The following is a 115,343-nucleotide window of genomic DNA, read 5'->3' on the forward strand; positions in this document are numbered from 1 at the left end:
CGCAGGAAATTGCCTCCGGCAATATCGACCTGGCCTCGCGCACTGAACAGCAGGCTTCCGCCTTAACCCAGACGGCCGCCAGCATGGAAGAGCTGAGCGCGACGGTGGCGAACAATACTGAAAACGTATTCCAGGCGGGTAAGCTGGTGCAGGACGCGGTGAAAAATGCCCGTACCGGAGAAGCGGTAACCCGCGACGTTATCGAAACGATGAATACCATCGCCTCTAACTCGAAGCGCATTGAGGATATCACCAGCGTGATTAACAGCATTGCGTTCCAGACCAACATTCTGGCGCTGAACGCGGCAGTTGAAGCAGCGCGTGCCGGCACGCAGGGGCGTGGCTTCGCGGTGGTGGCAAGCGAAGTCCGCACCCTGGCGCAGAAAAGCGCGGTGGCAGCGAAGGATATCGAAAATCTCATCGCCCAGTCCGTTTCCAGCGTGAAGAACGGCGCGGAGCTGGTTAACCGCTCGGGAGAGGTGATCGATTCTATTATTACATCGGTGAATAAGGTTAATAGCCTGATGGAGCAGATCTCGGTTGCCTCCGAGGAGCAGAGCCGCGGGATTGGTCAGGTCGGGCAGGCCGTGACCGAGATGGATGGCGTAACTCAGCAGAACGCGGCGCTGGTGCAGCAGTCCGCCGCCGCCGCGGCCTCGCTGGAGGAGCAGGCGCAGCAGCTGTCGCAGAGTATTTCGAGTTTCAGCCTGCCCAGGACGGCATGACGGACAGGCGTTGACAGGGCAATAAACTTCGACCACTCTAAAAACAATATCTTAGAGAGGTCGTTATGCTTCAACGGTTTGCAAAGAAAAAGGCGCTGTTACTTTCTGCTCTGCTGGTTTCCGGGCTGGTCAGGGCAGAAGAGTCGCTTCCTGACGTGGTGAAGACATTCAGCGAGCAGCAGGACATCAAAATCATCAAGAAAATTGACGCCCCCGGCGGCGCGCCAGCGTGGCTGGGGCAATATCAGGATATGGGCGTCACCCTCTTTTTGACCCCTGACGGGAAGCATGTGGTGTCGGGCTATCTGTATGATGAGAAGGGAACAAACCTTAGCGAGGCCCTGTTCCAGAAAGAAATCTACGCGCCGTTGGGCCGCGAAATGTGGAAAAAGCTTAACGCGGCGCACCCGCTGAAAGAGGGCGCAGATACGGCGCCGCGTAAGGTCTTTGTCTTTGCCGACCCGTTCTGCCCGTACTGCAAGCAGTTCTGGGCTGAAGCGCAGCCGTGGGTGAAGGCCGGCAAGGTCCAGCTCAACACGCTCCTGGTCGCGTTCCTTAACCCGAAAAGCGGGCGTAACGCCTCTGCGATCCTGAATGCCAAAGATCCGGTATCGGCATGGAAAGAGTACGAACTGTCCGGCGGCAAAAAATTGCCTAAACCTGACGGGGCGGCATCCCGGGAAACCGTTGAGATCCTGCAAAACCACCAGACGCTAATGGACAGCCTCGGTGCGAACGCGACGCCGGCAATTTATTACCTGAACGAGCAAAACGAACTGCAGCAGGTCGTGGGGATGCCGGACGCAAAACAGCTTGAGGCGATGTTCGGGCCGAAGCCGTAGGCGCGCAAAAGAGAGGCAGAAACGGGGCGTTTCTGCCTGTTCTCCTTCAGCTTCCCCAGCGCCCGCGAAGGTAATTCACCGCCTCCTGGGTCTGGGGCTGATTAAGATAGTCTTCGCGGAACAGGATCGTGCCCTTTACGTCCGGCAGTGAATCATTCAGATCCAGCTGTTTTTTCAGCTCCGGCACGCCGCCGTTCACCGTCCAGTCCGGTTCATTTCGGGAAGGCGCGCCGACTTTATAAAATGCGATCCCGATATAGAGGCGGGTATGGGTCGGCTTCACCACGTCGGCCCACCATTTTGTCAGCACATCGTAGCGCGCGGCATCCCGGGCGAACGGCCAGTAGATCTGCGGCGCGATGTAGTCCAGTAAGCCCTGCTGTACCCACTTGCGGGTGTCCGCGTAGGATTCATCATAGGCTGCCGCGCCGCGCGTGTCCGAGCCCGCCGGGTCGAACGAGCGGTTGCGCCAGACGCCTGCCGGGCTGACGCCAAATTCAACCTCAGGTTTAGCCTGCTTAATCGCCCGCGAAACCTGCACAATCAGCTCCTGCGTGTTGTGCCGCCGCCAGTCCGCTTTTGACGCAAACCCCTCGCCGTAGCGCCTGAAGGTGTAAGCATCGTTCAGGGTGGAGCCGGGCGTCTCCGTGTAGAAATAATCATCGAACTGTACGCCTTCAATGGCGTAGCGATCCACTACCTCCATCACTACACGGGTTATCCAGTCCCGCACTTCCGGAATGCCCGGATCGAGGACAAAGCGATCCCCTGAGGTGCGTATCCATTCGGGATGCTGCACGTAGACGCTGGAAGGGCGAAGCGACGAGGTCCGGTTAAGCGCGGCGATGGTCGAGGGCTTAGTGTTAGTGGAAACGCGATACGGGTTAAACCAGGCGTGAACCTTCATGCCACGCCGGTGGGCCTCATCCAGCATAAACTGGAGCGGATCGTAGCCCGGGTATTCCCCGATAGTCCCCGTCAGGGTATCTGACCACGGCAGTATGTCGGAGGACCACAGCGCCGTACTGTCCGGTTTAACCTGGAAGAAGACGGTGTTGATCCCCAGGCTTTTTAGCTTGTCCAGTTTGTCCGTCAGCGCACGCTGCTGTTGGGCGATACGCTGCTCCGCGCTGCGGCCATTTACCGACGACACCGGCGGCCAGTCGAGGCGGGAGACGGTCGCCAGCCAGATCCCGCGCATGGGCTGGTTTGCCTGCGGTAGAGGTTTATTTGCCTGCGGCAGTGGCGTAACGAGCGACTTCGGCGGCGTGGAGGTGCAGCTTACAAGTAAAAGCGCGCAGCCAAGCAGCGCGCCGGTCCGTTTTACAGGTCGCATCATTGGCGTATCAGCTCCTGGGTGTCCGGCTTTCCGTCCAGGGATTAAAGGCCGGTTCGTCCTGTTCTGCGGGACCGTCATCATGAAGGGAGTCAAGATAGAGGGCTTCAACTTCCGCGCGCGCCCACGGGGTGCGGCGCAGGAACTTCAGGCTCGACTTAACGCTCGGGTCTTTTCGAAAACAGTTAATTTTGATGCGGTTGCCCAGCTCGTTCCAGCCGTAGCGCGCAACAAGCGCGTTAACCTGCATCTCGAGCGTTACGCCATGCAAAGGATCGTTGGAAACAGGTGCAGTCATAGGCGTCCGGTAGTCTCATTTATTATGGGGAATGGAATAAACGATGAAAGGTTACAAGAAAGCAGGGGAAGCGGCAATTTAAGCGTAAGGTTCTTCACCCCGCAGGGCTGAGGGTTCCCCACAAATTAATGCGAGCACTAAGCAATCCCCTCGCCCCTCCGGGGAGAGGGTTAGGGTGAGGGGAACATACGGCGGTGGTGGTCATTCCGTTCACGTTATGTTCCTTGCTACTCTGTAACGACATGACCGGTGAACGTGCCAGGGTGGCTCAGTCGCCACCACCCTGGCGACCCGGGCTCCCGGCGGTAAATCGCCGCTTCGCGGTGCCCTCGGCTTATTCCTTCCGGCTTATCGGGTACGGGCGGATGTAACGTCCCTGTAAAGCCGCCCTCTCGGCGCATCCCTGCGCCTCGCCCCGGCCTGCAGGAAACGCCTCAGCGATTTACAGCCGGACCAGGGCATCGCTGACAGCCCTCAGTCATTCAGAAAGCAACATTATTGCTACTGCTTAAAAATAACTGGGGAACCCTCAGCCCCGCAGGGGGTGAAGAGAGGAGATTGCAGGGATAACCTTATTTTTTAAATAGCTCTGGGGCCCATGGCGTAGGATCTACCTCCATAAATGGCGCGCGTTCGAAGCGGGACTTCAGCGCCCAGGGCACCGTACAGTCAAAGATGGTTTTGCAGGTGATGCCGTTTCCACGAATGGAGGTGCTGTAGTCCGGGGCCTGAGACGGATCCAGCTGGTGGCCGCGGATCCCCGGCAGGTTGGTGATGCTGACATCTCCCTGCATGCGGGTGGTCATGGCCCACAGGATGTCATCGCTGTCGAAAATATCCACATCCTCGTCTACGAGAATAATGTTCTTAAGCTCGGAGTAGGTGGCTAACGCGATCAGTGCCGCCTGGCCCTGGCGTCCTTCGTCTGAGGGCTGACGTTTTTTCACCTGCAGCACGCCAAGGAATTTGCCGCCGCCTGCGGTATGCGCATAGACGTTTTGCAGAAAACCGGGGATGGCTTCCTCCACCGCGTTGCGGATGCTGGCTTCGGTCGGTAAACCCGCGAGCGTGGTATGCTCTTCGCCCGGCCCGACCAGCGTTTGCAGGATCGCCCGATGGCGCATGGTCACGGCTTTAACCTTAATCACCGGTAAGGAAGGGTTGGCCTCGCCGCAGTAGCCGGGGAACTCCGGCATCGCATGGCCGGTATGGGTGTGCTGGTCCTCTTTTACGCGCACGCCCGGCAGTAGCTCGCCTTCAATAACGATCTCCGCGCGGGCAATCGCTTTTTCCCGCACGGCCACGCCCTGAACCAGCTCAACCGGGGACTGACGCAGCGCGCCGGCGACGCCCAGCTCGTTATAGCCGAAGGGCGTGGTAGGGGCCTCAAAGCACGCGCCAATGTAGATAGCCGGATCCAGACCCATATTGATGGTGACCGGCAGCGGTTTCCCGGCCTCTTCAGCTTTTTTGCGGAACACTTCGATATGGCGGCCCGCGGCAAGGAACATGGAGAGTTCGTCGCGCTCCTGAACGCAGAGGCGGTGAATGGTGACGTCGGTGAGCGACGCGTCTTCCGGATCGCTTGCCAGCACCAGGCCCAGGCAGAAGAACGGGCCCGCGTCTATCGGGGTGTTCGTCGGTGCCGGCAGCAGCCTGCGCAGATCGAAGTCAGGGTCGTCGGCATAAAACACCTGCTCCTGACACGGGGCCTGCGCCGCCGGAACGACAACCGGCGCTACCGGATTTTTTACCGCATGACCGACGTGCTTCGCCAGCTCAGAAGGTTCGCAGCCCAGCAGCAGCGCCGCACGTTCACGGCTGGCGTGCATCCCCACCAGGATCCGGGAGCCGGGATAGCCTTTCACGCTATTAAACATCATGGCGGGCCCGGTGCGGGTTGGGCGTTTGACCGTGCCGCCGGCGCCGATATGCCGGTATACCCCCGCCAGCTCCGCGTTGGGATCGACCGGATGGTTAGTTTCGATGTACTGGCCGTCGTGGCGCTGGAGCAGTTCGATGGCGCTTCTGAGATCGTTGATTGGGTTTTCCATATTTTCCTCCCTCGGATGAATGCGTCCATTGTCGGTGGAAGCAAATTCACCATCAATTGCATCATTCATGCTATTTTGATACGTATTTTCATATCAATTATTGGGGCACGTTATGCAGTTTCGCCTGATGCGCAATTTTATTGTGGTGGCCGAGGAGCTTCACATGCACCGGGCGGCGGAGCGTCTGAATATGGCGCAGCCTGCGCTGAGCCAGCAGATCAAAACCCTGGAAGAACGTCTGGGCGTGACGCTCTTCAGCCGGGCAAACCGTCGTCTGACCCTGACGCCCGCCGGTGAGGCTTTTCTTAACAAAGCCCGGGTCGCGATAATGATGACCGAGCAGGCCATCCTGGACGCCAGGCAAACCGCCAGAGGCGAGCAGGGGGTATTACACCTTGGCTGCGTTTCGAGCGCGATGTTCGACAGCAAACTGCCCGCGGCCCTTCGCCAGCTTCACGCGAAATGGCCGGACATCACGCTGTCGGTCATGACCGGGAATGTGCAAACCCTCTACGGCGCCGTACAAAGCAACCAGCTGGATATCGCCATCATCCGCTCGCCGCTTCCGCCGCTGCCTGAGGATCTGCAAAGCCGTCCGTTTACCACAGAGAAAACGGTGCTGGCGCTGCCGGGCCAGCACCCGCTGGCGGGTTCGGCAGCGCTTACGCTTTCGTCGCTGAAGGAGGAAAAATGGATTGCCCTGCGCGATCCGGAAGGCATGGGGCTGGAGCAGTACTTCTATGACGCCTGCCGCGGCGCGGGCATCCGGCCCAGCGTCGTGCAAAGCGCCACTGACGTTCCCACGGTGATAAGCCTTGTCTCCGCGGGGTTTGGCATTGCCATGCTGCCCGCCTCGGCAAAGGCTATCCGCATCGAGAACGTGGTCTGTGTGGAGATCCTCGACCGGCTCCGGGAGAGCGAGTTGACGCTGGTATGCCACCGGATCATACGCTCCGAGGTGCTGAAAAAGTTTCTCAGCCTCCTCGATCACACCGGCCGTCCGGCAGCCTGAAGGATCTGTTCGCGCAGCCAGACGTTAGCCGTATCCTGGCCGTTTTTCGGGTGCCAGTACATGCCTATGACGATCGGCTGGAGAGGCAGCGGCGGCGGAAACAGATCGAGCGTTTGCGTGAAGCGTTGCAGCATGCGCTTTGGCAGGGTACAGAGCAAATCAGTCCCGGCCACAATCGCAGGCGCCACGGCGTAGCTTTGCGTGGACATTACCACGCTTCGCTGGCGTCCAAGCCCGGCCAGATTCTGGTCGACAAAGCCTGCGAAAGGATCGCCTTCGGATGACACCACCAGGTGGGAAAGGGCGCAATAGCTATCCAGATCCAGCTCCCCCGTTCCGCGCGGATGGCCCTTGCGCTGTGCCGTGGCGTACTCATCGTCAAACAGCCTGCGCCTGACCCACGCATCGTGCGCCCCCGCGTCAACGCCAACGTAAATATCCACCTCTCCGCTTTCCATTTGCGCGGGCAGTTTCTGGATTTCAGGCAGCGCAAAACGCAGGCGAATGCCCGGCGCCAGCGTGCCGATCTGATTCTGTAGCTCAGCCCCAAGCATCAGCGCCGGGTTTTCGTGCAGGGCGATAACGAAGGTGCGGCTGCTGTTTTGCGCATCGAAGGTCGTGGGCTCAAGCATCGCCGAAATGCCCTGCAGCACCGCTGCAACCTGCGGCCTTAACGCCTCGGCGCGCGGCGTAGGCAGCACCCCGCGTCCGTGCGGGGAAGGGACAAACAGCGGCTCACCGAAGAGGGCGCGCAGCCGCGCAAGCCGGGCCGATAACGCCGGCTGGCTGATGCCCAGCCGCGCGGCCGCATGGGTAATGTTCCTGTCCCGGAGTAAGGCATCCAGCGCCAGGATCAGGTCCATATCCATATCGGAGGAGGTCAGCTTACTTTGCATCACGGTTGGTATAGGTAACGGGAACCCACGCGTAGCCTTCACGCTCGCCCCTGGTGACGTAACCGATGCCCGGGAAAGGCAGATGCGGAGCCGCAATCAGCGCGCGATTTTTGACAAACTCCGCGAACGCAGCGTTGCGAACCCGGGAGGCGCCGTCCTGATCTTCATCGTAGGCGATGGTGACATCAGGCTGAGGAAACTGAACCGCGGCGACGTGAATGATATCGCCGACAAAGGTTATTTTTTCGCCCTGGCGCTCAAGCGTATAGAACGCGGAGCCGGGAGTGTGGCCCGGGTGAACCGTGCCGCTGATGCCCGGCAGAAGCTGCTCCGTTCCGGAGAATGGCGTCACCTTTCCGGCGTCCAGATAGGGCTTCAGGGTCTTCTGTGCAATATCAAAGTAGTTCTGGTCATAGCCTGATTTTTTCTGATTCTCGTCGTTAAAGAAAAAATCGATGTCCGGCTTACCGACGTACACCTGCGCATTGGCAAATACGCGCTGGCCGTCCTTCACCAGGCCGCCGGCATGGTCGGAGTGCGCATGCGTGATCAGGATGTCGGTAATATCCTGCGGCCTGATGCCCTGCGTCGCCAGGCTCTCAATCAGCCGTCCGCCGTTCCCGGGGCCAAAGAGCTGGCCTGAGCCGGTGTCCACCAGGATCCGGTGGCCGGGCAGGGCGATATAGAACGCGTTGATGGACGCTTCAACCGGATTGGCCTGGAAGTTTTTCGCCAGTAGCGCATCGGTATTTTCCGCCGTCGTCCGGCGCAGCAGGGTATGCAGATCCTGCGGAACGCTGCCGTCCGTAAAGGCGGTGACGATCGTGTCGCCAACCTGCACGCTGTAGCCGCCAGCCTGCTGTTTAACCACATGCTGCGGGACATTCGCCGCCGCCGCGTGGAACGCCGGAAAGAAAAGCGCAGAACCGGTCAACAGGGTTGATAAAGCAAGTTTTTTCACAGTAAACATGATGGGCTCCTCAATAGTAAGTTCATCATAGTTCAACTGCGATTTTTGAGAACGGTCGGGAAGTGAATGTGACCTATCCATGGAATGGATAGGTCTGGGGAAGGGAATTACAGCACGCCCGTACCGCCGTCGGAACACCATACCTGACCGGAAGCGTATGAGCAGGTATCGGAGGCAAAGAGCACGTACAGCGGTGCGATTTCAACCGGCTGGCCCGGTCTGCCCAGCGGCGTATCTCCGCCGAACTGCTGAACCTTGGACTGAGGCTGACCGCCGCTGGACTGTAGCGGTGTCCAGTACGGCCCCGGTGCGACAGCGTTCACCCGAATGCCGCGCGGCCCCAGCTGCTTGGCCAGAGACTTGGTAAAGGCCACGTTACAGGCTTTGGTCTGGGCGTAGTCCACGAGGATCCCGCTCGGTTTGTACGCCTGAACGGAAGAGGTATTGATGATTACCGCCCCTTCCTGCGGGTGGCGCAGCGCCGCTTTGGTGATCCAGAAAGGCGCATACACGTTGGTTTTAAACGTCGCGTCAAAATCGGCCGTGGTGAGGTTATCGATCGACTCGCAGTACTGCTGGCGACCGGCGTTATTCACCAGGATATCCAGGCCGCCCAGTTCGGCAACGGCTTTTTCCACCAGCGTATCGCAGAACGATTCCACGCGAATGTCGCCGGGAATGGCGACCGCTTTACGGCCTTCGGCCTGAATCAGCGCGATAACCGATGCGGCATCGGACTCTTCTTCCGGCAGATAGCCGATGGCAACATCCGCACCTTCGCGGGCGTAGGCGATGGCCACCGCGCGGCCAATACCGGAATCACCGCCGGTAATAAGCGCTTTTTTTCCTGCCAGCTTTCCCGACCCGATATAGCTTGTTTCACCATGATCCGGTAATGGCTTCATTTCCGATGCCAGCCCGGGGGCCATTTGCGGTTGTTCTGCAAACGGCGGACGAGGGTAATGCAGCGTGTGATTATTTCCTGTAGACATACCGGCCTCCTTAAATAGTGAATTCCAAGATTAGTCGCTAATTAAGCGCAAGCGGGCAAAACTGACAAATTCAGACAAATCTATATTCCATTACCTGCGGTAAATAATTCTTCAGGCCAGCATGTAATACCAGAAAAGCGCGACCTCATCTTTTTCCGGCAGCGCGTTGTAAAGATAGCGATCGTAACCGCCCAGAATAAAACCGTATTGCCGGTAAAACAGGCAGGCTGAAACGTTGACGTTCTGCGTCTCCAGCCGTAACCCGGGCGCGTTGATGCTGCGTGCCCACACGTGCGTGGCGGCCATCAGCTTGTGCGCCGCGCCCGTTCTGCGCTTTGAACGTTCTACCGCAACGTAATCCACGGAAATAAATTTATTCCAGTTGCAGGATGCGGTAATAAATCCGGCTATTTCTCCGTCATCCGTTTCGGCAATCAGAAATATGGCATCGGGATTAACGCAATGATTTTCCAGCGTCTGGAGATCGAGCTCATAGATTTTAAGATAAGGCTCGGCAAGCGCTTCGATATGCAAATCGCCATGGATAAACGGCTCTCTGGCAATGCGATCGACCGTGAAGGAAAAATCACAACATTCAAGACGGGGGAGGTCCGTACTTAATCCTTTTCGAATCTGCATGGTATTCCTTAAGTAAGAGTTATAAACAGATAATAGACGAAGCGGCATAACCTGCTGGCATAACACTCTGTTCATCCTGGTCTAAGCTTGTATCTCGTTCCGCGTAAAATGTGGTCATTCGAGGACAGTGAATGGAATTCAGAACATGTCGCAGGCACTGGGGTGCTGAATATATTTCCGATGACGTTGTACGTTTTCGCGTCTGGGCTGAAGGGCAAAGAGATCTCACGTTGCGTTTAACCGACACCGACATTCCGATGGCGGCGGTGGGCGACGGCTGGTTTCAGGTTGACGTGCCCGGCGTCACGCACGGTACGACGTATCAGTTTGTTTTACAGGACGGTATGGCGGTGCCGGATCCCGCCTCACGCGCGCAGCAGGGCGATGTCAACGGCCCGTCGGTCGTGATCGACCCGCGTCGCTACACCCCCGCTCAGGGCGAATGGAAAGGGCGCCCGTGGGAAGAGACGGTGATCTACGAGCTGCATATCGGCACCTTTACGGAGGAAGGGACGTTCAGGGCGGCCATCGAAAAACTGCCGTATCTGGCTGAACTCGGCATTACGCAGCTGGAGGTGATGCCCGTGTCCCAGTTCGGCGGATCGCGCGGCTGGGGCTATGACGGGGTGCTGCTGTATGCCCCGCACTCCGCCTACGGCACGCCGGATGACTTTCACGCCTTCATCGATGCCGCCCACGCGCTCGGGCTTTCGGTGGTGCTGGATATTGTGCTCAACCACTTCGGCCCCGAGGGCAACTATCTGCCGCTACTCTCGCCGGCGTTTTTCCATCAGGATCGTATGACTCCGTGGGGCAACGGGATTGCCTACGAGGTTGACGCCGTCCGGCAATACATTACCGAGGCGCCGCTGTACTGGCTGTCGGAGTACCATCTTGACGGCCTGCGCTTTGACGCCATCGACCAGATTAACGACGACGCTGAACCCCATATTCTTCCCTACATTGCGCAGCGGATCCGCGACGCGTTCCCGGATCGCCATATCCATCTCACCACCGAGGACAGCCGCAACGTGATTTTCCTTCATCCGCGCGATGCAAAGGGCAATACGCCGCTGTTTACCGCCGAATGGAATGATGATTTTCACAATGCCGCGCACGTTTTCGCGACCGGGGAATCGCACGCCTATTACCAGGACTTTGCCTTTGAGCCGGAGAAAAAGCTGGCGCGGGCGCTGGCCGAGGGGTTTGTCTATCAGGGGGAGATTTCGCTTCAGACCGGCAGGTCGCGCGGGGTTGAGTGTCGCGAGCAGCCTCCGCAGTTTTTTGTCGATTTTATTCAAAATCACGATCAGATCGGCAACCGTGCTCAGGGAGAAAGGCTCATTACCCTGGCGGGAGAGGATAAAACGCGCGTCCTGTTCGCCGCGCTGCTGCTCTCCCCGCATATTCCGCTGCTGTTTATGGGCGAAGAGTATGGCGAAACCCGTCCGTTCCTCTTTTTCACCGACTTCCACGGGGACCTTGCGAAGGCCGTGCGGGAAGGGCGCGCGAAGGAGTTTACGGGCCATACCGGCCACGATGAAGCCGTTCCGGATCCCAACGACGTCGATACGTTTATCCGCTCGAAGCCCGGCTGGGATAAGGCGCAAACCGGGGAAGGCAGAGCGTGGCTGCAGCTAACGCGCGAGCTGATAGCGCTGCGTCAGCGCCATGTCGTCCCGTTACTGAAACAGCCGGGCGCCGCAGAGGGTAACGTCCTGCAAACGGCGCTCGGCATGGTCGCGGTGAGCTGGCGTTTTCCAGCCGGGACGCTGTCGCTGGCGCTGAATATCGGTAAAAAGCCGCTCGCCTTACCGGACCTGCCGGGAAAAACGATCTTTAGCTGGCCGGAGGCAGAGGAAAGCCTGCCGCCGAACAGCATTGTTGTTCGCTTTGCTGATGGAGAAGCAGCGCTATGATCCCGTCCTCAACCTATCGCATTCAGTTTCGCAACGGCATGACCTTCGATCGCGTAGTGGACCTGATACCGTACATGAAAGATCTCGGTATCAGCCATCTCTATGCGTCGCCGGTTTTCACGGCCACCACGGACTCCACTCACGGCTATGACGTGACCGACCCTAATGAAATCGACCCGGCAATTGGCGGGCGCGCAGGGTTCGACCGCATGGCGGCAGCCCTCCGGCAGGCGGGCATGGGGCTGATTCTGGATATCGTTCCTAACCATATGTCCACCTCGCTGGAAAACCGCTGGTGGCGCGACGTTATTGAAAACGGCAAACAGAGCCGCTACGCCGCCTTCTTTGACATCGACTGGTCCCGACCGCTAACGCTGCCTTTTCTTGGCGACACCTTTGAAGCGGAGCTGGAGCGGGGCGCTATCACACTAAAACGTGACAGTGTCACCGAAAAGGCGGCGCTGGTGTATTACGACACCGCCTATCCGCTCAATCCCGGCACGTATAGTGAGGATAAGAGCATCGCTGAGATCCACGAGGCGCAAAGCTGGCGCCTGATGTCCTGGCGTGAAGCGCCGAAGCAGCTGTCGTGGCGACGCTTTTTTGAAATCACCGGGCTGGTGGGCGTGCGGGTTGAGGATGAAGCGGTCTTCGCGGATACCCACCGCCTGATCCTGGAGCTTGTTCACGCCGGGGTGGTGGACGGCCTGCGCATCGACCACGTGGACGGGCTTGCCGATCCGCTGGCGTATCTGCAGCGCCTGCGCGCGGCGACCGGGCCGGACTGCTATATCACGGTCGAGAAGATCCTCGCCAAAGGGGAGCAGCTTCCCCCCGAGTGGCCCGTGTCGGGCACGACGGGCTATGAGTTTATCGCCTCCCTTGCCGAAGTGCTGGTGGACGATAACAACCTCTCGCGGCTGGAGGCCATCCACGCCGAAACGCTGGGCGCGCCCGTGGACACGCATGAAGAGCTGCGCAAGGCCAAAGGCCTGATGACCGATCGTAATTTCGAAGGCGAATTTACCACGCTGCTTGCTATTGCCTGCGAGCTGGCCCGGCACAACGGCGTCGAGGTGCAGCGCGACGATATCCGGCATGCCCTGCGCGAGCTGCTTATCGCCTTTCCGGTGTACCGCACCTACGGCACCGGCGAGGGGCTGACGCCTGCGGACGTGGCGCTGCTCGGCCGCGTGGTCGCCAGCGTTAACGCGTCGGAGCCCGCCCTGAGCCTGATCGTGCGTATTCTCACCGGCGACCTGCCGGAGCAGTATCGCGCGCTGGCCTCGCTTTTCCGCACCCGTTTTCAGCAGCTGACCGGGCCGCTGATGGCGAAATCGGTAGAGGATACGCTGTTCTTCCGCCACAACCTGGAGCTGGCCCTGAACGAGGTCGGGGCTGACCCCGCGCCGCGCGCGTTTTCACTCTCCCGCTTTCATCAGGAGATGCGCATTCGGCTCGCCCGTCAGCCCGACGCGCTGCTGGGCACCTCGACCCACGACACCAAACGCGGCGAGGATGCGCGGGCGCGGCTGTACACGCTGACGGAAGCGCCGGATCTGTGGGGGGAGAGCCTGGCGCGCTGGCGGCAGATGAACCAGACCCAGGTTCGGTTCCTGAATGACGGCACCGCGCCGAACGCCGCCGATACCTGGATGATCTTCCAGGCGCTGGCGGGCGTCTGGCCGGCATCGCTGTCGCCTGACGATCGCGACGGGCTTCAGTCGCTGGAGACGCGCTTCCTCGGCTTTCTTGAGAAAGCGCTGCGCGAGGCCAAGCAGCGCACCGACTGGATCGACAGTAACGAAAGCTACGAGAGCGTGGTGCTGGACTATGCGCGCCATCTGCTCTCCCCGGATAACACCCTGTTCCTGCACGATTTCAGCCAGGCGCTCCAGCCGTTTATTCGCGCCGGACTGATGAACAGCCTGAGTCAGACGGTCATCAAGCTGACCGCGCCCGGCGTGCCGGATATTTACCAGGGCAGCGAAGCGCTGAACTTTAGCCTGGTTGACCCGGACAACCGCCGGGAACCGGATTTCACCGCGCTGGCGGAGAACCTCAGCGCGGCGGATGGACACATCTTTAACGACGAGCAGCGCTGGCGAGACGGCAGCGTGAAGCAGTACGTCACCGCCACGCTGTTACGGCTTCGCCCGCATTACCCCGAGCTTTTCCGCTACGGCGACTGGCTGCCGCTGAAGGTAACCGGCGAGCGCGAGGAGAATATGATCGCTTATGCCCGCCTGAAAGACGGCGAGGCGCTCATCGTCGCCGTTCCGCGCCTGGCGTTTGGCGTTAACGACAACGAGAAGCTGTGGGTTAATACCACATTGGCCATACCTCAGGAGCTGGCCGGAAAGCGCTACCGGGATCTGTTTACCGGTGAGAGTCGCGTACTGCACGAGACGCTGGATTTAACGTCTGAAAAGGGATGTTTGTTGGTTCTGCTTACCTGCGAATAATCGAGGAGAACAAAAATGCCAAAGGATACAACGTTTGAAATTCGGGCCGGTCACGGCCAGCAGCTGGGCGCAAACTATGACGGCAAGGGGGTCAACTTTGCGCTGTTTTCCGCGCACGCGGAGCGGGTGGAGCTGTGCCTGTTTGACCCTTCCGGGAAAACAGAAATCGCCCGCCTGGAGCTGCCGGAATATACCCATGAGGTGTGGCACGGCTATGTGCCCGACCTGAAGCCGGGGACGCTGTACGGTTACCGCGTTTACGGGCCATACGATCCGGAGAACGGTCACCGCTTTAACCCGCATAAGCTGCTCATCGACCCGTATGCCCGCGAGCTGGTAGGGGATATCGAGTGGAACGACGCCCACTTCGGCTATGAGCTGGGGCACGACGAGCTCGATCTCAGCTTCGATACGCGAGACAGCGCGCCGTTTACGCCGAAATGCAAGGTCATCGACCCGAACGCCGTCGACTGGCAGGACTCGCGCCGGCCTGACGTTCCGTGGCCGCGTACCGTCGTCTACGAAAGCCACGTCAAGGGCTTTACCCAGCTTAACCCGGCCATTCCGCCCGAGCTGCGCGGTACGTTTGAGGGGATGGGTCATAAAGCCTCCGTGGACTACATCAAAAGCCTGGGCATCACCTCGGTGGAGCTGCTGCCGGTCCACTGGTTCCCGGACGATCGGCACCTGCTCGATCGCGGTCTTAAAAACTTCTGGGGCTATAACTCGCTCGCCTTCTTTGCGCCAGCGTCCCGCTATTACGGCCCGGCGGGGATCCAGGGCTTTCGCGATATGGTGCGCGCGTACCACGACGCGGGCATCGAGGTGATCCTCGACGTGGTCTATAACCACACGGCGGAGGGTAACGAGCTGGGGCCAACCCTGTCGTTTAAGGGGATTGATAACTTCTGCTATTACCGCACCATGCCGGATCAGCACCGGTACTACATCAACGACACCGGCACCGGCAATACCGTCAATACCTCGCATCCGCGCGTGTTGCAGATGGTCATGGACTCGCTGCGCTACTGGGCGGAATCGATGCAGATTGACGGCTTCCGCTTCGATCTCGGCACGATTCTCGGGCGCGAGCCGGAAGGGTTCGATCCGCGCGGCGGATTTTTCGATGCAGTCACCCAGGATCCGGTGCTGTCGAAGCTGAAGCTCATCGGTGAGCCGTGGGATATTGGCCCCGGCGGGTATCAGGTGGGCGGCTTCCCGCCGGGCTGGGGGGAGTGGAACGACAAATACCGCGATACGGTCCGGGAATACTGGAAGGGCGATAACGTCTCCACCGATTTTGCCGCACGCCTGCTTGGCTCCGGTGATTTGTACGATCTGCGCGGGCGTCGCCCGTGGGCCAGCGTCAACTTCATCACCGCGCATGACGGCTTCACGCTCAACGACCTGGTGTCGTACAACGAGAAGCACAATGCCGATAACGGGGAGGATAATAACGACGGCCATAACGATAACCGGTCATATAACTACGGTGAAGAAGGCCCGACGGAAAACCCGGACATCATCGCGACCCGCGAGCGGCAAAAGCGCAACTTCCTCACCACGCTCTTGTTCTCCCACGGCACGCCGATGCTGCTGGCGGGAGATGAGTTTGGCCGCTCGCAGAAGGGCAATAATAACGGATACTGTCAGGACAGCGAGATCTCCTGGATAAACTGGGAAGGGCTCTCTGAAAACGACGAGAAGCTGCGCGAATTTACCCGTGGCCTGATTGCCCTGCGCGTGGAGCAGCCGCTGCTGCGGCGTGAAAACTGGCGCGACGGGCTGGAGATCCGCTGGTTTAACGCCGGCGGGGGGGGCTGCAGCAGTCGGAACAGTGGGACGAAGGCTCCACCCTTGGCCTTGCCATCAGCCGGCCGGATCTCGAAAAGGAAGAGGGCGTCTGGCACGACGTGCTGATGCTGTTTAACCCGTTTGAAGGCACGGTCCCGTTCCAGATCCCGCAGTTCGGGGAAGGCGGCTGGGTGCTGGAGCTGTCAACGGCGGATGATACCCCCACCGGGGAGATCATCACGGAATCCGTCGATTATGAGCTGGCCGGGCGGAGTATCACCCTGTTCCGCCGTCCTTAAAGCGAGGCCGCCGCGCGTGCGGCGGTATCATACAGGGACGAGATCGCGCGAAGCAGCTGCGCGGTCTCGCCAATCGACGTTCCCGGAATGCCGCTCTCCGCATGAATGGCGATCAGGCAGGCCTCCCGCACGTCCCGGTACTTCATGCACAGCGCTTTGCCTTCCTCCGTCGTCGAGAAAAAGAGCTCTTTCCCCGCTTTTTCACTGGTGACGTAACCCGCCTTTACCAGCTTTTTCAGCGCATACGTCACCACGTGGGTATCTTCCACGTTCAGCACAAAGCAGATGTCCGCCAGCTTTTTCTTGCGGTTGCGGTGGTTTACGTGGTGCAGAAGCGAGACGTCAAAGGCGCCCATATCCGGCTCGCCCGCCGCCGTCATGCAGCGCACCATCCACTTGTTGAACGCATTGCTGGTCATGATCAGCGCGTATTCCAGCTCCGAAAGTTCGGCACACCGCTCTGAGACCAGATGACGGGAGGAGACGATACGCCCGTCTGCAATATCGTCGTGGCCTGGCGCCGTCTTCGTTTTGTCTTTTGTCATACCGCTCCTTCTCCCGAAATGTAAACCCGTCGATAAAATAAGAACATTTTATTGATAAATTGTTTACATGTTTTTGACGTTCAGGTATAGCTTTTTAGTGCAGGTTCTGCGGAGCCTCACGCAAAACACAACATCGCGCGCCGTAATGCACCGGCTTCGCTCTGCTGCGAAGTATAAAAAATAGCCGTCGGCGCGCAACGCTCACTTTGGATAGGGTAACGTTTATGGACAGTTCTACACTGTTGCCGCTTATCGGGATACCGGTAGTGGTTATTGGTTTTGCACTGCGCTTCAACCCGCTGCTGGTTGTCGTGGTGGCGGGGCTGGCGACGGGCCTGCTGGTTGGCATGGATTTCGGTATGCTGCTGGAAACCTTTGGCGAAAAGTTCGTGAATAGCCGATCGCTTGCCACCTTCATTCTGATCCTGCCGGTCATCGGCCTGCTGGAGTATTACGGGCTGAAGGAGCGGGCGCAGGCCTGGGTGGCGAAGATCGCCAGCGCGACCTCGGCGCGTATCCTGATGCTCTACTTTGTCGCCCGTGAGGGAACGGCGGCGCTGGGGCTGATGTCGCTGGGCGGCCACGCGCAGACGGTGCGCCCGCTGCTGGCGCCGATGGCGGAAGGGGCGGCGCTGAACGAATACGGCGAGCTGCCGCAGACTATCCGCGACAAAATTAAGGCGCACGCCGCCGCCTGCGACAATATCGCGGTGTTCTTTGGGGAAGATATCTTTATCGCCTTCGGCGCGGTGCTGCTGATTGACGCGTTTCTTAAAGAGAACGGGATCGAGGGGATCGAGCCGCTGCACATCGGCCTGTGGGCCATTCCGACCGCCATCGCTGCCCTGATTATTCACATGACGCGCCTGCTGCGCCTCGACGCCAGCATTCGTCGCGACGTGATGGCCTGGAAAGCAGAGCAGGGCACGCAGGAGATCGCATCATGATGACGCTCATCACCATTAACCGCGTGTACTACCTGATTGGCTTTGTTGTGATGCTGCTGGTCGTTATGACCCTTCGCGACCGCGCCAACCCGAAACGTTTTACCACCGCGCTGTTCTGGTTCCTGTTTGGCGGGATCTTCCTGTTTGGCGATCTGATGGTGCAGGAGCTGGGCAAGTCGCTGGCGTATCGCATCATTGGCGGCGCCGTTATCGTGATTGCGCTGCTGGCGGGTTTCGGGCTGGTCGGGAAGGGGCATTATAAAATGTCCACCGAGGAGGAGCGCGTCGCCTCGTCGAACCGGCTGAAAAACTGGCTGTTCCTGCCAGCGCTGATGATCCCCGTGGTGACGGTCATCGGGACGCTGTTCCTGAAGGGCGTGTCGATTGGCGGCGTTTATCTGCTCGACCAGAAGCAGCTTACCCTGGCGGCGCTGTGCGTGGCCTGCGTGGCGGCAATCCTCACCGGCTGGTGGCTGACGAAAGGCACGCCGCTGCATGCGGTCCGTCAGTCTCGTCGGCTGGTGGATACCATCGGCTGGGCGGTGATCCTGCCGCAGATGCTCGCCATGCTCGGCGGTGTATTTGTGGTGGCCAATACCGGCGAATCGGTCCAGAAGGTGGTCAGCCTGTTCGTCAACCCGGACAGCCGCTTTATGCTGGTGGTGATTTACTGCGTGGGGATGGCGCTGTTTACCATGATCATGGGCAACGCCTTCGCCGCGTTCCCGGTGCTGAGTGCCGGTATCGCCCTGCCGTTCCTGATTAACGTTCATCACGGCAACCCGGCGCCGCTGCTGGCTATCGGGATGTACGCGGGCTATTGCGGCACGCTGATGACGCCCATGGCCGCCAACTTCAACATCGTGCCCGCCGCGCTGCTGGAGCTGAAGGACAAATATCAGGTCATCAAGATCCAGATCCCGACCGCGTTAACCCTGCTGGTGGTAAACGTGTTCTTAATGTATTTCCTCGTGTTTCGCTAAGGAGCCGCTATGGAATTAACGCAACAACAGGCCGACGCGTTCGCCAGAATGCCGTTGACCTATTTACGTCAGGAATACCCGAACCACATCATGCATCTGCTGAACGATGACGGCGACGTTCTGCCGCCCCGCGAGCTGCACCCGATTTTTTACGGCTGCTTTGACTGGCACTCGGCGGTGCACGGCTACTGGCTCCTGCTGCGCTGCCTGCGCCTGTATCCCGGGCTGCCGTGCCGGGAAGAGATCGTCGCCCTGTTTGAGGAACACCTGACCGACGAGAAGGTGGCGAAAGAGCTGGCCTATTTCAACGCGCCGTTCCGCGCGTCGTTTGAGCGACCTTACGGCTACGGCTGGCTGCTGGCGCTGGCGCAGGAGCTGCAACAGTCCTCGCTGCCGCAGGCGGCGCGCTGGTACCAGACGCTGCAACCGCTCACGCTGGATATTCGTCAGCGGCTGGTGGATTACCTCAGCAAGTTAACCTACCCAATCCGCGTCGGGACGCATTACAACACCGCGTTTGCGCTCGCGCTGGGGCTGGATTACGCCCGGGCGGTGAACGATAACGTGCTTGAGCAGGCTATCCTGGACGCGGCAACGCGGTTTTATCTCGCGGACACCCGTTATCCCGCGCACTATGAGCCGGGCGGCGACGAGTATATTTCCGGGGCGCTTACCGAAGCCCTGCTGATGAGCAAGGTGACGGACAATTTCCCGGCCTGGTTCGATGCGTTTCTGCCGGACGCGGGCGCCGTTTCGGCGCTGATGTATCCGGCAGAGGTGAGCGATCGCACCGATCCGAAGATTGCGCACCTGGACGGGCTCAACCTAAGCCGCGCCTGGTGCATGAAGCACATTGCGCGCGCCCTGCCGGAAAGCCATCCGGCGCAGCAGGCACTGCGCGATGCCGCCGCGCGCCATCTGGCGGCAAGCGTGGAGCATGTTGTCGGCAGCCACTACAGCGGCGGGCACTGGCTGGCGAGCTTTGCGCTGCTGGCGCTGGAGTAGCCCAGGCTAGCGCTTATTTTATCAGCCTCAGCGACCGTAACCGGCTTACGCTAACGAATACGGATCCCGCTGAGGCTGCCGTGGCGATCCACAGCGCAGCATGAACCGGTCTTCCATCTGCCGTCAGCATAACCCCCACAACCGCTGCACCGAGACACTGCCCGAACGTCCGCATGATGGACAAAACGCCTGAAGCGAAGCTCGCATGGTCACGGGCAACGTTTGAGAGCATCTCCCGGTTATTGGGGCTCTGGAAGCAGCCAAACCCAATACCGCACACCAGGCACCGCAGGCAGATATCCCACATGGCTGGGCTGGCAGGCAGCGTCGCCAGCAGCCCCAGCCCCAGAGCGAAAATCATCAGCCCGAGAGTTGAGATCGGCGGAGCCGAAATCGTGTCCGCCCACCGGCCGGCATGGGGAGCAATGAGCACGATCCCCAACGGCCACGGCGTAAACAGCAGGGCAGAGACGAGCGGGCTATAGCCATAGACGCTCTGAAACAGGAACGGCAGGGCAATGAAGGCGATCCCCTGGCTGACGAACGCAGTCATCGACGTAAGGGCCGCGAGGGTAAAACGCGCATTTTTAAACATTGCTGGCGGCAGCAGCGGGTTTTCCGTACGGCGGATCTGCCAGATAAAGGCGATGCCGCTCGTCGCAGCGATCGCCGCCCAGCAAAGGCTGATTGTGTGATGTGCTGCGCTCTGGAAACTGTTCGTCGCCACGATCGTTGAGCCCAACATCAGCGCCGATAAAATGGCCCCGAGCGAATCGAAGGGCACCCGAACGCTTACAGCCTGGCGCGGCAGCGCTCCGGTTGCCAGCAGCAGGGCCACCGCACCGGGAATAACGTTTACGGCAAACAGCCATTGCCAGCTCAGGGTGTGTAGAAGGACGCCGCCCAATACCGGCCCAAGCGCCGAGCTGGAGGCGATGAGCAGGGCGTGTAAACCCAGAACGCGGCCAAGCAATCGGCCGGGAAACACGGACCGCAATATCGCGGGCGCGATGCTCAGCGTCGCCGCGCCGCCGATCCCCTGCAGGATGCGCATCACGATAAGCATTCCGGGCCCCGTTGCCAGCGCGCAGCCCAGCGATGTCAGGGTAAAGGTCATAAGGCCTGCCAGAAATACGGGGCGGTAACCCAGACGTGCCGCCAGCGCCGCGAATAGCGCCAGCGTCATGGCCGCCGCCAGCAGATACCCGTTGGCAAACCAGACGGCGGTACTGGCGGGGACCTGCATCGCCTGCGCCATGGACGGCAGGGCGACGTTAATCATGGTGCCGTCAAACACGCCCATTAGCGTGGTGGTCATTACCGCGGCCAACACCCGGGCGCGCGCCGGTCCCGGCAGGCCGTCATCGCCGGGTTGGCTGGAAAAGAGCGTCATCTTGCTGTCTCCTGAAAAGGATGGTGGATGACGGAACTATAAAGATGGCTTTTACGTGGCGGAAGGCGCACCATTTGCACTTTATCGTTGCATGAAACGCCTTATCTGAATCCTGGGAGAGTAGTCATGTCCGATCCCGATTTCAATCTGCTGGTTGCCCTTGACGTATTGCTGAGCGAAGCCAGCGTTGCGGGCGCGGCCCGCCGTTTACGCCTGAGCACCTCGGCCATGAGCCGCACCCTGAGCAGGTTGCGCGACGTAACGGGAGATCCAATCCTGGTGCGCGCCGGACGCAATATGGTACTGACGCCCTGGGCAGAGGCTACCAGGGAGCGCGCCCGGCGCGCGGTGCACGAGGCGAAGGCGGTTTTGCAGCCATCCACCGAAACGTTCAACGTTGAACATCTTTCGCGCCTTTTTACCATTCGGGCGAACGACGGTTTTGTGGTGGCGTTTGGCCCGGCGCTTATTGCGGCTGTGGCCGATGCCGCACCGGACGTCTGCATACGCTTTGCGCCAAAGCCTGAAAAAACGTCGCGCTACCTGCGGGAAGGTCTGGTCGATCTGGAGATTGGCGTGCAGAGCAATATGGGGCCTGAAATACGTCTGCAAAGACTGTTTGAGGATCGGTTTGTGGGCGTGGTGCGTAAAGGGCATCCGCTGGCTTCCCTGGCAGAAAAAAGTCTGGAAGACTATGTCTCCTGGGGCCACGTGGTGGCGTCCCCCGAAGGCACGCTGCACGGCTTCGTCGATGATGTGCTGGCAGAGCAGGGAATGTCGCGAAAAATCGCGAGCGTAGTGCCGGGATTTCCGACGGCACTGTCCGTGGCGCTGGCGTCCGACCTTATCGCCATGATACCCGCACTCTATTTAGCTAATCAGCAGGTTACGGAACAGGTTCACATTTTTGAGCTGCCGTTCAAAAGCCGGCGCATTACGGTGTCGCAGATGTGGCACCCAAGGATGGAGCGCGACCCGGGCCACCGCTGGCTGAGAGAGAAAATACTTGCGATATGTGGCGTGCAGACAATAAAGCTTATAGAAGAAAATAAATCCCGCCGGTAGAGGCGGGATTTTTATGGCATGAATGTTTAGCGCGTCTGGCTGATAAGCTTGCGCCAGACTCTGTTATGCAAAGTAAATAGCAGTATCTTATAGAAAGCGGTAGAGAGGATGCAGCTGCCGCTAAGCCCCAGCATGACAATACTCACCAGCGCCGCGGTCAGGCTGACGCCCGGAGAAGAACTACCGCTCAGCGCGGCCAGCAGATAGGCTGCCGTTAATACCAGGCTTAGCACCGCCAGCGTAAGATGTAACCGCACGGCGCGCACGCTGCTATGTGCAGTCAAGCTGCGCGCCCAGTTTTTTAAGTTCGATACCAGTGCTAATCCTGCGCGAGAGATCGTTAGAGGGAAGGGTGCTGTCAGGCGACTGCTGACCGGGTAAATTCATCTGAGAGCTCCTTCATTCCGTGAAGATTGTTGATTAGCAGGGTAATTTATTGAAAAATTAATGATTCCAACTTTGAGACTTAGTTAATAGCAGCGTTAACTCAGCGATCAAAACACAAACGTTTTCCTTGAATGTCCATGTCAGAGTCCGGTTTAGGCTCGTTATGTTCTACGCATGGTTATCATCCAGACACAGCTTTTGCAGAATGATGGTATTGTCCAGCTTCATGTGTTTCGTGACCACCAGAATACCTGTCACGGCCTTAACCCCGAAGGATAATGACTTGAACGGTGAAGGATGGCCGTACACGCAAGTTAAAAAAAGCCCTGTTAAACAGGGCGATGTTTCAATGAGCGAAAACAAAGGGTAATAATAAGGGCAGCCATGCTTAGCGCATGGTCAGGCCGCCATCAATCGAAATTGACTGACCTGTAATATAGGATGATGCATCACTCGATAACCAGAGGACGGCATCGGCGATTTCTTCCGGATTACCATGTCGCTGCAACGGAACGGCTTTCACCATGGCTTCCAGTGCTTCTTTCTGGCCTGCTGCGACCATAGCATCGACCATTGGCGTCCAGATAAGCCCCGGACAAACGGCATTCACCCGGATGTTCCGGCCTGCATATTCAAGAGCTGCACTCTTGGTCAGGCCCAGCACACCGTGCTTCGCGGCGTGGTAGTTCGCACGTTCTGCACCGCCCACAATTCCGCCGATAGAAGAACAGTTAACGATGACACCGCTTTCCTGCTTGCGCATCTGCTGAAGTTCATACTTCATACATCCCCAGACGCCCCGGAGGTTCACGGCATTAACGTGATCGAAGTCCTCCACGGTAGCGTCCGCGATTTCGACGAGTTTGTTCTGTACACCTGCATTATTAAATGCGATATCCAGACGGCCGTAAGTAGAAACAGTGAATTTAACCATCGCTTCAACTTCATCAAGATTTGCCGCATTGCAGGTGAACGATTTAGCTTCGAAACCACGGGAAATCAGATCGTTTGCGGCCTTTTCTACCCGTTCAGAATTAATATCCGCTAACACGACGGCAGCGCCCGCTTCGGCATAAGCACGTGCAGTTGCAAAGCCAATACCGGACGCGGCACCGGTGACCAGCGCAACTTTATTTTTCAATGATAGATTCATAATTATTTCCTCTTAATATTTCATCAGCAGAAGATCCCTCAGCGTACTTCTGGACTTTCTGCTGCTTATTCACATACACCTGCGTACGGTTATGATTGGTTATGATTAAAGGTTTTTGCTAAAGAACTCTGCCAGCTTATTCAGGGCAGGGTTAACAAACTGTGGTTTGTCATATAAATCAAAATGTGATGCACCAGGAATAATAACCAGCTCCTTCGGTTCTTTCGCTTTGTCATAAGCCTGCTGGCTGAATTTTCTTGTTTCAGCTTTTTCACCGGCAATGAGCAGCACGGGGCGGGGCGAAATCAAATCCATATGCTCAAGTGGATAGTAGGCCATATGGAGCCCTGGACTGGTGACGACATAACGGTTACGTGCATTCGGATGCGCACCTCTGGGAGTCAGGTAATAATCAGTCGCCTCCCGGACAAAGTTAGGCGTACTGGTATTTACCGTATCATTCATTGCCGGAAATGATTCACGGTTCTGGTTATCAAACTCAAAATTATGAATCAGGATTGATGACAGCTTTCACTTTATCATTACTTCAAGTATTAAATGGTCGTAATGTTCCTAATCCAATAGGATGCTTACAAAGTGAAAAATTATTTCGTAGTAATGGGCTTTATAAACCAGTCAGTTCGCCTAGATATTTACGTGCTGACTTATTTGCTGATTTTAGTCGCCTATATGTGGCAAACAAGAGGCTTAGTCAATATGGTTGGCGCCATCATTCTTGGTTAGAGTGTAAATTTATGCGCGGACAAGCAGGGCTTAACGGTGATGTCCATGCCTCTAATAAATCACCAGTGACCGGAGCAGTTTTAGCTGATTTACTAAGATTATCACTTCTTGTTCCTGAAGATGAAAATCACAGTCGACAATCTATTCCTCGTCAAGATGAAGACAAGAAAAAAACTAGAAGTAGCCGATAGATAGGGGGATAGGTAAGTGTATGATTAATCGCATTCTGTGGGCGGTTATGAACTAAATGAACGACGGACTAAATTTAACTATTCTGGGTTTGAGGAATATACATAATTTACTTCAGCACCGAAAAAAGTATAACAAACTGTTTTAAATGGATATTAATCAAATGGCGATTCAAACTCACAGTTATGAACTCAGTTTTGGTTCATAACTGTGTTAAACGCTGTCCATAAATCACTCGATGTTACGCTTGTTGGTTCATGAACTGTTCTTTCTATTTTTGTGATGTGCGTCAGGTTTTAGTGTTCAGAAATATTACCTTTTACTCGATGAGCGATTGTTTAGCACCTCTCCGACAACCGGAGCAGCGGTAAATGCGTTTGGCCAGCCAGCGTAAAACGCGGCTTGGGTACCCGGAGGACTAAACTTTACCGATTATATTCAAATGAATCTGTCCTTACCGGCGTGCCATGCAAAATAGGCTTGTACCAGCGTAACGACAAGTATGCAGAGCAACACAGAGTTCCAGTTAAGTGAGTGGCCGCGAATAATGCCCGCAAGGTAGGGGCCGAGAGCACCAATCAAATAGCCGATACATTGCGCTTTGCCGGATAGCTGACCTGCCTGGCTGTGTTCACGAGTCCGCAGCCCAAAGAGCGTGAGGCAGGTGACCATAGACATTCCCGCACCTACACCTGCGAACAGCAGCCACACAGCAGAAAAAGCCGGTTTGAAAAGAATCCCTGCCACTCCGATTGTAATGAACAGTGAACAAATGAGGCCAAGGAGGCGTTGATCCTTAAGGCGTGAAATAAACGCGGCAGTTGTCAAATTAGCAATGACGGCAATGGCCTGATACAGAAACAGGTGATAGCCTGCTGTCGACGCGCTGACCCCATGCTCAACTGCCATTGATGGATACCAGTCAATGAGCGTATAGAACACCATGGTGTGCAGAGCCATAAACATCGAAACCTGCCATGCAACAGAGCTACGCCATACTGACCGCTTAACGGGAGTCTGTGCCTGAACGACAGTGACAGACTCCTGAGTCGCACCGGCACAAACTCTGAGCCATACAACTAAGCCCAGAAGGGCGGTGATAACCCAAATACCCGTAGACAGTCGCCATCCGGCATTGCTGAGCGCGGAAAGTGGGGCAGCAACGCCGCTGGAAAATGCTGCTGTAAGCGCCATCGTTGCCGCATAGAGCCCGACACAGCGTGCAGTATGTGACGGGAAATCTCTTTTAACGAGCGGAACGACAAGAACGTTAGCAATGGCTATACCCAGGCCTATCACAAATGTCCCGACCCAGGAAACGAGATGGCTATCCTAAATCATAACGTATTGATTTATCAGTTAGTGTGAGTGTCTTATGAACTTAAGAACAAACCTACCATATTTAACTTATGTTGTGTGGAAATCTAGTTCATAAGAAAAATTCGCAACATCTAATTGTTTTAACTTTCTATTTTTAATAGAAAGATTTATAACCACATTCAAAGTGCTTCATGAACTTACTAAGAATGCGCTTCTTATGTGTATTTTCTGACAGCTTGGTCTAGTAGAGTTCATAAACCATGTCACATCGCAATCGCATAACCAAGCATATAAATCTTCAAGAGCTATCTGATTGTTTTCTTGAATAACTTAAGAATCTTGGTAACATTTGGACACATCAATGCTTAATCAGGACTGACGTCTCTGATGGCGGTAGCGTTGCTAAGGTATCGTGGTTTAATGAACTTGGACACCTGTTAAGAGGTTGATATTCTTACCTCATAAATGCAGATGACACAATGCGAAGAATTTTTAGCCCCGAGTTTAAACAGGAATCTGCTCAGTTAATTCTCGACCAAAACCATACCCTCTTGGACGGCGCTGTCGGCATTTCTACAATGACTGGCAGGGTGGGACAGTTGCGAGAAAAACGGCAAAGTTGATCGCCAAAAGCTTCTCCCATAACACCTGAGCAGATTGAAATACGTGAATTTAAGGGAAATTGCAACGCATTGAAATATAGTATGAAATTTTAAAAATGATGTTAAGTTGACAGACTAAAACTACAACCATGATCTTGATGTCAGACTTCCTGAACAGTTCTCGTTAATCGAGAAACTCAGGGCGCGTTATTCCATGAAAACGCCTTGCCACGTGTTCGGAGTTCGACGCAGTAGTTATAAGTACTGGAATAATTGCCCTGTTGAACCAATATCAGGCATGTACAACTCCGCAGCCTTGTTCAAAAATCCCACAACGTCAGTCACAGTTCAGTTGATGCGCGAATGACATCACCCAAAGGTTACAAGATGGGGCGCTGGCTTGCTCGGGAATTGATGGTAGGCGCCAGTTTAAAATCATCCAAATAAAGGAATGTGATGAACATATCACTGCAGCCGAATAACCCGTTTAATCATCCAACAAAAAAAATAAAAATTGACATTAATTATTACAATAATGAACAGAAAAAATTATTTAACAGAAGACGAGGTAACCCTTATCCGAAGATTGTAAGAAATAACATTAGATTATCTGTGATGAGTGGAATTGAAATCGATATCGAGGAGTTTTTTATTTACTATCTTTTTCATTTAAAAACATCTAGACCTCTTGATTTCCCTGACAGAAACATGATTTCTCAGCATATAAGCAGAGCTGTTTATGAAATTGATGGATACATTGAATATATTTCCGATAGTTTACATGTTTGTAATAGTGTCGATTCTTTAACTACTTCTATAACGGAAAGGATAGGCGAATCAATTGGAATGCTCGTTATTGCACATGTGAATAACATGACTTCGGCCGATTGGATACCGATCCCCGTATTACAGGTCAAAGCTTTTGACTATTTCGTGGCGATTTCCCCTCATGGTGCATTGCAAATTGAGACGAAAGGATCTTATGTTGAAAACAACAGCACGATACAGAAGTTAAGAACTCATAAGAAAAGTATTGTTGATAAAAAAGAACAAACTAAAAATAATCCAATTTCAGATTACCCAGGTGATTATCTTTTTGGAACAATTACAGCCATTGACAAAGAGTTCTCAAGAAAAATAAAATGTTGGTTGGTTGACCCAAACATTGAAGATATAGAATTTGATTATAGAAGAGAGAGAATCCTTTCTAGACTATATGACATTTATTTTTTAATGAAAGTCATATCTCCATCTTCTAGATTAACTAAAGCATTAGATAAAAGGATCGCTGTTCTTATAGAGAATGAAAATATCACGCAATTTGATGGTATTCCACTAATTGAATGGGTTAGGGATGATGATGACGCAGAAAAAGTAATAAGACAATTTTTTTATAATAAAACATACATAAATGACTCCAGTGATGCAGGGATTTGGGGGAGTGTTAATGACCAAACAATTTACTATGTTGGTATGAAAGCGGACCTTTTAAAACTCGCGTTATGGCAAAATTTCGACGATATAATTGATTATAGATTTGTAGCTGAGCATTCCGAGACACGCTTAGAATGTCGTCTAGTAACCGAAGCGGATAAAATTGAATTCAGTAAAATGTTTAAAAGTAGTGGTTTGGTGAAGCATTTCGAATCATTCGGCAGTGTTTACACAAGCTCGAGTGGGATGCTTTTTGGAATGTTAACTATGTCGTTTACCTAATAGCTATGCCCACATAATGACTATGGCACTTATGTAGATTAAGGGGGGCGGGGCATGAATATTAAACAAAATAAGGATTTATGGTTTAATTCCGTAGTTGCGAATGTAATTTATTTTTATATGAGTCTGTAATTTATTTTATGGTTTTTGTGATTAAAATTAAAAGATAAAATCTTAGTTATATGATTTTAGTAAACTAATACTACATTGCAAAATGTTTACCTGTATTGGACACGTTATAATGGAAAAAGTAGCAAAGAAAACCAAGCAGAAAAGGTCTAAGAGTCTGCACCCTTCCACTATTTTTCATTTCACAAACAATGAAGAAGCATTTTATAGTATACTTACAGAGCGGCGCTTCAAACCCTTTTTAGCTCGAGAACGTATTACAGGAATTGGTTCAAGGAGACAATTTGCTGTTCCTATGGTTTCTTTTTGTGATATAAGATTATCGCAAATTGATGATCATACATTCAAATATGGTGAATTTGGTTTTGGTCTCACAAAAACTTGGGCGGTAAAAAAGAAATTGCATCCTGTTTTGTATATGGAGCAAGGAGGGGGGTTGTTTTCCAATTACAACAAAAGGGTCAGAATAATAAAAAATGAATTGTTGCCACTTTGGAATAAAAGAAAAAAATTAAACCCTACAGAATCAAAGTTATTTAACGCACTTAAAGATGAATATTCAGACCTTTACAATTTACTTCGTTACATGAAAAACTACAAAGGAAAACTAGTAAGGCCAGGGGAAAAGGATGACGATAACTATATTTTTGCTGATGAAAAAGAATGGAGATATGTACCGGAACCTTTTGTCGGTGATATGTGGCCGAGTTTAAATCTCGAGAGAGTCATATCATACGAAGATAAGAAAAAGTTTAGTGAAGGATTTTTTGATTTCAGCATCAACTTTACACTGGATGATATCAAATATATACTTGTGCCAGACGACTCTTACATGCTCAAGGTAATAAATTGTTTATCAAGTTCTGATAGTTTTGATAACGAATTCATTAGTAAAATATTGACAATGGATAAAGTAATTAACGACTTCTGAATAAGCCATTTCGTTACTAAAAACTTTATTGAGGAGTCGCTATAGATTAAAAGAAATTTGATTGTTGCAATCAGATGTCGCCTAATGAATATTAACAACATTATTATTAACGGCTCGAAAGTGAATAGCCATTTTGAAAGAGGGATACATCGCTTGCATTTTTTTTCGCAGCTTTCACTGAATCTTATGACTTTACAACGGTTGGTTGAAATGGATTATCTCGTTGTGCATTCTGGTGATGCGAATGGCTCTGATAGCCTGCACGCACCACAACCAATGCGGGCGGATGAATTACTGATACGTTGATTACTTTAAGTATTTGACTTTATAAAGAGGTATGGATTGAAAATTTACATTGATGAATCGGGGATCTTTAGCGCAAATAATAATTTAACCCGGATTGATAAAGCATGGGGTACAGTTGGGGCGATCACAATACCGCATAAAAATATAAAAAAAGCTAGTGCTGCACTATGTGTTCTAAAATCGAAACTGAAGATCCCTGTTTCCCTTGAAATAAAAAACGAATTCAGACCGGAACCTTCATCTGAGTATTTTGCAGAATTCCTGACTGAATTGTTGAAGTTGGATTGTACGTTCCATGCTATGACTGTAAACCGTACATCACTAAATGATGATGCTACGCGCATGCATATGAAAGCGCAGATCGACGGCAGAGCTAATTACATTAAAAAAATTGAAAGTGAGTTAAATCAAGAAGAGTTTGAGGAGTATGTTAATGAGTTTGAGGTGACCAAGGAACTCATTAATTCATCAAGCATACAGGAATACAACCAAGTTGTAATTCAGTCTTACCTGATATCGTTCATGCTTGATAAAACCATTACCTATTATTTACGTAATAACCCTAGGGAATTATCTCGCTTTGAATGGGTTTTTGACCTAAAAAACTCCGCACCTGCTAGATTTGAATTTCTATATTCTAAATTTATGCCTGAGACCGTTGAGTCACATTATTACAGCGAACCAAGAGGTATACCATATATACCAGAAGCAATAAAATATTTTTATAGAAACTACGGAGCAGAGGAAGTTGGATTAGGAATGCCACTCGAGGAAATAGAACGTCGTAAAAGGCTATTTAACGTAGACCATTCCACTGTAGCTGGTTGTTCTATGCCAATCCTATTTGGGAAAATACTTAATAATTATAGTGTTTTCCTGGACTCAAATAAATCTGACGGGCTACAAATAGCTGACTTAGTTGTATCTGCTGTTAACCGCTTTTTAAAGGGGAATGTTGATGATGTTGTCAAGACATCTAAACTACTTGGTCCGTTGTTTGTTAACTCGCCGAGAATAGATGTTCCTGCAATTCCACATGTTAATTTTGGTGAATCAAGCGAATCAATCAAAAATATCAATTTTGATAATCTTGAATTGCTTAACTTTGAAGCAAGAGAATTGTATACGAAGGTTTATAGGAGCGGTTTCACAAAGAACATCCGTAAGTTATTAGAGCGTCAAAGTAACGGTAATTAAGCTGTTGTAAATTGTTTTGGCGATGCGAATATAGACACGCCCGCTTTAGTTCCACGCATTTTCTGAAAGCTCCGGTTGATTTTAAGTATCCCGGTGAAACAAACCATTCACCTTTAGAGATCTTCCGAAATACTGATTATGTCCCCTGAGGAGATCGCCATGCGTAAAGCCCGACTCAGCCAAAAGCAGATCATTACAGATATGAAGTCTATCGAAGCCGGACGTACCATTCCTTTTGTTTGATAGCATTAAGGAAAAGGAAGCTAAGTTGAAACTTATGCAGCAACAGCTTGCCGATTTTACCCCAGAGGGTGTTCCTCAAGATGTATCGCTGAAATCAAATGCAGCACTGTCTTGAAATTGTACCCTTGATAACCCAAAATCATTTGTTCAACAGAAATGGTCAAAGACCCATCAAGATAATTTTTTCTCCCCCCTCATTCTTAGTGTTTCGCTAAACCTTACGTCACTTCAATACCAATACATTTTTAATGGGTATAATATGTGACTGCTTTTGCCGCATTATTGACAGGAACAAGGACTGGTGATGAATATTGATTTCAGTTTAATTCGCAGCGCCCCCAAAAGCCGTAACGATAGCTTTGAAGCACTCGCCGTACAGTTATTTAGGAAAACCTGTCGAGTACCGACAAATTCAACATTTATTAGTTTGCGTGGAGATGGTGGAGACGGTGGCGTTGAGGCATATTTCCGCTCACCGGACGGTGCCGTATTCGGTGTTCAGGCAAAATACTTTTTCCAGCTTGCTTCCGCAGAGCTTACACAGATTGATAGTTCCCTTAAAGCCGCGCTAAGCAACCATCCCACACTAACCGAATACTGGATTTATATACCGTTTGACCTGACCGGGCGTGTTGCTGCGGGAAAGCGAGGAAAAAGCCAGGCGGAACGCTTTGAAGAATGGAAAAGTAAAGTCGAATCGGAAGCGTCAGCGAAAGGGAAGTCACTTTCTATTGTCCTTTGTACCGCTACTGTTGTCTGCAATCAATTACTTGAGATAGACCCTTACGGAGGGATGCGCAGGTATTGGTTTGATGACACGTTGCTGACAACAGCTCAAATTCAACAATGTCTGGAGGACGCCATTGCTTTTGCCGGGCCAAGATATACTTCAATGCTGGATGTGGTGACGAATGCTCATGTCGGCCTGGATTTCTTTGGTGGGACTGGTGACTTTTGCGAGTGGTACGAAACATCATTAACACCAATCGTTCGAGAGTTCCATTCACTGAATGGATACGGACGCAAATCGCTGGATATACTTGGCGAAACCCGTGCTACATCTGCCACGGCATTGATTGAAGAAATAATTGTCTACTGTGAGAGCATGAGAGATAACAATGTCACGGCCACATCGGTTACAGATCTTTGCGTCGCTCTGTCATCCCTATTGACACTTTTCGCTGATGCCCGCCATGCTCAAGAAGATAAATTTTATGAAAAGCATGGCAAGCATAGTGATACAGAATCGTTCCGACAGTTCCACGCAGAGTATATGTGTGCATTTCCTGCCGGAGATATGGATGCGGCGAGAAAATGGGAAGAGCAGGCGCAGCAACTGCAAAATTTGCTGTCTTCTCAGGTCATTGGTGCCGCAACAGCACATTCCTTACTGCTGGTTGGGCCAGCGGGTATCGGCAAAACCCACGCGATTGTCAGCGCAGCATTGCGTCGACTGGAACATGGTGGTTTTTCCCTGGTCGTCTTTGGAGACGACTTTGGCAAAGCAGAGCCTTGGGAAGTGCTACGCAGTAAAATAGGGCTGGGTGCCGCCATCGATCGTTCGACATTATTTGAATGCATACAGGCCTGCGCCGAACATACTGGCTTACCTTTTGTCATTTATATCGATGCCTTGAACGAAAGCCCGCGAGAAGTGCGCTGGAAGGACAAGCTTCCCGAATTGCTCGCTCAATGCAAGTCTTATCCAGACATCAAAATCTGCGTTTCAACCCGAGATACCTATCGCAATCTTGTGGTCGATTCACGCTTTCCAGGGTTTGCTTTCGAACACATCGGCTTTTCAGGACATCAATTCGAAGCGGTACAAGCTTTCGCAGCCTACTATGGGCTGGATGCAGAGATTACACCACTTTTTTCACCCGAACTCAGTAATCCTTTATTTTTACACTTGGCCTGTAAAACGCTAAAGGGCGAAGGCCGTGACAGTCTGGATATTTCTTTGCCGGGTTTTACCTCTCTGTTTCAAGGACATCTCAAACATTGCGATGTTTTAATTCGAGAACGCCTCCACTACGCAAATCCTCGCAATCTGGTAAGGGCTGCAATGATGGCACTCGCGAATACCCTGACGCATGAGTTGCCGCAGAACCGAACCTGGGAAACCTGTTGCGAAGCACTGAGCAAAATAGTGGGGACTGAGACCACACCTGAATCCTTTTTAAATGCATTGGCACATGAAGGCCTCATTATCCTTTCTGTTGTAGATGAGGATACCTTCCTGATCCGTCTGGGTTATCAACGCTACGGTGACATACTCCGTGCTATCAGCCTTGTGGAAGCTCTTGATTCGGATACAGCAAAACTAGCGGAGAAAATTGCAGCGTTAACAGAAGAAGATGCTGGATTGCTGGAAGCTCTTGCCGCCGTGCTGCCAGAGAAAACTGCTCTTGAAATTACTGCTGAAGAAGTAGGATTACCATCCGAACAAGCCCATAAGCTGTTCATCCAGTCATTGGTTTGGCGCTCCCGACAAAGTGTAGTGGAAGAAATTGATGAACACATCCATGCAGCACTGCATACACCTGGATTATGGGAGTCGGTTTATGAAGCGTTGTTTTCACTTAGTCTGGTTCCTGACCATCGTCTAAACGCAACTAACTGGCTGGGGCCATTTTTACGGCAGTCATCCTTAGCTGAACGTGACACCTACTTGTCATTAGCTGCGCTGGGATCATTTGATAACAAGACTGCTGTCTATTCACTCATCCATGCAGCACTATTTGCTGACATAACCCATTGGCCTGCTGAAAGCCGGAGGCTGGCCAGTCTAACACTTGCCTGGCTTACTTCGTGTGCTGACCGCCGAATCAGGGATTTATCCTCAAAAGGGCTAAGCAGAATCTTGGCAAACTACCCGGAGAACTGCCAAACAGTAATCAGTGAATTTGCATATTGTGATGATGATTACGTATTAGAGCGTATTAGCCTTGCTATCTATAGTGCATGCTTATTGTCACACCAACGCAGAAATGCGTTTATGCCAGCGCTCCCTGGTCTATTAAGCATTGCGTCAGATAGCAAGAATATTCTGATCCGGGATACGGTTCAGCTATTAGTAAACTTGTTGAAAACAGGAGAATTTCCCACAGCCGTAACAAGCCAATTACAGCATTACCAGACAAACGTATCATTACCATCACGATGGCCTGTACTGGCGGATGTCAAACCCCTCCTAGATCTGGAACATTTACCATCAAACATGGTGCTCTGGGGAGAATCCATGGCCCCGGATTTCTGGCGTTATCAGGTGGAATCGAAGATTTCCGGCTTTGACTTGGAGAGCGCCAATATCAGCCATGAAAACATTGCCTGTTGGTTAATGCGAGAAGCACTTAATTTAGGATATCCCGGTTATAACCACTGCGCGCTCAATTATGATCGCCATATCGGGAGTCAGTATGGTTCGGGACGGGGTAGAAAAGGGTATGCTGACCGACTCGGTAAAAAATATTACTGGATCGCCTTACATCGACTACTGGGCATTCTGGCCAGTAATGTTCCCGCACTTGAAGACCCATATTCCGACTACGAACCTACAAGTGATCATCTATGGTCAGTCGACGTCCGTAAAGTTGACCTGACCGATGTACGCGATATCACCGCAGAAGGTGTCTATCCAGTACTGATGGAGGAAACAAATTATGCATTCCCTGACCACAATTCAGATATCAAAGGTTGGGTTCGGACCGATGATTTTCCACCTTATGAAGCTAGTCTTATTCGAACTGACGAGGAAGGAGAGCAGTGGGTAGCGCTTTCACATAGCTATTGGGATGACGATAAAGCGCCGAATGAAAATAGCTGGGATTCCCCGTACTTGGGAGTGCGTGCTTCCTACTCAAGCGCACTCATAAATGAAAGCATCCAGAACTTTAAACAGAAAAGAGCACGCGATATTTTTCAATATAATCAGGGAAGTAGTTGTTATCGCGGTTATCTTGCTGAATATCCTGACAGCCCGGTATACAAACAACTTCTTAATAGTGATGAAGATAGTGAAGCATTTAATTTTACAGAAGTCAGTTTACTGCGCGGAAACGAATGGGAATACGACTACTCATATACCATGCCCGAGCGCCAGGATAACCTCATTGCGCCATGCCTGGGAATCATTCAAAAACTCGAACTTTTATGGGATTGTCAAAGCGGTTGGGTTGATCATTCTGGCAAACTTATCGCCTTCCATCAAAAAGGTGTAAAACAACGCGGACTTTTCATCCATCGTTCGGCATTGAACGCCTATCTGTCCATAACAGGTGAAGAGCTTATACATCGCCGTTTTGCTAACAGAGGATATTTTGATTTAGCTGGTCGTAATAGCACGCAAATAGACCTTAAAACTTGGATCCAGTACCGGGCAGACAAGGCACCGGTAGTTTTACGAGAAGAGGAACTGCCGTTTAACTGCTGACAACGATACTTATTAAGTAATCAACTGGCTGCCTTGGCATCGAATGCCAGAAGAGCCATTTCGCACTACCAATTTAAGTAGACTGAAGGAATACTTGGTACAAGCAAACGCACGCCATATCGGATAGAGGGGACTATGAACGAAACCATCGAAAAACTGATTGCCAGTGGTAAGGAAGGGCCATGGTGGGACTTTAAACAAACCTACCACCAAAACAATGCAGCCCTTGTTCACGATATCCTCTGCATGGCAAACGTCCTGCATGACGGTGACCGGTATCTGATCTTTGGCGTGAATGATGAAGGGGTGATTACCGGCGTGCCGGAAGATGGTAAGCAACTTAACCAGGCAAATTTAATCGATCTGTTAAGAAAAGTCAGTTTTGCAGAGCACCATTGTCCGGATATTCAGCTGCACCACATCACACTCCAGCATAAGGTGCTGGCTATTCTACAAATTCGTAACGTCAGAATTAAACCCTACTATCTGACCCAGGACTATATAAAAGAGGGAAAAACTGTCAGAGCCGGTGTCGTTTACACCCGGCAACAAGATGCCAATACGCCCGTAACTAGCTGTGCCAGCCCTGGAGATGTCATGGCAATGTGGAGAGAGCGCTTTAACCTGGACCTGGCACCCGCTGACCGCATAGTCAGACTGCTTCTGGATTACGACAATTGGGAATATGACGGTATCAGCGAGGCCTATTATCGGTTGGACCCGGATTATGCCATTCATATTGGCGACACAGAAAAAGATATAGGAGAACAACACTGGTGGTCAACGATTAGCATTGAGCAACCTTGTCACTATGAATACATCCTCAAATACCGTGGGCGTGTACTTGAACGAGTGCCAATCGTACATTACAGAAATGAGGGTTTACAGTTTCCCTTTCCAGAGATGGATACGCTGGCTTATCCAGGGAAAAGGGATGGATTCGTAACTGATTATTATGCAGACGTTTTTTACTTCGTAAAAAACACATTACCCTACAATCTGTTGAGCCATATCAGAGAATTATACTCACTGCCTGGCCGTAATTCAGGCATAACCATGCCGTTAACCACCCAGACCAAACCGCCGATTATCGAGCTGCCATTCATGGTGTTTGAGAACGCAGGGGAAAAAGAAGAAAAGCTAAAGTTTATTCAAAGTCAGCTTGCTGATTTTTGCCCGGATGGTATGCCTGATACAGCATCGATGAAAACTGACCCAGAACTAAGAATGGAAGTAGAGAGACAATTTTCCTGGTGGGTTTTTAACCATATGCGTTGAGCCGAAGCCAGTAACCCTGCCTGGGAGTTGTTCATTTTTGACGTTGCAACTAAAGGTCAGCACTACGATAGCGTGTTTTAGTGCGCACTCGCGTATTTTCTCCCTCTTGGGTGAATTTGGCCTGCTTTCGCAGGCCATATACTGCCCCCCCACGCACGACGATGTGCTTTAAGAGAGTCAACGGCAATACCAATAAAAAGCGCTCGGTTGCACGATGTGGACAGCATCCTGATATGGCTCCCGTGGACTTAGCCCCCGGCCGCGTCCAACATAGCGAAGCCAGCACTCAGGCTCCATGACATTTTTTATACTTTACTCCCGACCCGCAGGGACAAGGTTCATTTCTGCCTACCGCCCCGAACAATCGCGTTACTTCGGATTTAGCCGCCTTGTAAGCAAGCTGCGCGATGTAGTTCGATTGATTTTCAACCTCCTGTCGCTGCTCACCTGTTAACCCTTCAAAAAAGGGGGCTAGCCGACGCATCTCCGCTTCTGCCTGCCCATGTTCGCCTGCAAGTGCCAGTATGACGGCGTACTGGCTCCGGACCTGAACCAGTCGCTGTACCAGGCCGGCTTCATTAACCACGGGCAGGACGTGTTGCTCCAACACCTGTCTGGCGCCGACATAGTCCTTTCTTGCGACAAACTCGTCTGCCAGATCCTGTCCGACCCGGACCAGAGATTCCGGGGCCGCGGTCATGTTGTAAAATTTCATCGCGTGAATACGCAGAAGCGGTGACACTTTTCCCTGTGCGTCAGTAATCCTGGCGAGTAACTCCAGGGCATCGGCCAGATGTTTGATGTGTTCGTGAACATTTTCAGGCTGGTTGATGATTGTCCACAGCACATCCGAGTTCTTACCCATGACATCCTGTGGGGTAATACCAAATAGCGCGTAATAGCGATTTACTACGCTCAGGCACAGCGTTTCTGCTTGCTTGTATCTTTTCAGTCTCCAGAGCGCGATGGCACAGGTGTAGTTAAAAATACGCGCATGCTCTTCGTCCGGAAGACTGGGGCGGGCTTCATCTGCCAGCCTTTGCACTTCACTGAGGTCTCCCTTTTCGGATAAGAAAAGCATCCGTTTCATGGTGTAGGCTGTGTGTTCCCGGTAGCCAAACTCATGTTCTGTAAGCAAGGCTCCCATCGCTTCCAGCCATAGCGCAATTTGCTCAGAAACACCGTCTTTAAGCTCGGAAAAAACCAGTCCATCGAGTGCCCAGAATTTTTGTAAGGGCGCCAGAGAGTCTGAAGCTGTCGCCTGTTTCAGGCTTTCCATAATGTCGACAGTAATGCCCATCTCATAAAACAGCTCTTCACCAGATAGACCGATGAGCGTCATGACATCGTTAAGCTTGATGTATATCTGTGTCAGAAGAGAAAATCGCGAAGTGTCACGTGTCTGGTGAAGACTCTCGATCAAAAGATCTTTTAACGCCAGTAACGCGTTGTTTGTGATATCCGCGTCCATCATGGTCAGGTGCTGCAGCCCCAGCGCCCTGACAGCGTCGTGTACCTTTAACGTCTGGTTTCCATAGTTTTCAATGGTTCCGGTGGCTCGCATTTTTTTAATTAATGTGGCTGCTCCGCTTGAAGGGATATTCAATGAACGGGCAAGGTACCCTGAAACTTCGTCACGGCTCAGTCCCACATCGGACAGACTGAACAACGCCAGTGCGTTCTGGACCGGTGGCTCGAATCCCTGATAGACCCGGCTGAGAATGACGTCCTGCGCAGTTTCCGTGCTGTTTTCCTGTTGCCGCAGTTCAGCACACAGCGTGTCTATATCCCCTTTGTATTCCTCTGCGGCAACTCTCGCCGCGCTTTCGACATACAGCGGCAACCCTCCGGTGTAGCTTCGTAGCTGCTCATATCCCAGCGCACTGGCGTGCCCACCGAGGTCGGCCACTGCGGCAGCCACTGTGTCGATATCCCATCCCTGTAACGATTCACGCTGAAGTCCAGTCATCGCCTCCAGTTGACGGACATTGTCATGGGGCTGGCACAGCAGCACAAAATGGATACGGGTTGTGGCGTGTAGAACATCCCGCAAGTTCTCCACAGGGATACGATGCGCGTTATCCAGAACCAGCAGAAGATTGTCGTTCCGTTGCTGCAAGAAGGTGTCGAACGTTCTCAGCGCTTCAACGCCACTGGCACCAGGGAGCAGTATTCTTCGCAGGCCACCTTGCTCCTGAGTCGCAAACCGGGCTGCCAGCTCACGAACCAGCGTACTGGCAAGTGCAGGACCCGGAAGGTCGCCAGCGTCGTAATACGCACACACCTGTGTACTGTGCTGGGCGGCCTGTGCTGCCCATGCTGTTTTACCTGCACCAGACAAGCCGCAAATGATGCGTATTCGCTCATCCGAAACAAAAGAGGGTTCCTCTCTTTGTGGCCGGTAGAGTGTCGGCGGTGCAGGGAAGTCCTGTAACTGAACGATGAGCTGTTCGAACAGGGCAGGAAGATCCCGGGTATAAAACGCATGCTGTCCGTCGGCATCACCTCCGGTGGCGGCGAGCTGGACCAGACCGGCCAGCTTCCAGATCAGGGATTCTGGCGACAATAACGAAAAATTCAGTTGCTCTGCTTGCGCGATGCACCACGCGGCCGCATCAGCCACGGCGTCCCAGGCAGGGGGAAGTGCGGGATAGCGCTCAGCGGTTGACTGGGGCCAGATAAAACGGACATCCGCAGGAAGCGTCTTATCCTCAATCATCTTCTGCAGATGTGGACCTGGCGCCTGGTTGGCGACGATAACGAAAGAAGCGCTTCCCTGGCGGCGCCCATCAGTGTGCTCGTTACGCAGCTCCGCAAACCGCGCGAGCGCGCCAGACACATCGCTGAGAATGATGGGTTTCAGGCGGGTTTTAACCTGAACGTAAATGCGCTCCTGCCTGGAGTTGAGTTCAATATCCTCATCCAGCTCAACGGTTACTGTCTCCACGCTTGCTTTCTGTGCCAGCAGCAAGCAGCCAACGGCATACAAGTGCTGATAAAGGAATCCCCGGTGTACGGCTTCAATACGTACCAACTGGGCAGAGTCCAGAACATCCGGCATAGATTTTTCTTTGCTTCCCCTCATTTTTGTTCCTCAAGTTACTTGTCAGAAGTATCCAAGATTTACCTATCAGCGTGCGCAATGGAACTTAAGTATGGCTACTAAAAGTTTGACCAGAACACCCGGATTGATCGGTACGCAACAATTTCACCTCATATTTTGAGAGAGGCAGATGTAGTTCGTATGGTGTTAAATCAATAAATTGAAGGAAGTCCACCCGCTGTCAGATATGTCAGTAAAACAGGCTATATATCATTGATTAAGAAATTCGGGAGCGTTACTTTTATACGTGTCGGTGCACTGGCTGCGCATTTGTAGTTATCTTTACGACAGGCGAGTGGACAAAAAGAATAAAAGAGGGAGAGTCCCGTGGTCAGAGTTTGTAAAGTTGAAATCCAGAACTTCCGATCTATTCGTTTGCTGACCTGGCTGCCTTCGCCAGGGCTCAACTGTCTCATTGGCCCTGGGGACAGTGGCAAGACCACAATTCTTGACGCTATAGATTTGTGCCTGGGGGCGCGACGTAATGTCAGTTTCAGCGACACCGATTTTTTTGGTCTCGATGTGACTCAGCCCATCAGCATTACCTTGGCCCTGGGGTCATTGCCGGATGCACTGAGGACTATAGAAACCTACGGCAATTATTTGCAGGCGTTCAACAGCACGACTGGGCAGATTCAGGAAGAGCCCCAGTTCGGGCTGGAAACGGTTTTGTGTCTGCGGCTTAGCGTCGACAGTGAACTGGAACCTAACTGGACGCTGGTTTCTCAGCGTGCCGAAGCGCTAGGTCAGGAACGCAATCTGGCCTGGAAAGATCGGCTGCTCATCGCACCGGCGAGACTTGGCACATATGCAAGCTCAAATTTATCCTGGGCACGCGGATCGGTGCTTAATCGGCTCACGGAGGAGCGCCCTAATCTGGGGGCTGAACTGTCAAATGCTGCGCGTCAGGCCCGAACCAGTTTCGGTGGTCAGGCTGCAGTACAACTCGCGGCAACGCTGGACGTAGTTACTCAGAAGGCCAATGAGTTGGGTGTGCCGGTCGGTGGTCGGACTCAGGCCTTATTGGATGCTCACGCGGTTTCCATCGGCGATGGTGCAATTGCGCTGCACAACGCCGCTGGTGTGCCGCTGCGTTCTCTTGGTACCGGGTCGTCCCGTCTTCTGGTGGCAGGAATGCAGCGTGCTGCCGCGCAACGGGCCTCCGTGGCGCTGGTCGATGAAGTGGAATACGGACTCGAACCGCATCGGCTTACCCGGTTACTGAACTCCCTGGGTGCCAGGGAAACACCGCCGCCACTGCAGGTTTTTCTGACCACACACTCTTCCGTGGCAGTGCGCGAGCTTAATGGCAATCAGCTCTTCGTTGTGCGGGGCCACCCGACAGCTCCCCACCAGGTGCTGCCGGTGGGCATTGCCGATGATATTCAAAGTACGGTTCGGGCCGACCCCGAAGCCTTTCTAGCTCGTAGCGTTATCGTTTGTGAAGGTGCGAGCGAGGTGGGGCTGATTCGCGGGCTGGATCATTACTGGACCGCCCTCAACGGTAATTCCATGCTGAGTGCAGGAACCGCATTCGTGAATGTTGGTGGAGGAGATCCTGACCGATGTTTTGTGCGTGGGCTAGCACTGCGTCGACTTGGTTACCGTGTGCTGGTTCTGGTGGATGCAGATAAGCCGCCCACCCCGGCGACGGTCGAGGCCTTCGAGGCCGTGGGTGGAGAACATATCACCTGGCGAGCCGGTCATGCGCTGGAGGATGAACTGTTTATGAGCCTGCCTGATGCAGGCGTCGACGCGCTGCTTCAGCGGGGTATTGATCTTATGGAGGAGGAACTGGTGGCGGCACATATCCAGACGCAGTCCAACGGTCAGGTTACGCTTGCCCATATCCGGAACCAGCGGCAACTGATTGGGGGGGGGCTTATTCTCCTGAAATACGACAACTATTGGGACTCACTGCGCGTAACCGACGCAACGGGTGGTTTAAATCGGTGACCCGGTATGAAGATGTGGCGCACGATATCCTTGGTCCTCATCTCCCCGCGTCTGATGCCGGGTTCCAGGCGCTGATTAACCGGCTGTACGGGTGGGCACATGCCGCCTGACTACAACCTGCTAGAATATCATCGGGGGACGATTACGGCCCCGGCCGGGTGCGGTAAAACACAAATCATCGTAGATACCCTGGCCCTGCATACGGGAGGAAGGCCGGTGCTTATCCTCACGCACACCAACGCGGGTGTTACAACACTGCGTCTGCGTATGCAACGCGCCGGTGTTTCTACAGCGGCCTACCGTATCGCCACTATTGATGGATTTGCCATGCGTCTAGTGGCGATGTTTCCAGCGCGTAGTGGGCTTAACGCTGAGGTTCTTCAACTGCGCAATCGTGGAACTGACTATCCCGCTATACGACTGGCTGCCTGCCAGTTGCTGCAGGCAGGACATCTCAATGATGTTCTGCCGGCCAGTTACGTTCACCTCATCGTGGATGAATACCAGGACTGCAATCTGGTGCAACATGCAATGGTAACCGCGTTATCAACAGTGCTGCCTGCCTGTGTACTCGGTGACCCTATGCAGGCTATTTTTGGCTTTCGGGGTAATCAGCTCGTGGACTGGGACGCACATGTACTCGCTCACTTTCCACTGATTGGTGAGCTCAATCATCCATGGCGCTGGGCTAACTCAGGGGCGCCGGAACTTGGTCGCTGGCTTCTGGACTGCCGGAGGATGTTGCTGAATGGCAATGCCATTGACCTTCGCCAGGTGCCTGCTGAGGTAGCCTGGGTACCGTTACAGGCAGAAACTGCTGTTCAGCAGCGTCTTACTGCCGCCCAGACCCGAGCGGTTACCGCTACCGGGCAGGTACTGGTGATTGGAAACAGCTACGACACTCGCGGGCGCCAGCAGATGGCCAGCCAGACCCCGGGTGCGACGACCGTCGAAGCTGTCGATTTGGTTGACCTTACCGACTTTGGTGCAGGGTTTAACCTGGAGGCTGCGGATGCGTTGACGCGCCTGGTAAAGTTTGCCGCAGGCGTCATGACCCAGGTTGGCCACGCAGCATTGCTGCCCCGGCTGGAAACGCTACGAAGAGGAAGAGCCCGCAATCCGCCGACGGTCGCAGAAGCAGCGTTAGTGGCATTTGCAGAGAGACCAGGTTTTACGCTGGCCGCAGAGGCGCTGCGCCTTCTGACTCGTCAGGACAATGCGCGAGTCTATCGGCCAGAGGTTTTGCGCTGTTGTTTGCGCGCCTTGCAGTCGGCTGCTGCCGGAGGCTGCACTTTTGCAGACGCCACGATAAACGAGCGCGAACGCAATCGCCACGAGAGTCGACCGTTGACCCGGCGTGTAATCGGCAGCACATTGTTGCTAAAGGGACTGGAAGGGGAGGTGGCAGTCATCACATCCCCGGAAGAGATGGATGCACGACACCTCTATGTCGCTATGACGCGGGGAGCTTCGCGGCTGGTTGTGTGCTCGCTAACTCCCATATTGGCGGCCCGCTAACTCCGATGCAAAGCGCCCTTGCTCGCAAATCGCACCTTCCTTAGGGCCAGTGCCTGACGTACAGTCCTATCAAATAGCCTGGCTTCTATCACCATTCTTCACGCCTTGCCGGTGAATCAAACTCCTTTTCAACCAAATTTGAAGCTTTTGTATAAGTTGAAATAGGTCCAGAACTAAGCGAAATCTCCACTCCTAAAATATTTAACACGTTGTATAGACGCTGAAAACTTGCTTTTGAAGGGTTTGCCTCAAGTCGAGCATAAGTCTGCTGAGTGACACCCAACCTGGCGGATAATTCTCTTTGAGTTAATCCTTTTGATTTACGAAAACCAATTAAAAGTGGCCGTAACTGGCTAAGAAGTCTGACCGGGAAAACATTATCCATAAGTAGGTGACCATGTCGATTATTTAAAATAAGTTCACTTTGCGTAAAAATAACAGCCTTCAGGGTGTTTTTTTACTTTACAGCTTTTAAGGTGTAAGGATGAACTCGTTGTTTAATTTGTTGCATTAAAGTGTTAAAGGTTGCATCTGGGACTGACTAAGATTATATTTTTCAGGACTAGCATATAGTGGTACGCGCTGCTAACACTCATATTAGTGAGGCTTATCAGTGCATGAAGGGAGAGGGCAGGGTAGGCTTTGCCCTCTCTTTTTCATGACTGTATTAAACTTCAAATCCTTTTTAAAACTCATTGCCCTATTGCGATATTTTTATTAACAATCCCAATCAGTGTGTTTATTTTTTCATTTATCTTAATATGTCTTTTATCTTGCTCAAGAGAAAGTTTCCTGAATTCATTTTCCCTGCTCGGCACGGCAATTATCAATTCTTCATAAATTTCTTTTGCTCCTGACACTTTTTCCAATTCACTGCTGTATTTTTCAATGAGAGATCTTATTTGAATGTTTACATCACTGTGTTCATGGCTGGTAGCACTTGAAAATTGAAGGGAGGTTTTTTGGCTTACCTCAATTAATTGCACATTTTCTTTTGCTATATTGAATTCTGATGTGATTGAGTATAGATATTGATACACGCCTGATTTTCTTACTTTATTTAATAATCCTTTTTTAACTAGATATTGTATTTGGTTATAAGAAAAAGCTTTTGCCTTTCGATAAGTTTTCGGGAGTGAGAATCGCTCGACAAGAATTTTTGCTACATCATTACTGGTGAAGTTAACCTTGCCAATGTGGATTATTGCAGAAAATATGTACGACTCAGGGTTGGATACTCGACTATTCATATGACTAAAACAATGCAGTTAACTTAGGATTGCTAAGTATACAACAATGGCAGATACTTAGACAATCTAAGCATTCGAGGCCAATGAAGATGAATCAGTGTCTGAAAAAAATCCGATACCAGAACGACTTAAGGAAGCGAGATGCAGGGCGGGTTTATCACAGCGCTCACTGGGCCTCCTTGTTGGGTTTGATCCCGCTTCGGCTAGCAGTCGTATGAATCATTATGAGAAAGGGCGGCATGTCCCCGATATTGATACGCTTCGACGGATGGCGTCAGAGTTAAACGTGCCGTTAAACTACTTTTTTTGTGATGATCAGACCACAGCAGAACTTGCATTACTCATATCCCGGATGACAGAGGAAGAGCGAAGTAATCTTATCGAAGCACTCAAAACGTCTTCAGGTGTAAAACATGGTGGTAACAACTGATGTTCTACAAAAGGCTATTGATCTTTTAGAAGGTAACGAAAGTGCAGCATTAAACTGGTGTAAAGAGCCAAATCGCCTTAAGAATGGAAGACTCCCTTCGACATAAAGGACATAGAAGAGGGAGTATTGATAATTAGTGCGCTAATTTTACGAATAGAGTAGGGCGTTTACTCATTAGCCCATTCTTGAATTTCTTTTGCGCTCAGCAAGTTCTCGAATGAGATCGTCTGCAAGCATATCCTCTACTTTGATAGGAGTTGCGTTGTCGATATACTCAATGATGTCGGCGAGCGCCAGTACATTTCGTTCATATTTAGCTTTCAATGCTATAATTTCAGCATCAAGACGATTTGCCTTACTTATATAAGCAGCGCCGGTTCGCCCCATAGCCAATTTAGCCTTTTCATCTGTAGTCAACTCTCGTTTACCATCTTCGTAGTTGTTATGCTGGCGAAGCCTGTAATTATTGATGATAGTTTTTCGAGAGGTGAGGGTACTAATGCCACCTTTAACTATTCCTTTGGCTTTAAGACGGGCATGTAACGTGGATGGTTGAATTGGGGATTTTTCCAGTCCCTCTTGTACCATGGCTTGTAGCTCGGCTTTGATGTAAGCATCAAGTTCCTTACCCTGAATGACTTTATCGTCTGCATTGCGACTGCGCGGGGTCTTAGCCATTATTATTTCTCTCTATACGTTTCTGTTCAATAAAGAAAAGATCAGCTAGGGTTTTTGGGGTTTTGCCAATTAGCATTTGTTTATTAATTCGCTCAATAACTTTATATAATGGGTTGTTCAGATCATCAGAAAACAGGGAAACCAATTTTTTCTCGCCTTGAACCTTTACAGCATCAGCTTCAAGAGCCTCGAGCACGATGAGAGCTTCTTCCTGTTCTTTTAAAGCCAGCATGAAGCCTGGATTCACTATAGTCAACTTACGGAGTTGAATGATTTCTTTTCGCTTGTTTGATAAACGTCGTGATGCTTCTTCCGCTTCGCCAAGACGACCTGTAAGAGTGAAGTAGCCACAAGGTAGACCAGACTGACACTTAAGCGCATGAGGACAACCCCACCGAGCTACATCTCTCGTACAGGCTCCAAATCCAAGAGGATGCAGTTTTGCATGGCGTTGAAGCAGTGATTTCGCCTTATCAGCCAAATTTTGTTGTACTAACTTGTCATGTGCACGTTTTAGTTCAGGCAGAAAGTTATCAGACATTGTGCCAGTTATATAGTCAACAACCTCAGCAGTTGTTTCACCAAAAGTCTGCATGTTCTGCTTCAGATTATGCTCGGTATTGAGCTCAGGATTTATCATTAGTGAGGTTGTTAATTTAACGTTTGCAACACCTGTATTTTTTACCGTCTTGGAAGACCGTGATAGAGCTGCCATTCTGCGGCTAACCTCAGTTCTGGAGGAGGGTAGGTTGACCTGAATGCAGGGTTTCTGCTGCGTAGTAAAGAGTGAAAGCTGGAAACTCTTCGTGAGAGCTTGATTGTTCTCATCATAAGCCTTTTCCAGCATATTGATTGCTAGAGAAGCGGTCTGATAGGACTGTGATTCGGCCTGATGCTGATAGTGTTTATTCTGGGTGATATCAACACGCCCCATTAGGATGGCCTGAATATGATCCGTCACTCCAGCGATTGCCAAGAATGTATTTATGTTATGTCTTGGTACATGCTTTTTGATAATGACACGGGATCCATCATCTTCAAAAAGATTAAAGTGATCAAAGATAGATTTTCGGTTTTGTGTTCCGCCTAACCATGCTTCTATTGAGTTTTCATCAAGTGGAAAAATATGTTGCAATGAAACAAAATCTTTACCAATTCCAAATGCACCTTCCGGCATGATGAGCATCAGGTCTTCATAATTGAAGTGTTCCCAGTCACCATTGTTTTTGGCTGAAATTATGCACTGGTGCCCAGGCTCAAAGTTTTTTGCTTGAGCGTAACGCTGATAGACATAATCATTCAACTGTTCTTTAGTGAAGTACCAGCTGTTCTTCTGTTTATGAACAGGTATTACCTTAGGTTTATGTCCGCTAAAGTTCGCAATGGAATTCCGAATACTCTTTCCAAGATCATTCCTGGAGCCACCAGAACCACTAAACATGATGTCTTCAAGATAATTTTGCTCAATCCATTCATCAGGAAAATCAGCGATCTTACCTGGGAGCATGTTAGTGAAATTAGAATCTCTGAAGCCCTGAATCGTTTTACGGAACCCAGAGGTCAATTTTTGAACAGATTTATAAATCATCTCAACGACAGAATAAGTGCTTGGCGCCAGCCAATGGATCCGCCATCCAGCCTTTTTTGCACCAAGATACTCAATACCCAACCTGTAAGTAGGCCAGTCTTGATCTATTGCGTGCTGACGTTTTTCTTTATCCGTAATTTCTCGCTTAACCAAAGAAGTCATTTTCAGCAACATTATTTCCTGGAAACGGAAACCGCAAATAATTGTGAGTAACAACATATTGTAAAAGATACGCTGATAACTATTCTCAGCTAAAGCGATCAACTCAATAACACACATAAATGCACGGATTGATATGAGTCTTTCATCATCAGTTTGATCAGGGGTGGCTTCTTGCGCTTTCTTCCTTTCTTTAGTGCTGTTAGAACCATTTCGATAAGGAAACTTATTTTTTACTTCAATATTAACTAAGAAAAGATCATATTGACGTAGTAAAGCAATGGCCTTTACTGCAATATCGCAATAGTCGCTGACATTATCAGGACTGTCAGAGTTCTCATGATGCCGCTCCATCGCTGCATGAATAATATCGGAAGTCAGATACATTGGGTGCGTTTGACTTGTTTTATTTACCATTTCCCAATACCAGCGCTTCATCACCTGTAATGGTTTGTCTAGTGTAGAACCTGCTGGTAATCCGCCAGTGATACACACCAGATGCATGTGATAAGCTCGCATAAAATCCTGAAATTCCGAAGAAATATTCATTTGTGAGAGCCCCTTAACACGACTAGAAACTTCGTCCCACTTAAAGCCGCGATCTTTTGTTTCTTTAAGCCATGCAACACCTTTCTCACCAAAATGCCAGGAACCGGCATTCCACTCCAGTTGTCCAACGGCATTGTAGGCAACAAGACGCTCTTCAAATTTTGCTTTATATTTCTCTATATAAAAAAGAAGATTATCCGCCTGTTTATTAAGTATTGTTATTTGCGTAGTCATCGTTTAGATAGCCCTCCGGAAGTTTGCCATTTCAATGCGAGCCATAACCTGATTTACATGCTGTTTCCGCCGTACTAATTCCTTGAGAAGTGGATGATTTAAAACGCCAGCATCATCGGCAACATCACGGACATTTTTGATTTCATCATTCAGCGAAAGAAATACTTTTTTGTGGTCTCCATCTATAAATGGTTTGAAATACAGGCAACCGTAACATCCACGACCCTGTGCAAAGGGGCACATGTCTTCATCATAATTACATCCACCGAGATGGTAATGAAGTTGCCCACCAATTGACCCTGCAACATTGCGGCCTTTCCATTCGCTACTGTGAACCAAATTCCCAGTCAACATGAGAGCCATCATATTCTTAAACACAGGGTTGCGACCCAAAGCTGCCTCACGAATATCAGCCATCTCAGGGGTGGCTGCAATGTATCGATCTGCAACAACATAAGAGGATTGACCCAATATATAAGCTATCTCAGGAGCACTGGCACCACTCATTGCCATTGAGTGACCAACGTTGTGACGAAAGAGGCTTGCGGTATATACAGGTAGTTGATAATCATCGTTTTTTACTGCCTCCTGAATCTCCTGTGGTGAAAATCTGAATAGCATTTTCTTTAATGACGCTTCCACCATCTTCATTGAAGATACTATGATGGAAAACATTGGTTCGGTATCATCAATTCCAACTAGATACTTATACAGTAAGATTAACTTTCCAAGTTCTTCCGGAATTGCAACTCGAACTCGATCGATAGTTAGTTTTGACTTTTTGGCATATGGCACAAGTACTGAATAACGCATCCCGTACTTATTCTCGGTATCAACGATAAAATCGCCTCCGGAAAGTTTACCGATCTGTACAGGTCTGGCCCCAATGTAATAAACTATGCCAATAATAATGCAGTCCCGTAATGTATCAATTTTAATGGTTTTCTTTACAGTTTCCAGATGAATGTTTTTATTTTCTTCAACATCAATTTTTGGACATAGTTTAGATGCCCAACGTTGAATGCCATTTTCTATCATTAAGCATACTTCTTCTGGTATAACGAGGTCTAGGTTTTGGTAGCGAGTCCAGTTGTTGTTCCTAGGGCGTGGCACTTCCAGCAATAGATCTTCCAGCTCAGTACTGTCATCCTTACTTTCGAAGAATCCACTACGATCAAGTTTTCGTAACGCATAGAGGGTGTAATAGAACTGACTGCTGTCTGAGTGATTTTGCTCAGTCTTCGCAACCAGTATTTGCATTTTTTCAATAAGGCTTTCGCGAGTGATAACCTCAATTTGTTTGAAAGTTGTTGCGACAAACTGAGAAAATTTATCAGCAACACTTGCCGAGTTCTCATTTATGTACTCGATCGTTAAGTATTTCAATAGCTTGAGTGAAGTTGGTGATAAATCACAAAAGTAATTACCAGTAGAGAATAATATAGCCACATTATTACCTGAGAATCTGTATCGCCAATCATCATGTAGATATAAATATCGGTCATCAAATTCTGTTGCACTTATTAGAAACAATCGTGTAGGGAGCTGAATATTTCCAATCCATTCTAGCTGTTCTTTTGTAAAGTGAAGCGGTGGGGTTTTAAATAAACCACCCCCGGTGATACCGCTCTCAGTTGAATAGATCTTTGAATGTGAAGTCTTCGTCATAAACATTATCTTCTAGCAAGTTGTAGGTTTTTCTTTGCGAAATGTTTGTTCCTGGGGAAGCTAAATGCATATCTGAATGTTTCGTACGCTTATAGTTGCTCTGGTTACTCACCACTTCTATAAACCGCTTGGCATATCTTAATGGAACTTTACTGGTCAGTGACCAGCCGCCTAAAGCACGAAGTTGCTCAATAGCTGGTTCAAGTACTCCATTCATCCTTGCTCGAATACCATAGTCTTGCGCCAGTATTAGTGATTCACTCAGGAGACTATTGTAAATAAATTCAAGAGTGATATTAGCCCAAGTATGCCGCCCAACGTGTGGTGTTATATTAACCATATTATTAATAGTTTTATTATTTTTCGCACGATAATGTGGGAATAGGGCAATGAATGCTGGATCAATTTTTTCCTTATAAAATGTTCGAATTGCATCGTAAGTTAATGGAGTTAACCTACCTGAGCCTTTAATAAAAACAAATTCATGGTCATCAATTTTTTTCTCTTCAAATAATGGGGACCGATATTGCTCCATATAGATGGTAAACATAATGAAGTCATCTTCGGTCAATTCGATTTGTCGCTGTGAATGCTCAGTCTTGAGTGAAGGTTGTTGTTTCCTTGGATCAACTACCTCATCTGGTAGATTTTGTACAATCAGGATGAAACGAATGTTACCTCGTGAATCTGGAAGGGTTGGCCCCACGCAATCCTTCAACAACAATTGAACTTCACCAACACGTAAGCCATAGTTAAACATTAACCGGTGGATAAGGTAGTTACGGTATTGTTGAAATCCTGAATCGAATGGGTTTTGGGGATTAACCACGGCCGTGAATAATTCGCCGGTCTCGATATCTGAAAATTCAGGAGTGGAGGGGATTAACATGTTCGTTAGTTCGACACTTTGCTGACTGGTGATACTTTTGTATCGGTGTGCGGGTTCGTTCCTGGATACTTCAACTCTGTTGAAGACCTTAATTCTGTCAGCGAGATCTCTGTGGTTCGCCTGGTTAATCTGGTGAGCTTCAACAGGAGACATATCCTGGTATGCCAGATTCATATATCTATAGTTGAGATACTTAAGGAATCGGCCAACGTTTCTGACGTGGTTACCATAGGTGGACTTGTTGGTTCTGGAGAGTGCAGAATGTAAAAACCCGGTAGAGATTATGTCGGTCTCGTCACTCAGGTGCTGCTTCCCGAGCAGGTAAGTAAAGAAGCCATCAAGCTCCCTGATAAAACGGGAGATATTGAAGACAGACCGATAGAAATCGTAGTCAAATGTTCGTTTGTGCTTCTTAAAGTAATAGACGTAAAAGAAGCGCAGCGAACACAGAATGTTTTCTTGAGTCCCCAGATGTTTCTTGCTCAGTTCATTCATTCCATAAATTGTGGCGAACATGACTGGTAGGGTAGTCACATCATCAACTATGAGATGAGTTCTCTGGTTGTTCCTCGATAAATGTAAGATGGAATATGCCATGAACTTAGCGGATGCCCCCTAATTTTTGCGTTATGAAGTCATCGTAAGTCCACAACTAAACTTTGGCAACTGACTGATTCATCAGTAAGTTCCTGAAAGAGAGGAACTCATGAACTTAAGAGCAAACCCACCATATTTAACATAATATACATTATGCGTACTAATGTTGTAACGGCAAAGTTGTAATGTCCGTTCTGGGCTAAGTTAAGATGTCCGTCACGTAGATTCACCATCGAGGGATTCTGATGACGGCACACGCAGCGGAGTTTTTCACTTTGGACGAAGTTAACCGACTCAAAATCATTCAGGACGTTGTCGACCGGCGTCTGACCACACTGATGGCTGCGCAGCGCCTTGGTATTTCCGATCGTCAGTGCCGACGCCTTCTGTCGCGTTACCGTGAATATGGCCCACTGGGTATGGCTAGCCGTCGTCGTGGAAAACCCAGCAATAACCAACTACCTGATGGTCTTGCCCAGTACGCACTCAATATTATCCGCGAACGCTATACCGACTTTGGGCCTACGCTTGCGTGCGAGAAACTCGCAGAACTGCACGATATTCACCTGTCCACCTATTTTGAAGCCACCAGGGGCTATCTGGAAAAGCATGGCAAACCACTGGCATTGTATAGCGACAAAGCCAGCGTCTTCAGAATCAACAATAAAAATGCCACCGGCGGCGATGGTTATACCCAGTTTGGCCGTGCGATGCACGAACTGAACATCCAGACTATCTGCGCCAATACCAGCTCAGCCAAAGGCCGCGTGGAGCGCGCCCATCTGACGCTTCAGGATCGCCTCGTAAAGGAACTCAGGCTCAGGGGCATTTCTTCAGTTGATGCAGCCAATCATTTTGCTGATGAGTTTATGACTGATTACAACCGGCGTTTTGCGAAAGCGCCCCGGCATGACTTTGATGTGCATCGACCACTTGAGAATGACGATGATCTGGCCGCATTTTTCACATGGCGGGAACAGCGCCGTGTTTCAAAATCCCTGACGGTGCAGTATGACAAAGTACTCTATCTGATTGAAGATAATGAGTTAAGCCGCAGATCTATTGGGAAGTACATTGAGGTCTGGCATTACTCGGATGGCCGGAAAGAACTCCGGCTAAACGGAGTCGTCCTTCCCTTCTCCACTTATGATCGTCTTCAGGAAATTGACCAGGGTGCTATCGTGGACAACAAGCGCCTCGGGCGGACACTTGAGTTTATTAAGCTGGTTCAGGACAAACGCGACAATAACCGGTCTCAGGCTCTCCCTGCCGGAGATGGCCCCTCGCGGCGGCGCAGAAAGCCCACGCAGAAGAAATCCCAGCGTTCCCTGAATGGTGACGATATGCTGGAAGCATTGAAGACATTACAGTCCCGTTCTGAAGGAATTTTCGGTACAAGGAAATAACAAATCTCTGAAGGCAAACATAATCCCACCCTTCATAGAACTGAAATGCCAGAGAGCTTAATGTCCGCTTTGAGCGAAGAGCGGACATTATGACCTTATCACTCTCTGCAAAAGTTGAACTTATCATTCATGACATAAGTCTCTTCAGCGAAGACTTTAAAGCATCTAGAAAGACAGTAACGCGGCATGGCAGGTAGCGCTTTGTCGGAAACAGCGCCCATATTGCCAGCATGTGGCATTCCGCATCACTAAGTGTTATTTCGACGAGTTCTCCGGTTGCAAGTTCAGAGTGAATATCTGCTTTTGTTAGTTGTGCCAGGCCCGCTCCGGCCTTACACATACTTCGGACACCTTCTACATTGTTACAAATGAACCGTGGCTCAAATAAATGACTGAGTAGGTTCCCATCTTTCACAAATGTCCACTGAGACACCATTGCCGTTCTCAAACACAGATGATTGGTCAGTTCTGCCAGAGTGGTGGGAATCCCGTGCCGGGAAAGATAAGCAGGTGAGGCACAGAGGACCCGGGGGTTGCTGCTGAGTCTGTGGGCAATCAGGTTCGAATCCTTGAGCGGGGCAACCCTGATGGCCACATCGTATCCCTGACCCACGATATCCACTACGTCATCGCTAAGGTTGAGGTCGATTTTCATCTTCGGATTCCGTTCCATGAGTTCAGGCAGCAGGGGAAGTATGCAACGGCGGCCGATGCCGGAGGGTGCCGTGATCCTCAAGAGGCCTGTTGCCCCGCCAGCGTCCTCACTGAACATAATCCGCGCGCCCTGCTCTGCTTCCATCATGGTTCTGGCATAGGGAAGAAATTCTTCGCCCTCGCTGGTCAGTGAGACCGCGCGGGTCGTACGCTGAAACAGGCGCGCCCCTAAATCCTTTTCCAGCTGGGCGAGATGTCGCGACACGCTCATCGCGCTCATGCCAAGTCTGCGTGCGGCCTGAGAAAGATTGCAGGTTTCCGCAAGTACGGTGAACAGTTCGACGTCCCGAAGATTCATTATATCTATTTCCGTTATACAGTGATGCATTTTTTACCAGTATAACGTTTATGATAACGGCATTATAATAATATTTATTATAATTGTTACCAGGGAGTCACCATGCACTACGCATCCTTATATGAAGCCAAATCCATTAACCGCACCCTGTTCCGCAATCGCATTATGGTTGCCCCTATGACGCGTATCTCCGCGTCTGAAACCGGCGTACCGGGTAAAAAAATGCAGGATTATTACTCCCGGTTTGCCCGGGGAGGTTTTGGTGCCATCATCACCGAAGGTATCTATATTGACCAGGCGTGGTCGCAGACCTATGCGTTTCAGCCAGGCATCGTGAATGAAGAACAGCTCTCCGGCTGGAAAAATATTGTCGAAAAAGCGCATCAGAACGGTGCACGCGTTATAGCCCAGCTCATTCATGCCGGTGCGTTGTCTCAGAAAAATATCTACCGTCCGGACTCTGCCGGTCCTTCTGCCGTAAAACCTAAAGGTCAGCAGCTTGAGTTCTATCATGGTTCCGGTGAATACCGTACACCCCAGGCACTCAGTGAAGAGCAGATCCACGACATCATCTCCAGTTTTGCTGACAGCGCTGAGCGTGCCGTCAGTGATGCAAAATTTGACGGGGTTGAGATCCATGCGGCGAACGGGTACCTGCTTGATCAGTTCCTGACAGACTATACCAACCAGCGTACTGATGGATGGGGTGGTTCCCTGGAAAACCGGCTGGCCATTACGTTGGAAGTTATCCGTGCTGTACGCAGCGAAATTGGCGCAGAAAAGGTGCTGGGCGTCAGGATTTCGCAGGGAAAAGTAAACGATTTTCATCATAAATGGAAAGAAGGTGAGGCAGAGGCCAGGACAATATTTGGCCTGCTCGCCGATGCCGGCGTGGACTATATCCATGTGACCGAATATAAAGCTTGGCTGCCTGCATTCGAGAATGGCGATAAGAGCCTTGTTGAGCTTGCCCGTGAAGCCGCTCCTGAGACCGTCATCATTGCTAACGGCGGGCTGGATGACGGTGAAACGGCAGAAAAGCTTCTGGGTATGGGGGCAGACTTTGTTTCCATTGGCAAGGCTGCGCTTGCCAATCCTGACTGGCCACGAAAGGTCAGCAGCGGTCTGCCAATCCACGAACTGCCTGGCGATATTCTTTCGCCGGTTGCGGACATTAAGGAAAAAGAGCGTTTTTAATTGTTATCACCAGCTGTACTGAAACCAGGGAGTTAACATGACTGACAAGTCGAAAAAAACCATCAGGATCTTATTTCCACAGTGGCAGGGTGGCAACCAGGAGCTCTACGGGTTTGGTGCCCGGCTGCTGCACTGGCTCTCTCCGGAGTCACGCTCCCCTCTGCATACTATCAGCGTGCCGGAGTTTAACCCGGACACGCCTGAGCCTGAACAGGGGCTGCTTTATCGCCGGCAGTTACTCAGCCAGCATGATGAGGCCTGGGCAGTGCTGGAAAAAGAAGAACCGGATCATATCGTGGTGTTTGGAGGTGACTGCCTTGTAGACCAGGCCCCCTTTGCCTGGATGAACGAGAGGCACAATGGCGAAATGGGCGTACTGTGGATCGATTCACACCCGGATGTGAAGACCCCTCGCGATTTTACCAACGGCCATACCATGGTACTGGGCAATCTTTTAGGCGGTGGCGATCCGGAGTTTGCTTCAAAAGTGAAGACCCCGGTCGCCCCCTCACGCGTCATGTATGCCGGCCTGATTGAAGAAGGGCTGACGGAGCAGGAAACGGCCGTTATCAGCGATCTTGGTCTGCAGGTCGCCCGACCGGAAGAGCTTTATGAAAACAGTGACAGGATCACACGCTGGATAAAAGAACAGAATATCCGCAAACTTGCCGTGCATCTGGACCTGGATGTCCTCAATCCGGACGTCTTCCGTTCGCTGCTGTTCGCGGAGCCTGAACCTGAGTTTGACTGGCAGGCGGTGTATCCGGTAGGGAAACTGAACCTTACGCAGACGCTTAGGATTATCCGTGATGTCTCTGCCGAGACAGAAATTGTGATTATAGGTATTACCGAACATCTGCCATGGGATGCCTGGAATCTTAAAGAGTTTCTTAAAAAGCTTCCTATAATGAACGAGTAAGAGCCCAGATCTAATTTTGTCAGCACGTCATCTTGAGGATATACGGACTTCTAACATAACCTATTGGCATTACTGATACTTTTCCTGTCACATCGTCCGCTTCTGGCACAGAGCGGACATTTGAGCTTTGCCCTGCCTCGGACATCTGAACTTAGCTTTGACATACTAGCGAAATAATGACATGCGCCTCCAGTCTAATCTCCCCAATCATGTCACTACTCCTTTACGCTATTTCAGCATAAATCCAGCGTCATAAACCGACTGTTTGGATCAGGCTGATAATCAGCGAACGGCTCGCAGTCAACAAAACCGTGTTTGCTATAAAGTTGATGACATGCGGTAAATCCTGGCTGCGTCCCCGTTTCTAAGCTCAGACGTTTCAGGCCTTTTGCTCGCGCAACCTGTAAGATATGCAGCAGAAACAGATTTGCTACACCGCGGCGCAAATAATCAGGTGCGGTACGCATTGATTTCAGCTCGCCATGGTCCTCATTGAGCACTTTCAGCGCGCCAATTCCCGCGAGCCGCTCCCCGTCCCATGCTGACCAAAATATGACTGCCGGATCGCGTAGTTTTTGGACATCCAGCGCATGGCTGCTTTCCGGCGGGGATTGTTCCAGCATGCCGGAGATATGATAGGCAACTAATGCCTGCACGGCTGGATGCGAGAGATCGTCCGTTTTGATAGTAAACATGAATTATTCCAGATAGTTGGCTACAGTTTGTTAACATACAAACAAGCGCCGCCCTCAATGTCTAATACATATTTCTTATGTGGCTAACCCTGCATGTCGAAGCCGGATTTTTGAAAATCCCGGTAGACTTCCGGATTGTTAAAGGCCGGGAATGTGGCTTTCCGTGCGGCTGATTTTATCGCTTCACAATAGCCTTTATTGCCGTTGCTGGTTGATATGCTTAGCGCCGTGCCGTCCCGGGAAAACTCCATGTGCAGCCGGCATTTCTTCCCTTTCCATTTTTGTGGCTCATCAAGCTTATCGTTAATGGCCGCCCTGATTGCCCGCGCTTGGGCGCCCCATTCATCCGCATCGTCCCAGCGTCCTGAACTGCAACTGCCCGTGGCCGTGGTCTTATGGCAGCCGGAAGGATGTAACGGCGCGCATCCCGCGGCCAGGCTGACCACAACGGCCAGCATAACGAATTTCTTAACGGTGTCTGACGATGCCACTTTTTGTTCCTCAATCCATTGTGCACAGGCGCTTATTATTGCCCTTCATCTTCCTTACCGTAGTAAAGTTTACCGAGTTTGATGAGCGGCCTGCCCTGCGATTTACGGTGCATATTCGTATCGCGCAGTGAATAAACGCAGCCACAATACTCCTGCTGGTAGAACTGTTCGCGCTTGCTTATCTCAATCATGCGCGACGATCCTCCCTGCTTACGCCAGTTGTAATCCCAGTACACCATTCCCGGATAATGCGCGGCAGCCCGCTGTCCGCAGTCGTTAATCTGCTGCATGTTCTTCCAGCGGGAAATTCCGAGCGAGCTGCTGATCACGCTGAACCCATTTTCAGCGGCATACAGCGCCGTGCGCTCAAAGCGCATATCAAAGCACATGGTGCAGCGAACGCCGCGCTCGGGCTCCCACTCCATGCCTTTCGCGCGCTCAAACCAGTTATCGGTGTCGTAATCTGCGTCGACGAAGGGCACGCCATGTTTCTCAGCGAAACGAATATTCTCCTCCTTGCGGATGAGATACTCTTTCTGGGGATGAATATTCGGATTGTAAAAGAAGATGGTGTAATCAATGCCCGACGCCTGAATGGCCTCCATGACCTCACCGGAACAGGGGGCGCAACAGGAGTGCAGCAACAGCTTATCTGCGCCGTTTGGAAGCTGTAGTTTCGGACGTTCAAAATTAGTCATAGCCATCAGTCATTTGATTCAGGAAAATTATGGTTGCGGACAGTGTAGCACTTATAAGATTACTGTAAAAAATGCGATAAGCCTCGTGCCCTCAACGCTCATAGACGTCATTGCTGTCCCGCGTCAACGCCCTTGCCGTGACCAGGACATCATTAAAGCGCAGCCCGTCAACGCCCGAAATCTTGCCGAACTCGGTGGCATCAATCGTAATACCGTCCAGCGTTAACCCGCTCACGGGACGTTCCGGATACCCTTCGATGAAAAATGCCCGCGAGAAGCATAGGTCGTCCGAGCGCCTCGCCGTGATGTTTTTAATCGTCAGGCCGCTGACTTCGGTAAGACCGGCTTCTCCCTCGACGCCATCGGCCAGTTTGCGCCAGTGTTCTGGCTTATCAGAGAGATTATCCTGGCTGCCGTAGCTGTACTGCGGGAACCAGTTTAGCTGGATCAGCACCGGAAAACGCACGTCAGTTAGCTGCAAATTCTGAACGGTGATGTCCCGTATAAACCCGCCCCGGTTGCGGGCAGACTTTACACGAAACCCGACGCCCGTCCCGTTAAACGCATTCTTTTCGATCAGGACGCGCTCGATGCCGCCTGAGGTTTCGCTCCCCAGTGTGATGCCGGATCCCTTGTTCAGCGTGCAGCCGCGAATAACGATATCCCTTGCGGCGCGGGCGTTTTGCGCCGCCTCGCGTCCTCGTCCAGATTTGATGCAGATATTGTCGTCATTACAGGAGACGATGCAGCGCTCAACCCGAACCTGTTCGCAGGAGTCTATGTCTATTCCGTCGGTGCTTGGCCCCGCGGAATTAGTAATTTTCACATCCTCAACCGCAATATGGCGCGAATAGCACAGATGCAGATTCCAGAAACCGGATTCCCGGCTGCTGAACTCGCGAAGCGTAACATTCTGGCTCTCAAAGACCAGAACGTTGCGCGGACGCTGGCAGTCATAATCAACGACCCAGCGCAATCCTCTGGCACCGTAGTCCCCGACCATTCCACCGCGCTCGTCATCGCCCCAGAAGCGTCGCCACCATATCTCACCCTGCCCGTCTATCGTGCCCGTGCCGGTAATGCTGACGTTTTCACAATCGATAATATTAATGATGCCTGCCGGCCAGCGCATGTCGATACCGGCCACGCGGGTAGTTATAAGCGGATAGTCAGCCAGATCCTGGCTTCCCGCGAGGCAGGCACCGGCGTCCAGGCGAAGCGAAACGCCGCTTCTAAGAAACAGCGCTCCGCTCAGATAGCGGCCTTGCGGGATGATGATAACGTCGCCGCGGTGAGCCGAATTTATCGCCTGCTGAATGGCGGAGGTTGATGGGCGTTGCGCGGCGGGGTCCGCGCCATACGCCAGAACAGAGATCTCTGTCATGGGCGATCCTTAAGCTGATAAAAGCTTCAGTCTAAGGATCGGCATGGCGGATAACCTTTCTCTCGTTGACAGCCGCGCGGTCTTGCTGGCAAAAAAGCGGATATTTACCGGCTGGCGATCACCGCAACGCCCTTTTCTTTCATGGCGTTGACCCAGCGTTCATCCGTCGTGTCCTCAACGACCAGGGTATTCACTAACGACAAATCGCCGATCGCAAACGCAGAGGCGGCGTTGATCTTTTCCGGTGATGCCAGCACCACCGTTTCCGCCGCCCTGCCGGAAAATACGCGTTTGATGCACGCTTCTTCATAATCTCCGGTGGTTAGCCCTGCGTCAGGATGAACGCCGGTTACGCCCATGAAGAACAGATCCGCATGAATAGCGTTGATACCTTCAATAGCGGCCGCGCCGACCGTGACGATGGAGTGTTTATACAGGCGTCCGCCAATCAGGATCACCTCAATACAGGGATGGTCGACCAGACCCAGCGCGATGCCGGGGCTGTGCGTCACCACGGTAATGCGCAGATCTGGCGGCAGGAAGGTAATGAGTTCAGAGGTTGTCGTCCCGCCATCGATGATAACGACCTGCCCCGGTGAAATTAGCTGCGCGCCCCGGCGGGCCACGCGTTTTTTGGCATCCATCTTTACGGACTGACGTTCAGCGAACGGGGCAATCGCGGAGGATGCCGGAAGCGCACCGCCGTGAACGCGCTGTAGACGCCCTTCTGCCGCCAGCTCGCGTAAATCACGACGGATAGTGTCTTCGGACACTGAAAAATAGTGGCTGAGCGCCGTGGACTGAACCTGGCCCTCCGCCTCCAGCTTTTCAAGTATTAACTGTTTACGCTGACTGGTAAGCATTTTCTTTCCTGACATTGCACGATAATTCTTGTATGTGCGTGAAGTTGCTGTTTATGATGCTTACTCTACGAGAGGAGGATGAAACGTGCAATCAAAACGTGCAGATATACGCATCATCAGCAGTGAAACCTTGTCCGATAACTGGTACATCCTGAAAAAATACACGTTTGATCTTCAGCGCAGCGATGGCGAATGGCAGCGACAGGAGCGTGAAGTGTATGACCGCGGCAATGGCGCGACGATCCTGCTCTACAATCGCGACAAAAGGACGGTCATTCTTACCCGCCAGTTCCGCTTTCCGGTCTTTGTAAACGGTCACGAAGAGGATCTCATTGAGGCAGCCGCGGGGCTGCTCGACAACCTCGATCCGGAAAGCCGCATCAGGGCCGAAGCGGAAGAAGAAACCGGGTTCAGGGTGTCCCGCGTGGAGAAGATTTTTGAGGCGTATATGAGCCCGGGCTCCGTAACCGAAAAGCTCTACTTCTATCTTGCGGAATATCACCCGCAGGACCGGACCGGCGCGGGCGGCGGCGTCAAATCAGAGGGCGAAGATATCAAGGTGCTTGAAATGACGCTCGACGACGCGCTTCGGGGCATTGAGAACGGCCAGATCGTGGACGGGAAAACTATCATGCTGCTTTATCACGTGGCCCTGAAGGGGATTATGTGATCCGGCGGAAACCAGATACCTGCCCCGGTGCAGGTATCTCCCTGTGCTATTCTTGCTGAACACCTCAACGCGGAGATGCGAAAATGGCAGACTGGGATCCCTCTCTTTATCTACAGTACAGCGCAGAGCGCACGCGACCTGCAGCCGACCTGCTTGCCCGGGTGCTGCTTGCTGACGTGACGTCTGCCGTTGATCTGGGCTGTGGGCCCGGCAACAGCACGGCGCTGCTGCGACAGCGCTGGCCTTCAGCCCAGATTGCGGGAGTGGATAACTCTCCGGCGATGCTCGAGGAAGCCCGAAACGCCCTGCCGGACTGCCACTTTGTTGAAGCGGATATCCGCCACTACAAGCCGGTGCAGCCGGTGAACCTGGTGTACGCCAACGCCTCCCTTCAGTGGATCCCGGACCATTACCATCTTCTGCCGCATCTGGTATCGCTGCTCCAGCTAAACGGCGTGCTGGCGGTGCAAATGCCGGATAACTGGCTTGAGCCAACGCACGCCTTAATGCGCGAAGTCGCCCTGGAACAGGGCTACCCGGATCGGGGCCGCGAGCCGCTGCCGGGCATCCATGCCTTTTACGATATTCTGACGGAAGCGGGATGCGACGTGGATATCTGGCGCACCACCTACTTCCATCAGATGAGTTCGCATCAGGCCATCGTAGACTGGGTAAGCGCGACGGGATTACGTCCGTGGATACAGGATCTCAGCGAGAACGAGCAAAAAAAATTCCTGGAACGCTACCATGAGCTTTTGCAGGGGCAGTATCCGCTTCAGGAAAACGGGCAGATACTGCTGGCCTTTCCACGCCTGTTTATCGTTGCTAAGCGGGGTCCGTAGGGCGATTCAGGAACGCGCCTCCTTGAGAAGCTGCTGAATAACGGTCTCCTGCCTGTCGTAGTTGCCTTCGCCAAACGAGGTGTAGCGCAGCTGCCCTTTCGCATCGAAATAGTAATGCGCGGGCCAGTACTGATTGCCGAACGCGGTCCAGATCTTATAGCCGTTGTCCGTCACCACCCGATACGGCAGCTGCCACTTGTTCACCGCGTTTTTCACCGACGATAGCGGTTTTTCCCACGGGTATTCCGGCGTATGTACGCCAATCACCACCAGACCTTGAGACTGATACTTCCTGGCCCAGTCGCGCACGTGCGGGAGCGCGTGCTGGCAGTTAATACAGCCCCAGGTCCAGAAGTCGATGAGGACAACCTTACCCCGTAAGGATTCAGACGTGACAGGGTCACCGTTTATCCAGCCCGTTCCGCCGCTCAGCGACGGCAGCTGGCTGCTGGGGGCCGTTTCCACTGCCGGCTGCAGCTTCACCTGCGACGGTGCCGGTTTCGCCAGGTTCAGGAGCGCGTTTTCCAGACGGTCGGCAATGCCGTTGGCCCCCTTCAGCGCCGACGTCATTCCGGAAGCATTGAAGGCAACGGCGGCTAACATCATCACTCCCGCCCCCTGGCGCAGACGCGCCATCAGCGCGGATTTGGATCGTAACGGCGCGATCAGCTTGCGGCCACCTGCTGCCAGCAGCCCCAGCATCAGCGCGCATCCTGCGCCGTAAGCGGCTAACAGCGCGCCGGTGGCGACGGGCGAGTGTCCCGCAATATTGATGCTGAAGATCGCCCCGAGAATCGGCCCGGCACAGGGAGACCACAGCAGTCCTACGGCAAGCCCTGCCAGAAACGCCGACAGCATGCCGCGCGTCTGCGCGCTGCGGGTGTTCAGCACGTTCCCGGCGCTGACCGCCGGGCTGGCAATGCGCTGGGCGAGCCGCGGGAAAATGAGGGCCAGTGCGGCGATGCCCAGCACCAGAAGCGCAATCCAGCGGCTGATAGCGGTGGCGTCAGCGATCCACTCGCTGGCAGCCGTCACCACCATCGCCACCAGGGTGAACATTACAATCATGCCCGCCAGAAGCGCCAGAATGTGCTTGCGCTGCCCCTGAAATCCGGCGAACAGCAGAGGAATGACGGGAAGCGTGCACGGGCTGAGCAGGCTAATCATGCCGCCCAAAAAAGCGATTATCAGAAACATAAGGACCTCACGATACCGTTGCTGCGAAGGTGCAGTGAGGTCATTTCACCGTAAGAATGTGTTCGGGCCGTGTGCAAAAAGCGTAATTTTGTCTGCCAGCGTATCGGCCCCGCAACCGGATACAGACGCGTACAATTAGCCGCGCGGCAGCGTCACGCTCACCATCAGCCCGCCCTCCTCACGGTTGGCAAGATGCAGTTTGCCGCTGAGCCGGGCGGTGAGCTGCGCTGCAATGGCAAGGCCTAACCCCGTGCCGCCAGTTTCGCGGTTGCGCGACGTTTCAACCCGGTAGAACGGCTGTAAAACCGCGTCCAGTTCGGCATCCGGGATGCCCGGTCCGTTATCCATGATGCGGATCGCCACCTGATTTTCATCTTCATCAATTTCTATTACCGCGCTATCGCCAAACTTCAGCGCGTTATCCAGCAGGTTGGTCATTACCCGACGCAATGCCTGCGGGCGCGTAACGATCGGCAGGCGGATATCGCGTGCATGAAACTGCACGTTTTTACCAATATCCTGGTAATCGCTGGCGATGCTGTTGATCCACGCATTCAGCTCCAGCTTCAGCGTCGTCTCCTCAAGCGATTCTGATGACCGGGCATAGGCAATCCCCTCCCGTACCAGACGCGACATATTGTCGAGGTCGCTCAGCAGCTTATCGCGGAGCGCCGGATGCTCCGTCATTTCGACCCGCAGCTTCATGCGCGTGATGGGGGTCTGAAGGTCGTGAGAAATGGACGCCAGGATCTGGGCGCGTTCGCGCAGGTGCGCCTGTATCCGGGACTGCATCTCATTGAAGGCATGCGCCGCCTGGCGGACTTCGACCGGCCCTTTTTCCGCCATCGGGGAATGTGCCGCCGGGTCAAGCGAGTCGACCGCGCGCGTGAACTGCATGAAGGGCCGGACGACCTGGCGGACTGCGATCCATGCGCAGAGCGCGACCAGTAACAGCTGAAGTATCAGCACCGCGGGCAGCCAGCTGGCGACGGGCGGCATGCGCGGGATCAGATCGATAGTCAGCGGCGCGCCGTCGCGAAGCGTCAGATGGGCCTGGATATGGGATACGGGCCCCGGAACCGCCGTAAACGTGAGCGGGTAGCGGTCAGCCAGCGTCGCTTTGAGGGTACGAACCGCGTCCCGCGAGCGCTTATCCGCTGGCGCGGCGCCTGACTCGCCGGGGCCAAGGATATACCGGTAATTGCCGCGGTTGAGTTGTTCCAGCCACCCGGGCCGCTCGCTGGCCGGAAGCCGGTCGAGAATGGCCACGCTGGTCGCGACGTCGTTCTCAAGGTTTCCAAGCATCACGGCGCGGGCGCTGCGCATTCGCTCAACCATGACCAGCGTCAGGCTGAGCGAGTTGGCCAGCAGGAGCCCAAGCAGCACAACGATCAGCAGGCGGCCCAGTAGCGTGCGGGGCCACAGCGTCATTCATTGGCCTCGACGATGGTCACCGGCATGGTAAACACGTAGCCTTCGCTGCGCACGGTTTTGATATAGGCTGGCGTGCGCGCATCTTCATTCAGGCGCTGACGCACGCGGCTTACCAGAAGATCTATCGAGCGTTCAAACAGCTCGGCATCGCGTCCCTGCGTCAGGTTCAGCAGCTGGTCCCGCGTCAGCACCCGTTGAGGATGATCGAGAAACACGCGCAGAAGACGGTATTCTGCCCCGCTTAGCGCCACAATCATCCCCTCGTTGTCAATCAGGTGACGCGCCACCGTATCCAGCTGCCACTCTCCGAATACCACCAGGCGCCCTGCTTCGGTCACCTGGAGATTGGGCGGCATGGCGCGAAAGCGACGCAGGATGGCTTTGATACGCGCCAGCAGTTCGCGGGCCACAAACGGCTTCACCACGTAATCGTCTGCACCCATCTCCAGCCCCAGGATCCGGTCGGTGTCTTCGTTCCGGGCGGTGAGCATCAGGATCGGCAGATCTTTATGCCTGCTGCTGCGCAGCTGTCGGCACAGCGTCAGGCCGTCGTCGCCGGGCATCATCACGTCCAGCACCACCAGGTCGATATGCTGTTTGTCGAGCACCGCGCGCATCTCTTTACCGTTCGCCGCGCCGGAGGCGTGATAGCCCGACTTCACGAGATAATCGACAACCAGTTCACGAATATCCCTGTCGTCATCGACGACAAGGATGCGATCAATATGCTCCACCGCAGGCTCCTGAATAAGGGGTAACGGATTGAAAATAGCACATCTCAGAGCTTGTCAGCGTCTACTACCGCCTTTACGAAGTCCTGCGGATCTTCCTGAGGCGGGTTGTGGCCAACGGTAGCACCGAAGGTACGGTGCTCATATTTCCCGGTAAATTTTCCGGCATAGGCAGCGGGCGCAGGATGAGGCGCCCCGTTGTTACCGCCCTCGATGGTTATCGTCGGAACCGTGATATTCGGCAGCGTCGCCAGCTTTTGCTCATAGGCGTCATATTTTTTCTCTCCTCTTTCCAGCCCCAGACGCCAGCGGTAATTACTGAGCGTGACGGCAACGTGGTCAGGGTTATCGAGGGATTTAGCGCTGGCTTCAAAGGTGGCATCACTGAATTTCCAGTCTGGCGAGGCCTGAGACCAGATCAGGCGAGCAAAATCGTGCGTGTTTTTGGCATAGCCTTCCGCACCGCGCGGCGTGGCGAAGTAGAACTGATACCACCACTGCACCTCCGCCTTCGGCGGTAAGGGTTGCTTACCAATCGCCTGGCTGCTAATCAGGTAGCCGCTCACCGAGACCAGCGATTTCACGCGTTCCGGCCACAGCGCGGCGACGATATCCGCCGTTCGCGCGCCCCAATCATACCCGGCAAACACCGCCTGCCGGATGTTGAGCGCATCCATCAGGTTAACAATGTCTTTTGCCATTGCCGAAGGCTGACCGTTACGCGGCGTTTTATCAGAAATAAACCGCGTGGTGCCGTAACCGCGCAGGGACGGCACAATGACACGGTACCCTTTCGCGGCCAGCGCCGGGGCAACCTCGGCGTAACTGTGAATGTCGTACGGCCAGCCATGCAGCAGGATCACCGGTTGCCCGTCTTTCGGCCCGATATCGACATAACCGACGTTAAGATCGCCGGCGTTAATTTGTTTTACCTGCGTAAAGGCAGACGAATAATCGTTGCCGGTCGCTTCTGCCTGACAGGACATCACGGTACCAAGCGAAACGCTCAGCGCGACGGCGGAAAAGGCGAGTTTGTTAAGCATGATGTTATCTCCGGGTAAGTTCAGTTGACGGGGATATAACACCATGCGTTTGTATAGCGAACGTGTGCGAAAGCCGTTTTATTGCATACCTGTGTACGTATCTCACTCACAGATACAGTGTGATACAAACTCGTGACGATCGGCTAAAGCGACAGGCGGTAACGAACGTAATCGTCGGCTTCGGCGTATTTGTCATACAGCTTACGGGCCGGATTGTTCTCGCGGGTGACCCAGTAGAGTTTTGACCAGCCTTCCCGCCTGCCTTCATCGATCAGGGCGTCGATAAGCGCCTTACCCGCGCCTGCGCCACGTTCCGCTGCGTCAACAAACAGATCCTCCAGATAGCAAATGGGCGCGGTTGACCAGGTGCCTTCATGCAGGATACACATGGCGAAGCCGATGACCTTGCCGTCCTTCTCCGCGACCCGGCAAAACAGGGATGATGAGCCTGAAAGCGCCCTTTCCCACGTTGCTGCGGTAACGGATTCCTCAAGGTTACATTCATAGAAATGGGTATAGCCGTCCCACAGCGGTCGCCACTGCGGGTAATCTTCGGGGCGTAAAGGACGTACGGTTAGCGTCATGGGATCCTCGCATTATCCTTGCTGCTTTTTAAGCGCATTTTATGGGCCAGAGCAGCAAGACGCTTCGTCCGGCAGTAAAGGGTAAAGAGTGCAAAGCCTTGACTGTTTAACACCCATCGAATGATTACCATAGCGATCGTGGCGATTAACAGTTGCCAGCTGCTGCCGTCAGAAGTGAACAGGTAATAAATCCACTGCAGCACCGTCACCGCCAGCAGGAAGATGTAAAGCGCTAACAATCCTGACAGCCCTGATGTGTAACCTCGGGCCAGCAGAGTACTGGTGGATATCAGGTAGATAAGTATGGCTATCGACGGGGCAAAAAAACTCAGTGCATGAAGCGCAGGCGACATACTGGAAATCGCCTTGAGAAAAGGCAGCATATTAAACGCAAATACCGTGAGGAATAGCGGTAATAACATGGCTACAGGATAAGGATTTTGCCCCGGCAACTCGCTAAGCGGGCGTGAAAAATAGCGCTCCAGTGCGGGAGTCGAATGGTTTAACAAAACGTTGCCATGGGCAATGGCTTCATCTATCTCTTTTCCATGTTGCAGCAGATCGTATGAAATGCGTCCGGTTAGCAAAGGCAAAATTTTCATCAAAACCGCCAGGGAGAAACAGCACCAAAATTACTGATTTGAAATAATTATATTAAGATGAAAATACCAGAAGCCAGACAAAAGCATAACGCTTAAATATGGAGATTGCCGGATGACGATACCCACGCTAACGACAGATCGCTTGCTGCTTAAACCCCTTGTCGCTGAAGATGCCGTCCAGATACAGAAGCGTTATCCGCACTGGGAAATCGTTCGCTATATGGTGGCCTCCGTTCCCTGGCCCTATCCCGATGACGGGGCTGAAAGCTACGTGAACCAGGTTGCGCTGCCCGATATGGCTAAAGGGATTGCGTGGTTCTGGACCATTCGCCGCCGAGAAGCGCCTGACCAACTGATGGGGCTGATTTGCCTGTATGACGTGGAGGATAACAACCGTGGCTTCTGGCTGGCGCCGGAGTTTCAGGGCCAGGGATATATGCGGGAAGCGAGCATTGCGGCAACGGATTACTGGTTTAATACTCTTAACAAACCGGTATTGCGCGCGCCGAAAGCGGCCGCCAACAGCCGCTCCCGCCGTATTTCCGACAGCAGCGGCATGCGGCTCATCAGGACGGAAAAGAAAGCGTACGTGAGCGGCGTGCTGGACTCCGAACTGTGGGAAATCACCCGCGAGGAGTGGAACGCCCGTCAGGTCAGCTGATAATGCTTGTCCGGCATTAGCCTTTCAGGGATGTTCTCTTCGTCGTTCATCTGCAGCAGGTCGCGTTCCATCATGTTGCAGATGGCGTCCAGCGGCAGATCGTTATCTTCCGTACCAAACGGATCTTCAAGCTCTTCCGCCAGCGTGTCCAGAGAGATAAAGGTGTAAGAAATCAGCGCAGAGACGAACGGCGTCATGTAGTGCAGGTCAACAACCAGCGCAAACGGCAGCATGATGCAGAACAGATATACCGTCCGGTGCAGGATCAGCGTATAGGCAAACGGCACCGGCGTGTTGGCAATGCGTTCGCAGCCAGCCAGCACGATGGACATATCGTTCAGGCGGTTGTTCAGGCTGTGAAACAGGATGTCCGAAAGGTGTCCGCTGCGCCGCCGGACGGCGAGCCACTCCCCCATTATCAGCAGGATACGGTTCGCCGGGGAATTGGCATCCATCACTTTGCGCAGGTCGTCAGGAGCCAGATAGCGAGACAGCTGCTCGGCGTTGATTTCTTTGCGCAGGGTCATGCGCAGACAGTTAGCAAAGGCAATTTGCAGGCGAACAAACTCTCCAAGCTGCTTATCTTCCGGTAAGGTATTTTTTACCTCGCGAAACAGCGAGCGCGCCGCTATCATCAACTGCCCCCACAGCAGGCGAGCCTCAACGTAGCGCGAATAGCAGGCGTTGTTGCGAAAACCCAGGAAGATGGCGATAGCCACGCCGAGAATGCTAAACGGCGCAACGGTGAAGCGGATGCCCAGCGAGGTGTACCACGGCAGCATCACGATGACGGCGATAGAAAGCAGGAAGTTCAGCAGCAGTCGGGTATAAATTTTAGGAAGTACCGAACCGTGCCAGACGAAAATCAGTTGTAGCCAGTGCTGTTGAGGACGAGCAATCATAATCAGCTTCAGAAAAGTAAAGAGCGCGGCTATTAAACGTGATCGCCCTCACAGTTGCAAGCATGTTAATTATTCATTGCATTTTCTGACCTGTTTAGCCTAACGCGCACGGTGCCGCATAGCGTTTTTAAAAAAGGGGCATATAGTATGTTGTAACTAATAAGAGCGCATTTAAAACCCGGCAAGCGCCGGGCGATGATATCAGCAGAGCGGTTTTACCGCCTCGCGCATCCCTTTATGGAGAATCGCATCCAGATCCTGCGCAACCTGTTCTACCAGTCCGCTCACCTGGGTCAGATCCTGCTCCCAGTGCTCGCGCACGCTTAGCACCGCGGCTACCAGCTGGCGGGTGTTCAGCTGCTTGTCATGGTATTGCGTCCACAGCTGCTGATAACGTTCCAGCCAGTGCGCGTCATCCTGCACCGGATAGGCTTCACCGCTACGTTCGCCGCGGTAAAAGGCAATCAGCGCCGCCAGCGCAAAGGTCAGACGAGCGGGCAGTTTACCGGTCGCCTTCTGCCCTGCCAGCAGCTGCGGCAGAATACGGGTGCGGTATTTGGTCATCCCGTTTAGCGCAATCGACAGCAGCCGGTGCTTGATGTACGGGTTACGGAAACGCCCCGTTACGGCACTGGCAAAGGAGTGCAGCTCGTCGCGCGGCAGATCCAGCACCGGAATAATCTCCTCATAGATAGCCTTTTCAACGAACGCGCAAATCTCCGCGTCGTTCATCGCTTCCCCTACCGTATCCAGCCCGGCCTGAAACGCGACCGGCACCAGCGCGGTATGCGCGCCGTTCAGGATCGCCACCTTACGCTCTTTATACGGCCTGATATCGTCCACAATCCGCACGTTGAGCGGGTATTTATCAAGGCGCAGCTCCGCTGAAAGGGATTTTGGCCCCTGAATAACAAACAGGTAGAAATGCTCGGCCGTGTCCAGGAAGCTGTCGCGATAGCCCAATCCGGCTTCCAGCTCCGCCACCTCATCACGGGGATAGCCGGTAACGATGCGATCAACGAGCGTCGAGCAGAAGGTATTCGCTTCGTCCAGCCACGCAATAAATGCCGCCGGCAGCGCCCACTCCTGCGCATAGCGCAGCACCAGCTCGCGCAGCGCTTCGCCGTTGTAGTCGATAAGTTCGCAAGGAATGACGATCCAGCCCTTATCCGCCGCGCCATCGAAGTGGCTGAAGCGCTCAAACAGGAGTCGCGTCAGTTTTGCCGGATAGCTGACGGCTGGCGCATCTTCAAACCTGTCGCCCGCGTGATAGCTGATGCCCGCTTCCGTCGTGTTGGAGAAAACAAACCGCATGTCCGGGTTATGGGCGAGCCTGAGAAATTCATCGTACTGGCTGTAGACGCTGATTTCGCGGTTCACGGAGCGAATAAGGCGCGCGTCGCTTACCGCTTCCCCCAGCTCGTTCAGGCCGCGAATAATGGTGGTGTAGAGCCCGTCCTGGGTGCTCAGCGACGGCGGGAAATCGCTCTGGATCGGGCGAACTATCACCACGCCGGAATTGAGATCCGTATGCTCGTTTAACAGGTCAATTTGCCAGTCAACGAACGCGCGAAGGAAGTTACCTTCGCCAAACTGGATGATACGTTCGGGATAGCGCGCACCGGGGAAATCACGACGGTTGAGTGTGTTCACAATGGGGGTCCTTTATGATTAGTCATACAGCCTGATAAGATTGGTGTAATAACTTATCAAAACTTAACAACCAGAACCCCTATCTGGATCAACTCATACCGCTATTGTGAAAATTAATCACAAAAACTTATAAAACACCGAGGTAGAAGCCATTTCCCCGCCCGGCATCAGCGCATAGCGCGGGATCTCCCCAACCTTTTGCCAGCCTGCACGCTGATAAAACGTCTCTGCGCCGCTGCCGGTCGCCGTATCAAGCACCAGCACCGAAAGCACCTTCTCGCGCGCAGCGGCTTCCAGCGCTTCCATAAGCGCCATTGCAGCCCCTCTGCGACGCGCCTTTTCATGAACCAGAAGTTTTGCCACATCTGCGCGGTGCGGCTGATTTTCAGGCTGATCGGTGATGAGCTGTACCGTTCCGATCAGGCCCAGTGCCTCATCGAAACAGCCCAGCACGGTACGTTCACCGCGCCCCACGCTGTCGGCAATTCCACGCCAGAAAACGTGGCCTTTATCGGAGGTAAAAGGCAGCATAAAGCTGACGGATGCGCCGCCGTTAACGCAGTTGACGAGGATATCGGTTAGCGCATCAATGTGGGAAAGAATGTCCTGCCGGGAGAGAGGTTTAATAAGCATGGGAGAGTTCATCGTTGTTCCTCTGAGTGAATCTCTCCACTATGCTATTAACATTTTTGCAACGCAACTTGCGCAGGCATAGGATTTTGTTATGTCATCCTTCACCATGGTGCTGTTTCTTCATGGCGTACATCGCCTCATCGGCCTGTTTTAACCACGCCTGCATATCGTTCCGGGTATGATCAAACTCGCTCAGCCCCCAGGAGAACTGCAGCGACCACGGATGCAGCTGGCGCGCGTTATAGCTTTCCGTTTGCTCAACGAGATACTGCATGGCAATCCACGCCCCGGGCTCATCGGTATCCGCGAACAGTACCGCGAACTCGTCCCCGCCGTAGCGCACCAGCAGATCGGCCTCGCGGAAGGAGGAACGCATCAGGGCGGCCATCGCTTTCAGCGCCTTGTCGCCCTCCTGGTGCCCGAAGCGATCGTTGATCGCCTTGAACTGGTCCAGATCCAGCCAGCCCAGCGTTAAGGGTTCCGCCCGACGCCGCGCCACGGATAATGCAAAGCGCGCAAACTGGTTAAACCCGCGACGGTTAAACAGCCCCGTCAGCTCATCGGTTGTGGACGCGCTTACTGCCGCAAACTCGTCTTCTGCCAGCGCGCTGAGATCGGCCAGCGCGGCGGAATCGCCTGCCGTAAATTCGCGGGGCGCGTAATCAATCAGGCACAGCGAACCGACGCTCGAACCGTCACGCAGGCGGAGCGGGAAACCGGCATAAAAGCGCACGCCTGGCTCTCCCGTCACCTGCGGGTTATCCGCAAAGCGCTCGTCAAGCCGCGCATCCTCAACCACCAGCGGTGCTTCGCTCAGGATGGCATGGCCGCAAAAGGAGAGCTCCCGTGGCTGGCTGCCGGATACCTGGCCGTCAGCCGATTTCACGACCACGGAACGATCGTCCACCAGGGTGATCATCGCCAGCGGCACCTTGAAAAAGCGTTTCGCCAGCCGCGTGAGCCTGTCGAACGCGGGATAACCCTCGAGTTCAAGCAGGCCGGACTCGCGCAGAGCGTTCAGACGCTCGGTTTCATTAACAGGTATTGCAGGTGCTTTCATAACGTCTCCTGACGCTGAGCATTAGTAAAAGCGTAGCTTAAACAGAGACATTGTCAGTTCATCCGGCACGATTTACCTCGATGACCAGCCAGTGATGAATAACGTTAACGATATACTGCTGTTGCTGCGCATTCAGCGGCACGCCCTGCGGGATGGCATGCCATTTGGCCAGACAGCCCCGACAGCAGGTTGCCGTGGCGTGCTGGGCGATAAAGACCGGATGGCCGCGCATCGGCGTCTGCTTGCCGTCATTCAACGGGTGCGCAGGCGCCAGCCGCTTTTCGACAAAATCGGCGGCATGACGATCGATAGTTTCCACGCCTTTATCCCAGCAGTATTGCCGCTCTTTCGGACCTAAACGAAAGCGCGAGCGGAACGTGGAGCGGGCCAGGCGCGCGAATAAAGGATCTAACGTTGACATCAGTATACGGAACGTCCCAGACGTTTTGTGAGCTGCTCCAGCGCCGCCACGCCTGCCAGTGAATTTCCCGTCTCATCCAGCTCCGGGCTCCAGACGGCAATGGCCATCTCGTGCGGAACGATGGCCACAACCCCGCCGCCTACGCCGGATTTAGCCGGAAGCCCCACGCGCCAGGCAAATTCCCCGGCATTCTGATACATCCCGCTGGTCGCCATCAGGGCGTTAATCTGACGGGCCTGCATCGGGGAGACAACGTCCTCGGCCAGGTGCGGGGCGTGGCCCTGATGCGCGAGGAAAAGGAAGGTCTGCGCCAGCTCAACGCAGTTCATCTTCAGCGCGCAGTAGTGGAAATAGTTTTGCAGAACCGTGGCGACGTCGTTATGAAAATTGCCGAAAGACTTCATCAGCCAGGCAATGGCGGCGTTACGCGCGGAGTGTTCAAACTCAGAGCGCGCCACCACCGGATCGTAGGCGATGTCCTGCACCCCGGAAAGCTGACGCACAATTTCAAGCATCCGCTGGCGCGGCGCGCTCAGCCGGCTTTGCAGCATATCGCACACCACCAGCGCTCCGGCATTAATAAAGGGGTTTCGCGGCTTGCCCTGCTCAATTTCGAGCTGAAGAAGGGAGTTAAACGGCTGGCCGGAGGGATCTTTGCCTACCCGCTGCCAGATCTCCTGCTCGTCATACTGGCGCATGGCGGCAACCAGGCTAAGCACCTTTGAGATCGACTGAATGGAAAAACGCTCCAGCGCGTCTCCCGCCTGGAAACGCTGACCGTCTATCGTACAAATGGCGATGCCGAGCTTGTTACCGCTGACCGAGGCCAGCGCGGGAATGTAATCGGCAACCTTACCCTGCCCCAGTAATGGACGAACCTGCGCCAGAATATCGTCCAGCATCTCATTATGAATGACCGCAGCCACACTTTGCTCCTTGCCCTCAGGCTAAAACGGGCTGCGAGTATAACAGAGGCTTATATGTCGCGTCAGGCAGGGAGGCGAAAACGCGAGACGGCCTGCAGCAAAAGATCCGACTCCTGATGCAGGCGTTCCGATGCCCTTGACGCTTCAGCCACCAGCATATCCGTCTGACGCGAAACCTGGTTCAGCCCCTGGAGCTGACGCGTCATCTGATGAATGCTTTCCCCCTGATTCAGGGTAGCCATAGAAATATCGTTCAGCAGGCTGCTTAAGTTCGCCACCAGGCCGGTAACCTGGTGCAGGTTATCCTCCAGACGATTTACGACCTTAGAGCCCTCCTCAATGCCCTGCAGCGAGTGGTTAATCAGCGCCTGGATGGTTTGCGTGGAATGGCTGCTTTTTCTGGCAAGCAGCCCTACTTCCCGCGCCACCACCGCAAACCCGCGCCCCTGCTCCCCCGCATGGGCGGCTTCAATGGCCGCGTTGAGGGCCAGAATGTTGGTCTGAAACGCCACGCTGTCGATCATCGCGACGATCCCGCGCATCTCGGCGGATCGGTCGACGATCGTCTGCATAGACCCATTCACGGCAGACATCATTTGCTCTCCGCCGGCGGCGGCCTGGCGGGCATCATCGGCGCGCGTGCTGGCGAGTTTTGCATAGCCCGTATTCCCCTCAACGTGGGTTTCAAGATCGGCAATATGCGCGGTGACGTCCTCCAGCTCTTTGGCCTGCCGCGCCGACTGCTGATAAAGCTTCTGATTCCCCTGCGCAAGCGATCCGATATTTTCCACCATGGCGGTGGTGGCCTCGCTGACCTGCGTCACCAGCTGCTGAAGCCCGTACTGCATGGCGGTAATACTGTCGCTGAGCTGGCCTATCTCCCGGTTGAAACGCACCACGTCGGGCGGGGTGCCTGACAGGTCCCCTGCCGCAAGCAGATTAATATGCGCAATCAGGCGGCGCAGCGGGGTTATTACCCACTTCGCCATCCCGAACCAGACGGCGATGGCAATACCCAGCAGCACCAGCGGGGCAAACAGGAACAGCCGTTGAAGACCCGAAAGCTGGTCCATCAGCGACTGACGGCCCTTTGCCGCCCGCGTCTCGCTCTGAAGCTGGTAGCGGGCATAATTGTCGTTAAAATCGGTCTGAAAGGCCTGGGCTGGCACGGCGAAAAAGAGATCGATGCTGTTCGTTTTTACAAGTCCTTCCGCCTGCTCGCTTATCGCGCCGTAGAACAGCTGGTAGCTATTCACCAGCGCCTCGTCCCGGGGAGGATTAAGCGCGAGCCAGGCTTTCCACGCCTGCTGAGAAGCCGCCAGCGATTTTTGCGCCTCGTCCATCAGGCTATGCCAGCTCCCTTCCGAGCCGGTCTCTTTATCCTGCATGAAGTACACGCCGGAGCGGTTAAGCAGGTCGCTTGCCGCCAGCAGGGTGACGCGCGCCTGATCCAGCTTCCCCTGCTGCTGCAAGGCCAGCTGATTGCGCTGTTCGTTACGCTGGGCCTGATTCAGGGAGGCGGTAAGCAGAATGGAGGACGAGAGCTGCAGGGCGGAGAAAAGGCCAATAATACAAAAGATGCCGGTCAGCAGGCCAAACTGACGGGGAATAATGCGCGGCGCAACACGGCGGAAAATTTGCGTTAGGTTCATCATTTTCTTCTATAACAATGCGTTAGACGCGAGCGAGTCTACGAAACGAAAATGACAGAACCATTGCAGAATAATGACAGGGGTTGTTGAGCGCCGGGGGGCAGCCCTGCCACACCCGGCCTGAAAACTAGACGCGATCCTTCCACACCGTCTGCACGTTACAAAACTCATGCAGGCCAAAATGAGAAAGCTCCCGCCCGAAGCCGCTCTTCTTCACGCCGCCAAACGCCACGCGCGCATCGCTGGCGCTGTAGCCGTTGATAAACACCCCGCCGCACTCCAGCTCGCGGGAGAACGTCTCGGCCAGCGCCTCGTTCGCGGTAAAGACCGTCGCGGATAAGCCAAAGTCGCTGTCGTTTGCCAGATGCAGGGCGTGGGCAGGGTCCTTCGCCACGATAATAGCGGCCACCGGACCAAACAGCTCCTGGCGGAAGGCCGTCATCTCCGGCGTGACGTCGCCGAGCACCGTTGGCGCATAATAGTTACCTGCGCCGGCAACCTTCTCCCCGCCAAGCAGCAGCGTTGCCCCTTCCGCCAGCGTCGCCTGCACCTGCTGGTGAAGTTCGTCGCGCAGGTCGAAACGCGCCATCGGGCCGAGGTAGGTCTCTTCCTCATCCGGCGCGCCCATTTTGAGCGCCGCTACCGCCTCAACGAAGCGACGGGTAAACTCTTGCGCAACACCTGCTTCCACAATAAAGCGTTTCGCCGCGGCGCAAACCTGCCCGGTATTCTGATAACGTCCGGCCACGGCAGCGTTAACGGCCAGATCCAGATCGGCATCGTGGAGGACGATAAACGGATCGGAGCCGCCAAGCTCAAGCACGCATTTCTTCAGCGCCGCGCCTGCCTGGGCGCCAATCGCCGCCCCTGCCCGCACGCTGCCGGTGACCGTCACCGCGGCGATACGGCGATCGTTAATCGCCTGGCTTACCCCGTCATTGGTGGCGTTCACCCAGCCAAAGACACCCGCCGGGAAACCAGCATCCGCGAACAGCTGCCCAATCAGCGCCGCCGAGCCGAGCACGTTTGGGGCATGTTTAAGCAGATAGCTATTCCCCGCCAGCAGGACCGGCACCGCGCCGCGCAGCACCTGCCAGAGCGGAAAGTTCCAGGGCATCACCGCCAGAATCGGCCCCAGCGGACGATATTCAATAACGGCGTTTTCGACTTGGGTAGATTCAGGGCTCAGCATCGCCGGGCCGTGTTCTGCATACCAGTCACAAAGGCTGGCGGACTTGGCGACCTCCGCACGCGCCTGGGCAATCGGCTTGCCCATCTCCCGGGAGATAGTCTGCGCCATCTCCTCCGCGCGGTTACGCAGCGCCGCACCGAGGTCGCGCAGCTTCTGCGCCCGGTGCGCCACGCTCTCGCGTCGCCACCCGCGAAAAGCGGTATCCGCTTGGGCAATCGCGTTATCAACCTCCTGAGCCGTTGCCCACGGACGGGCTGCCAGCGTTTCGCCGGTCGCCGGGTTTACAGAGAGGGCATGGGTTGCAGGCGAATAGTTCATGATGTTCTCCACGTAATAACGGTTGATTCATTGTGGCCCACTCTGCTATTTCTTAAAAATGAATAATATTTACCACCTTTTTCACGAATCGAGAATGGCATGGACCTAACACAGCTTGAGATGTTTAACGCCGTCGCGCTGACGGGCAGCATTACCCAGGCGGCGCAGAAGGTGCATCGCGTACCGTCAAACCTGACCACCCGCATTCGTCAGCTTGAAGCGGACCTCGGCGTGGCGCTGTTCATCCGCGAGAATCAGCGGCTGCGGCTTTCGCCCGCCGGGCACAACTTCTTGCGCTACAGCAAACAGATCCTGGCCCTGGTGGACGAGGCGCGCATGGTGGTCGCCGGCGATGAACCGCAGGGGCTGTTTTCTCTCGGCGCGCTGGAAAGTACCGCCGCCGTGCGCATTCCGGAAACGCTGGCGCGGTTTAACCAGCGCTATCCGCGCATACAGTTTGCGCTCTCCACCGGCCCATCCGGGACGATGATTGACGGCGTGCTGGAGGGGACGCTCAGCGCCGCGTTTGTCGACGGGCCGCTCTCGCATCCGGAGCTGGAGGGCATGCCGGTTTACCGGGAAGAGATGATGCTGGTTACGCCTGCGGGACACTCGGAAGTGTCAAAAGCCACGCAGGTGAGCGGCTGCGACGTTTACGCCTTTCGCGCCAACTGCTCTTACCGTCGGCATCTCGAAAGCTGGTTTCATGCCGACCGCGTAACGCCGGGGCGTATTCACGAGATGGAGTCCTACCACGGGATGCTCGCCTGCGTGATTGCCGGAGCCGGCATTGCGCTGATGCCCCGCTCGATGCTGGAGAGCATGCCGGGGCACCATCAGGTGGCGGCGTGGCCGCTGGCGGAAAACTGGCGCTGGCTTACCACCTGGCTGGTGTGGCGTCGGGGGGGCGATGACCCGCCAGCTTGAGGCATTTATCGCGCTGCTGAACGAACGTCAGGCCGCGATCCCCGCATCATAGCGTTTCATACTGAGCGTAATCCTGGAGACGAAGGAAAATTTTACCCTTCATATACAGCGTGGCCTGGCCGCCAATCAGCACGCGGTCGCCCTTCAGCTCGCAGCGCAGATCCCCGCCACGCAAGGAGACCTGGCGGGCCAACATCTGCGTTTTGCCAAGCTTTTCGCTCCAGTACGGGATCAGCATGCTGTGGGTTGATCCCGTTACCGGATCTTCCGGCACCCCTTCGCCCGGGCAGAAGAAGCGGCTGACGAAATCATAGTCGTCTCCCTTGGCCGTCACGCAGACCATTTTGCCCAGCGGAAGCATCGCCGGGATATCCGGCGTAAGGGACTCAACCTGCTGCTGGCTTTCGAGCACCACCATGTAATCTCGCCCTGCTCGCACCTCTTTTGCCCCGCTAATGCCCAGCGCGCTGAACAGCGCCGCCGGTGGACGATCAACAACGTCGGCTGACCACGCCGGGAAATTTAGCGTCAGCCAGTCGCCGCTGCGTTTTACCGTCAGCTCACCGACAAAGCGCGTGGTAAACACGATCTCCGTGTGCGGATAATCCAGGTATTCGAATATCACATGGGAGGCCGCCAGGGTGGCATGTCCGCAGAGGTTTATCTCATCCTGCGTGGTAAACCAGCGCAGCTCAAAGCCCTCATCCGTGCGCACGAAAAACGCCGTTTCCGACTGATTGTGCTGCTTTGCCATCTTCAGCAGCGTCTCATCAGGAAGCCACGCTTCCAGCGGGCAGACAGCCGCCGCATTGCCGCCGAACGCCCTGTCGCTAAAGGCGTCTACCAGATAAAAGTCAATTTCCTGCATCGTCTTACCTCTCTTATTCGTTTTCAGCGCAGAAATACGGTGCCCTTCAGATACAGCGACGCCTGTCCGCCCATCAGCACCCGGTCGCCTCTGAGCGTGCAGCGTACGTCTCCCCCACGGGCGGAAACCTGACGCGCAAACAGCTCCGTTTTACCGAGCCTCTCGCTCCAGTAGGGTATAAGCATGGTGTGCGCGGAGCCGGTGACAGGATCTTCCGGTACGGCAACGCCCGGCGAGAAGAAGCGGCTGACAAAGTCATATTCCCCCTCGCCCCGCGCGGTGACGGCCACCTTATGCTCGCCCGGGATCATGGCTGAGAAATCCGGCGTAACGGCTTCAACCTGCTCGCGGTTTTCCAGAACCAGCACCCAGGCCCGCCCTTTCCGGGCATCGACGCAGCGGCTGATGCCGAGCGCGGAGAGCATCTCCGGCGGCGGCGTCTGCGCCCGCGTCGGGCAGGCCGGGAAATCCAGCGTCATCCAGTCGCCCTCACGGCTGACGGTGAGGCGCCCGGAGGCGGTATCAAAATGAATGCGTGTGTCCGGGTAATCCAGCTCGTTAAACAGTACGTACGCCGCGGCAAGCGTCGCGTGTCCGCAGAGACTGACCTCGGCGAGCGTGGTAAACCAGCGCAGCTCAATTCCCCCTTTCGTGCACACGAAAAACGCGGTTTCCGACTGGTTATGCTGCTGCGCCATTTGCAGCAAGGTCTCGTCCGGGAGCCACGCGTCGAGCGGACAAACCGCCGCCGGGTTGCCGCCGAAGGAGGACGCGCTGAAGGCATCCACCAGATAAAAATCAATCTCCTACATTGTCCTGCCGCCTGTTTTTGCTGTGTAACCTTTATCTTCAGGGAAAACACCCGCCTTCGCTACCGCTGCATGAAGGTAAATTTTGTGATTTACATCACATAACGGTTGAGTTTTCGCCGTTTAAGGCCTTAAGATCGTCTCCTCATCTTTCAGGCAACGAATCCCAGATATCCCTATGACAACACACACGGTTTCCCGCAGGGTCGCGTGGCTGCGCGTGGTCACGCTCGCCATCGCGGCGTTCATTTTCAACACCACGGAATTTGTTCCGGTTGGGCTGCTGTCCGACATTGCAGCCAGCTTCAACATGGAAACGGCGCAGGTGGGCATTATGTTAACCATCTACGCCTGGGTAGTGGCGCTGATGTCTCTGCCGTTTATGCTGCTGACCAGCCAGATGGAACGGCGCAGGCTGCTGATTGGGCTGTTTGTGGTGTTTATTGCCAGCCACGTGCTGTCGTTTATGGCCTGGAACTTTACGGTGCTGGTTATTAGCCGCGTGGGCATTGCGTTTGCCCATGCCATTTTCTGGTCGATCACCGCGTCGCTCGCCATTCGTCTGGCTCCCGCGGGGAAGCGCGCCCAGGCGCTGAGCCTGATCGCCACCGGCACGGCGCTGGCGATGGTGCTGGGCCTGCCGATAGGACGCATCGTGGGGCAATATTTCGGCTGGCGCACCACCTTCTTTGCCATCGGCATGGGGGCGCTGGTTACGCTGGTGTGCCTCATTAAGCTGCTGCCCGCGCTGCCGAGCGAACACTCCGGCTCGCTGAAAAGCCTGCCGCTACTGGTTCGCCGCCCGGCCCTGATGAGCATCTATCTGCTGACCGTCATCGTGGTGACCGCCCATTACACGGCTTACAGCTATATCGAACCGTTCGTACAGGTTGTGGCGGGCTTTAGCGCAAATTTCGCCACCGTTCTCCTGCTGCTGCTGGGCGGCGCGGGCATTATCGGCAGCATCCTGTTCGGCAAGCTCGGCAACCAGCACGCTTCTGCCCTGGTGAGCAGCGCGATTGGCCTGCTGCTGGCGTGTCTGCTGCTGCTGATGCCTGCGGCGGGCAGCGAAAGTCATCTGGCGATCCTCAGCCTGTTCTGGGGCGTGGCGATCATGATTATCGGGCTGGGGATGCAGGTGAAGGTGCTGGCGCTGGCGCCGGACGCAACGGACGTGGCGATGTCGCTGTTCTCGGGAATTTTTAATCTGGGAATTGGTGCCGGTGCGCTGGTGGGGAATCAGATCAGCCTGCACGTGTCGATGTCGGCCATTGGCTACCTTGGCGCCATCCCGGCGCTGATTGCGCTCATCTGGTCGGTGCTTATCTTCCGTAAATGGCCGGTCGCGATGGAAGAACAGACCAGCCACGGTTAAGTTTGACGTGCCGGGTGGCGGCTTCGCCTTACCCGGCAACAGCATCAGTGATAGGTCTTAATAATCTCCAGCACGCCGTTAATAATAAACTGCACGCCCATACACACCAGCAGGAAGCCCATCAGGCGGGAGATGGCCTCAATACCGCCCTTGCCTACCCAGCGCATAATGGCTCCGGAACTGCGCAGCGACCCCCAGACGATAACCGCAATCAGTGCGAAAATAATCGGCGGTGCAACGGTGATAACCCAGTCCGGGAAGGTTGAGCCGTCGCGCACCGTTGAGGCGGAGCTGATGATCATCGCAATCGTGCCCGGGCCAGCCGTGCTCGGCATGGCTAACGGCACGAAGGCGATGTTGGCGCTCGGTTCGCTTTCAAGCTCCTCGGATTTACTCTTAGCTTCCGGCGATTCATGCGCTTTTTGCGCCGGGAACAGCATCCGGAAACCGATAAAGGCCACAATCAGCCCACCCGCTATCCGCAACCCGGGGATGGAAATACCAAAGGTATTCATGACCAGCTGCCCGGCGTAATAGGCCACCATCATGATGGCAAAAACGTACACGGCCGCCATCCTCGACTGCTGGTTGCGCTCCGCGCTGTTCATGTTCCCCGCCAGGCCCAGAAAGAGCGCCACCGTGGTTAACGGGTTTGCCAGCGGCAGCAATACCACCAGCCCAAGACCAATTGCTTTAATCAAATCCAACATAATGCATCGCTGCCCTTATCCTTAATCAACTCCGCAATTATAGGGGAAAACCTCGTCCTGAGCTATTCGCACGACGTAACCATTGTTTTCCCGCGCAACCAATAACCACAGGCTATATGTATGATTTAAAAGCGCACTGAAAAAGTTCCTGAAGCGTTTTAGCAATTCGTGGCATCGGGCAATCCATTCAGTTGACTTATACTTGCCTGAGCAATAATATCTGCCGTGACTAAACTACTTGCCAGGGCAACCATTGTGAAAAGCACCAGTGATCTCTTTAACGACATAATCCCACTGGGTCGTCTTATTCATATGGTCAATCAGAAAAAAGATCGCCTGCTCAATGACTACCTGTCACCGCTGGATATCACCGCAACACAGTTCAAAGTGCTGTGTTCCATTCGCTGCGAAGTGTGTATCACGCCGGTTGAGCTGAAAAAGGTGCTCTCTGTGGATCTGGGTGCGTTAACCCGCATGCTGGATCGGCTCGTCTGCAAAGGATGGGTCGAACGAAGCCCTAACCCGAATGACAAACGCGGTGTGCTGGTGAAACTGACCAGCGACGGCGCGGCCATGTGTGAGCAATGTCATCAGCTAGTAGGACAAACACTGCACCAGGAACTGACAAAAAACTTAACGGCAGATGAAGTGGCAACGCTTGAGCTTTTACTCAAGAAAATACTGCCGTAAACAAAAAAAAGAGGTATGACGATGTCCAGACGCAATACTGACGCTATCACCATTCATAGCATTTTGGACTGGATCGAAGATAACCTGGAATCCCCGCTCTCCCTTGAAAAGGTGTCCGAGCGTTCAGGTTACTCAAAATGGCACCTGCAACGGATGTTCAAAAAAGAGACCGGTCATTCATTAGGTCAATATATTCGCAGCCGCAAGCTGACGGAAATTGCCCAGAAACTGAAAGAAAGCAATGAGCCGATCCTTTATCTGGCGGAACGTTATGGCTTTGAATCGCAGCAAACCCTGACGCGTACGTTCAAGAACTACTTCGACGTGCCGCCTCATAAGTACCGTATTACCAGCATGCCGGGTGAGTCCCGTTATCTGTATCCGCTAAAACATTGCAGTTAATTTTCGCCTGTAAAGACGTAACCGAGGAAATCATGAAATTCATCGCCTCCGCCGCCCTCACCCTGCTGGTGCTGGTCTCCGGCCAGAGCTTCGCGGAGCAAACCCCCAGTGCGGCGCAGCAAAATAATCGAGACACGCTGATTATGCCGTCCGCACAAGGCCAGTCACCCTATGACTTTAACCACATGGGCGCTGGCAGCGACAAATCCGACGAACTAGGCGTGCCGTATTACAACCACGACCTGTGATTCGTTTTTGCCCCGCCGATGCGGGGCTTTTTTTTGCCTTAGCCCCGCACCCGCGAAGCCCGACGCACCCGCAGACCAAAAACGTTGATATACAGCCCGGCCATAATCAGCCCCGCACCCGCCAGCTGCAGCCCGCTGAGCGTTTCATCCAGCAAAAGCGCGGCGCTGGCAAGCCCGACTACCGGTACCAGCAGCGATAACGGCGCCACGCGCCAGGTTTCATAGCGGCCAAGCAGCGCCCCCCAGATGCCGTAGCCGATGATGGAGGCGACAAACGCCAGATAGACCAGCGATAAAATGGTCGTCAGGTCTATTTCCCGCAGGCTTTTCAGCATCGTCTCTGGCCCGTCCAGGATAAACGATGCGGCCATAAACGGCACAATCGGGATGAGCGCGCTCCAGACCACCAGCGACATCACCCCCGGGCGCGCCTCGTGCTGCATGATCAGCTTGTTGAAGATGTTGCCGCACGCCCAGCTCAGCCCCGCCGCCAGGGTCAGCATAAAGCCCAGCAGGGCCACGTGCTGGCCGTTAAGGCTGGCCTCAATCAGCACCAGCACGCCAAACACCGCCAGGCTTATGCCTGCCAGCTGCTTACCCTGCAGGCGTTCGCCAAAGACAAACGCGCCGAGGATGATGGTAAAAAACGCCTGCGCCTGGAGCACCAGCGAGGCCAGGCCCGCAGGCATGCCGAATTTAATGGCGCAGAAAAGGAACGCAAACTGACCGAAGCTGATGGTAAGGCCATAACCCAGCAGAAGCCTGAGCGGGATTTTCGGGCGGGCAACGAACAGCAGCGCCGGAAACGCCACCAGCAGAAAGCGCAGGCCGGCAAGCATCAGCGGCGGCATATTGTGCAACCCCATTTTGATGACCACAAAATTGAGTCCCCACACCACCACAACCAGCAACGCCAACAGCCCGTCTTTGCGCGTCATCATCCGCCCCTGAAATATTAAATTTTTGTAAACACTTCAAGGTAACAGAAAAAATAGCGCAGCGAAAAGACGTTAATTCTGGTACCGGCAAGAAGCACTTGCGGATAAATTGGGTGCTATACAAGCTCCCAATCCCGTGATAATCCTGTCAGAACACAACAATAAAAGCATAAGCATTTGTCGGGCAGGAAAATGAAACCATCAATCAGGCGCTCAACCGCAGCGCTGCTGGCATCGTCATTGTTATTAACAATTGGCCGCGGGGCAACGTTGCCCTTTATGACCATTTACCTCACGCGCGTGTACGGCATGAGCGTGGAGAATATTGGCTATGCCCTCACCGTGGCGTTGACCATTGGCGTGGTGTTCAGCCTGGGATTTGGCATCCTGGCCGACAGGTTCGACAAAAAGCGCTACATGCTGATCGCCATCGTGGCCTTTATCGCCGGATTTGTGGCCATTCCGCTGGTGAATAACGTCACGCTGGTGGTGCTGTTCTTTGCCCTGATTAACTGCGCCTATTCCGTGTTCTCTACGGTGCTGAAGGCGTGGTTTGCAGACGTGCTGACGTCGAGCGAAAAGGCGCGCGTATTCTCGCTCAACTACAGCTTCCTGAATATCGGCTGGACCATCGGGCCGCCGATTGGCACCCTGCTGGTGATGTACAGCCTACAGCTGCCGTTCTGGCTGGCGGCGTTTTGCGCTGCGCTGCCGCTCGGGTTTATCCATTTCTTCGTGCAGAAAAGCGTGGCGTCAGACAGCGTTGAGGAAAAGGCGCCGTGGCAGCCGTCGGTGCTGCTGAAAGACCGGGCGCTGCTCTGGTATACCCTCTCCGGCCTGCTGGCCTCCTACGTCGGCGGCTCCTTCGCCAGCTGTATTTCGCAGTATGTTCTGGCCGCGCACGCGGACGGCGATTTTGCCGAAAAGGTGGTGGCGGTGGTGCTGCCCGTCAACGCAGCGGTGGTGGTGACCCTGCAATACGCGCTTGGGCGCAGGATCACCGCCAGCAACATTCGTCCGTTAATGACTGTCGCAACGCTCTTTTTTATCCTCGGGCTGGGCGGGTTTATGCTCTCCGGGGAGAACCTGATCTACTGGGGGATCGCCGCGGCTATCTTTACGCTGGGTGAAGTTATCTATGCGCCGGGCGAATACATGCTGATCGACAATATCGCCCCGCCGGGCATGAAGGCGAGCTACTTCTCCGCGCAGGCGCTGGGCTGGCTGGGCGCGGCGGCGAACCCGATGATCACCGGGATTATCCTCACCCGTCTGCCGCACTGGTCGCTGTTTGTCATTATGATGGCCGCCATTATCGCGGCGTGGCTGATGATTTTGCGCGGGATGCGCGTCAGGGCGTGGTGCGAAGCGCCCAGGGCCGCGTAGCCACGGCAGGCCGGGTAAGGCGTAGCCGCTACCCGGCACTCGCGGTTAGTGGTGTAACATCTCCTCCACCACCTGCTCTTTGTACATCTCGTTCGGGTAGTAGGTCGGCCAGTTATCCATCTCTTTCAGCAGCGCCTCGTGGGAGGTATTGCCCATAAAGATATGGAAGTGTGAAGAGGGTTTCGGCCCGATGGTATGGTCGCTGAACTGCACGAACTTCGGGGCCTGGCTCGCCTTATCCTTGCACTCAAACAGGTAGCGCACGCCTTTTTTGCCGGAGGCGTAGGTCAGAATTTTGTAGCCGCTGTAGTCGTAGCGGCAGCTGCTCACCGTGCTGCCCCTATGAAACTCCATCACGTTGTTTTCAATGCCGATGGAGTCCACGTCCGTGGCGTAGCCCGTGCGGTAGTAGGCTTTTATCTCATCAGCGGACTTCTCGCCCTTCCGGGCTTTCTTTTTGAGAACCGGATCCAGCGAGCCGTCGAGCAGGAACGGATAAACCAACTGCCAGGTCCCGTCCCAGTCAGACAGCTTTCTGTCCCTGACGTCTTTATCCTCAAAGACGCCGTTTGCCGCCTTCTGTTCCGCCTCGGTCATCTGATGACCGTGCGAGTGGGCAAAAAGCGAGCCGCTGACCAGCAGCGTTCCCAGAGCCAGCGCAATTTTTCCAGCATGTGCAGCCAAAGCAAAACCCTCATTCCGTGTTATAAGAATGAGAATGTTATAGTATAACATTTCAGATCGCAACCAGTCCGCGCACGCCCTCCTGTTCCATATTTTCCCCGCGCCCGTGCTGGACGATACTGCCGCGCGACATCACCAGATAGCTGTCGGCCAGCTCCGCGGCAAAATCGTAAAACTGCTCGACCAGCAGGATCGCCATATCTCCCCGGCTGGCGAGGCTGCGGATCACCTGCCCAATCTCCTTAATCACCGATGGCTGAATGCCCTCGGTGGGTTCATCCAGAATCAGCAGCCGCGGGCGGCTTGCCAGCGCGCGCCCAATCGCCAGCTGCTGCTGCTGGCCGCCTGAAAGATCGCCGCCGCGACGGTGCTTCATCTCCTTCAGCACCGGGAAAAGCTGCCAGATCTCCTCCGGTACGCCTTTCGCGCTACGCGCGGAAAAGCGCGACAGCCCCATCAGCAGGTTTTCCTCAACGGTCAGACGCGGGAAAATCTCGCGCCCCTGCGGAACATACGCCACGCCGGACTGCACCCGCTGGTGCGGCTTACTGTGGGTGATGATTTTCCCCTGCCAGACCACCTCCCCGGTTTTCACCGGGATCAGCCCCATCAGACACTTCAGCAGCGTGGTTTTACCCACCCCGTTGCGCCCCAGCAGACAGGTGATTTCCCCGGTCACGGCCTCAAAGCTCACCCCGCGCAGAATATGGCTTCCGCCGTAGTACTGATTCAGTTCGTTAACCTGCAACATGACCTCTCCTTAGCGTCCCAGATAGACGTCAATCACCTGCTCGTTGGCCTGCACCTCGCGAAGCGAACCTTCCGCCAGCACGCGTCCCTGATGCAGCACCGTGACGCGATCGGCGATGGTTTCGACAAACCCCATATCGTGCTCAACCACCATCAGGGAATGCCTGCCTGCCAGGGTACGGAACAGCTCGGCGGTGTATTCCGTTTCCGCATCGGTCATCCCCGCGGCGGGCTCGTCCAGCAGCAGCAGATGCGGATCCTGCACCAGCAGCATGCCGATCTCCAGAAACTGCTTCTGCCCGTGGGAAAGCAGCCCGGCGCGACGGTCGCGCTCGCTGCCAAGCCGCAGCAACACCAGCATCTCGTCAATGCGGTCGCGCTGCTCGCCGCTGAGGGTGGCCCGCAGGCTCGCCCAGACGGACCTGTCGGCCTTCATGGCGATTTCAAGATTTTCCCATACCGTCAGCGCCTCAAAGACGGTCGGTTTTTGAAACTTACGGCCAATTCCGCGGCGGGCAATGGCCGCTGGCTCAAGCGCGGTCAGGTCAACAGACTGATCGTAAATGGCTTTTCCGCTTTTTGGCCGCGTTTTGCCGGTAATCACATCCATCAGCGTGGTTTTGCCCGCGCCGTTAGGCCCAATCACGCAGCGTAACTCGCCCACGCCGATGTTCAGCGAGAGGTCGGTCAGCGCCTGAAAGCCGTCGAAGCTGACGTTGATGGCCTCAAGCTGCAATACCGGATCGGTCTGCTCGCGGTAACGATCCCCGGGTAGCTGACGGGTAAAAAGCCCTTCAGAAGGCTGCATTATTTCTCCCCCTTACGAAACAGGCCGTATACGCCGCGCGGCAAGAACAGCGTGACGGCGATGAAAATCAGCCCCAGAAACAGCTGCCAGTACTCCGGCATCGCCACGGTGAAAACGCTCTTCGCGCCGTTAACCAGCGCCACGCCAATCACCGGGCCCACCAGCGTGCCGCGCCCGCCCAGCGCCACCCAGATGGCCGCTTCAATCGAGTTCGTTGGCGACATTTCTCCCGGGTTGATAATGCCCACCTGCGGGACGTACAGCGCCCCCGCCAGGCCGCACAGCACGGCAGAGAGCGTCCATACCAGCAGCCTGAACCCGCGCGGATCGTAGCCGCAAAAGGTCAGACGGTTTTCCGCATCGCGCACCGCGGTCAAAATGCGGCCAAATTTGCTCTTCGCCAGCGCATAGCCTGTGCCCAGCGCCAGCATCAGCAGCAATACCGTCGCGAGGAACAGCGCGATCCGCGTGGTGGTCGCCGTAACGGAAAACCCGAGCAGCGTGGTAAAGCCGGTAAAGCCGTTGTTGCCGCCAAAGCCGGTTTCGTTGCGAAAGAACAGCAGCATGCCCGCATAGGTCAGCGCCTGGGTCATGATGGAGAAATAGACCCCTTTGATCTTCGAGCGGAAGGCAAACCAGCCGAAGACCAGCGCCAGCAGGCCGGGGACCGTTACGATCAGGACCAGCGCCCAGGCAAAATGCTGCGTTCCCCACCAGAACCAGGGCAGCTCGCTCCAGGAGAGAAACGACATAAACGCGGGCAGGCCGTCCCCTGCCGCCTGGCGCATCAGGTACATCCCCATCGCATAGCCGCCCAGCGCGAAAAATAAGCCGTGCCCCAGCGAGAGCATCCCGGCATAGCCCCACACCAGGTCGAGTGCCACGGCAACCACCGCGTAGCAGAGGATCTTGCCGATAAGGGTCAGCATCCACGTGGAGATCGCCAGCGGATGCGCGGCGGGCAGCAGCGCGAGAAACGGCAGCACCAGCAGCGCCGCAGCCAGCAGGCTGCCGACGATTTGAGCGGTACGCGGCGCGCGGCGCGCCAGCGTTAAGGTCAGCGGCTGGCTCATCAGTCTGTCACCCTCCCTTTAAGCGCGAATAACCCCTGCGGACGTTTCTGGATAAACAGAATAATCGCCACCAGAATCACGATTTTGCCCAGCACCGCGCCCATCTGCGGCTCAAGAATTTTATTGAAGATCCCAAGGCCAAAGGCCGCCGCCACGCTACCGGCCAGCTGGCCGACGCCGCCCAGCACCACCACCAGGAACGAATCGATGATGTACCCCTGGCCCAGCTCAGGCCCCACGTTCCCCAGCTGGGATAACGCCACGCCGCCCAGCCCGGCAATGCCGGAGCCAAGGCCAAAGGCCAGCATATCCACACGCCCGGTCGGCACGCCGCAGCAGGCCGCCATGCTGCGGTTTTGCGTCACGGCCCGCACGTTCAGGCCAAGACGCGTTTTGTTCAGAATCAGCCAGGTGAAGAACAGCACCAGCAGCACAAAGCCGAGCACCACAATGCGGTTCCACGGCAGCGTCAGGTTGGCAAAAACCTGCACGCCGCCGGAAAGCCAGGCCGGATTTGCCACCTCGAGGTTTTGTGCGCCAAAGGTCATGCGCACCAGCTGGATGAGCATCAGGCTGATCCCCCAGGTGGCGAGCAGGGTTTCCAGCGGGCGGCCATACAGGTGGCGGATCACCGTGCGCTCCAGCACCATCCCGATACCGGCAGTCAGGCAAAACGCCACCGGCAGCGCCACCAGCGGATAAATCGGCAAATACTGAGGCATCCACTGCGCCAACACCTGCTGCACCATCCAGGTGGCATACGCCCCGAGCATCAGCATCTCGCCGTGCGCCATGTTGATTACGCCCAGCAGGCCATAGGTAATGGCAAGCCCGAGCGCCGCCAGCAGCAGCACCGACCCCAGCGACAGGCCCATAAACGCCTGCCCCAGCAGCTCGCCCCACATCAGGCGGTGCTGAATTCGCTCCAGGCTCCCGGCAGCCGCGGCGCGCACCCGCGCATCCGGCTCGGCTTGCGCCTGGGTAAACGGCGCCAGCGCGGCCTGCACGTCCGGATCGTCGGACTCGCCCAGCAGCTCAACCGCCCTCAGCCGCGTTTCAGCCTGCGGACTCGCCAGCTGGAGATTCGCCAGCGCCAGCCCCAGCGACTGCCGGGTAATTTCGTCCGTTTCGCTGCTGGCCCGCCGCTGCAGAAAATCAAGCATGTCCGGCTGCGCGCCACGCTGGAGCTGCCTCGCGGCGACGCGCCTCTCCGTGACGCTGTCACTTACAAGCTGATGCGTCGCCAGCGCCGTAGCGGCTAACAATCGCAGCCGGTTGGTCAGGCGCACGGCTTTGGTGGCCCCTTCGGCGGTTTGTGATGCACCAAGCCCTGTCAGCTCGCCGTCGATGCGCGCAAAGGCATGCTTTCGGCTGTCGGTGAACAGGTTCTCTTTTTGCAGCGCCGCAAGCAGCGGCAAACGGGCAGGTTCCGGCGCGGTTGCCCACCGGGTAAGCATTGCGGCCTGCTGGCTGCGGTTTGCGGCAACGAAATCATCGGCATCCGTTGCCGCAGCCATCCCTGGCAGCAGTCCGGCAAGCCACACTATCGCTATCATCATGCGCATCGCGTTCATGGCATTTCTCCCTGGCGCACCGGCTTAGTTGCTGGCGGTTTTCATCGGCTGGTCTGGCTTTTTGTCATTCCCGGCGATGAAGGGGCTCCAGGGCTGAGCGCGGACCGGCTGTTCGGTCTGCCAGACGACGTTAAACTGGCCGTTGCCTTCGATTTCGCCAATCATCACCGGCTTGTGCAGGTGGTGGTTGGTGGCATCCATGGTCAGCGTGAAGCCGGACGGCGCGCTGAACGTCTGGCCCGCCATGGCAGCACGCACCTTGTCCACGTCGGTTGTTCCCGCTTTCTCAACCGCCTGCGCCCACATGTGAAGCCCTACGTAGGTCGCTTCCATCGGATCGTTAGTGACCACGGTATCGGCATTCGGCAGCTTATAGGCTTTCGCGTAGGCCCTGTAGGCCGCCACGAAGGTCTGGTTGGTCGGGTTGTCCACGGACTCAAAGTAGTTCCACGCCGCCAGGTTACCCACCAGCGGTTTGGTATCAATGCCGCGCAGCTCCTCCTCGCCCACCGAGAAGGCCACCACCGGCACGTCCGTCGCCTTCAGCCCCTGGTTGGCCAGCTCCTTATAGAACGGCACGCTGGAATCGCCGTTGATGGTTGAAACCACCGCCGTTTTCCCGCCCGCGGAGAATTTCTTGATGCTGGCAACGATGGTCTGGTAGTCGCTGTGGCCGAACGGGGTGTAGACCTCTTCAATGTCCTTATCCTCCACGCCCTTCGAGTGCAGGAAGGCGCGCAGGATCTTATTGGTGGTGCGCGGATAAACGTAGTCCGTCCCCAGCAGGTAGAAGCGTTTCGCGCCGCCGCCGTCTTCGCTCATCAGGTACTCCACCGCCGGGATCGCCTGCTGGTTAGGCGCCGCGCCGGTATAGAAGACGTTAGGTGACATCTCTTCACCTTCGTACTGCACCGGATAAAACAGCAGCCCGTTCAGCTCCTCAAACACCGGCAGAACCGACTTACGCGACACGGACGTCCAGCAGCCAAGCACCACGGCGACCTTATCCTGGCTCAGAAGCTGGCGGGCTTTCTCGGCAAACAGCGGCCAGTTAGACGCCGGGTCAACCACCACCGGCTCCAGCTTTTTCCCGAGCACGCCGCCCTTAGCGTTGATTTCGTCGATGGTCATCAGGGCAACATCCTTCAGGGGCGTTTCTGAAATGGCCATCGTGCCGGACAGGGAGTGCATAATCCCGACTTTAATGGTCTCTGCGGCCCGTACGCCAAAACTCATTCCCATGGCGACGACGGACGCGGACAAGGCGAAAGCTTTTATAAAGGTACGACGGTGCATATTTTCACTCCTGAAAAGAAAGCTGTGCGAAGACGTCCGTTACCGCATGGACGCAGAAAAAAGTAACGTCAGCTTCAGGAGAGCAAAAAGAGTGCCAGGTTGCAGAGGCCGGATTTTACGGAGAGTGCAGAGAAGATGTGTCGGGAACGGCTCAGAATGGAACAGCGCTGCACCGGAATAATGCAGCGCCGTGAACGGCGTTACCAGACGTCGCTGGCGATTTGCGTGACCAGGCGAACTTTATCCCACTGCTGGGCTTCGCTCAGGCTGTTACCTTCCTCCGTGGAGGCAAAACCGCACTGCGGGCTGAGGCAAATCTGCTCTTTCGCCACGTACCGCGCGGCCTCTTCCAGGCGCGCCTTCACCCCTTCCGGGTTCTCCAGCTCGCCGTGCTTGGTGGTGATCAGCCCCAGAACCACCTGCTGTTTACCCGGGCGTACAAAGCGCAGCGGCGCGAAATCTCCGCTTCGGTCGTTGTCGTACTCCAGGAAGAAGGCATCGACGTTAACCGTGCCGAACAGCACTTCCGCCACCGGCTCGTAGCCGCCCTCAGAAATCCAGGTGGAGCGGAAGTTGCCGCGGCAGACGTGCAGCCCGACGGTGAGGTCGTCCGGCTTGCCTTCCAGCGCTTTGTTCAGCACGCGGGCGTAGGTTTTTGCCAGCTCGTCCGCATCGTCGCCCCGCTCGCGGATCTGACGGCGCTGCTCTTCCGAGCACAGGTAGGCCCAGACGGTATCGTCGAGCTGCAGGTAGCGGCAGCCCGCGTCGTAAAACGCGCGGATGGCGTCGCGCCAGGTGGTTGCCAGATCGTCAAAATAGACGTTCAGATCCGGGTAGACCGTGGCATCGATGTCCTTGCGGCCGCCGCGGAAGTGCAGCACGCTCGGGCTTGGAATGGTCATCTTCGGCTGCGCGTCACCGCTGATGCTCTTCAGGTAGCGGAAGTCTTCCAGCATAGGGTGATCGCCGAAGCCCAGCTTGCCCGTGACGCGCACGCCGTGAGCTTTAGTCTGAACCCCGTTAAACTGGATCCCCTGCTGCGAATCGTAACGCTCCACGCCCTGCAGCCCGTCAAAAAAGTCAAAGTGCCACCAGGCGCGGCGGAACTCCCCGTCGGTCACCACGTGCAGGCCGCAGGCGCACTGCTGCTCGACGACCTGGCGAATAGCCTCGTCCTCGACGGCGCGAAGCTGGCCGGCATCAATTTCACCGCTGGCAAACTTCAGGCGCGCCTGCTTGATGGTGTCCGGGCGTAAAAAACTGCCGACTACATCGGCGCGGTACGGGGCGTGGTGTCGCTGCATGGAAATCTCCTCTGTCTGCCGGCGTTAATTGCCAACAGTGATAATTCATCTCTTGAAGCTTTAGACTTCTGGATGTCTAAACGTCCTAAAAAGATGTCATACCGGCTCCCTGCCGACAAACGAGAAAATTTCATCTGTGTTGAAAAAAATTCACGATCGCTGCGCGGGCGATGAGGATCCTGCAAACGCGAACCGCTCGTCCTCCCAGCCGGTAATGCCCCCGAGCATAATCTTGACCGGCAGGCCGAGGCGCGCAAGCTTCAGCGCCGCCCTGTCCGCCCCGTTGCAGTGCGGCCCGGCACAGTACACGACAAACAGCGTTCCCTCCGGCCACGCCTTCATCCGCCCGGCGTCAATCTGGCTCCACGGCAAATGCAGCGCGCCGGGCAGATGGCGCCTGGCAAACTGCCCGGTCGTTCCGACGACGTGGAGCAGAACAAAGTCCTGTTCACCGCTGGACAGGGCGTGATGCACGTCGGCGCAGTCCGTCTCAACGCTCAGACGGCGCAGAAAATGTCCTGCGGCTTCCTGCGGCTCTGCCGCCGGAAATTCAGTAACGTAGCTCATGAATCTTCCTCATTTGTGGCGTTTGTGTTAACACTACTCTATTCGTAAATTCAGCCCGTGAATGCGCCCGCCTATGCCAGAAAACAGCAAAAAGATGACAAACTTAAGACACGCGCGCCCGCGCGCGGTGGTGCTGGCGTACGACGGTTTATGTACCTTCGAGTTTGGCGTGGCGGTAGAAATCTTCGGCCTGCCGCGCCCGGAGATGGGCGACGCGTGGTATCGGTTCGCCGTAGCGGGGGTGGATGAAGGTGAACTTCGGGCAACCGGCGGGATCCGTATGCTTGCCGATGGCGATCTGCGTTTGCTGGAGACGGCAGATTTAATAGTCGTGCCCGGCTGGCGCGGCATGGACGAGCCTGTGCCCGAGGCGCTCAGCCAGGCGTTGCGCGAGGCGCACGGCCGCGGCTGTCGGCTGCTCTCCATCTGCTCTGGCGTGTTTGTTCTGGCGGCCTCGGGCCTGCTGAACGGGCGGAAGGCCACCACGCACTGGCGCTACACGGAGGCGCTTAAAACACGCTATCCCGCCATCACCGTGGTGGAGGATGTGCTGTATCAGGACGAGGGCGATATTCTGACCTCCGCGGGCAGCGCAGCCGGAATCGACCTGTGCCTGCACGTGGTGCGCCGGGACTATGGCATCGAGGCGGCAAACCGCGTGGCGCGTCGGCTGGTGATCCCGCCCCATCGGGACGGCTCGCAAACCCAGCAGCTCAGCCGGCCGGTGGCGCAGCTGCGCGAAAGCCAGCGGATGGGCCAGCTGTTTGATTATCTGCATCAGCATCTGGCCGTTGGGCATACCGTTGAGTCCCTGTCCCGGCGGGTGGGCATGAGCCAGCGCACCTTTTTGCGCCGTTTTCAGGATGCGACCGGCACAACGCCCGCGCGCTGGCTGTTGAACGCGCGGCTGCAGCGCGCGCGAGATTATCTGGAAAATAGCCGACTCGGCATCGACGCCATTGCTGAACAAACGGGTTTTGGCCATGGCGCCACGCTGCGTCACCATTTCCGCCAGCAATACGCCCTTTCTCCGGCGCAATATCGTAAGCAGTTTTTACAGCCGACCCGATAAGAGGGCAAAAAAAAACCGCCATATTCTGGCGGTAAATGCTTGCATGGATAGATTTGTATTTTGGTATCTACGCACCGGTATTCCATACCGGATGTGGATCGCCTGTAATCTACCACGCTGAGTTTCAACAAAGCGTAAACGGACCGATTAACCCGCTTTGGTATTAATTTGCAGATAACGCATCAGCCCCTGCTCTGCGCTCTGCCGGGCATCGTCATTAATGGCTTCGAGATAAAACGCGCGTGAGACACCGTACGGCGCCTGCTCGGATGGATAAACCGCAAACTGGAAGGTCTTACCCCTCGCCTTATTGATGCAGCCCAGCTCCCAGCGGCCTTCACCAACCTGCGTGCTATTACATTCGACGCGTCCGTAATCGCTGGTTAAATACGAACCTACACGGCTTTTTGCTGACTGAATATATTCAGGTTCATCGTTTGAATAGAGGCTGGCGGCAGCACCCACTGCAACCACTACGCCCAGAAGTGATAGCACAATTATTTTTTTCATTTATTAGATCCGATCCTTAGCCAGAAAAATCTTATTGTAAATGATTTCTCATTAAATCTAGCTTCTCTTTTGATACCAGAAATGGGAGTTTACAACGGCAATATTGCTTTTAAGATTAATCTTAAACCGATTTTATTACAGCCACACTTTTTGACAGCCCGTTTTCTCAAATTTGAAAATCCGAATAATTACTTGATGAAATTATCTTTACGATGGCCGAAGCGTATTTTCGGGAGATGTGGGATGTTCAAAAAAGGGTTGGCCATGGCGATGGTGATCTGCGCCCTGTTCTCGGGGCAGCTGATGGCCGGGCATAAAGGGCATGAATTTTTGTACGTGAAAAGCGCCGACCATCAGCTTCGTCACGAAGCCGACAGCGACGAGTTACGCAGCGCGGCAGAAGAGTCTGCGGAGGGTTTGCGCGAACGCCATTCCTGGCTGAAGTCGCGCAAACCGGACACCCACTTTCCGGGCTAGCTGCCTTTACGCTTCGGCAGGGTTTTCAGCAAATCGTCCGGGCTCACGGACGCCACGATGCTGCCCGGCGGCGGCATTTTGAAGATGTGGTTCTTCATCTTACCGATAACGTGCATTTCGCACGGGCGGCAGTCGAACTTCAGCGTCAGCACCTCATCGCCGTTAACCAGCTGCATCGGCGTTGCTTTCCAGCTTTTAATATTGCCTTTCGCCTGCTTCGGACAGAGGTTAAAGGCAAAACGCAGGCAGTGCTTGGTGATCATCACCGGCACATCGCCCTTCTCTTCATGGGCCTCATAGGCGGCATCGATCAGCTGGACGCCGTGACGGTGATAAAACGCGCGCGCCTTGTGGTTGTAAACGTTCGCCAGGAAGGATAAATGCGTATCCGGATAGACCGGCGCGGGCACCGCTTCGGCCTTACGCGTGCCGCGAGCATAGTTTGCCAGGCGCGCTTCATCCAGCATCTCAGCGGTTTCACGGCGGAACTGGTTCAGCAGGCTGTTCGGGACAAACAGCGCGTCCGGCAGATTAACCTCAACGTTACGCGCGTAGTAGATGGTCTGGCCGAGCTTCGCCACGCCGTCCTTCAGGTTGTTAATCGCCTTTTCCGCGTTGTTCGCCACCTCGAACATGCCGTCCAGGGTGTGCGTCACGCTGATGCCGTCTTCACAGGTCATGGTCAGGATCAGCTGCTCTTCCCAGCCCCCCAGCGCAATATCTACCGCAATGCGGCGCTCGCTGGACGTTTTCAGCAGCGCCTGCTGCCAGTTGTGATCCAGATTACGGTTAAGGGCCGCATTCGGGCGGGCCTTATAGAGATCGGCAGGCATTTCGTTCGGCCATACGCGGTAGCGGTTCTCGCCGGTTTTCTCCACCGTGTTGGCGCGGAAGCCGACCACTTCACGCTTGATCATCACGTTCAGGCCATCGCCGTTTGCCAGCGGTTCCGTGACCTCAACGTCCAGATGATCTTTTGCGACTTTCAGCACTTCCCCTACCGGCAGACCGATAAATTTCGGTGAATCAAAGGCGCCGATGTCCCCCTTGCGCGCGTTGACGAAGTAATCCGTGCTGCCGCGGTGGAAGGTTTTATCCGTAGACGGAACGAAGAAATGCTCGGTACGTCCTGCGGACGCCCGCGCCAGGTCACCGCGATCCTCAATGATGGCATCCAGCATCTGACGATAGTGCGCGGTGATGTTTTTCACGTAGCTCATGTCCTTGTAGCGCCCTTCAATCTTGAAGGAGCGCACCCCGGCATCGATCAGCGCGCCGAGGTTAGCCGTCTGATCGTTGTCCTTCATGGAGAGCAGGTGCTTTTCGAACGCCACCACCCGGCCCCGATCGTCTTTAAGTGTATACGGCAGGCGGCAGGCCTGGGAGCAGTCACCGCGGTTGGCGCTGCGGCCCGTCTGGGCGTGAGAGATATTGCACTGCCCGGAATAGGCCACGCACAGCGCGCCGTGGATGAAAAATTCGATGGTGGCGTCGGTGGCCTGATGGATATCGCGGATCTGATTCAGATTCAGCTCGCGCGCCAGAACGATCTGGGTAAACCCGACGTCCGCGAGAAACTTCGCCTTCTCAACGGTGCGGATATCGCACTGGGTGCTGGCATGCAGCTCGATGGGCGGGATATCCAGCTCCAGAACGCCCATATCCTGAACGATCAGGGCGTCGACGCCGGTCTGGTAGAGATCGGCAATCAGACGCTGCGCGGGCTCCAGCTCATCATCATGAAGTATGGTGTTCAGGGTTACGAACACCTTCGCCCCAAAGCGGTGGGCGAACGGTACCAGCTCGGCAATATCGCGCAGGCTGTTGCTGGCGTTATGGCGGGCACCGAAGCCCGGGCCGCCAATGTAGACGGCATCCGCACCGTGAAGAATGGCTTCACGGGCAATGGCGGCGTCGCGGGCCGGGCTTAACAGTTCAAGATGATGGGAGTGCAGGCGCATACGTCGTCGTTATCCGTTATGGTCAAAATGGCGGCTATTGTAGTCAGAAGTCTGTGTCAGTGAAACCGTTTTGCGACGCTTTAGCGGGGATAATGGATCAGAGAGTGAAAATGGACCGTCCGGGCGCTGCTGTTGCGGTACGCGTGCGGTTTATCGCCGGCAAAACGCACGCCGGAATCGGCGTAAATCGTGCGCCAGATACCGTCAATTTGCATCTCCAGCTCGCCGCTAATCACCACGACGTGCTCAATCACCCCGGCCTCGTGCGGGGCGGATTCGCTCAGCGCGCCCGGCGACAGGGTGATGGAGAAATGGCCGAACCGGAGCTGGTCATCCCAGGGGAACAGCGGCTTCACCACCATCGCCTGCTGCTGCGGATCGAACACCGCCTGCGGATCGCTTTCGGGGGTGATAAACGCCGAAAAGGGCACGTTCAGCCCGGTGGCGATTTTCCACAGTGTGGAGACCGTCGGGCTGGACTCGTTGCGCTCGATTTGCCCGAGCATCGCTTTCGACACGCCGGTCTCGTCGGCCAGCTTAGACAGGCTCCAGCCCCGCGCCTGTCGCAGCGCTTTCAGCGTGGTGGCAAGGTGTTGAGTAATATCCATGGTTCCTCCCGTTGCGGGAAAGCATACCACTTGTACGCTATAACGCACAGTGATACCTTACTGCGGACGTTATAACGCACAACGGGGTTTCCATGCGATCGACAACTCATCTTTTTCCTGCCGTCCTAGCCGGTTTTGTCGCCGTCCTGGTGGGCTACGCCAGCTCGGCCGCCATTATCTGGCAGGCCGCCGCCGCGGCCGGCGCCAGCGCGCAGCAAATCGCCGGGTGGATGACCGCCCTGGGGCTGGGCATGGGGATCAGCACCCTGGCGCTGTCCTGGTGGTACAAGGCCCCGGTGCTTACCGCCTGGTCGACGCCCGGCGCGGCGCTGCTCGCCACCAGCCTGCACGGCATCACCCTGGCTGAAACCATCGGCGTCTTTATTTTTGCCAATGCGCTGATTCTGCTGTGCGGCGTAACCGGCCTGTTCGCCCGGCTGATGAAGCTGATCCCGCACTCCCTTGCCGCCGCTATGCTGGCCGGGGTGCTGCTGCAGTTTGGCCTTAAGGCCTTCAGCAACCTTGAGGATAACTGGGTTCTTTGCGGCACTATGCTGGCGGCCTGGCTGGTGGCCAAAGCAGTGGCTCCCCGGTACGCCATCGTCGCCACGCTGCTGGCAGGCGTCGTCGCGGCATGGATGGGAGGTGACGTTGTCACTAACAGGCTGACGCTGTCCGTGGTGATGCCGGAATTTATTGCCCCGTCGTTCACGCTCTCCAGCCTGATCGGCGTCGGGCTGCCCTTCTTTCTGGTGACGATGGCGTCGCAGAACGCGCCCGGCTTCGCCACCATGCAGGCGTCGGGATATCCGCTGGCGGCCTCACCGCTGATGATTGCGACCGGCGGGCTGGCGCTGCTGCTATCCCCCTTCGGCGTCTATTCCATCTGCATCGCCGCCATCACTGCCGCCATCTGCCAGAGCCCGGACGCCCATCCGGATGCCGGTAAACGCTGGCTGGCGGCGGCTGCCGCAGGCGGGTTTTATCTGCTGGCGGGGGTATTCGGCGGTTCGATTTCCGGGCTGATGGCCGCCCTGCCGCCGGGCTGGATCCAGACGCTGGCCGGGCTGGCCCTGCTCGGCACCATCAGCGGCAGTTTGTATCAGGCGCTGAATCACGAGGCGGAACGCGACGCGGCGATCGTCACCTTCCTGATGACCGCCAGCGGGGTGACGATCCTGGGAATTGGTTCCGCCTTCTGGGGGCTGGTGCTGGGCGGGATCTGTTACGCGGTCTTCTCACGCCTTCGCCGCACGTAGCTGCGAGGGCGTTACCCCCGTCATGCTGCGAAAGCGGTTACTGAAGTGGCTGGCGGAGCTAAACCCGCAGGCCAGCGCGATGTCGGTGAGCGGCGTGGTGGTGTGCTGCACCAGCGCTTTGGCTTTCTCCATGCGCCGCTGCATGACGTACTGATGCGGCGCCAGCCCCATCGACTGGCGGAACATCCTGGCAAAGTGATACTCGCTGAGCGCCGCCCGCCCGGCCAGCTCAGCCAGCGTCAGGGGCTGCGCAAGATTTTCTTCGATAAACGCCAGCACGTTGCGCAGCACAAACGGCGACAGCCCCCCCGGTAACCGCCGGCAGCTTCCACTGCACGCTGGAGTAATGCTGAACCAGGTGCGTCAGCAATAAGGTCGAGGCGGTGCTCAGGGTGAGCTGATTGGCGTTCTGCTGCCAGTCGCAGCCAAGCAGGAACTGGCGATACAGCGCGGTGATTTTCGGATCGCTGCCAAAGATCTTTTCATCCAGCGTCAGCGACAGCGGGCGTTTATCCCAGATTTTCTCTCCCACGTCCCGCAGATGCGCGTCGGTACAGTAGAGATGGACGAACGACAGGTCGTCACGAATATCCCACGTGGATTCACTCTCTTCAGGCATCAGGCAAAAACGATCCGGGCCGCCGCCGTTTTTCCAGCCGCCCGGCGTTTTTTGATAGCTTTCATAGCCGTCCGCCACGTACAGGCTGAGGGTGTGGTGGTTGCTTTTAACGGTGATCGTATCGTGCTTGTTGTACCAGGCCGCCAGTTGAATGCCAGAGTTGAGCGCGACGGTTTCCCGCAGCACCGCATTTTGCTGGCGTAACGTTTCAAAGGTGTCGTAAACGAGAGACATGGCCGTAAACAGGTGATTAATCAGATCGTCAGTCTAAGAAGTGTTGCAGCCTGTTACCAGCGTTCGGGCGAGAAAAAAGCGCAAGAATTTGCAAGTCCGGCGCAAGCCGGTGAAAGCCGCGCGCCCTCTTCTTCGCCACACTGGCATTTTCGCGGTATGAGAAGAGAGAAACCATGAACGCATTACTCTACGGGCTGGTCGTCGTGATTTGGGGGACGACCTGGATCGCCATATTCCTGCAGCAGGGGCCGGTGGCGGCACCGGTATCCATTTTCTGGCGCTTCGCCGTGGCCTGCGCCACGATGATGATCGTCTTAATCGCCCTTCGCCGCCTGCGCAGGCTGGCGCTGCGGGATCACCTCTACTGTGTGCTTCAGGGCTGCTGCGTGTTCTGCTTTAACTTCTGGTGTTTTTACGCCGCCGCGGCGCATATCAATACCGGGCTGGAGTCGGTGATTTTCTCGATGGCGGTGCTCTATAACGCCATCAACAGCCTTATTTTCTTCGGGCAGCGCCCTCCGGCTCGCTTCTGGACGGCGGCCGCGCTGGGGCTTATCGGGATCGTCACCCTGTTCTGGAACGATCTGCTCGCCAGCGGCTGGAGCGCGTCATTGCTCACCGGCATCGGCCTTTCCGCCCTCGGCACCTACGGCTTCTCGCTGGGGAACATGATCAGCATGCGCCATCAGCGAAACGGGCTCGAAACCATGACCACCAACGCCTGGGCGATGCTCTACGGGACGGCGATCATGGGCGTCATCGCCCTCGCCAGAGGCGACAGCTTCATGCCGGAATGGACGGTGAGCTATATGGGCGCACTGCTTTACCTGGCCCTGTTTGGATCGGTGATTGCCTTCGGGGCCTACTTCACGCTGGTTGGCCGCATTGGCCCCGGCAAAGCCGCCTACAGCACCCTGCTTTTCCCGCTGGTGGCGCTGTCGATTTCAACGGTGTACGAAGGTTACGAGTGGCACCTCAACGGCATCGTGGGCCTGCTGCTGATACTGGGAGGGAATATGGTGATGTTTACTAAGCCGGAAACCTGGTTCAGACGCCTGCGAACGGCATAAAAAAATGGCCTGCGTGATGCAGGCCATTTTCGTTATTTCGCTGTCTGATGCACGTCAAACATGGTGGCGTCCGTCGCCATGTCATCCACAACCTGCTTCAGCGTGGCAAAGGTCATAGGTGAATTTTCGTTATTCAGCTCTTTACCTTCCCCTTTACGAACCACCTTCACCACCGGTTTATTGGTCGCCGCGTCAATCAGTTCACCCTCGAAGAACAGGTGGGTATCCATGGTGCGGTGGCCGGTTGCCATCTGCGTACCTGCTACCACCAGCGCGACGGGCACCACTTCATAGAACTGGAGGCCTTCCTTCTGCGAACTCACGCCGGTGATGGCGCCGCGGAAAATCAGGCTACGCTTACCCGGCGTTGTGACGACAGGCTTACGGGTACCAATCGCCGTTTTCAGCTTCGTGTTGGTATAATTTAGCAGTTCATCAAGGGTTCTTTCCCCAATCTGGGTAGTCGGTTTAGGCGTAGGGTAATACGTAATCGGCGTCCAGATTATGCTGTCGTAATTGGCTTCGTTATACGAAGGATCAACCCAGCGTAACGTCGGTTTTCCCGTTGCAGACGTTGTCTGCTGCAAGCCTGAATAGTCTTTTAAAAAGCCGGAGTACTGTTCGGGAGCGGCGACCTTAGATGAACAGCCAGCCAGCGCTAACAGACCAGAAAGCACTGCAACTTTAAAAAGAGTGTGAGTACGCATGATAGTATTCCAGGTTATCTGCAAGTATGCACTTGAAGTTATAGCAAAAAAGGGAGATAGCCGTTGTAGCAAAAAATGACGAAGACAGCACAAATCGTAAAAAAGTAGCCCGGACAGAAGCCGGGCCGTGACCGTTACTCTTTAATGTCTACCTGCCAGAAAAGGTGCTTGCCGAAGGGGTCGATTTCATAGCCGCTCACCTCTTTACGCACTGGCTCAAAAATGGTCGAGTGGGCAATCATCACCGCAGGCATCTGGTCGTGCATCATCTGCTGCGCCTGTTTGTACAGCACCACCCGTTCATCACGATCGGTTATCGATTTTGCTTTCGCAATCAGGTCATCGAAGGGCTTGTAACACCATTTTGCTGAATTCGATCCGCCGTTGGCTGAGGTGCAGGTAAAGAGCGGCCCGAAGAAGTTATCCGGATCGCCCGTGGCGGTTGTCCAGCCCATCAGCGCGGCCTGATGTTCCCCTCCCTTCACGCGCTTCAGGTATTCGCCCCATTCGTAGGTGACGATTTTGGTCTGCACGCCAATGCTCGCCCAGTCCGCCTGTATCATCTCCGCCATCCGCTTCGCGTTCGGGTTATACGGCCTTTGCACCGGCATTGCCCACAGGTCAACGCTCACGCCGTTAGCAAAACCGGCGTCCTTCAGCAGGGCTTTGGCTTTTTCTGGATCGTAGTCGTAGTCTTTCAGCTCGCCGTCGGCGCTCCAGACGCCCGGCGGCAGCAGGTTCTTCGCCGCCGTGCCGGTGCCGTGGAAAACCGCGTCAATTATCGCGGGTTTGTTAATTGCCATCGCCAGCGCCTGGCGCACCTTTACGTTATCCAGCGGCGGCTTTTGCGTATTGAACGCCAGGAAGCCGGTATTCAGCCCGGCCTTGCTCATCAGATTGATGTCTTTGTTGGCCTTCATGCGCGGCAGGTCCGCCGGATTGGGGAACGGCATAACCTGACATTCGTTTTTCTCAACCTTCGCAAAACGCACCGAGGCGTCCGGGGTAATGGTAAACACCAGACGATCCAGCTTCGATTTCCCCTGCCAGTAGTCCGGGAAGGCGGTAAAGAGTATGCGTGAGTCCTTCTGGTATTGCGCAAGCTTAAACGGACCGGTACCAATGGGCTGCATATCGACCTTTTCCGGCGTGCCCGCCTTAAGCATGGCGTCGGCATATTCCGCCGAAAGGATTGAGGCAAAATACCACGCCAGGTCGGCGACAAACGGCGCTTCCGGGTGCGCGAGGGTAAAGCGCACGGTGCGATCGTCAATTTTATCGATGGCGACGATCAGGCTGCCAAACTCCAGGCTTTCGAAGTTGGAGTAACTGCCGTTAGAGACGTTATGGTAAGGATGATTTACATCCTTCTGGCGCATAAACGAGAAAATCACGTCGTCGGCGTTGAAGTCGCGCGTCGGCGTGAACGCTTTGTTGCTGTGGAACTTCACCCCTTTACGCAGGTGGAAGGTGTACACCTTGCCATCGTCGCTCACCTCCCAGCTTTCGGCCAGGCTCGGCACCAGCTCGGTGGTGCCGGGTTTAAAATCGACCAGACGGTTATACACCGGCACGGCGCTGGCATCCACGCTGGTTCCCGAGGTATACAGCTGTGGATTGAAGTTTTCCGGCGATCCTTCGGAGCAGTACACCAGCGTTTTTGCCGCGACGGTGGAACTGGCCGTCAGCGCAGCAAGCGCCAGCGCTATCATTGTGAATGTGCTTTTCATCATTTATTCCTGTCTTTTTAATTCGACGGCTAATTACTTCTTTTGCCATTCCATAAATAACATTAAAGTGATGGCGCAAACACATGAAAAATAAATACAGAAGGAATCACTATGGCCTCCGAACTCTCCAGACAATTAACCCAACGTTTTTTTCGCTATCTCGCCATTACCAGCCAGAGCGACCCGAAAGTAAAAACGCTGCCCTCCACGCCGGGCCAGCACGAGATGGCGCGGGAACTGGCGAACGAGCTGGAAAAGCTGGGCTTAAACGATATTGTAATTGATGAGTTCGCCACCGTAACCGCCGTTAAAAAAGGGAATATCCCCGGCGCGCCGCGGATAGGTTTTATTACCCATATCGACACGGTAGACGTCGGTTTATCACCGGATATTCATCCACAAATATTAACGTTTACGGGCGATAATCTCTGCCTGAATAAAGATAAAGGGATCTGGCTGCGCGTAAAAGAACACCCGGAAATTCTGGCTTACCCCAATGAGGAGATTATTTTCAGCGACGGAACCAGCGTATTAGGCGCAGATAATAAAGCGGCGGTGACCGTGGTGATGACGGTGCTGGAAAACCTGACCGCAGAGCATAAGCATGGCGATATTGTGGTGGCGTTTGTGCCCGACGAGGAGATTGGCCTGTGCGGCGCCAAAGCGCTGGATCTGAAACGCTTCGACGTGGATTTTGCCTGGACCATCGACTGCTGCGAGCTGGGGGAGATCGTTTACGAGAACTTCAACGCGGCGGCGGCTGAAATTCGCTTTACCGGCGTAACGGCCCACCCCATGTCTGCCAAAGGGGTGCTGGTGAATCCGCTTCTGATGGCTACGGATTACATCAGCCATTTCGATCGCAAGCAAACCCCGGAATGCACCGAGGGCCGCGAGGGGTACGTCTGGTTTAACGGCATTCAGGCCGGACAAAACGAGGCGATCCTGAAGGCCAACATCCGCGATTTTGATAAAGACGGTTTTGCCGCCCGCAAGCAGCAGATCGCCGACGTGGCGGCGCAGATTGCCGCACGATACCCCACGGCAGGCGTGGAGTATCGCATCGAGGACACCTACAGCAATATCAGCAATGCCATTGGGGAAGACCGCCGCGCCATCGACTTGATGTTCGAGGCGATGGCGTCGCTCGGGATCGCGCCTAAGCCGATCCCCATGCGCGGCGGCACCGATGGCGCAGCCCTGTCGGCTAAAGGCTTGCTCACCCCGAACTTCTTCACCGGTGCCCATAACTTCCACTCGAAGTTTGAGTTTTTACCGCTGTCGTCGTTCGAGGCGTCCTATCGCACTGCCCTGCAACTCTGCCTGCTGGCGGCGCGTTAGGCGGGCTTGCGCGCCAGCATAGTGGCGAAGCGCAGCTTGATACGGTTGCCGTTGGCGTCGGTGCGGTGAAGCTCACCCACCTCTTCGTTGTACCTGAGCAACTCCCAGCCTTCGTAGTAGTGGCTCAGCTCACCGGTTTTGAACGCAAACGGGAAGCCAACGGTGCAGGGATAATCTTCCGTATCCATCGCGGCAACAATCAGGTTGTAGCCGCCCGGCTTAGTGCAGCGCTGCATGTTGGCGATCAGGCCTGGGATGGTTTTCGCCTCAAGGAACATCAGCACAACGGTGGAAAGGATAAAATCGTACTCGCCCTCAAAGCTCAGGCTGTTCAGATCCCTGATAGCCGTTTGCAGGTTCGCGATCCCCTCCGCCGCCCTGATGCGCTCGATGTTATCGATGCTCATGGGGTTTTTATCCCACACCGTTACGTCATAACCGTTCGCGGCCAGGTACAGGCTGTTACGCCCATTACCGCAACCCAGATCGAGCGTTTTACCCGGCTTAACGATTTCCGCGCTGTAAAGCACCTCCGAGTGCGTGCGGGTCAGACCATACTTCTCGGTAAAGTAGTTTTCATCGACAGTCATTATTTTTCCTCAGGTTGCATAAGCAGTGCTTTATCAGCGCGCACCAGAAGTTTGCCCTGCATCAGCAAGATAAATGTACGGACCAGCAGCATCGCGATGATGCAGTTGGTGAAAATAAACAGCGGAACGGCAATGGCATGGAAGAACCCCGACGGGCTGCTCTGCCCCAGGTGTAAGCCGGTGGTCGCCAGCGCCGACACGCCGAACGAGAAGCTCCAGAACGAGGCGTTAAACGGCTGCGACAGGTACCACGGCATCAGACGCAGCATAAACAGCAGCTGCAGCAGGCCATACCCGAACAGCATTTTCGCAAAGGTATCCGCTTCGCCGCCGTTAACGCTAAGCCAGGCGCTACAGGCCACCAGCGCGGGCGCAAGCTGGATCCCGAGGGAAGTACGAAGCGCAGCGGGCAGTTCTCCTGCGCTGCGCAGGCGCTGCAGAATGACCGGCTCCAGGCTCAGCCACGAAAACACTCCGGCGCCGAGAAATACCAGCCCCGCATCATGAAAACCCAGCGCGCCGCAGGCCATCGCGCTGATAAAATTGTTCGCCACGGTCGGCAGATATAATCCGGGCGTAGTGGCCTCCTGCGGATGCTTTCCGCGCCACAGCCCGGCGCTTTGCCAGGCGGCATACGAAAGCTGGATCGCCACCCCCATGCCAAACAGCCCCAGCGACACCGGGCGGTACCAGGGTACAAAGCCGATGGCCACCAGCATCGTTGTGGCGGGAAACAGGCTGACAAAACTGCTCATCACCGGATGGCGCATCTCCGCCAGCACGCTCTTCGGAAACCGTACCGCGCGGGTGATAAACGCTACGCTCAAGAGGAACCAGATCGTCACCGCCAGCGCGACCAGGATCTCCCCCGGCCACCGCGTAACCGGCCAGAGGGTACTGGCGTAACGCCAGGCGAACCCCATGCCAATGGTGCCCAGCACCATACCAAAATAGCCCGCGGGTAAGTTAAGAACGCGTTGGTTTTCATTATGCATTTTTTTTAAAGTTTAAAATGTATTTGAAATGCCATTTTAAGAGGTTTCGTTCAAAGACGCCAGCATTTCGAAAAGCCAAAAGTTTGCTACGTTTAGTGAAGGGCTTCTCAGGGATACTACCATGACAAAATACCGGCTCAGCGACGACACCCGGCTCTGGCACTGGCTGGACGGTGCGACGCCGCGCACCACCACCCTCAGGCAGATCGTTGCGTTGTGCGATTTTAGCGATGTTGTCAGCGGGACAAAAGGCGGATGGGTCGAAGACGAGCGCGCGCTCGCACAGGACGGCGCGTGCTGGATTTACGATGAAAACAGCGTGGCGTTCGCCGGCGCCCGAATAACCGGTAACGCCCGCCTCACCCGGCCCTGCACCGTCAGCCACCGCGCGCAGGTTGGCGGCAACAGCTGGCTGGATGCCGCAGAGGTGAGCCACGGCGCGGTGATAAGTGACAACGTCACGATTCAGCAGTCTACGGTCCGCGGCGAGTGCCATATCGCTGGCGACGCGCGGGTACTGCATAACAGCACGATCGTCGCAGCCAAAGGGCTAACCCCGGACCATGATCAGATCCTCAAAATTTACGACAGGGCCACGGTCAGCCAGTCGCGGATTGTCCATCAGGCGCAAATTTACGGCGATGCCATGGTGACGCACGCCTTCGTTGAGCACCGTGCGGAGGTGTTCGATCGCGCCATTCTTGAGGGCAACGAGATAAATAACGTCTGGGTCTGCGACTGCGCCAAAGTGTACGGCAACGCCCGCCTGCTGGCTGGCCTGGACGACGATGCTATCCCCACCGTGCGCTACAGTTCACAAATAGCGGAAAACGCCCTCGTAGAAGGCAACTGCGTCATTAAGCACCACGTGTTAATTGGCGGCGAGGCGCGGCTACGGGGCGGCCCGATCCTGATTGACGACAGGGTCGTGATCCAGGGGCGCGCGCGCATCGTCGGCGATGTGCTGATTGAGCATCAGGTGGAGATAACAGACGATGCGGTTATCGAAGCGTTTGAGGGCGAGAGCATTCACGTTCGGGGAGTAAAGGCAATCAACGGCAGCGCGCGGATCACCCGAACGCCCCTGCTGGGGGCGCTATAGGGGAAAAATTCTGGCGTAGAGGTTTACGTCATCGTAGCGGCCGTTCAGCATTTCGGCCTCCCGCAGGCACCCTTCCAGCGCAAAACCGTTGCGCTGGGCCACGCGGTTACTGCTCAGGTTATCCACCCGGCACTTGATGACAAAGCGGCGGATCTCGCCGCGCCCGACGTAATAGCGCATAAACGCCCGTAGCGCCTGAGAGAGAATGCCCTTCCCCTGTTGCCCTTCGTCGAGCCAGTAGCCGATGTACCCGGCTTTGTTCGCAGGCTCAATCGCATTGAACGACAGCACGCCGGCCAGCTCGTCTTTAAAGAAAATCAGGAACATTTTGGCGTAGCCGCGCTGGTGCAGCATCTGGTTGCTCTGCACGTTGCGGCGGGTATCTTCTTCGGAGCCCACGTGCTGCGCCCAGTCGAAGGCGGTTTGCAGCCAGATTTTATTTTTGACAACGAGGCCGTGCAGGTCGGCGGTATACCGCTCTTCGACGGCGCGAAGCTCGATATCCTGGTTCACGGGGATAATTTCTGAAGACATAGGCCTCTCACTTGCCGGGTAAGCGTGGCGCCACCCGGCACGGTTTCATAAAGCTAGCGCATGATCCGGTCGTCAACGTAGTTACGCTTGTCCGGCGCTGGCGGGAAGTACTGATACAGCCAGGTTTCGCTGATGGCGTCGCCCTGACAGCGCAGGAACAGGCGCATATCTACCGGCTCGGTAGAGTCAGAGGTTGGATACCAGTCAAACAGAATGCGATACCCGTCGAACGGCTCGACGTAGAGGATCTCCACCTGCTTCGCTTCACCGCTGGAAAGGGTAATCACCGGCTCAATGCCCTTCGGCGCGGCGGCCTTCAGATCGCCACCGACGAAATCAATGGCAAAGCGACGCGCCCACACTTTCGGGTAGTGCTCGCCCGGCGCCCAGCCTTCAGGGAAGCCGCCCATGCCGGTGCGGGTCGCGTAGACGTTAGCCAGCGGCGAGCGCACCGGAGGCTGCGCGCTCCAGGTAAGACGGTATTTGTAGTTCAGCTCGTCGCCCGCTTCTACCGCTTTTTCCGGCTGCCAGAAGCAGACCACGTTATCCAGCGTTTCACCGGTGGTCGGGATCTCCATCAGCGCGATGGAGCCTTTGCCCCAGCTATTGCGCGGCCCCACCCACAGGCTCGGACGCTTGTTGTACCAGCCCATCACGTCCTGATAGTGGGAGAAGTCGCGATCAAGCTGCAGCAGGCCAAAGCCTTTCGGGTTTTTATCCTGGAAGGCGTTGAACTGCAGTTTTTGCGGGTTGTTCAGCGGACGGCAGATCCACTCGCCGTTGCCGCGCCACATCGCCAGACGATCCGAGTCATGGATCTGCGGATGGATGGTGTCACACATGCGGCGTTCGTTGTTGCCGCAGCTAAACATGCTGGTCATCGGCGCGATGCCGAGCTGCTTGATGTCTTTGCGCGCGTAAAGATGGTTTTCCACGTCCATGATCACCTGGCTCTTCTCGCAGTGGATCACGAACTTATAGGCACCGGTAATGCTCGGGCTGTCCAGCAGCGCGTAAACGGTAAAGGTCGTATCCCCCGGCTTAACGGTTTCAAACCAGAAGGAGGTGAAGTCCGGGAACTCTTCCGGCGTGTCGGTAAAGGTATCTACCGCCAGACCGCGCGCGGAAAGGCCGTACTGGTAGGTATCATCTACCGCGCGGAAGTAGCTTGCGCCCAGGAACGAAACGATGTCGCGCCGCGCCAGCTCGGGCGCTTTAAAGACGCGGAATCCGGCAAACCCGAGATCGCTCTGCCCTTCAAGCTGTTTAGTGTCCACGCCCGTATCGCCGTAGCTGAACAGCTCGGGACGGAAATGGATCTCACGCGCCTGTGAGGTGCTTTGATCCAGCGAGAACATGCGCACGCGGCGACGAAACCCCATCCCCATATGGAAGAACTGGGCGTCCAGCTGACGGCCTTCAATGTTATTCCACAGGGACTGCTTCTCATCGTAACGGATGGCGTTGTACGCCTGCGGCGTCATGGTCGCCAGCGTTTCCGGCAGCGGACGCGGCGCACCGCCCCACGGGGTTTTCGCCAGATCGTGCGCCATGGATTGCAGGACGCTGAAGTCAAAGCGATGGCTCTGACCGTCCGCAATGTCGGAATCAGCAGCATACGCCGCCTGGGAAAACAGAGAAGCAAGGCCAGAAGTGCCGCTCAGGGCAGCCATTGCCAGGGAACCTTTGAGAAAACGTCTGCGATTCATGCCTGAGAAAACGTCCTTATGGTCGTGTGAGTGCGTTTCGCGCGCGGCGAAATGACGGCAAGAAAGAACGCACAGCCTAAACAAAAACGGTTAAGAATCCAATTGTTGGCGGGTGATTATCTGAACAAACTGAGAAATATTTTCTGTCGACCAGAACGGCCTGAAAGTGGTGTAAAAAACAGTAAATACGCAAAATCATTCATGCTGGATCAAGGCGACAGGTGTGTGGATCATCAGGAGCTTACTTTAGAAAGTGACTGGGGTGAGCAGACGAAGGCAGCGCAGAGGCAGCATGAAGGATGAAGCGTATTAAAAGTGTCCCGGCTGGACATCGACAGCCGGGACAAACGAGGCGGTTATTTTACGCTGACATCGATACCCGGAAAGTACTTATCAGCCAGTTTAGCGATCGTGCCGTCGGCACGTACTTTATCAATTGCGGCGTCAAGCTGCTTTTTGGTGGCCTCATCCCCCTTACGCAGCCCAAAGCCGATACCACTGCCGAGGATGGTGTCGTCCGACACCGGTTTGCCGATAAAGCCAAACCCTTTACCCTGCGGCTTGCTGAGGAAACCTGCCTGCCCGGCCGCGGACATCACCAGCGAGGCATCGATGCGGCCATTCAGCAGATCGCCCCACGCCATGTTCTGATCTTTATAAGACACCACGGTGACACCGTGCTTTTCCCAGTGCTCTTTGGCGTACGTTTCCTGAATTGAACCCTGGAGAACGCCGATGGTTTTGCCCTTCAGACCTTCCGGCGTGGCCTCTACCGCCGAGCCGGCTTTGCCTACCAGCTGGGAGGGAATGCGGTAGATTGGCTGGGTGAAATCAATACTCTTGCGGCGCTGCTCGGTGATGTTCATCGCCGAGTTGATGGCGTCGAACTTTTTCGCCACCAGGCCCGGGATCAGCGCATCAAACGAGGTTTCCACCCAACTGCACTTCAGCGCGGCGGCTTTACAGATGGCGTTTCCCAGCTCTACGTCAAACCCTTCCAGCTCGCCTGAGGCATTGCGGCTTTCAAACGGCGGATATTCCGCCTCCAGCCCGTAACGCAGCTCGGTGGCCGCGAAGGACGAAAACGAACACAGCAGTCCCATGCCGATAACTAACGCGCGTAATTTCATCTCAAACTCCTCAGATCCTGATGGGATAGGCTCAACGTGGTGTAACCCGGCACAGGGCCCTGGCACCAGCCCGTAACGTCGCCTCATCTTTCGCAAAAGAGAGACGAATCAACTTATTGTCCGTGCCGTCGGCGTAAAACGCCGACAGCGGAATCGTGGCAACGCCGCAGTCGACGATCAGCCGTTGCACCATGTCGCTGTCCCGCTCGCTGCTGAAGCCGCTGTAATCCGCCAGCAGGAAGAACGATCCTTTGCTGGGCAGCAGCGTAAAGGGAGAGTCGGCCAGTAAACTTTGCAGCAGATCGCGCTTGCGCTGATAAAATGCCGCCAGAGACAGCCAGGTTTGCGGATCGGTCATGTGCTCTGCAAAGGCGTGCTGCATTGGCGTATCGGCAGAGAACATCAAAAACTGATGGACTTTGCATATCTCATCCATCAGCGCCGCGGGTGCCACACAATAGCCCACCCGCCAGCCGGTCACGTGATAGGTTTTTCCGAAAGAAGAAATAATGACGCTGCGCTCCGCCAGCTGCGGGTGCGTAGCCATCCCGTGGTGCGGAACGTCGTCAAAAACGACGTGCTCATACACTTCGTCAGACAAAATGATGATGTCGGTATTGCGCGTAAGCGCCGCGAGCTGGTGCAGGTCCTGTGCAGAGAACACCTGTCCGCTCGGGTTATGCGGCGTATTAACGACGATCATCCGCGTCCGCGGGGTGATCGCCGCGCGAACCTCATCCCAGTTCACGGCAAAATCCGGCACCGTAAGCTTAATGGCGACGGGCGTCGCCCCCTGCAGCCGGACAATCGGCGCGTAGCTGTCAAAGGACGGTTCGAAATAGATCACCTCATCGCCCGGATGAACCAGCCCGCTGATGGCCGAATAGAGCCCTTCGCTGGCGCTGGCGGTCACCAGCACCTCACTGGAGGGGTCATAGCGCGTGCCGTAAAGCGCGGCAATTTTATCCGCAATACGCTCCCTGAGCGGTTGCAGACCGGTCATGGAGGCGTACTGGTTATGCCCGGCCTCCATGGCGCGGGTCACGCCGGCAATGAGCTTAGGGTCGCAGGAAAAATTCGGCGCGCCCTGAGAAAGGTTGATGGCGTTATGCTGGGCAGAAAGCTGGCCGATAACGGTAAAAATGGTGGTCCCCACATCTGGCAGTTTGGAACGTGTCTGCACCGGCGTTTGTAAACTCATCCTCTGTCCCTTCTCATGGTTAATGCATAACTATTCAAACAACAACTGCGCTGTCGGGACAACCGAATTGTTGTCATAATAGCCATGACTAAAACGCATAGCTAAGGTGAGGTATGTCGCGTCGTTCGTTTCCGCTCAATGCCGTAGAGGCTTTCCTGGTGACCGCGCGTCATCTGAACCTGACCCACGCCGCGAAGGAGCTTTGCCTTACGCAGGGGGCGGTAAGCCGTAAAATCGCCGCGCTGGAGGGCTGGTTTGGGTTCCCGCTTTTTGAACGCCATGCGCGCGGCCTGCGCCTCTCCTCCCAGGGAAGCGCCCTGCTGCCGGAGCTACAGTCCGCGTTTGAGCAGCTGCTGAACGTGGCCGAGCAGGCTCGGACGCACCAGACCGTCATTCGCCTGAAGGCCCCAACCTGCGCCATGCGCTGGCTGGTTCCTCGCCTGCTGAAGGTGGAGCGCGAGCAGCCGGACCTGCAAATTGCGCTTACCACCACCAACGATCATAACGTCAACTTCAAAACCGAATCCTACGATGCGGCAATTGTGTTTGGCACGCACATGAGCGCGGGCGATCTGCTGTTCGAGGAGGCGTTGACCCCGGTAATGAGCCCGCTGCGGGCCGGTTCGGCGCTGGAAACGCTCACCTTTCTTCACCCGACGCGGGACAAAACGGACTGGTCGCTGTGGCTGGCGAAACAGACGCGCCCGGCGCAAGCCATGCTTAAAAATCAACACTTCGATACCATGGATCTGGCGATTACGGCCGCCATTCAGGGGTTGGGCGTCGCCATTGCGGATGAAACGCTGGTGGAAGAGGACGTGCGCGCCGGGCGGCTGATGCGGCCTTACGATACGAGCATCAGGACCGGCGCGAGCTACAGGCTGGTACTGCGTGAAGCACCCGGCCCGGAGAACGGGCTGGATGCGTTTCGTGACTGTCTGCTCAGTCGAGGCTGACGTGGTGTTTCATCACCCGCCTGAAGAGGCTCATGCGGGCGCGCATAAAGCGGTTTTCAAGCCTGAACCCTGCATGTTTATTCACGCCGATGCGTAACAGCACATCCCGCCCCTTGCGGCAGGCCGGCCAGCGCGTCGGTCCTGCCAGGCTGTCACGTTTCCCCGCGTCCCGCGCGAAGCTCACCCAGTAGTCCGCCACCTGAGCGGCGAAGGCCAGATCGCGTTCGTTCACGTAATGACGCGAGGGCTCAACCTGCCCGAGGGTGTCGAACACGTAAGGCACCTCGTTGCCGTGCCAGGCACCGTTAACGTACGTCGCGTGTTCCGCTTCGGCCACATAATCAAACCAGTATCGCCAGCACAGGCCCCCCGCCCGCTGCTGCGCCTGCATCACCACGTATCCCATGGTGGTAAAGGCCATATCGCGGCACACCTGCCTGCCCAACTCCTCGTCGCCCCTGACGCCCGGATAGAGCAGCTTTATCAGCCCGAGGCCAAAGCGCCGCTCGCGGCGGAGCTTCTGGATTTGCCCGGCCAGATCGACGCCAAACACCGACATTACGCTGGCTTCGTCGCTGTTCGACCCCACCATCACCGGGACCGGATGCTGACGGGCCGCGAAAAAGACGTCGAGCATGGCTTCCGGCAGCACGCAGTCACCCACGATGGGCGCGGGGGCGATATTTAGCGGCGCGGTAAGCGGCCAGAACGCCTCAGGAGGGATCGCGCGAAGCTGCTCTGCGGTGGCGTTTTCAAAGCCGAAATGGGCGGCAATGGCTTCGCCTTTTCGCATCGCCTGCTCACGCGGCGTGTCCGGCAGGGTATACCCGCTTTGCACTATTGCCTTATGGAACAGCCCTTCCGCCAGCGGAGAAGCCAGCAGCGACAGCACGCTGCGCGCGCCGGCGGACTCGCCGAACAGGGTGATGTTGTCGGGGTCGCCGCCGAACGCGGCGATGTTATCCCGCACCCACCTCAGGGCTTCGATCTGATCGAGCAGGGCAAAATTATGCACCACGCGCGCCTCTTCACCCTCCAGCGCCGGATGGGCAAAAAAGCCGAGGTGTCCGAGTCGGTAGTTGATCGTCACAACCACCGCGCCGCGCCTCGCCAGCGCCCTGCCGTTATAGGGAGGAAGCCCGCCCGCGCCGAGGGTAAACCCGCCGCCGTGCAGCCAGACCATCACCGGCAGCGGAGCGGTGCGCGACGCGGGCGACCAGACGTTGAGATACAGGCAGTCTTCAGAGAACTGGCCGGGATCGCCGCCGCCCAGCTCCTGGCACCCTTCGCTGCTCTGCCAGCTGGAGGAGGAGAACGACGTCGCCTGGCGCACGCCGTCCCAGCGCGGAGCGGGTCGCGGGGAGCGCCAGCGCCACGGGCCAACCGGCGGTGCCGCATACGGAATGCCGCACCACGCGTGGGTATCGTCTTCAGTAAAACCAATCAGTGCGCCCAGGCGCGTTTCAACTACAGGGGCGGAGGGATTTTCCATATCAACCTTCTTTTTCCAACACACCCCAGCAGAGTAACGTTTTCAGAGCAAACCGCAACGCTGTTTACTGCGCTGTTCCGCCTCCTGGTAAAGCGAAAACTCGTCATACACCGCACAGCCCAGCGCCGCTTCGAAGGCGTTGCGGCTGGCATTGCCGTGGCTGCGCGCCTGCGTTTCGTTGCCGAGATTCGACTGGAATATCCCCGCCGCGCTGACCGGCAGAAAGTCCTCATAGGTGATAGGCTGCGCCACGACCCAGCCGCGCTCGATCAGCGGCTGCGGATCGTCGCCTGCACGAAACGCGTGGCGATGCGCCTCGCCTGTCGGGGTCAGACGATAGCGGAAGTAGGCCAGCCCCTGGCGGCGCAGGAACATTTCGCTGTCCGGGAAGGCGCTGAATACCTCGCGCAGGTGAAGCTGATGGGTCAGGTTGTCTTTGCCGGTCCCCGCCTGATTCAACAGGCTATCGTACAGCTCGCGGCCTTTCGGCGTTAGCGCCACGCCGCGCTGCTCAATTTCACCGAAACGCGCGGTATGGGTTCCCTTATGTTCACCCGCAAAAAGTACCGGCTCTTCCAGCGCCTTAAAGCTGGTCTGGCGCAGGAGGATTGGCACCTCGCGACGCGGCGGCCCTTCAATCAGGATTTTCGGCTCAATACCATATTTCGGCATCAGCTCCTGCACCCGGTCGATATCCAGCGTGCGCGGCGTGAGATGGTTAATATGGCAACCCGGGAAGCAGACCACGTCGGCGATCAGGCGGTGTTCGTTGCTCAGCGCCAGGTAGGTTTCCCTGTCGACCGTCGCGTGGCGGTGCCAGCGGAAGGTTTCCAGCGCCTCCTGCACAAACTCCCGCGCCTGCGCCCCGGTAAAGTGTCCCTGCGCGTCATGCAGGTCGAGCAGCTCAAGGCAGCGCGGCGTAAAGATATTGCGGCGGGAGAGAATCGCCGCCGCCCTTTCGCGCAGCTCAGCGTTCCCGATTAACTCCAGGCGCAGCAGCGAGGTGAAAATGCGAAACGGATTGCG

The 115,343-nt window shown here is 54.9% G+C and carries 102 protein-coding genes and 5 pseudogenes (2 of these 107 cut by a window edge); 40 read left to right on the forward strand and 67 right to left on the reverse strand.

Annotated elements, in window-relative coordinates; genetic code table 11:
* On the forward strand, positions 1 to 725 hold the end of the coding sequence (locus tag HWQ14_RS16170) for a methyl-accepting chemotaxis protein (RefSeq protein ID WP_176610296.1). Its footprint begins 826 nt before the window's first position; only the last 725 of its 1,551 coding nucleotides appear in the window; the start codon falls outside the window, past its left edge; the stop codon is at positions 723 to 725.
* A 65-nt stretch (positions 726 to 790) separates the two neighbouring features.
* On the forward strand, positions 791 to 1,567 hold the full coding sequence (gene dsbG, locus HWQ14_RS16175; protein WP_176610297.1) for a thiol:disulfide interchange protein DsbG: 777 nt from the start codon (positions 791 to 793) through the stop codon (positions 1,565 to 1,567).
* A gap of 46 nt (positions 1,568 to 1,613) precedes the next feature.
* Here the strand turns inward: dsbG and HWQ14_RS16180 are convergent, their stop codons facing one another.
* The 3 genes from HWQ14_RS16180 to HWQ14_RS16190 all read right to left on the reverse strand — a co-directional run bounded on the left by HWQ14_RS16180 (position 1,614) and on the right by HWQ14_RS16190 (position 5,255).
* Positions 1,614 to 2,906 carry a glycoside hydrolase family 10 protein gene (locus HWQ14_RS16180; protein ID WP_176610298.1) on the reverse strand — a complete coding sequence of 431 codons (1,293 nt, stop codon included), beginning with the start codon at positions 2,904 to 2,906 and terminating at the stop codon, positions 1,614 to 1,616.
* A 7-nt stretch (positions 2,907 to 2,913) separates the two neighbouring features.
* Positions 2,914 to 3,201, reverse strand: coding sequence for a VF530 family DNA-binding protein (locus HWQ14_RS16185; protein ID WP_148419829.1), 288 nt, complete (start codon positions 3,199 to 3,201; stop codon positions 2,914 to 2,916).
* Positions 3,202 to 3,773: 572 nt separating this feature from the next.
* Entirely contained in the window at positions 3,774 to 5,255 is a 1,482-nt protein-coding gene (locus tag HWQ14_RS16190) for a UbiD family decarboxylase (RefSeq protein WP_176610299.1), read from the reverse strand.
* Between the two features lie 112 nt (positions 5,256 to 5,367).
* On the opposite strand from HWQ14_RS16190, the gene HWQ14_RS16195 reads away from it, so the two are divergent.
* Entirely contained in the window at positions 5,368 to 6,267 is a 900-nt protein-coding gene (locus tag HWQ14_RS16195) for a LysR substrate-binding domain-containing protein (RefSeq protein WP_176610300.1), read from the forward strand.
* On the opposite strand, the gene HWQ14_RS16200 is transcribed toward HWQ14_RS16195, so the two are convergent.
* From HWQ14_RS16200 to HWQ14_RS16215, 4 genes are all read right to left on the reverse strand, one after another.
* On the reverse strand, positions 6,243 to 7,136 hold the full coding sequence (locus tag HWQ14_RS16200) for a LysR family transcriptional regulator (protein ID WP_176611215.1): 894 nt from the start codon (positions 7,134 to 7,136) through the stop codon (positions 6,243 to 6,245). The genes HWQ14_RS16195 and HWQ14_RS16200 overlap by 25 nt on opposite strands.
* 16 nt (positions 7,137 to 7,152) lie before the next feature.
* Entirely contained in the window at positions 7,153 to 8,133 is a 981-nt protein-coding gene (locus tag HWQ14_RS16205; protein WP_176610301.1) for an MBL fold metallo-hydrolase, read from the reverse strand.
* 107 nt (positions 8,134 to 8,240) lie between these two features.
* Complete coding sequence (locus HWQ14_RS16210; protein ID WP_176610302.1) at positions 8,241 to 9,125, reverse strand: SDR family oxidoreductase; 885 nt, start codon at positions 9,123 to 9,125, stop codon at positions 8,241 to 8,243.
* Positions 9,126 to 9,236: 111 nt separating this feature from the next.
* Positions 9,237 to 9,764 carry a GNAT family N-acetyltransferase gene (locus HWQ14_RS16215; RefSeq protein ID WP_176610303.1) on the reverse strand — a complete coding sequence of 176 codons (528 nt, stop codon included), beginning with the start codon at positions 9,762 to 9,764 and terminating at the stop codon, positions 9,237 to 9,239.
* A gap of 131 nt (positions 9,765 to 9,895) precedes the next feature.
* Here HWQ14_RS16215 and treZ point away from each other — a divergent pair, with 131 nt between their 5' ends.
* The 3 genes and pseudogenes from treZ to glgX all read left to right on the forward strand — a co-directional run bounded on the left by treZ (position 9,896) and on the right by glgX (position 16,241).
* Positions 9,896 to 11,683, forward strand: a complete 1,788-nt coding sequence (gene treZ / locus HWQ14_RS16220; RefSeq protein WP_176610304.1) for a malto-oligosyltrehalose trehalohydrolase — start codon at positions 9,896 to 9,898, stop codon at positions 11,681 to 11,683.
* The gene (gene treY, locus HWQ14_RS16225) at positions 11,680 to 14,148 is read left to right on the forward strand and encodes a malto-oligosyltrehalose synthase (RefSeq protein ID WP_176610305.1); all 2,469 of its coding nucleotides are present in this window, start codon (positions 11,680 to 11,682) and stop codon (positions 14,146 to 14,148) included. The genes treZ and treY overlap by 4 nt, the downstream gene beginning before the upstream one ends.
* A gap of 15 nt (positions 14,149 to 14,163) precedes the next feature.
* Positions 14,164 to 16,241: pseudogene (glgX, locus tag HWQ14_RS16230) on the forward strand (glycogen debranching protein GlgX).
* Here glgX and HWQ14_RS16235 read toward each other — a convergent pair.
* Complete coding sequence (locus HWQ14_RS16235; protein ID WP_148422680.1) at positions 16,238 to 16,786, reverse strand: winged helix DNA-binding protein; 549 nt, start codon at positions 16,784 to 16,786, stop codon at positions 16,238 to 16,240. The pseudogene glgX and the gene HWQ14_RS16235 overlap by 4 nt on opposite strands.
* Positions 16,787 to 17,010: 224 nt before the next feature.
* Here HWQ14_RS16235 and HWQ14_RS16240 point away from each other — a divergent pair, with 224 nt between their 5' ends.
* The 3 genes from HWQ14_RS16240 to HWQ14_RS16250 are packed head-to-tail and all read left to right on the forward strand — an operon-like array spanning position 17,011 to position 19,721.
* Positions 17,011 to 17,733 (forward strand): DUF969 domain-containing protein, encoded by a 723-nt coding sequence (locus tag HWQ14_RS16240; RefSeq protein WP_148422681.1) that lies wholly within the window; start codon positions 17,011 to 17,013, stop codon positions 17,731 to 17,733.
* A complete protein-coding gene (locus HWQ14_RS16245; protein ID WP_047354811.1) occupies positions 17,730 to 18,716 on the forward strand; it encodes a DUF979 domain-containing protein in 987 nt (328 codons plus the stop codon). The genes HWQ14_RS16240 and HWQ14_RS16245 overlap by 4 nt, the downstream gene beginning before the upstream one ends.
* A gap of 9 nt (positions 18,717 to 18,725) precedes the next feature.
* Positions 18,726 to 19,721: a DUF2891 domain-containing protein gene (locus HWQ14_RS16250; RefSeq protein ID WP_176610306.1), complete on the forward strand. Its 996-nt coding sequence runs from the start codon at positions 18,726 to 18,728 to the stop codon at positions 19,719 to 19,721.
* A gap of 13 nt (positions 19,722 to 19,734) precedes the next feature.
* Here HWQ14_RS16250 and HWQ14_RS16255 read toward each other — a convergent pair whose 3' ends face one another.
* Complete coding sequence (locus HWQ14_RS16255; protein WP_176610307.1) at positions 19,735 to 21,114, reverse strand: DHA2 family efflux MFS transporter permease subunit; 1,380 nt, start codon at positions 21,112 to 21,114, stop codon at positions 19,735 to 19,737.
* 126 nt (positions 21,115 to 21,240) lie between these two features.
* On the opposite strand from HWQ14_RS16255, the gene HWQ14_RS16260 reads away from it, so the two are divergent.
* On the forward strand, positions 21,241 to 22,179 hold the full coding sequence (locus HWQ14_RS16260; RefSeq protein WP_176610308.1) for a LysR family transcriptional regulator: 939 nt from the start codon (positions 21,241 to 21,243) through the stop codon (positions 22,177 to 22,179).
* A gap of 26 nt (positions 22,180 to 22,205) precedes the next feature.
* Here the strand turns inward: HWQ14_RS16260 and HWQ14_RS16265 are convergent, their stop codons facing one another.
* The 3 genes from HWQ14_RS16265 to HWQ14_RS16275 all read right to left on the reverse strand — a co-directional run bounded on the left by HWQ14_RS16265 (position 22,206) and on the right by HWQ14_RS16275 (position 24,058).
* Positions 22,206 to 22,463, reverse strand: a complete 258-nt coding sequence (locus HWQ14_RS16265) for a hypothetical protein (protein ID WP_245166411.1) — start codon at positions 22,461 to 22,463, stop codon at positions 22,206 to 22,208.
* Between the two features lie 491 nt (positions 22,464 to 22,954).
* Entirely contained in the window at positions 22,955 to 23,719 is a 765-nt protein-coding gene (locus HWQ14_RS16270; RefSeq protein WP_176610309.1) for an SDR family NAD(P)-dependent oxidoreductase, read from the reverse strand.
* A 105-nt stretch (positions 23,720 to 23,824) separates the two neighbouring features.
* Positions 23,825 to 24,058, reverse strand: a complete 234-nt coding sequence (locus HWQ14_RS16275; protein ID WP_209007146.1) for an alpha/beta hydrolase — start codon at positions 24,056 to 24,058, stop codon at positions 23,825 to 23,827.
* 125 nt (positions 24,059 to 24,183) lie between these two features.
* On the opposite strand from HWQ14_RS16275, the gene HWQ14_RS16280 reads away from it, so the two are divergent.
* Positions 24,184 to 24,654 carry a hypothetical protein gene (locus HWQ14_RS16280; RefSeq protein ID WP_176610310.1) on the forward strand — a complete coding sequence of 157 codons (471 nt, stop codon included), beginning with the start codon at positions 24,184 to 24,186 and terminating at the stop codon, positions 24,652 to 24,654.
* A gap of 310 nt (positions 24,655 to 24,964) precedes the next feature.
* On the opposite strand, the pseudogene HWQ14_RS16285 reads toward HWQ14_RS16280, so the two are convergent.
* A pseudogene (locus HWQ14_RS16285) lies at positions 24,965 to 25,057 on the reverse strand (carboxymuconolactone decarboxylase family protein); the annotation flags it as partial.
* Between the two features lie 33 nt (positions 25,058 to 25,090).
* Positions 25,091 to 25,954, reverse strand: a pseudogene (locus tag HWQ14_RS16290) (MFS transporter); the annotation flags it as partial.
* Positions 25,955 to 27,030: 1,076 nt separating this feature from the next.
* On the opposite strand from HWQ14_RS16290, the gene HWQ14_RS16295 reads away from it, so the two are divergent.
* The 6 genes from HWQ14_RS16295 to HWQ14_RS16320 all read left to right on the forward strand — a co-directional run bounded on the left by HWQ14_RS16295 (position 27,031) and on the right by HWQ14_RS16320 (position 36,806).
* A complete protein-coding gene (locus tag HWQ14_RS16295; protein ID WP_176610311.1) occupies positions 27,031 to 28,290 on the forward strand; it encodes a hypothetical protein in 1,260 nt (419 codons plus the stop codon).
* A 241-nt stretch (positions 28,291 to 28,531) separates the two neighbouring features.
* Entirely contained in the window at positions 28,532 to 29,350 is an 819-nt protein-coding gene (locus HWQ14_RS16300; RefSeq protein ID WP_103798342.1) for an abortive infection system antitoxin AbiGi family protein, read from the forward strand.
* A gap of 84 nt (positions 29,351 to 29,434) precedes the next feature.
* Entirely contained in the window at positions 29,435 to 29,656 is a 222-nt protein-coding gene (locus HWQ14_RS23355) for an ABC-three component system middle component 2 (RefSeq protein ID WP_086538964.1), read from the forward strand.
* A gap of 36 nt (positions 29,657 to 29,692) precedes the next feature.
* On the forward strand, positions 29,693 to 30,853 hold the full coding sequence (locus HWQ14_RS16310) for a DUF3800 domain-containing protein (protein ID WP_176610312.1): 1,161 nt from the start codon (positions 29,693 to 29,695) through the stop codon (positions 30,851 to 30,853).
* A gap of 547 nt (positions 30,854 to 31,400) precedes the next feature.
* Positions 31,401 to 35,528, forward strand: coding sequence for an ATP-binding protein (locus HWQ14_RS16315; RefSeq protein WP_109080789.1), 4,128 nt, complete (start codon positions 31,401 to 31,403; stop codon positions 35,526 to 35,528).
* A gap of 135 nt (positions 35,529 to 35,663) precedes the next feature.
* Positions 35,664 to 36,806 (forward strand): AlbA family DNA-binding domain-containing protein, encoded by a 1,143-nt coding sequence (locus HWQ14_RS16320; protein WP_109080790.1) that lies wholly within the window; start codon positions 35,664 to 35,666, stop codon positions 36,804 to 36,806.
* Between the two features lie 286 nt (positions 36,807 to 37,092).
* Here the strand turns inward: HWQ14_RS16320 and HWQ14_RS16325 are convergent, their stop codons facing one another.
* Positions 37,093 to 39,891, reverse strand: coding sequence for an ATP-binding protein (locus HWQ14_RS16325; protein ID WP_176610313.1), 2,799 nt, complete (start codon positions 39,889 to 39,891; stop codon positions 37,093 to 37,095).
* Positions 39,892 to 40,236: 345 nt separating this feature from the next.
* Between HWQ14_RS16325 and HWQ14_RS16330 the strand changes: the two genes are divergently transcribed.
* Both HWQ14_RS16330 and HWQ14_RS16335 read left to right on the forward strand, forming a co-directional pair.
* The gene (locus HWQ14_RS16330) at positions 40,237 to 41,865 is read left to right on the forward strand and encodes an ATP-dependent nuclease (protein WP_245166412.1); all 1,629 of its coding nucleotides are present in this window, start codon (positions 40,237 to 40,239) and stop codon (positions 41,863 to 41,865) included.
* A 99-nt stretch (positions 41,866 to 41,964) separates the two neighbouring features.
* Positions 41,965 to 43,383, forward strand: coding sequence for a UvrD-helicase domain-containing protein (locus HWQ14_RS16335; RefSeq protein WP_176610314.1), 1,419 nt, complete (start codon positions 41,965 to 41,967; stop codon positions 43,381 to 43,383).
* Positions 43,384 to 43,471: 88 nt separating this feature from the next.
* Here HWQ14_RS16335 and HWQ14_RS16340 read toward each other — a convergent pair whose 3' ends face one another.
* Together HWQ14_RS16340 and HWQ14_RS16345 are read right to left on the reverse strand one after the other, a co-directional pair.
* Positions 43,472 to 43,768 (reverse strand): helix-turn-helix domain-containing protein, encoded by a 297-nt coding sequence (locus HWQ14_RS16340; protein WP_032149706.1) that lies wholly within the window; start codon positions 43,766 to 43,768, stop codon positions 43,472 to 43,474.
* A gap of 307 nt (positions 43,769 to 44,075) precedes the next feature.
* Positions 44,076 to 44,633 (reverse strand): hypothetical protein, encoded by a 558-nt coding sequence (locus HWQ14_RS16345; protein WP_176610315.1) that lies wholly within the window; start codon positions 44,631 to 44,633, stop codon positions 44,076 to 44,078.
* 97 nt (positions 44,634 to 44,730) lie between these two features.
* Here HWQ14_RS16345 and HWQ14_RS16350 point away from each other — a divergent pair, with 97 nt between their 5' ends.
* Entirely contained in the window at positions 44,731 to 45,063 is a 333-nt protein-coding gene (locus HWQ14_RS16350) for a helix-turn-helix domain-containing protein (protein ID WP_071598204.1), read from the forward strand.
* Between the two features lie 174 nt (positions 45,064 to 45,237).
* Here the strand turns inward: HWQ14_RS16350 and HWQ14_RS16355 are convergent, their stop codons facing one another.
* The 4 genes from HWQ14_RS16355 to HWQ14_RS16370 are packed head-to-tail and all read right to left on the reverse strand — an operon-like array spanning position 45,238 to position 50,981.
* The gene (locus HWQ14_RS16355) at positions 45,238 to 45,741 is read right to left on the reverse strand and encodes a hypothetical protein (protein ID WP_176610316.1); all 504 of its coding nucleotides are present in this window, start codon (positions 45,739 to 45,741) and stop codon (positions 45,238 to 45,240) included.
* A complete protein-coding gene (locus HWQ14_RS16360; protein ID WP_176610317.1) occupies positions 45,734 to 48,271 on the reverse strand; it encodes a hypothetical protein in 2,538 nt (845 codons plus the stop codon). Before HWQ14_RS16360 ends, HWQ14_RS16355 begins: the two co-directional genes overlap by 8 nt.
* A 3-nt stretch (positions 48,272 to 48,274) precedes the next feature.
* A complete protein-coding gene (locus HWQ14_RS16365; protein ID WP_176610318.1) occupies positions 48,275 to 49,939 on the reverse strand; it encodes a site-specific integrase in 1,665 nt (554 codons plus the stop codon).
* On the reverse strand, positions 49,902 to 50,981 hold the full coding sequence (locus HWQ14_RS16370) for a site-specific integrase (RefSeq protein ID WP_245166413.1): 1,080 nt from the start codon (positions 50,979 to 50,981) through the stop codon (positions 49,902 to 49,904). The genes HWQ14_RS16365 and HWQ14_RS16370 overlap by 38 nt, the downstream gene beginning before the upstream one ends.
* 689 nt (positions 50,982 to 51,670) lie before the next feature.
* Here HWQ14_RS16370 and HWQ14_RS16375 point away from each other — a divergent pair.
* Positions 51,671 to 52,831 (forward strand): ISNCY family transposase, encoded by a 1,161-nt coding sequence (locus HWQ14_RS16375; protein ID WP_176610320.1) that lies wholly within the window; start codon positions 51,671 to 51,673, stop codon positions 52,829 to 52,831.
* Between the two features lie 127 nt (positions 52,832 to 52,958).
* Here HWQ14_RS16375 and HWQ14_RS16380 read toward each other — a convergent pair whose 3' ends face one another.
* Positions 52,959 to 53,843 carry a LysR family transcriptional regulator gene (locus HWQ14_RS16380; protein ID WP_176610321.1) on the reverse strand — a complete coding sequence of 295 codons (885 nt, stop codon included), beginning with the start codon at positions 53,841 to 53,843 and terminating at the stop codon, positions 52,959 to 52,961.
* A 102-nt stretch (positions 53,844 to 53,945) separates the two neighbouring features.
* Between HWQ14_RS16380 and HWQ14_RS16385 the strand changes: the two genes are divergently transcribed.
* The gene (locus tag HWQ14_RS16385; protein WP_176610322.1) at positions 53,946 to 55,040 is read left to right on the forward strand and encodes an NADH:flavin oxidoreductase; all 1,095 of its coding nucleotides are present in this window, start codon (positions 53,946 to 53,948) and stop codon (positions 55,038 to 55,040) included.
* Between the two features lie 37 nt (positions 55,041 to 55,077).
* Positions 55,078 to 55,959, forward strand: coding sequence for an arginase family protein (locus tag HWQ14_RS16390; protein ID WP_176610323.1), 882 nt, complete (start codon positions 55,078 to 55,080; stop codon positions 55,957 to 55,959).
* Between the two features lie 233 nt (positions 55,960 to 56,192).
* On the opposite strand, the gene HWQ14_RS16395 is transcribed toward HWQ14_RS16390, so the two are convergent.
* From HWQ14_RS16395 to HWQ14_RS16415, 5 genes are all read right to left on the reverse strand, one after another.
* Complete coding sequence (locus HWQ14_RS16395) at positions 56,193 to 56,654, reverse strand: GNAT family N-acetyltransferase (RefSeq protein ID WP_176610324.1); 462 nt, start codon at positions 56,652 to 56,654, stop codon at positions 56,193 to 56,195.
* Positions 56,655 to 56,737: 83 nt separating this feature from the next.
* Positions 56,738 to 57,112, reverse strand: coding sequence for a cell envelope integrity TolA C-terminal domain-containing protein (locus tag HWQ14_RS16400; protein WP_413815234.1), 375 nt, complete (start codon positions 57,110 to 57,112; stop codon positions 56,738 to 56,740).
* Between the two features lie 68 nt (positions 57,113 to 57,180).
* Positions 57,181 to 57,843: an epoxyqueuosine reductase QueH gene (locus HWQ14_RS16405; protein WP_369750619.1), complete on the reverse strand. Its 663-nt coding sequence runs from the start codon at positions 57,841 to 57,843 to the stop codon at positions 57,181 to 57,183.
* A gap of 91 nt (positions 57,844 to 57,934) precedes the next feature.
* Positions 57,935 to 59,227, reverse strand: coding sequence for a glycoside hydrolase family 28 protein (locus tag HWQ14_RS16410; RefSeq protein ID WP_176610325.1), 1,293 nt, complete (start codon positions 59,225 to 59,227; stop codon positions 57,935 to 57,937).
* Positions 59,228 to 59,331: 104 nt separating this feature from the next.
* On the reverse strand, positions 59,332 to 60,090 hold the full coding sequence (locus tag HWQ14_RS16415) for a DeoR/GlpR family DNA-binding transcription regulator (RefSeq protein WP_176610326.1): 759 nt from the start codon (positions 60,088 to 60,090) through the stop codon (positions 59,332 to 59,334).
* An 85-nt stretch (positions 60,091 to 60,175) separates the two neighbouring features.
* On the opposite strand from HWQ14_RS16415, the gene HWQ14_RS16420 reads away from it, so the two are divergent.
* Both HWQ14_RS16420 and tam read left to right on the forward strand, forming a co-directional pair.
* On the forward strand, positions 60,176 to 60,760 hold the full coding sequence (locus tag HWQ14_RS16420; protein ID WP_176610327.1) for an NUDIX domain-containing protein: 585 nt from the start codon (positions 60,176 to 60,178) through the stop codon (positions 60,758 to 60,760).
* Positions 60,761 to 60,843: 83 nt separating this feature from the next.
* On the forward strand, positions 60,844 to 61,602 hold the full coding sequence (gene tam / locus HWQ14_RS16425) for a trans-aconitate 2-methyltransferase (protein WP_176610328.1): 759 nt from the start codon (positions 60,844 to 60,846) through the stop codon (positions 61,600 to 61,602).
* A 6-nt stretch (positions 61,603 to 61,608) separates the two neighbouring features.
* On the opposite strand, the gene HWQ14_RS16430 is transcribed toward tam, so the two are convergent.
* From HWQ14_RS16430 to HWQ14_RS16455, 6 genes are all read right to left on the reverse strand, one after another.
* Positions 61,609 to 62,799, reverse strand: coding sequence for a cytochrome c biogenesis protein/redoxin (locus HWQ14_RS16430; RefSeq protein WP_176610329.1), 1,191 nt, complete (start codon positions 62,797 to 62,799; stop codon positions 61,609 to 61,611).
* Positions 62,800 to 62,934: 135 nt separating this feature from the next.
* On the reverse strand, positions 62,935 to 64,230 hold the full coding sequence (locus HWQ14_RS16435) for an ATP-binding protein (RefSeq protein ID WP_176610330.1): 1,296 nt from the start codon (positions 64,228 to 64,230) through the stop codon (positions 62,935 to 62,937).
* Positions 64,227 to 64,967, reverse strand: a complete 741-nt coding sequence (locus HWQ14_RS16440; RefSeq protein ID WP_148419540.1) for a response regulator — start codon at positions 64,965 to 64,967, stop codon at positions 64,227 to 64,229. Before HWQ14_RS16440 ends, HWQ14_RS16435 begins: the two co-directional genes overlap by 4 nt.
* A 44-nt stretch (positions 64,968 to 65,011) precedes the next feature.
* Positions 65,012 to 66,007, reverse strand: a complete 996-nt coding sequence (locus HWQ14_RS16445) for an alpha/beta fold hydrolase (protein ID WP_148419539.1) — start codon at positions 66,005 to 66,007, stop codon at positions 65,012 to 65,014.
* A 143-nt stretch (positions 66,008 to 66,150) separates the two neighbouring features.
* On the reverse strand, positions 66,151 to 66,591 hold the full coding sequence (locus tag HWQ14_RS16450) for a GNAT family N-acetyltransferase (RefSeq protein ID WP_176610331.1): 441 nt from the start codon (positions 66,589 to 66,591) through the stop codon (positions 66,151 to 66,153).
* Entirely contained in the window at positions 66,588 to 67,193 is a 606-nt protein-coding gene (locus tag HWQ14_RS16455) for a hypothetical protein (RefSeq protein ID WP_176610332.1), read from the reverse strand. The genes HWQ14_RS16450 and HWQ14_RS16455 overlap by 4 nt, the downstream gene beginning before the upstream one ends.
* A gap of 112 nt (positions 67,194 to 67,305) precedes the next feature.
* Between HWQ14_RS16455 and HWQ14_RS16460 the strand changes: the two genes are divergently transcribed.
* Entirely contained in the window at positions 67,306 to 67,854 is a 549-nt protein-coding gene (locus HWQ14_RS16460) for a GNAT family N-acetyltransferase (protein WP_176610333.1), read from the forward strand.
* Here the strand turns inward: HWQ14_RS16460 and HWQ14_RS16465 are convergent.
* The 8 genes from HWQ14_RS16465 to sad form a co-directional block, all read right to left on the reverse strand.
* Positions 67,842 to 68,756 carry a bestrophin family protein gene (locus HWQ14_RS16465; RefSeq protein WP_176610334.1) on the reverse strand — a complete coding sequence of 305 codons (915 nt, stop codon included), beginning with the start codon at positions 68,754 to 68,756 and terminating at the stop codon, positions 67,842 to 67,844. The two genes, HWQ14_RS16460 and HWQ14_RS16465, sit on opposite strands and share 13 nt — an antisense overlap.
* A 201-nt stretch (positions 68,757 to 68,957) precedes the next feature.
* Positions 68,958 to 70,409 carry a tagaturonate reductase gene (locus tag HWQ14_RS16470; RefSeq protein ID WP_176610335.1) on the reverse strand — a complete coding sequence of 484 codons (1,452 nt, stop codon included), beginning with the start codon at positions 70,407 to 70,409 and terminating at the stop codon, positions 68,958 to 68,960.
* A 117-nt stretch (positions 70,410 to 70,526) separates the two neighbouring features.
* Positions 70,527 to 71,054, reverse strand: a complete 528-nt coding sequence (locus HWQ14_RS16475) for a GNAT family N-acetyltransferase (protein WP_176610336.1) — start codon at positions 71,052 to 71,054, stop codon at positions 70,527 to 70,529.
* Positions 71,055 to 71,136: 82 nt separating this feature from the next.
* On the reverse strand, positions 71,137 to 72,102 hold the full coding sequence (locus tag HWQ14_RS16480; protein ID WP_176610337.1) for a sensor domain-containing diguanylate cyclase: 966 nt from the start codon (positions 72,100 to 72,102) through the stop codon (positions 71,137 to 71,139).
* Positions 72,103 to 72,160: 58 nt separating this feature from the next.
* Complete coding sequence (locus tag HWQ14_RS16485) at positions 72,161 to 72,523, reverse strand: DUF4186 domain-containing protein (RefSeq protein ID WP_176610338.1); 363 nt, start codon at positions 72,521 to 72,523, stop codon at positions 72,161 to 72,163.
* Complete coding sequence (glsB, locus tag HWQ14_RS16490; RefSeq protein ID WP_148419531.1) at positions 72,523 to 73,449, reverse strand: glutaminase B; 927 nt, start codon at positions 73,447 to 73,449, stop codon at positions 72,523 to 72,525. The genes HWQ14_RS16485 and glsB overlap by 1 nt, the downstream gene beginning before the upstream one ends.
* 62 nt (positions 73,450 to 73,511) lie before the next feature.
* A complete protein-coding gene (locus HWQ14_RS16495; RefSeq protein WP_176611217.1) occupies positions 73,512 to 75,101 on the reverse strand; it encodes a methyl-accepting chemotaxis protein in 1,590 nt (529 codons plus the stop codon).
* Positions 75,102 to 75,228: 127 nt separating this feature from the next.
* On the reverse strand, positions 75,229 to 76,611 hold the full coding sequence (gene sad, locus HWQ14_RS16500; protein WP_176610339.1) for a succinate-semialdehyde dehydrogenase: 1,383 nt from the start codon (positions 76,609 to 76,611) through the stop codon (positions 75,229 to 75,231).
* A 99-nt stretch (positions 76,612 to 76,710) separates the two neighbouring features.
* Here sad and ptrR point away from each other — a divergent pair.
* Positions 76,711 to 77,590 (forward strand): annotated as a pseudogene (ptrR, locus tag HWQ14_RS16505) (putrescine utilization regulator PtrR).
* Here the strand turns inward: ptrR and HWQ14_RS16510 are convergent.
* Both HWQ14_RS16510 and HWQ14_RS16515 read right to left on the reverse strand, forming a co-directional pair.
* Complete coding sequence (locus HWQ14_RS16510; RefSeq protein ID WP_176610340.1) at positions 77,585 to 78,406, reverse strand: PhzF family phenazine biosynthesis protein; 822 nt, start codon at positions 78,404 to 78,406, stop codon at positions 77,585 to 77,587. The pseudogene ptrR and the gene HWQ14_RS16510 sit on opposite strands and share 6 nt — an antisense overlap.
* A 23-nt stretch (positions 78,407 to 78,429) precedes the next feature.
* Entirely contained in the window at positions 78,430 to 79,209 is a 780-nt protein-coding gene (locus tag HWQ14_RS16515) for a PhzF family phenazine biosynthesis protein (protein WP_245166468.1), read from the reverse strand.
* 184 nt (positions 79,210 to 79,393) lie between these two features.
* On the opposite strand from HWQ14_RS16515, the gene HWQ14_RS16520 reads away from it, so the two are divergent.
* The gene (locus HWQ14_RS16520) at positions 79,394 to 80,590 is read left to right on the forward strand and encodes a sugar transporter (RefSeq protein WP_176610341.1); all 1,197 of its coding nucleotides are present in this window, start codon (positions 79,394 to 79,396) and stop codon (positions 80,588 to 80,590) included.
* Between the two features lie 44 nt (positions 80,591 to 80,634).
* Here HWQ14_RS16520 and HWQ14_RS16525 read toward each other — a convergent pair whose 3' ends face one another.
* Positions 80,635 to 81,300: a MarC family NAAT transporter gene (locus HWQ14_RS16525; RefSeq protein WP_176610342.1), complete on the reverse strand. Its 666-nt coding sequence runs from the start codon at positions 81,298 to 81,300 to the stop codon at positions 80,635 to 80,637.
* Positions 81,301 to 81,555: 255 nt separating this feature from the next.
* Between HWQ14_RS16525 and marR the strand changes: the two genes are divergently transcribed.
* From marR to marB, 3 genes are read left to right on the forward strand one after another with little or no spacing between them, the layout of a single operon-like run.
* Positions 81,556 to 81,990: a multiple antibiotic resistance transcriptional regulator MarR gene (gene marR / locus HWQ14_RS16530; RefSeq protein WP_003857182.1), complete on the forward strand. Its 435-nt coding sequence runs from the start codon at positions 81,556 to 81,558 to the stop codon at positions 81,988 to 81,990.
* A 21-nt stretch (positions 81,991 to 82,011) separates the two neighbouring features.
* A complete protein-coding gene (marA, locus tag HWQ14_RS16535) occupies positions 82,012 to 82,392 on the forward strand; it encodes an MDR efflux pump AcrAB transcriptional activator MarA (RefSeq protein ID WP_001303241.1) in 381 nt (126 codons plus the stop codon).
* 32 nt (positions 82,393 to 82,424) lie between these two features.
* Positions 82,425 to 82,640 carry a multiple antibiotic resistance protein MarB gene (gene marB, locus HWQ14_RS16540; protein ID WP_148419524.1) on the forward strand — a complete coding sequence of 72 codons (216 nt, stop codon included), beginning with the start codon at positions 82,425 to 82,427 and terminating at the stop codon, positions 82,638 to 82,640.
* A 38-nt stretch (positions 82,641 to 82,678) separates the two neighbouring features.
* Here marB and eamA read toward each other — a convergent pair whose 3' ends face one another.
* Positions 82,679 to 83,578 (reverse strand): O-acetylserine/cysteine exporter, encoded by a 900-nt coding sequence (gene eamA, locus HWQ14_RS16545; protein WP_176611218.1) that lies wholly within the window; start codon positions 83,576 to 83,578, stop codon positions 82,679 to 82,681.
* Between the two features lie 192 nt (positions 83,579 to 83,770).
* Here eamA and ydeE point away from each other — a divergent pair, with 192 nt between their 5' ends.
* Positions 83,771 to 84,964: an efflux MFS transporter YdeE gene (gene ydeE / locus HWQ14_RS16550; protein ID WP_176610343.1), complete on the forward strand. Its 1,194-nt coding sequence runs from the start codon at positions 83,771 to 83,773 to the stop codon at positions 84,962 to 84,964.
* Positions 84,965 to 85,009: 45 nt separating this feature from the next.
* Here ydeE and zinT read toward each other — a convergent pair whose 3' ends face one another.
* From zinT to HWQ14_RS16590, 8 genes are all read right to left on the reverse strand, one after another.
* Positions 85,010 to 85,648, reverse strand: coding sequence for a metal-binding protein ZinT (zinT, locus tag HWQ14_RS16555; protein ID WP_176610344.1), 639 nt, complete (start codon positions 85,646 to 85,648; stop codon positions 85,010 to 85,012).
* A 52-nt stretch (positions 85,649 to 85,700) separates the two neighbouring features.
* Positions 85,701 to 86,399, reverse strand: a complete 699-nt coding sequence (urtE, locus tag HWQ14_RS16560) for an urea ABC transporter ATP-binding subunit UrtE (RefSeq protein WP_176610345.1) — start codon at positions 86,397 to 86,399, stop codon at positions 85,701 to 85,703.
* 9 nt (positions 86,400 to 86,408) lie between these two features.
* The gene (gene urtD / locus HWQ14_RS16565; RefSeq protein WP_176610346.1) at positions 86,409 to 87,206 is read right to left on the reverse strand and encodes an urea ABC transporter ATP-binding protein UrtD; all 798 of its coding nucleotides are present in this window, start codon (positions 87,204 to 87,206) and stop codon (positions 86,409 to 86,411) included.
* Positions 87,206 to 88,279, reverse strand: a complete 1,074-nt coding sequence (urtC, locus tag HWQ14_RS16570) for an urea ABC transporter permease subunit UrtC (protein ID WP_176610347.1) — start codon at positions 88,277 to 88,279, stop codon at positions 87,206 to 87,208. The genes urtD and urtC overlap by 1 nt, the downstream gene beginning before the upstream one ends.
* Positions 88,279 to 89,853 carry an urea ABC transporter permease subunit UrtB gene (gene urtB / locus HWQ14_RS16575; protein ID WP_176610348.1) on the reverse strand — a complete coding sequence of 525 codons (1,575 nt, stop codon included), beginning with the start codon at positions 89,851 to 89,853 and terminating at the stop codon, positions 88,279 to 88,281. Before urtB ends, urtC begins: the two co-directional genes overlap by 1 nt.
* Positions 89,854 to 89,877: 24 nt before the next feature.
* Complete coding sequence (gene urtA, locus HWQ14_RS16580) at positions 89,878 to 91,149, reverse strand: urea ABC transporter substrate-binding protein (RefSeq protein WP_176610349.1); 1,272 nt, start codon at positions 91,147 to 91,149, stop codon at positions 89,878 to 89,880.
* Positions 91,150 to 91,349: 200 nt separating this feature from the next.
* Positions 91,350 to 92,453: a cobalamin-independent methionine synthase II family protein gene (locus HWQ14_RS16585; RefSeq protein WP_176610350.1), complete on the reverse strand. Its 1,104-nt coding sequence runs from the start codon at positions 92,451 to 92,453 to the stop codon at positions 91,350 to 91,352.
* 150 nt (positions 92,454 to 92,603) lie between these two features.
* Positions 92,604 to 93,020, reverse strand: coding sequence for a rhodanese-like domain-containing protein (locus tag HWQ14_RS16590; RefSeq protein ID WP_148419514.1), 417 nt, complete (start codon positions 93,018 to 93,020; stop codon positions 92,604 to 92,606).
* Positions 93,021 to 93,093: 73 nt separating this feature from the next.
* Here HWQ14_RS16590 and ftrA point away from each other — a divergent pair, with 73 nt between their 5' ends.
* Complete coding sequence (gene ftrA, locus HWQ14_RS16595) at positions 93,094 to 94,092, forward strand: transcriptional regulator FtrA (RefSeq protein ID WP_176610351.1); 999 nt, start codon at positions 93,094 to 93,096, stop codon at positions 94,090 to 94,092.
* 147 nt (positions 94,093 to 94,239) lie between these two features.
* Here the strand turns inward: ftrA and HWQ14_RS16600 are convergent, their stop codons facing one another.
* A complete protein-coding gene (locus HWQ14_RS16600) occupies positions 94,240 to 94,602 on the reverse strand; it encodes a hypothetical protein (protein ID WP_148419512.1) in 363 nt (120 codons plus the stop codon).
* 243 nt (positions 94,603 to 94,845) lie between these two features.
* Between HWQ14_RS16600 and HWQ14_RS16605 the strand changes: the two genes are divergently transcribed.
* Positions 94,846 to 95,079, forward strand: coding sequence for a DUF2554 family protein (locus HWQ14_RS16605; RefSeq protein WP_148419511.1), 234 nt, complete (start codon positions 94,846 to 94,848; stop codon positions 95,077 to 95,079).
* On the opposite strand, the gene HWQ14_RS16610 is transcribed toward HWQ14_RS16605, so the two are convergent.
* Both HWQ14_RS16610 and HWQ14_RS16615 read right to left on the reverse strand, forming a co-directional pair.
* On the reverse strand, positions 95,076 to 97,040 hold the full coding sequence (locus HWQ14_RS16610; RefSeq protein WP_148419510.1) for a peptidase U32 family protein: 1,965 nt from the start codon (positions 97,038 to 97,040) through the stop codon (positions 95,076 to 95,078). The genes HWQ14_RS16605 and HWQ14_RS16610 overlap by 4 nt on opposite strands.
* Before the next feature lie 80 nt (positions 97,041 to 97,120).
* Positions 97,121 to 97,648 (reverse strand): helix-turn-helix domain-containing protein, encoded by a 528-nt coding sequence (locus tag HWQ14_RS16615; protein WP_176610352.1) that lies wholly within the window; start codon positions 97,646 to 97,648, stop codon positions 97,121 to 97,123.
* Positions 97,649 to 97,740: 92 nt separating this feature from the next.
* On the opposite strand from HWQ14_RS16615, the gene HWQ14_RS16620 reads away from it, so the two are divergent.
* Positions 97,741 to 98,907, forward strand: a complete 1,167-nt coding sequence (locus HWQ14_RS16620; protein WP_148419508.1) for a benzoate/H(+) symporter BenE family transporter — start codon at positions 97,741 to 97,743, stop codon at positions 98,905 to 98,907.
* On the opposite strand, the pseudogene HWQ14_RS16625 reads toward HWQ14_RS16620, so the two are convergent.
* Positions 98,887 to 99,760: pseudogene (locus HWQ14_RS16625) on the reverse strand (helix-turn-helix domain-containing protein). The gene HWQ14_RS16620 and the pseudogene HWQ14_RS16625 overlap by 21 nt on opposite strands.
* Positions 99,761 to 99,933: 173 nt before the next feature.
* On the opposite strand from HWQ14_RS16625, the gene HWQ14_RS16630 reads away from it, so the two are divergent.
* Entirely contained in the window at positions 99,934 to 100,830 is an 897-nt protein-coding gene (locus HWQ14_RS16630; RefSeq protein WP_176610353.1) for a DMT family transporter, read from the forward strand.
* Between the two features lie 32 nt (positions 100,831 to 100,862).
* Here HWQ14_RS16630 and HWQ14_RS16635 read toward each other — a convergent pair whose 3' ends face one another.
* Positions 100,863 to 101,537, reverse strand: a complete 675-nt coding sequence (locus HWQ14_RS16635; RefSeq protein ID WP_176610354.1) for a DUF3313 domain-containing protein — start codon at positions 101,535 to 101,537, stop codon at positions 100,863 to 100,865.
* A 134-nt stretch (positions 101,538 to 101,671) separates the two neighbouring features.
* A complete protein-coding gene (locus HWQ14_RS16640) occupies positions 101,672 to 103,267 on the reverse strand; it encodes an ABC transporter substrate-binding protein (protein WP_148419561.1) in 1,596 nt (531 codons plus the stop codon).
* Positions 103,268 to 103,378: 111 nt separating this feature from the next.
* On the opposite strand from HWQ14_RS16640, the gene pepT reads away from it, so the two are divergent.
* Positions 103,379 to 104,608: a peptidase T gene (gene pepT, locus HWQ14_RS16645; protein ID WP_176610355.1), complete on the forward strand. Its 1,230-nt coding sequence runs from the start codon at positions 103,379 to 103,381 to the stop codon at positions 104,606 to 104,608.
* Here the strand turns inward: pepT and tehB are convergent.
* Both tehB and tehA read right to left on the reverse strand, forming a co-directional pair.
* Complete coding sequence (gene tehB, locus HWQ14_RS16650; protein WP_176610356.1) at positions 104,605 to 105,198, reverse strand: tellurite resistance methyltransferase TehB; 594 nt, start codon at positions 105,196 to 105,198, stop codon at positions 104,605 to 104,607. The two genes, pepT and tehB, sit on opposite strands and share 4 nt — an antisense overlap.
* The gene (gene tehA, locus HWQ14_RS16655) at positions 105,198 to 106,193 is read right to left on the reverse strand and encodes a dicarboxylate transporter/tellurite-resistance protein TehA (protein ID WP_176610357.1); all 996 of its coding nucleotides are present in this window, start codon (positions 106,191 to 106,193) and stop codon (positions 105,198 to 105,200) included. Before tehA ends, tehB begins: the two co-directional genes overlap by 1 nt.
* A gap of 121 nt (positions 106,194 to 106,314) precedes the next feature.
* On the opposite strand from tehA, the gene ydcK reads away from it, so the two are divergent.
* Entirely contained in the window at positions 106,315 to 107,295 is a 981-nt protein-coding gene (gene ydcK, locus HWQ14_RS16660) for a YdcK family protein (protein ID WP_176610358.1), read from the forward strand.
* Here ydcK and rimL read toward each other — a convergent pair.
* Together rimL and HWQ14_RS16670 are read right to left on the reverse strand one after the other, a co-directional pair.
* Complete coding sequence (gene rimL / locus HWQ14_RS16665; protein ID WP_176610359.1) at positions 107,290 to 107,829, reverse strand: 50S ribosomal protein L7/L12-serine acetyltransferase; 540 nt, start codon at positions 107,827 to 107,829, stop codon at positions 107,290 to 107,292. The two genes, ydcK and rimL, sit on opposite strands and share 6 nt — an antisense overlap.
* Positions 107,830 to 107,882: 53 nt before the next feature.
* Positions 107,883 to 109,538 carry a glucan biosynthesis protein D gene (locus HWQ14_RS16670; protein WP_176610360.1) on the reverse strand — a complete coding sequence of 552 codons (1,656 nt, stop codon included), beginning with the start codon at positions 109,536 to 109,538 and terminating at the stop codon, positions 107,883 to 107,885.
* A 30-nt stretch (positions 109,539 to 109,568) separates the two neighbouring features.
* On the opposite strand from HWQ14_RS16670, the gene HWQ14_RS16675 reads away from it, so the two are divergent.
* Positions 109,569 to 109,841 (forward strand): hypothetical protein, encoded by a 273-nt coding sequence (locus HWQ14_RS16675; RefSeq protein ID WP_176610361.1) that lies wholly within the window; start codon positions 109,569 to 109,571, stop codon positions 109,839 to 109,841.
* A gap of 53 nt (positions 109,842 to 109,894) precedes the next feature.
* Here the strand turns inward: HWQ14_RS16675 and HWQ14_RS16680 are convergent, their stop codons facing one another.
* Positions 109,895 to 110,668 carry an ABC transporter substrate-binding protein gene (locus HWQ14_RS16680; RefSeq protein WP_176610362.1) on the reverse strand — a complete coding sequence of 258 codons (774 nt, stop codon included), beginning with the start codon at positions 110,666 to 110,668 and terminating at the stop codon, positions 109,895 to 109,897.
* Positions 110,669 to 110,699: 31 nt separating this feature from the next.
* On the reverse strand, positions 110,700 to 111,869 hold the full coding sequence (locus HWQ14_RS16685; RefSeq protein ID WP_176610363.1) for a pyridoxal phosphate-dependent aminotransferase: 1,170 nt from the start codon (positions 111,867 to 111,869) through the stop codon (positions 110,700 to 110,702).
* Positions 111,870 to 111,982: 113 nt separating this feature from the next.
* Between HWQ14_RS16685 and HWQ14_RS16690 the strand changes: the two genes are divergently transcribed.
* Positions 111,983 to 112,825 (forward strand): LysR family transcriptional regulator, encoded by an 843-nt coding sequence (locus HWQ14_RS16690; protein ID WP_176610364.1) that lies wholly within the window; start codon positions 111,983 to 111,985, stop codon positions 112,823 to 112,825.
* Here the strand turns inward: HWQ14_RS16690 and HWQ14_RS16695 are convergent.
* Positions 112,812 to 114,317 carry a carboxylesterase/lipase family protein gene (locus tag HWQ14_RS16695; protein ID WP_176610365.1) on the reverse strand — a complete coding sequence of 502 codons (1,506 nt, stop codon included), beginning with the start codon at positions 114,315 to 114,317 and terminating at the stop codon, positions 112,812 to 112,814. The two genes, HWQ14_RS16690 and HWQ14_RS16695, sit on opposite strands and share 14 nt — an antisense overlap.
* A 42-nt stretch (positions 114,318 to 114,359) precedes the next feature.
* Positions 114,360 to 115,343, reverse strand: the 3' portion of a protein-coding gene (hglS, locus tag HWQ14_RS16700; protein ID WP_176610366.1) for a 2-oxoadipate dioxygenase/decarboxylase HglS. It continues 360 nt past the right edge of the window; only the last 984 of its 1,344 coding nucleotides appear in the window; its start codon lies off the right edge, out of view; it ends in the stop codon at positions 114,360 to 114,362.

Origin of the sequence: Enterobacter cloacae (assembly GCF_013375935.1) — a bacterium.
Lineage (GTDB): Bacteria > Pseudomonadota > Gammaproteobacteria > Enterobacterales > Enterobacteriaceae > Enterobacter > Enterobacter pasteurii.

Bases quoted from the DNA above. Each gene is read 5' to 3' on its own strand.
- dsbG (WP_176610297.1), top strand. From the start codon at position 791: ATGCTTCAACGGTTTGCAAAGAAAAAGGCGCTGTTACTTTCTGCTCTG.
- HWQ14_RS16180 (WP_176610298.1), bottom strand. From the start codon at position 2,906: ATGATGCGACCTGTAAAACGGACCGGCGCGCTGCTTGGCTGCGCGCTT.
- HWQ14_RS16185 (WP_148419829.1), bottom strand. From the start codon at position 3,201: ATGACTGCACCTGTTTCCAACGATCCTTTGCATGGCGTAACGCTCGAG.
- HWQ14_RS16190 (WP_176610299.1), bottom strand. From the start codon at position 5,255: ATGGAAAACCCAATCAACGATCTCAGAAGCGCCATCGAACTGCTCCAG.
- HWQ14_RS16195 (WP_176610300.1), top strand. From the start codon at position 5,368: ATGCAGTTTCGCCTGATGCGCAATTTTATTGTGGTGGCCGAGGAGCTT.
- HWQ14_RS16200 (WP_176611215.1), bottom strand. From the start codon at position 7,136: ATGGATATGGACCTGATCCTGGCGCTGGATGCCTTACTCCGGGACAGG.
- HWQ14_RS16205 (WP_176610301.1), bottom strand. From the start codon at position 8,133: ATGTTTACTGTGAAAAAACTTGCTTTATCAACCCTGTTGACCGGTTCT.
- HWQ14_RS16210 (WP_176610302.1), bottom strand. From the start codon at position 9,125: ATGTCTACAGGAAATAATCACACGCTGCATTACCCTCGTCCGCCGTTT.
- HWQ14_RS16215 (WP_176610303.1), bottom strand. From the start codon at position 9,764: ATGCAGATTCGAAAAGGATTAAGTACGGACCTCCCCCGTCTTGAATGT.
- treZ (WP_176610304.1), top strand. From the start codon at position 9,896: ATGGAATTCAGAACATGTCGCAGGCACTGGGGTGCTGAATATATTTCC.
- treY (WP_176610305.1), top strand. From the start codon at position 11,680: ATGATCCCGTCCTCAACCTATCGCATTCAGTTTCGCAACGGCATGACC.
- HWQ14_RS16235 (WP_148422680.1), bottom strand. From the start codon at position 16,786: ATGACAAAAGACAAAACGAAGACGGCGCCAGGCCACGACGATATTGCA.
- HWQ14_RS16240 (WP_148422681.1), top strand. From the start codon at position 17,011: ATGGACAGTTCTACACTGTTGCCGCTTATCGGGATACCGGTAGTGGTT.
- HWQ14_RS16245 (WP_047354811.1), top strand. From the start codon at position 17,730: ATGATGACGCTCATCACCATTAACCGCGTGTACTACCTGATTGGCTTT.
- HWQ14_RS16250 (WP_176610306.1), top strand. From the start codon at position 18,726: ATGGAATTAACGCAACAACAGGCCGACGCGTTCGCCAGAATGCCGTTG.
- HWQ14_RS16255 (WP_176610307.1), bottom strand. From the start codon at position 21,114: ATGACGCTCTTTTCCAGCCAACCCGGCGATGACGGCCTGCCGGGACCG.
- HWQ14_RS16260 (WP_176610308.1), top strand. From the start codon at position 21,241: ATGTCCGATCCCGATTTCAATCTGCTGGTTGCCCTTGACGTATTGCTG.
- HWQ14_RS16270 (WP_176610309.1), bottom strand. From the start codon at position 23,719: ATGAATCTATCATTGAAAAATAAAGTTGCGCTGGTCACCGGTGCCGCG.
- HWQ14_RS16275 (WP_209007146.1), bottom strand. From the start codon at position 24,058: ATGGCCTACTATCCACTTGAGCATATGGATTTGATTTCGCCCCGCCCC.
- HWQ14_RS16295 (WP_176610311.1), top strand. From the start codon at position 27,031: ATGAACATATCACTGCAGCCGAATAACCCGTTTAATCATCCAACAAAA.
- HWQ14_RS16300 (WP_103798342.1), top strand. From the start codon at position 28,532: ATGGAAAAAGTAGCAAAGAAAACCAAGCAGAAAAGGTCTAAGAGTCTG.
- HWQ14_RS23355 (WP_086538964.1), top strand. From the start codon at position 29,435: ATGAATATTAACAACATTATTATTAACGGCTCGAAAGTGAATAGCCAT.
- HWQ14_RS16315 (WP_109080789.1), top strand. From the start codon at position 31,401: ATGAATATTGATTTCAGTTTAATTCGCAGCGCCCCCAAAAGCCGTAAC.
- HWQ14_RS16320 (WP_109080790.1), top strand. From the start codon at position 35,664: ATGAACGAAACCATCGAAAAACTGATTGCCAGTGGTAAGGAAGGGCCA.
- HWQ14_RS16325 (WP_176610313.1), bottom strand. From the start codon at position 39,891: ATGAGGGGAAGCAAAGAAAAATCTATGCCGGATGTTCTGGACTCTGCC.
- HWQ14_RS16335 (WP_176610314.1), top strand. From the start codon at position 41,965: ATGCCGCCTGACTACAACCTGCTAGAATATCATCGGGGGACGATTACG.
- HWQ14_RS16340 (WP_032149706.1), bottom strand. From the start codon at position 43,768: ATGGATAATGTTTTCCCGGTCAGACTTCTTAGCCAGTTACGGCCACTT.
- HWQ14_RS16345 (WP_176610315.1), bottom strand. From the start codon at position 44,633: ATGAATAGTCGAGTATCCAACCCTGAGTCGTACATATTTTCTGCAATA.
- HWQ14_RS16355 (WP_176610316.1), bottom strand. From the start codon at position 45,741: ATGGCTAAGACCCCGCGCAGTCGCAATGCAGACGATAAAGTCATTCAG.
- HWQ14_RS16360 (WP_176610317.1), bottom strand. From the start codon at position 48,271: ATGACTACGCAAATAACAATACTTAATAAACAGGCGGATAATCTTCTT.
- HWQ14_RS16365 (WP_176610318.1), bottom strand. From the start codon at position 49,939: ATGACGAAGACTTCACATTCAAAGATCTATTCAACTGAGAGCGGTATC.
- HWQ14_RS16370 (WP_245166413.1), bottom strand. From the start codon at position 50,981: ATGTCTCCTGTTGAAGCTCACCAGATTAACCAGGCGAACCACAGAGAT.
- HWQ14_RS16375 (WP_176610320.1), top strand. From the start codon at position 51,671: ATGACGGCACACGCAGCGGAGTTTTTCACTTTGGACGAAGTTAACCGA.
- HWQ14_RS16380 (WP_176610321.1), bottom strand. From the start codon at position 53,843: ATGAATCTTCGGGACGTCGAACTGTTCACCGTACTTGCGGAAACCTGC.
- HWQ14_RS16385 (WP_176610322.1), top strand. From the start codon at position 53,946: ATGCACTACGCATCCTTATATGAAGCCAAATCCATTAACCGCACCCTG.
- HWQ14_RS16390 (WP_176610323.1), top strand. From the start codon at position 55,078: ATGACTGACAAGTCGAAAAAAACCATCAGGATCTTATTTCCACAGTGG.
- HWQ14_RS16395 (WP_176610324.1), bottom strand. From the start codon at position 56,654: ATGTTTACTATCAAAACGGACGATCTCTCGCATCCAGCCGTGCAGGCA.
- HWQ14_RS16400 (WP_413815234.1), bottom strand. From the start codon at position 57,112: ATGCTGGCCGTTGTGGTCAGCCTGGCCGCGGGATGCGCGCCGTTACAT.
- HWQ14_RS16405 (WP_369750619.1), bottom strand. From the start codon at position 57,843: ATGACTAATTTTGAACGTCCGAAACTACAGCTTCCAAACGGCGCAGAT.
- HWQ14_RS16410 (WP_176610325.1), bottom strand. From the start codon at position 59,227: ATGACAGAGATCTCTGTTCTGGCGTATGGCGCGGACCCCGCCGCGCAA.
- HWQ14_RS16415 (WP_176610326.1), bottom strand. From the start codon at position 60,090: ATGCTTACCAGTCAGCGTAAACAGTTAATACTTGAAAAGCTGGAGGCG.
- tam (WP_176610328.1), top strand. From the start codon at position 60,844: ATGGCAGACTGGGATCCCTCTCTTTATCTACAGTACAGCGCAGAGCGC.
- HWQ14_RS16430 (WP_176610329.1), bottom strand. From the start codon at position 62,799: ATGTTTCTGATAATCGCTTTTTTGGGCGGCATGATTAGCCTGCTCAGC.
- HWQ14_RS16435 (WP_176610330.1), bottom strand. From the start codon at position 64,230: ATGACGCTGTGGCCCCGCACGCTACTGGGCCGCCTGCTGATCGTTGTG.
- HWQ14_RS16445 (WP_148419539.1), bottom strand. From the start codon at position 66,007: ATGCTTAACAAACTCGCCTTTTCCGCCGTCGCGCTGAGCGTTTCGCTT.
- HWQ14_RS16450 (WP_176610331.1), bottom strand. From the start codon at position 66,591: ATGACGCTAACCGTACGTCCTTTACGCCCCGAAGATTACCCGCAGTGG.
- HWQ14_RS16455 (WP_176610332.1), bottom strand. From the start codon at position 67,193: ATGAAAATTTTGCCTTTGCTAACCGGACGCATTTCATACGATCTGCTG.
- HWQ14_RS16460 (WP_176610333.1), top strand. From the start codon at position 67,306: ATGACGATACCCACGCTAACGACAGATCGCTTGCTGCTTAAACCCCTT.
- HWQ14_RS16465 (WP_176610334.1), bottom strand. From the start codon at position 68,756: ATGATTGCTCGTCCTCAACAGCACTGGCTACAACTGATTTTCGTCTGG.
- HWQ14_RS16475 (WP_176610336.1), bottom strand. From the start codon at position 71,054: ATGAACTCTCCCATGCTTATTAAACCTCTCTCCCGGCAGGACATTCTT.
- HWQ14_RS16480 (WP_176610337.1), bottom strand. From the start codon at position 72,102: ATGAAAGCACCTGCAATACCTGTTAATGAAACCGAGCGTCTGAACGCT.
- HWQ14_RS16485 (WP_176610338.1), bottom strand. From the start codon at position 72,523: ATGTCAACGTTAGATCCTTTATTCGCGCGCCTGGCCCGCTCCACGTTC.
- HWQ14_RS16495 (WP_176611217.1), bottom strand. From the start codon at position 75,101: ATGAACCTAACGCAAATTTTCCGCCGTGTTGCGCCGCGCATTATTCCC.
- sad (WP_176610339.1), bottom strand. From the start codon at position 76,611: ATGAACTATTCGCCTGCAACCCATGCCCTCTCTGTAAACCCGGCGACC.
- HWQ14_RS16510 (WP_176610340.1), bottom strand. From the start codon at position 78,406: ATGCAGGAAATTGACTTTTATCTGGTAGACGCCTTTAGCGACAGGGCG.
- HWQ14_RS16520 (WP_176610341.1), top strand. From the start codon at position 79,394: ATGACAACACACACGGTTTCCCGCAGGGTCGCGTGGCTGCGCGTGGTC.
- HWQ14_RS16525 (WP_176610342.1), bottom strand. From the start codon at position 81,300: ATGTTGGATTTGATTAAAGCAATTGGTCTTGGGCTGGTGGTATTGCTG.
- marA (WP_001303241.1), top strand. From the start codon at position 82,012: ATGTCCAGACGCAATACTGACGCTATCACCATTCATAGCATTTTGGAC.
- marB (WP_148419524.1), top strand. From the start codon at position 82,425: ATGAAATTCATCGCCTCCGCCGCCCTCACCCTGCTGGTGCTGGTCTCC.
- eamA (WP_176611218.1), bottom strand. From the start codon at position 83,578: ATGACGCGCAAAGACGGGCTGTTGGCGTTGCTGGTTGTGGTGGTGTGG.
- ydeE (WP_176610343.1), top strand. From the start codon at position 83,771: ATGAAACCATCAATCAGGCGCTCAACCGCAGCGCTGCTGGCATCGTCA.
- urtE (WP_176610345.1), bottom strand. From the start codon at position 86,399: ATGTTGCAGGTTAACGAACTGAATCAGTACTACGGCGGAAGCCATATT.
- urtD (WP_176610346.1), bottom strand. From the start codon at position 87,206: ATGCAGCCTTCTGAAGGGCTTTTTACCCGTCAGCTACCCGGGGATCGT.
- urtC (WP_176610347.1), bottom strand. From the start codon at position 88,279: ATGAGCCAGCCGCTGACCTTAACGCTGGCGCGCCGCGCGCCGCGTACC.
- urtB (WP_176610348.1), bottom strand. From the start codon at position 89,853: ATGAACGCGATGCGCATGATGATAGCGATAGTGTGGCTTGCCGGACTG.
- urtA (WP_176610349.1), bottom strand. From the start codon at position 91,149: ATGCACCGTCGTACCTTTATAAAAGCTTTCGCCTTGTCCGCGTCCGTC.
- HWQ14_RS16585 (WP_176610350.1), bottom strand. From the start codon at position 92,453: ATGCAGCGACACCACGCCCCGTACCGCGCCGATGTAGTCGGCAGTTTT.
- HWQ14_RS16590 (WP_148419514.1), bottom strand. From the start codon at position 93,020: ATGAGCTACGTTACTGAATTTCCGGCGGCAGAGCCGCAGGAAGCCGCA.
- ftrA (WP_176610351.1), top strand. From the start codon at position 93,094: ATGCCAGAAAACAGCAAAAAGATGACAAACTTAAGACACGCGCGCCCG.
- HWQ14_RS16600 (WP_148419512.1), bottom strand. From the start codon at position 94,602: ATGAAAAAAATAATTGTGCTATCACTTCTGGGCGTAGTGGTTGCAGTG.
- HWQ14_RS16605 (WP_148419511.1), top strand. From the start codon at position 94,846: ATGTTCAAAAAAGGGTTGGCCATGGCGATGGTGATCTGCGCCCTGTTC.
- HWQ14_RS16610 (WP_148419510.1), bottom strand. From the start codon at position 97,040: ATGCGCCTGCACTCCCATCATCTTGAACTGTTAAGCCCGGCCCGCGAC.
- HWQ14_RS16615 (WP_176610352.1), bottom strand. From the start codon at position 97,648: ATGGATATTACTCAACACCTTGCCACCACGCTGAAAGCGCTGCGACAG.
- HWQ14_RS16620 (WP_148419508.1), top strand. From the start codon at position 97,741: ATGCGATCGACAACTCATCTTTTTCCTGCCGTCCTAGCCGGTTTTGTC.
- HWQ14_RS16630 (WP_176610353.1), top strand. From the start codon at position 99,934: ATGAACGCATTACTCTACGGGCTGGTCGTCGTGATTTGGGGGACGACC.
- HWQ14_RS16635 (WP_176610354.1), bottom strand. From the start codon at position 101,537: ATGCGTACTCACACTCTTTTTAAAGTTGCAGTGCTTTCTGGTCTGTTA.
- HWQ14_RS16640 (WP_148419561.1), bottom strand. From the start codon at position 103,267: ATGAAAAGCACATTCACAATGATAGCGCTGGCGCTTGCTGCGCTGACG.
- pepT (WP_176610355.1), top strand. From the start codon at position 103,379: ATGGCCTCCGAACTCTCCAGACAATTAACCCAACGTTTTTTTCGCTAT.
- tehB (WP_176610356.1), bottom strand. From the start codon at position 105,198: ATGACTGTCGATGAAAACTACTTTACCGAGAAGTATGGTCTGACCCGC.
- tehA (WP_176610357.1), bottom strand. From the start codon at position 106,193: ATGCATAATGAAAACCAACGCGTTCTTAACTTACCCGCGGGCTATTTT.
- ydcK (WP_176610358.1), top strand. From the start codon at position 106,315: ATGACAAAATACCGGCTCAGCGACGACACCCGGCTCTGGCACTGGCTG.
- rimL (WP_176610359.1), bottom strand. From the start codon at position 107,829: ATGTCTTCAGAAATTATCCCCGTGAACCAGGATATCGAGCTTCGCGCC.
- HWQ14_RS16670 (WP_176610360.1), bottom strand. From the start codon at position 109,538: ATGAATCGCAGACGTTTTCTCAAAGGTTCCCTGGCAATGGCTGCCCTG.
- HWQ14_RS16680 (WP_176610362.1), bottom strand. From the start codon at position 110,668: ATGAAATTACGCGCGTTAGTTATCGGCATGGGACTGCTGTGTTCGTTT.
- HWQ14_RS16685 (WP_176610363.1), bottom strand. From the start codon at position 111,869: ATGAGTTTACAAACGCCGGTGCAGACACGTTCCAAACTGCCAGATGTG.
- HWQ14_RS16690 (WP_176610364.1), top strand. From the start codon at position 111,983: ATGTCGCGTCGTTCGTTTCCGCTCAATGCCGTAGAGGCTTTCCTGGTG.
- HWQ14_RS16695 (WP_176610365.1), bottom strand. From the start codon at position 114,317: ATGGAAAATCCCTCCGCCCCTGTAGTTGAAACGCGCCTGGGCGCACTG.